Source organism: Agrobacterium tumefaciens (genome assembly GCF_013337285.1).
In the GTDB taxonomy this organism is placed as follows: domain Bacteria; phylum Pseudomonadota; class Alphaproteobacteria; order Rhizobiales; family Rhizobiaceae; genus Agrobacterium; species Agrobacterium burrii.
In genome coordinates, this window is sequence record NZ_SUPW01000007.1 from 57672 (window position 1) to 173014 (window position 115343).

Below are 115343 nucleotides of genomic sequence, written 5' to 3' on the forward strand. Positions count from 1 at the left end.
GCAAGCCGCTGGCCGCCGGCAACGATGCCGAATTCAGCCGCCTGCTTGATGGCGTTGGAGGTGTCGAGGCCGGCATTGGCAAGACCGATGACCTTCGCGCCCGAAGACTGCGCCTGCAGCAGGAAGGAGGAATAATCCGTTGTCGCCAGCGGATGCCGCACCGAACCCAGCACCTTACCGCCATTGGCTTTAACGAAATTGGCGGTGTTTTCTTCCAGCGAGTAACCGAAAGCATAGTCGGCAGTCAGGAAGAACCAGCTGTCGCCGCCCTGTTTCACCAGTGCGCCGCCGGTGCCGACCGCCAGCGAATAGGTGTCATAGGCCCAATGGAAACCATAGGGGCTGCACTGTTTGCCCGTCAGCTCGGTCGTTGCCGCACCCGTGTTGACGGTGATCTTCTTTTTGTCCTTGGAGAGCGCCTGTACGGCCAGGCCCACTGACGACGAGGTCAATTCCATGATCGAATCGACCTGTTCGGTGTCGTACCATTGTCTTGCGATGTTGGAGGCGACATCCGCCTTGTTCTGATGGTCGGCGGTCACCACCTCGACCGGCGCACCCAGCACCTTGCCGCCGAAATCCTCAACCGCCATCTTCGCGGCCTCGTAAGAGTATTTGCCGCCAAAGTTGGCATAGACACCCGACTGGTCGTTCAGGATGCCGATCTTGACCTTGCCGTCGGAAACATCGGCAGCATAGGCGGCGGTGCCAGCGGCCAGTGCCATGGCCGTGGATAAAACGATACTCTTGCGCATGACTTCTCCTCCCAGAGATGATTGCGAGCCTCAGATGGTTCTGTGCAACGGTGAACGAAGCAGTGCGGCGCACTTCTCCGGCGTTGCACTCGAATGGTCACGCCGCCCTCCTCAAAGCGGCGCATCCTGAGCCTAGACTTCTCGAATTCGTCCGTTGACACAAGAGCCGGGCATCATCAAATTGCGAACAGGGACTGTTCATTTTTGAACAGAACTCGTGATGGGAGACGAAAATGGCCACGCCTTTTACCTGGGACGATCTGCAATATTTTCTGGCCGTGGCCCGCACCGGACAACTCTCGTCGGCTGCCCGCAGCCTGCGCACCAGCCACGCGACCGTCTCCCGCCACATCGACCGGCTGGAATTCTCCCTAAAAACCAAGCTCTTCGAGCGAAACCCGCGTGGTTACGAACTGACGACGGTGGGGCGGCGGCTGGTCGATACGGTCGAGCGTATAGAAGCGGAAGCGGAAAGACTGCAATCGGATATTTCCGAAAGCGGCAGCCTGCTGCGCGGCGTGGTGCGCTTAAGCGCCCCTGAAGGTTTTTCCAATTTTTTCTTCGTGGAGAGGCTGAAAGATTTCGCCGCCACCCATCCCCACATCATGGTGGAGATGGTGACGATCCAACAGATCATGGCGCTTTCCAGAAAGGAAGCGGATGTGGCCGTCACGCTCGATCCGCCGAAAGCCGGTCCTTACATCAACGAACAGATCATCGATTACACGCTGCATATCTATGCCTCGCGTTCCTATCTCGCCGGCCATCCGAAAATCACGCGGCGTGAGGATTTGCCCGACCATTTTTTCATCGGTTACGTGCAGGACCTGATTTTTTCGCCGGGTCTCGATTATATGCGCGACGTGATGCCCGGCCTGCGCCCCAACTTTCAGTCATCGAGCATTTTCGCCCAGCTAACCGCCACGCTAAGCGGCCGTGGCCTGTGTATATTACCGAACTTCATCGCCGCCCGTTTTCCGGACTTGCAGATGGTTCTTGCCGATGAAGTGGAATTGCGGCGAGGCTATTGGCTGACCAGCCATCAGGACCTTGCCAACGTGCCGCGCGTGCGCTCGCTGATGGATTTCATTCTGACGACTGCGCGCGCGCATGAAAATCTCTTCATCCTCAACCGCAGGACGATTGCCTGAAACGGCCATCGTTCACATTTCGGCGACACCGTGTTTACGGATGGCGGATTGGAGGATGTGCGCGGTTGCTTATATGACTGACAACAACGAAGCCGGTTTGTGAAAGCCGGCATCCTCCGAAATCTGAAAGGTCATCATGAAAAAGATCGGATTTTTATCCTTCGGCCACTGGACACCCTCACCCCAGTCGCAGACCCGCTCGGGCGCAGACACGCTGCTGCAATCGATAGACCTTGCCGTCGCAGCAGAAGAACTGGGCGCCGACGGCGCCTATTTTCGCGTCCACCATTTCGCCCGCCAGCTTGCCTCGCCTTTTCCGCTTCTGGCCGCCGTCGGCGCCAGAACGAAAAATATAGAAATCGGCACCGGCGTTATCGACATGCGTTATGAAAACCCGTTCTACATGACGGAAGACGCCGGTTCGGCCGACCTCATCGCCGGCGGACGCCTGCAACTCGGCATCAGCCGTGGCTCACCGGAACAGGTGATCGACGGCTGGCGTTATTTCGGCTTCCGCCCCGCCGAGGGCGAAACTGAAGAAGATATGGCGCGGCAACATACCGAGGTCTTCCTTGAACTTCTCAAGGGCGAAGGTTTTGCCCAACCGAACCCGAGACCGATGTTCCCGAACCCGCCCGGCCTTCTGCGGCTGGAGCCGCATTCCGAAGGGCTGCGCGAGCGCATCTGGTGGGGTTCGAGTTCCAACGCGACGGCGGTTTGGGCGGCCAAGCTTGGCATGAACTTGCAAAGCTCCACCCTGAAGACGGATGAAACGGGCGAACCTTTCCACGTCCAGCAGGCGCAGCAGATCCGCACCTTCCGGGAAGCCTGGAAGGAAGCCGGACATGCCCGTGAGCCCCGTGTTTCGGTCAGCCGCAGCATCTTCGCCCTCGTCAGCGACCGTGACCGGGCCTACTTCGGTTACGGCAATGAAGGCGACGACAAGATCGGTTATATCGACGACAAGACGCGTGCGATCTTCGGGCGCAGCTATGCCGCCGAGCCTGAAGCGCTGATCGAACAGCTGAAAGCCGATGAAGCCATCGCCGAGGCCGACACGCTGCTCCTGACCGTGCCGAACCAGCTGGGCGTCGACTACAACGCCCATGTGATCGAGACGATCCTGAAGCATGTAGCCCCGGCTCTTGGCTGGCGCTAACGGCTGTTCCTGAAAATGAGCAAGGCGGCGCATTCCCATGCGCCGCCTTTATTCATTTTACCGCTTTGCCATAACGGGCGAAGCTTTCAGCCAGCGGCGTCGTGCTGGCACCGGGGTGCTCCGGACGTTTATAAACGCCATCCCGCACCTGGATCGGTTCTTCGAAATGATCCTTGATCCACGGAATATATTCGAGAATGGTCGAAGCCGGGTGCCAGTAGCTCAGATGCACATGCACCTGGCTCATTTCCCCGGCATGCGGCACCACCGGCAGGCGATGGGCGAGTGCGAGATCAGCCACCTGAATATATTCGGTGATGCCGCCAAGCCGGGTCACATCCGGCTGGACATAGGTGACTGCGCCGGCATCGATGAATGAGCGGAACGCATCCACCGTATAAAGCTGCTCGCCGAGCGCGATCGGAATGGATGTGCTGCGCGCCAGCCGGGCGTGGCTGGTGACGTCGTCATACCACAGCGGTTCCTCGAACCAGTAGATATCCAGATCTCTGGCCGACGCGCAAAAACGCTGGCATGTCGGCAGATCCCACTTGCCATTGCCGTCAATGGCGATGCGGATGGAGGAGCCGACACGTTTCCGGACAGCGGCGAGCCGCGCAATGTCGATATTCGGATCATCATGACCGACCTTGAGCTTCAGGCGGGTGAACCCATCCTCTTCCACGGCCTTTGCACTGCCGGCCAGCAGGTTCTCCAGCGTAAAGGAAAGCCAGCCAATATCGGTGTTGTAGGCTTCCACGCCTGCCGTGCGCGCACCGCCGAGATATTGCCAGAGCGGCACGCCCGCCTTTTTCGCCTTGATATCCCACAGCGCCACGTCGATGGCGGCAAGCGCCAGATGGGTGATGCCCGCCCGTCCGACCCATTGCAGCGAGGGGTAACGGGCAAGTTTCGTCCAGAGTCTCGAATGTTCCGACGCATCCTCACCCAGCAACAGAGGAGCATAACAATCGCTGATGCAGGACGTAATCAGCCTGTCGGACGGCAGATGCGCGTGGGTGCCGGTGAAACCATAACCCTCAATGCCGTCACTCGTCGTGATTTTTGCGCCGACGACTCCCCAATGGGTGATGCTGTGGGTGGAATCGGAAATCGACTCCGATGTCAGCGGCAGATGCAGGATGAAAGGTTCGACAGCGGTAATTTTCATGATCGGTCATTCCTCGATGCTTGAACGCTTCTGGGGAGGAAAGGCGGAAGTCCCTTTTCTGAGCGACGCTTCACCGATTGGCTGGTGAAGTCACGTCATTGTCCCGCAGCTAGTGGCTGCGGGAATTGAACCGTCAGGGGATTGCCGAACCACCCTCCTCCGGCAGCCAGCTTCCGATGGCAGATAGAGCTAACGGAAAAACGGATTTTGTAAAATAAAAAATTTTTTATTTTTAATATTTGATTGTTGCCTGTCCCTCAAAGCTGGGCAATGATGCGGCCATGAACACACTCGTCAAAGTCACGCTCGCCGAACAGGCGCACCGGGAACTGCGCGCGCGCATCGTCAGTGGCAAATTGCGCGGCGGCGAACGCCTGCTGCCCAACGAGCTTGCCGCCGATCTCGGCATCAGCCCCACGCCGGTCAAAGAAGCCTGCGTGAAACTCGAGGCCGACGGGCTGGTGGTCAACTCTTCAAGGCGCGGCATGGTGGTGCGCGATTTCACCGTGGAAGATGTGGAAGAGCTCTACGCCGCCAGAATGCTGCTTGAAAAAGGCGCCGTCGAAGTGGCTTTCGGTGCCGGGCAACTGGACGGGACGCTGCATGCGCAGCTGCTGGAAAGCCTTGCCAAACATCGTGAATTCGCCAAAGGCCCGACGCTTGATGAATTGTCGAAGGCGCTTTTTTACGACCGCAGCTTTCATACCACCCTCGTTTCAGCCGCCCGCATTCCCGTCATCTCCGGCTCGCATGAGCGCATTCTCGACCAGACCCACACGGTTTTCGTCTCGATCCTCGGGGATTACGCCCGTTCGGTGGAAGAGCACCAGAATATCGCCGACGCCATCGCCGCCGGCAGCAAGGCCCAGATCGTCGATGCCCTGTGGCGGCATCTCGAGCGCAGCCGCCAGAATACGCTGCGCCAGGTCCGGCTGCTCAAAGAGGCTCGGGCCTGATCCATTCAAAATACGACCTATTCAGGGACAAATGGAGGAACTGACATGATGCGCGAATACCCGGATGCCGCCATTACCATCTTGCTCCGCATGAGGATTTCGCATTGATGACGGATAGGCTTTCCGCTGCCACCCTTCCCTGCCTGCCGCAATCCGTGGCAACACCCGCCTATGATCGCCAGACGGTCACACCCGGCATCGTGCATCTTGGAGTGGGTGCGTTTCACCGGGCGCACCAGGCGGTTTTCATTGATGACTGCCTCAATCGTGGTGAGACACAATGGGGTATCGTCGCCGCATCGCTGCGCAGCCCGGACACACGCGACGCCATCGAACCGCAGGACAATCTCTACACATTCTGCTTACGCGACGGCCAGAGCGAGCACCTGCGCATCATCGGCTCCATCATGGAAACCATTGTTGCGCCGGAAGATCCCGAGAGGCTGGTGGAGCGGCTATCCGATCCGCGCGTGCCCATCGTCACTCTGACCGTGACGGAGAAGGGTTATCTCACCAATCTCGCTTCCCGCAGCCTGCTGCGTGACCATCCCGATATTCTCCACGACCTTGAAAACCCGAACCGGCCACGCTCCATCTTCGGGTTTATTCTCGCCGCTACACGACGCAGACGCAAAGAAGGCTCGCTGCCGCTAACGCTGCTTTCCTGCGATAACCTACCCGCCAACGGGCATGTGTTGCAAAAGCTGCTGCTGGAATTTGCGGAACTCGCCGACGCGGGACTGGCATCCTTCATCGAAGCCAATATTGCCTGCCCCTGCTCGATGGTAGACCGCATCGTTCCCGCCACCACCGACGCGGACCGGGATACGATATCGACAGCACTTGGGGTGCGTGACGCCTGGCCGGTGGTGGCGGAGCCCTATTTCCGCTTCGTCATCGAGGACAATTTTCCGCATGGAAGGCCGGCGCTCGAAAGATCGGGCGTGGAGTTCGTCAGCGATGTCGAGCCTTACGAACATATGAAGCTCAGAATGCTGAACGGTTCCCACAGCGCCATCGCCGCCATAGGCCAGATCACCGGCCTTAAAACGGTTGCCGATGCATGGGGCGAAAAAACCGTGCGCGATTTCATCGACGCTTATTGGCGCGAAGTCGGCCGGACGTTGGACCCTGCCGTCGACGGCGCGGAATTCGCAGCCGGCCTCAGAGAGCGTTTCGCCAACCCCTCCCTGCAGCACAAGACGATGCAGATCGCCTCCGATGCCTCACAGAAAGTGCCGCTGCGCATTCTTGGCCCGTTACGCGAATTGCTGGAAGAAAAGGCCGCCTGTCGCGCCGTTATTTTTGCCGTCGCTTTGTGGATCAGATCCTGTGCAGACAAGGATGAAAAGGATCAGCCGATCACCATCCTCGACCCCGCTTTCAAGGAGTGGGATGCGCCGGACCAGCTGGCAATGGCGCCGGATGCTGTCGTTGACCGCTTTCTCACCTTCAGGCGCACATTCGGCGACGACCTGCCGGGCAACGAAAACTTCGTGCCCACCCTGAAAGCCGCCTATCGCGACATCCGCGAACAAGGTGCACTCGCCGCCATCGGCATGTTTTTAAAGTCCTGAAACACAAACAGGCCGGAAAACCGGCCTGTTTTCTAACTTGATGTTTCTACGCTCAGGCCGTTGCGGCCTGCCGTGCAGCCTTGCGGCGTTCCACGCGGGCGCGGATGGCATCGACATCCGTGATCGGTGTCGCGGCGAAGAGCTGGCGCGTATAGGGGTGCTTCGGATCGGCGAAGAGTTCCTCGCGCGTGCCTTGCTCCACCGCCACGCCCTTGGAGATGACCATCACGTCGTCGGCGATATAACGAACCACGGAAAGATCGTGGCTGACGAAGACGTAGGTCAGCTCGAATTCCTCCTGCAAATCCCGGAGCAGGTTCAAGACCTGCGCCTGCACCGAAAGATCGAGCGCGGAAACCGGCTCGTCCAGCACCAGCAGCGCCGGATTGAGCATCAGCGCGCGCGCAATGGCGATGCGCTGGCGCTGGCCGCCGGAGAACATGTGCGGATAGCGGTTGAAATGTTCAGGACCGAGGCCGACCTTCACCAGCATGGCTTCCGCCCGCTCGCGACGCTCGGAAGCCGGAATTTTCGTGTTGATGATAAGCGGTTCCATCAGCACGTCACCCACCTTCTGGCGCGGATTGAGGCTGCCATAGGGGTTCTGGAACACCATCTGCACCTTGGAACGCATCTGCGTGTCCGGACGACGCCTGGCGATATCGACCGGCTGGCCATCGATCTTCAACTCGCCGCCGGATGCGGGATCGATCAGCGCAATGATGCGGGCAAGTGTCGACTTGCCCGAACCGGATTCGCCGACGATGGCGAGCGTCTTGCCACGCTCGACGGCAAAATCGATGCCTTTCAGCGCCTGAACCGTCTTGGCACCACCGAACAGGCCGCCCGGAACATGATAATCGCGGGTAATGCCCTTGCCTTCGACAACAATGCTCATTGAACGCCCTCCTTGCCGAAGAAATCGGAAACCGTGGGCAGGCGGTCGCCGGTAGCATTTTCGGGCAGAGCCGCAAGCAATGCCTTGGTATAGGGATGCTTTGGGGCCTCGAAGAGGCTTAAGACATCCGCCTCCTCCATCTTGCGACCCTTATATTGCACCACGACGCGGTCCGCAGTTTCCGCCACCACGCCCATATCATGGGTGATGAGGATGAGCGCCATGCCGTATTCCGCCTGCAGGTTCATCAAGAGATCAAGGATCTGCTTCTGGATCGTAACGTCGAGCGCGGTGGTCGGCTCGTCAGCAATCAGCAGGCGCGGCTTGGAGGCGATCGCGATGGCAATCATCACGCGCTGGCACTGGCCGCCGGACATCTGGTGCGGATAGGCGTTAAGCTTGGTTTCCGGCTCGGGAATGCCGACCGCGCGGAACAGTTCCAGTGCCCGGGCGCGGGCGGCGGAGCGGCCCATGCCGAGATTGAGGCGCAGCACTTCCTCGATCTGGAACCCGACCGTAAAGGACGGGTTGAGCGAGGCGACCGGCTCCTGGAAGATCATGGTGATCTCGCGGCCGATCACCCTGCGGCGCTCCTGCGGCGTCAGCGCCAGCAGATTCTTGCCATCGAAGGTCATCTCATCGGCGGTAATCGTTGCCGTATCGGGCAGAAGCCCCATGACGGCGAGCATCGATACCGACTTGCCGGACCCGGATTCGCCGACAATGGCCAATACTTCATGCTTGTCGACGGAGACGTCGATACCATCGACAGCGGTAAAAGCGCCGGTGGCGGTGGCGAATTTGACGGTGAGGTTCTTGATTTTCAGCAGGCTCATCGCTCAGCTCCGCTTCAGTTTGGGATCGAGCGCATCGCGCAGACCGTCACCCATCAGATTGATGGCGAGTACCGAAATGAGGATCGTCAGACCGGGAAGGGTGACAACCCACCAGGCGCGCAGAATGAATTCACGCGCTTCGGCCAGCATCGTGCCCCATTCGGAGGCGGGCGGCTGGGCGCCCATGCCGAGGAAGCCGAGGGCCGCCGCATCGAGAACTGCGGACGAGAAGGACAGCGTCGCCTGCACGATCAGCGGTGCAAGGCAATTCGGCAGAATGGTCTTGAACATCAGCCGGAAATTGCCAGCACCCGCCACGCGGGCGGCCGTGACATATTCGCGGCGCAATTCACTCATGACAGCCGCGCGCGTCAGACGCGCGAAATGCGGCTGATAGACGATGGCGATGGCGATCATGGCGTTGGTAAGGCCCGGCCCGAGAATGGCGACCAGCACCAGCGCCAGCAACAGCGAAGGAAACGCAAGGATAACGTCCATCACGCGCATGATGACGCTATCCACCCAGCCGCCGAAGAAGCCGGCGACAAGACCGATGACGATGCCGCCGACAAGGGCGATGGAAACGACGACGACGCCGATGAACAGCGAATATTGCGCGCCGTAGATCAGCCGGGACAGCATGTCACGGCCGACCGCATCGGTGCCGAGCAGGAATGCCGCACGGCCGCCATCCTGCCAGACCGGCGGGACGAGCAGCGCATCACGATATTGCTGCGTCGGATCATGCGGCGCAATCACGGCTGCGAAAACCGCTACCAGCACCAGAAGAAGGAAGACGGCAAGGCCGATGACGGCGCCACGGTTCTGGCGGAAGTAGAACCAGAAATCGGCGATCATCCGGCGGCGGATGGCGGCGTCCGAAAGGCGGACGCCGGGGGTGGTGGTCACATCGCTCATTTGTGACGGATCCTCGGATTGATGAGGCCATAGGTCAGATCGACAAGCAGGTTGACGACCATCACCAGGCCCGCAATCAGCAGCAGGCCGCTCTGCACGACCGGATAGTCGCGGCGCGAGATGGAATCGATCATCCACTTGCCGATGCCCGGCCAGGAAAAGATGGTTTCGGTCAGGATGGCACCCGCCATCAGCACGCCAATCTGCAGGCCGATGGTGGTGATGACCGGGATCATGGCATTGCGCAGCGCATGAACGCCGACGACGCGGGAGGCCGACATGCCTTTTGCACGGGCGGTGCGGACATAATCCTCACCCAGAACTTCCAGCATGGCCGAGCGTGTCTGTCGCGCAATCACCGCCAGCGGAATAGTGGCAAGCACCACCGAGGGCAGGATGAGATGCGACAGGGCCGAGGCGAAAGCGCCCTTTTGCCCCGAAATCAGGCTGTCGATCAGCATGAAACCGGTGACGGAGGGGAAGAAATACATCAGCGAGATGCGGCCCGACACAGGCGTCCATTGCAGGATGCCGGAGAACATGATGATCAGCAGCAGACCCCACCAGAAGATCGGCATGGAGAAGCCGATCAGCGCGGTCGTCATTGAAATCTGGTCGAACCACGAGCCACGGCGAATGGCGGCGATGACGCCGACCGGCACGCCGATGAGCGTTGCGATGATAATGGCAACGAGGCCAAGCTCGACCGTCGCGGGGAAGAGCGACAGGAACTCGGTCAAGACAGGCTTCTTGGTGACCAGCGAATTGCCGAGATCGCCCTGAAGCAGCCGTCCGAGAAAATGCAGATATTGCTGCCAGATGGGCTGGGCAAAGCCGAGCTGTTCGGCAAGCTGCGCATGCCTTTCAGGCGAAATGCCGCGCTCACCCGCCATCAACAGTACAGGGTCGCCCGGCAGAACACGCACGAAGGCGAAGGCGACCATGGTGATCCCGAGGAAGGTCGGAACGAGATAGAGAAGTTTGCCGAAAATGAACCGGATCATGGTTTTTTCCTGAAAAGACGCGCGGAAGAACAGGGTTCTTCCGCGCGTCCTGTTGTTTGGGATTATTCAGCGATATCGACGGATTCGAAGGTGAAATCGCCAAGCGGGCTCATGGTGAAGCCGGAAACCTTGGCGGACATCGGAACGAACTGTGTGGAGTGCGCAAGCGTCGCCCACGGAGCCTGTTCCTTGAAGATTACCTGCGCCTGCTCATAAAGCTTGGTGCGCTCGGCAACGTCAGTGGTCTGCTTTGCCTTGGAAAGCAGCTCGGAGAACTCCTTGTTGCACCACTGAGCACGGTTTGCACCGCCTTCGCCGGTCGCGGCGCAGGAGAGCAGAACGCCCATGAAGTTATCAGGGTCACCGTTATCGCCGGTCCAGCCGAGGATGACAGAACCGTCGCGGTTCACTTCGGTCGACTTCTTGAGATATTCACCCCATTCAAAGGAGACGATCTCGGCCTTGACGCCAACCTTCGCAAAATCCGACTGGATCAGCTCGGCCGTGCGGCGCGCGTTCGGCATATAGGGACGCTGCACCGGCATCGCCCAGATCTTCATCGTCAGATCCTTGACGCCAGCGGCTTCGAGAGCCTTCTTGGCGGCTTCCGGATCGTACGGATCGTCCTTGATGCTGTCGTTGTAGGACCACATTGTCGGCGGGATCGGGTTCTTGGCAACCTGGCCGGCGCCCTGGAACACGGCGTCGATGATCGCCTGCTTGTTCATCGCCATGTTCAGCGCCTTGCGGACTTCCGGCTTGTCGAAAGGCGCAACGGTGGTGTTGTAAGCGAAGTAAGCGACGTTCAGACCCGGCTGCTCATCGAGCTTGAGGTTCTTGTCAGCGCGGATGGTTTCGAGATCGGCCGGAGCCGGGTAAGGCATCAGGTGGCATTCGCCGGCCTTCAGCTTCTGCAGACGCACGGCGGCATCAGGCGTGATCGCGAAGATCAGGTCGTCGATCTTCGGCGCGTCACCCCAGTAGTCGGCATTCTTCTGGTAGCGGATGACCGCGTCCTTCTGATAGGCGACGAACTTGAACGGACCGGTGCCGATCGGCAGGTTGTTGAAGTCTTCCTTGGTGCCGGCCTTATCAAGCGTATCGGCATATTCCTTCGACACGATCGAAGCGAAAGGCATGGCGATGTTGGCGAGGAATGGCGCTTCCGGGCGCGTCAGCACGAACTTGACGGTGTAATCGTCGACCTTGACGATTTCCTTGATCAGCGACGGCATTTCCATGGAATTGTAATATTCGTAGGTGATGCCTGCGATATACTGGTTCCACGGGTTCTTCGCGTCACCCTGGCGGTTGTAGCTGAAGATCACGTCATCGGCGTTGAAATCGCGGCTCGGCGTGAACTTCTCATTGGAGTGCCACTTCACGCCCTTGCGCAGGTGGAACGTGTATTCGAGGCCATCGCTCGAAACATCCCATTTTTCCGCAAGGCCCGGCTCAACTTCGGTCGTGCCCTTCTTGAACTCGGCCAGACGGTTGTAGACCGGATGCGCGGAGGCATCGAAGGTGCCGCCAGCGGTGTAAGGCGACGGATCAAAGCCTTCCGGCGATGCCTCGGAGCAATAAACGAAGGTCTTCGCCATGGCAGGCACGGCGGAAGTCATCGCAATCGCAGAGGCGATAAGCAAACTGCGGGTCAGCGTTTTCATCTGGTGGTCCTTTCCCTCTTTTTCTGAGTTCCTGCGGCCCCGTTTGGGGGCCTACCTCTTCTGGTCAGCAGCGACACGGGAACCCGTGCAGCCGTTCGGTCTTTGCCTCCCGACCAATTACCCGGCGACCGGCTGAAACAGCCGATCGAGGTTCTTTTCCGGCGGGCAGAACCAGCGCGGTCCCGCCTCCGTCATATAAACAATGTCCTCAAGACGGACGCCGCATTCCCCATAAACACACAGCATCGGCTCGATGGAAAAGCACATGCCCGGTTCAAGCGCCGTCGCATTTCCTGCAACGATATAGGGTTCTTCGTGAATATCCAGCCCAAGGCCGTGGCCGGTGCGGTGCGGCAGGCCGGGAAGCTGATAACCAGGGCCGAAACCGGCCGCCTTCAGGCTGTCGCGCGCGGCCTTGTCGACATCCGAACACGCGGCACCGACGTGGGCCGCGGCGAAAGCCGCAGCCTGCGCATCGCGTTCAGCGTTCCAGAGGAAACGCTGCCTATCTGTCGGCTTGCCGAAGACATAGGTGCGGGTGATGTCGGACCGATAACCATGAAGAATGGCGCCGAGATCAACCAGCACCATATCGCCTTCGTTCAGCGTCTGCGCATAGGGAACGCCATGCGGATAGGCCGTCGCCTCGCCGAACTGAACCGCCACGAAAAGCGGTTTCATGCCAAGGGCGACATGCGCGGCGTTAACGAAATCAGCCACTTCGGTGGTGGAAATGCCGGGACGAAGCCCTTCGAATACGGCCTTCTGCACACCGTAACTTGCGTCCATCGCCGTCTGGATAAGGGCAATTTCAGCCGCAGACTTGACCTGTCGCTGGGCAACGATCATCGGCTGGGCGGAAATGATCCGTCCTTCCAGACGCTGCATCAGGGCGGATGCGAAAACAAACGGGGTAGCGGGATCGATGGCGACAAGATGGCCGGGACAGGAAAGCGCCGCAACGCGTCCTGCCATCAGATCGAAGGGATTTTCATCCTCTTCCCAGACGGCAACCGTCCCCGGAATACGGATTAGGGTCTGGAGTTTCGGCTCTTCGAATGTCGGGCTGATATAGACCGGTGCCCCCTCGGCCGGCACCAAAGCGCCATGAATTCGCTCGGAAAGGCCAAGCGACAGGCCGGTATAATAGGTCAGCGACGATGATGCATCGAGCCAGACCGCCTTGACATTGTCCTGGATCATCCGCGCTTGAAGGCCGCGTAGCCGCAACCTGAGCTCGTCTTCAGCGATCGATGAAACCGCGATCGGCTGAAACCGCTTCAGCGCCTCTTGAAAGTCTGCCATTCTCTCCCCGCCGCTTTCGGGCGCACAGACACAAGCGTGTCGGCCACCTCCCAAGCGTTCTTTTGCCCATGAATAACCACAGGCCGGGGGCTAAGCAATGGGCCAGCACCACGCCCCGCCACAAAACTGTGCATATTCATCTAGACATAACGAAATCGTGATCGACACGCGCCCGATTCCCGCACTCATCGCCTTGACGCAGAAATCTAAAATCCCCCGGAAATCCAAGGGGGAAACGCAGGTAAGCCGCCAGCAGCTAGGGCATCAGGTGGAACTCAGCGAGAGATTGCTCCGGGAAAATAGCTCTAAAAAGGAAAAAGCCTGCCGCGGGAGGAGGTGCGGCAGGCTTCAAACTTGATCGGCGACTGGGAGGAGGAGTGCCACCGATCCACATCGAGCGGCACTGGGAGGAGGAGTGCGCCGCTTCGATGATTTGAATATAGCGACATTTGCGATTTTTAACAGAGCAAGTCTCGCAATGCAGCATTGCATTTTTGCATAGCTCAAAAATACCTGCCCGGTTTTTCAGCACTCCCTGGAAGCCGCTGAAATCAACTTTCGCGATGGACCTGAAAACCGGCAAAGGACTGGTTGACCGGCATGAGTTCGAGGCTGTTGATGTTGATGTGTTTCGGCTGCGAGGCGACCCAATAGATCGTATTGGCGATATCGTCGGCCGTGATCGGATTGACGCCCTTATAGAGATTGTCCGAAGCACCCTGGTTGCCGCCGGTGCGAACCAGCGTGAATTCGGTCTCGCACATGCCGGGTTCGATGGAGGTCACCCGCACGCCCTTGCCATGCAGGTCCGAGCGAAGGCCGAGTGAGAATTGCCGCAGGAAAGCTTTCGTTCCGGCATAGACATTACCGCCGGCATAGGGCCAGTGCGCAGCGACCGAAGAGAGGTTGACGACGATGCCCTTACGCTCGATCAGCGTCGGCAAGAGAAGGTAAGTGACGTTCAACAGGCCGGTGATATTGGTATTCACCATGGTCTGCCAGTCTTTCAGCGGTACCTGCGGCGCGGGCGCAGTGCCAAGCGCGAGGCCGGCATTGTTGACGAGAATATCGATGTCCCGGAAACTCTCCGGCAAAGCGGCCAGCGCCTTTGCCGTCGCATCCTCATCGGTAATATCGAAGGCGACGCCATGAAAGGCTGAACCGAGTTCGGCCGCCAGCGCCTCCAGCCTTTCCGCCCGCCGGCCGGTGCCGATGACCTTCCAGCCTTCCCCAATGAAACGCCGTGCCGTGGCCTGGCCGAAGCCGGATGTAGCGCCGGTGATGAGAATGGTACCGCTCATGATGATGTCTCCGCTAATTTCGCTCTGTCAGGGTCAGTCTGTCCCAGTAATTTCTCCGCCGCCGCCGCAAGGCAGCGTTTATAGGCGTCGAGGTCGGTATAGAGCGCCTCTTCAGGCGCATTGCCGACAATGATGACGCCGCCACGCCGCAGGATTCCACCATGCAGCATGAGATTGTCGACCATGTCGAAATTCTCGATCGACAGCCCGTCCGGCCCGCGATAACGGCCCGTTTCATCGATGGTGGCAACGCCGCCATAATGCGCCTTGATGCGGGTGAAATGATTGGCAGCAACATTGGTATAGGCGAAAACCGGCTTGCCCAGCGCGCACATGAAACCCAGCTCAAAGCTTGTTCCCGTATCGGCGGCGACACCGCGAAACGGTGTGAGATTGGCGATCACCGCATCCGCTTCCAGCATCATCCGCTCGTCGACGGCATTGATGTTGCAGCCATGGCCGATCCGGGTATCGGCCGGCGGAATCTGCAGATCACCCGGTGAAAGCGGCGTAAAACCCGCATCCCGCGCAAGTGAGGCCTTGAGATCGAGCATTTCACGCGCGTTCGGGAGGAAGACTTCCGGTCCGGCGAGATAGATTTTCTTTGTCATCGGGAATTCATGCGTTTTGTAAGAAAAGGATTTCCCGAACCTAACCCGGAGACTTTCGCAAAGGCAAGCGCGAAGCCGCGCCGAACCGGCCCATAAAACGGTATCATCAGGCCATTCTTTCCGTTATAGCCGGAGCAACCGACTGCAATTTCTGGAGCAAGACATGGCCGCAACCATTCGCTATCACGAAGGCGATATTTCCGCCGAAGATACCGCGCGTTATACCGGGGCCATCGCAATCGATACGGAAACACTCGGGCTGGTGCCGCGCCGCGACCGTCTTTGCGTCGTCCAGCTTTCGCCGGGCGACGGCACCGCGGATGTCATCCGCATCGCCGCCGGACAGAAACAGGCCCCCAACCTCGTGCGCATGCTCGAAGATCCCGCCCACCAGAAGATTTTTCACTATGGGCGTTTCGATATCGCCGTTCTGTTCCACACCTTTGGCGTGACAACCACGCCGGTTTTCTGCACCAAGATCGCCTCGCGCCTCACCCGCACCTATACAGACCGACACGGCCTGAAGGACAATCTGAAGGAAATGCTGGAAGTCGATATTTCCAAGGCGCAGCAATCGTCCGACTGGGCCGCAGAGACGCTATCGCCCGCGCAGCTCGAATATGCCGCTTCCGATGTGCTCCACCTGCATGCGCTGCGCGACAAGCTGACCCACCGCCTTGTGCGCGATGGCCGCCTTGATCATGCCGACGCCTGTTTCGCGTTTCTGCCGACCCGCGCCAAGCTAGACCTTCTCGGCTGGGAAGAAACGGATATTTTCGCCCATAGCTGAGCGTTTTTTACGCTTGGTTTAAGCTCTGATTTACCAGAATTGCCTATTCTCGGCCGCAACTTTGGGTGGCCGGGATTTTTCAGATGATTACTCCGCTGCAGCAGACAGCCAGCATAGCCGTCAGCGACCTCATGCGGTCGATGGTCGAGACCATCGAGGAACGCCAGCGCGAAGAGCAGGAAAAGGCGAACGGCACCAAAAAGGATGAGGCGGTCAAGACCCAGCCGCAGCCGGACCAAAGCCAGCGTGTCGCCAATGAAAAGATAAGCGCCTATCTGTTCGGCATCATGAAACCGGACGCCGATGCCTTTGCCTCGCTCGTCTCCCGCTTCTCCTCCGCCCTTGGCGTCACCCAGGAAAACGATGAATCGAGCTTCTCGTTTGCGCGAAGGCTTCAGGACGCGCTGACCTTGACAGGCAGCTTCGAAAAGGCCGACGCGCAGGGAAAAGCCACGACAATTTCCCTGAAATCCTTCGGCGTTTCGGAAGCGCAGGTCGTAGACATCCTGAACAATGGCGTCACCGCCAAGACCGACCCCATGGCCGCCCTTGCCGCCCGCATTGCAGAGAGCGCCGGCCTGACGGGCAAGGAAGACGATTTCGGCGTGCAGATGTCGGACGCCATCATGGCGGTGCGTGCGACCTTGCCAAAAAGTGTCAATGATCTGGAGGAATCCACCGGCCTGAAGGAACTCGGCGTTTCAGCGCAGCAGATGATCGCCGCCATCGCCAACCCCTTCGGCGACGCGGCGCGCGCCGTCAAGGATGCCCTGAACGAGCAGGCACAGGGCACCCGCTTCATGACACGCGAGACCCTGAAGGTCATCCAGCGTCTGGAAGATGTCGCCGATCCGAAAACCAAGGAAGAATTGCAGGCCGAGCGCGGCGAAGATCGCATCGGCGAAGTCAATGATGCCGAAGTGAAGGCCGAGCGGGAACAGGATATCCAGACCCGTGATGCGCAGGGCAAACTCGAAGATGTGCAGGAACTTCAGGACGTCGTAAAGGAACACATCGACGCTTCAGCCGGTGAAAAAACCGATGGCACGGAGGGGCAAGGTCCGGTCGATATTTCATCGGAAATCGCCCTGATTTCAGTGCTTGCCGCCGCGCCGGACGAAGAAGCTGCCCCGACTGAAAACGACAACGTGCCTGCCGAGGCGGACAAGGCCAAAACAGACGCGACCACCACACCGGCCGATGCGGAAGCATTGCTGGATGCGATGGCGGTTGTCGATGACGCCCGCAGCGCCATTTTGCCGATTTCGATCGACGATAATGGCCTTTATGAACTGCTGAAGAAAAAGGCGGCATGATTGCCGCTTCCGACCGTATTTGAGCGAAACATGATGTGAGTTCAGACATGTCAGATATTTCCGGCCTATCCGGCAGCGCCGGTCTCGATGCCGAACCGAATGCAGCGCAGGCGCTGCTCTCGATGGCCGCCCCGCCGCTCGCCCCAGATAACACAACCTTCCTCACGCCCGGCGAAGACGATGAAGCCATCGATCCCGTGGAAATTCGGCCGGAGAGAAGTTTTCCCAAGGCGAGCTGGCTCGATGCCATGCCACCGGAGGCCATGGAAGTGCCCCTCAGCGAACCCGACCACATTTCTTCGGTCAACTCCGACGATAACGGACTTTACCGCATGTTCATCGGCGTTTCGCCCTGAGCGGTGCCGTCCGGCATAATTTATGGTTAGCCAAATATTAATATCTGCGCGGCAAGCTTCAACTAGATGATTCTGTGTGTGCCGAAGAGAGCTGGCATTCGCGCCAGCGGCATATACGGGCGCTCCCGCATGAGCGGGCGAGATGACACCTGTACATCACCGACGCGGCAAATCTTTCAGCAGACGGGTCAGATGCGGATCAAGAGAGCCAGGGATTGGCCCTTTCGCAGCCAGGGCGGTAATCGATAGGAACGGAGCGCACCCATGTTACCGCCTGTACCGAAAATTTCGGCAGCCGATGCCGCCTATGGAGCGACAGTTCCACCGACGACGCGCGGGCAGCCGAAAGACGTCGCAATGCCGCAGGTGACCAGTCCTGCTCCCGACAATGGCAGCAGTATTTTTGCAAAAGCAGCGGTCGCCTCGCTGACCAGTGAATTTCAGCTTTCCCGCAGCACCGCCGTGCTGGCGGAAACGCTCGGTAAATTGATGAACCTGCCACGGCGCGACGGTGAAGCCATCGAGACTTATGTGGTGCGCCTGACGGATGCGCTGCGCGCCATGCCCCCCGCACAGCGCCTGGCACTGGAACAGCAGATCAGCAAGGCCTTGCAGGGCTTGAGCCTTTCGATGCTGGCCGAAATTCTGAAACAGCCCACCGGCCCGGAGGCGGCCCGCCTCGCCCTGCTGATCGAGCTTTCCCGCTACAAGGGAATGGATCTGGCGGCGAAAGCGGTGGTTTCTTCCTATCAGCAGAATAATCCTTCCAGCCCAGCACCGGCATCGCCAGCATCGCCAGCAGCACCACCAAGACAGCAAAACACTCAAAGTCAGGGCACAGAAGGCCGCCAGAACGCGACCCCGGCAGCACAGCTGGCAAATGCCGCCACGACCGGTCGGCTCTCACCGCTGTTCATCGGCCCCCTTGCCCTGGGTGGCGCAGCGATAAAAGCTATGGTGATGACGCAGGCGATGCCGTCGGATCTACGGCCTAATCTTCCCACCCCACCAACCGAAACGCGCGTTTCTGCGCCCGACGCTGCAAAATCGGACGGAAAAACCGAAAGCGCGGCACGTCCGCCTCTGCCGCATACGGGCAACACGGCAAAAGAAGGACAGGCGGAGCCCCGACCGACACATCCGCCAAGGGCTGAAAACAGCGAAACGCGCCCTGCCTTCCCGCAGCGGGAGATGATCAAAGCGGAACAGAGGGAAGCCCGCACAGGCTCGACAGCGCCATCCAGCCAGCCCACAGCCAGCGTCAAGGATATGGAAAACCTGCTGCTTGCCGCCATTGCCGGGAAACTTCCCGCCAAAGCCGCGACCGCCGCGCAGCCATCCGCTCCACTGCCGGGTGTCGCGCCACAGCAGCCGGACGAGCAACTCTCCGAAAAAACCGCAATGCCGACGCCGCTTCGCCCGTCCAGTGAGGAAACGGAGACTGTTACCAATCGTCTGGAAGCTCAGCCCCTCCCCCGCGCAGCACTCGATCCGGAAATGAGGATGGCGATGCTCGAACAATCGGCCTCACAATCGCTGATCGCCGCCGCTCTCGCAAAAGACGGCACGCCGCTGCCGCTGGTCACCTATCCGCCGGCGGAAGAGGACTATGAATCGGAAACACCACCGCGTGGTGGCGGCCCGTTTTCGGAGGATGAAGCGGAAGGCGAGGCGGAGGGCGAAAGCGCCGGAAGCCCGGACGAGGCGGACGAGGTGGAAGAGCGGGTGGCCGCCAATGACGAGACCGGCGAACAGGAGAGCCCACCGGAAGCGGCTTACGACGACAGTGCGGAAAATTATTACCTCAGAATGAGCGGCGTGCTCTGAATTTCAAGTGACCGACCCGTCTCCGATGACGCGAAAACTGCGCCAATAAAAAACCCGCCGGAAAATTCCGGCGGGTTCTTCATTTCAAAAGATCAGAGCGATTATTCGCCGCGGTTCTTCAGAGCCGCGCCGAGGATGTCGCCGAGCGAAGCGCCCGAGTCGGACGAACCGAACTGTGCAACTGCTTCCTTCTCTTCAGCGATTTCCAGCGCCTTGATCGAAAGCATGACCTTGCGATCCTTCTTGGAGAAGTTGACGACGCGGGCGTCGAAAACCTGACCAACTGCGAAACGCTCCGGACGCTGATCGTCGCGATCGCGTGCGAGGTCGTTGCGGCGGATGAAGGAGGTGAGGTCTTCGTGGTTGACGAGCTTCACTTCCACGCCACCGTCGTTGACGGCGATGACTTCGCACGAAACGACTGCGTTCTTGCGCAGGTCGCCGGACGATGCGGCTTCGCCGACAGCATCCTTGCCGAGCTGCTTGATGCCGAGCGAGATGCGTTCCTTCTCGACGTCAACATCGAGAACGACGGCCTTGACCACGTCACCCTTGTTGAACTCTTCGATGACCTGTTCGCCCGGACGGTTCCAGTCGAGATCCGACAGGTGAACCATGCCGTCAACATCGCCTTCGAGGCCGATGAACAGACCGAATTCAGTCTTGTTCTTGACTTCGCCTTCGACTTCAGTGCCGGCCGGATGGCTGTAGGCAAATGCCTGCCACGGGTTTTCCAGCGTCTGCTTGAGGCCGAGCGAGATACGGCGCTTGGACGGATCGACTTCGAGAACGACAACGTCGACTTCCTGGCTTGTGGACAGGATCTTGCCGGGATGGACGTTCTTCTTGGTCCAGGACATTTCGGAAATGTGGATCAGGCCTTCGATGCCCGGCTCCAATTCGACGAATGCACCGTAGTCGGTGATGTTCGTGACCGTACCAGAGATCTTCTTGCCAACCGGGTACTTGGCGGAGATGCCATCCCACGGATCGGACTCGAGCTGCTTCATGCCGAGCGAGATGCGGTGGGTTTCCTGGTTGATGCGGATGATCTGAACCTTGACCTGCTGGCCAATGTTGAGGATTTCCGAAGGATGGTTGACGCGGCGCCATGCCATGTCGGTAACGTGCAGCAGGCCGTCGATGCCGCCGAGGTCAACGAACGCACCGTAATCGGTGATGTTCTTGACGACGCCGTCAACAACCTGGCCTTCTTCGAGGTTCTGAACGATTTCAGAACGCTGCTCGGCGCGCGACTCTTCGAGAACCGTACGACGCGAAACAACGATGTTGCCGCGACGCTTGTCCATCTTGAGGATTTCGAAGGGCTGCGGGTTGTGCATCAGCGGGGTAACGTCGCGGATCGGACGGATGTCGACCTGCGAACGCGGAAGGAAGGCGACGGCGCCATCCAGATCGACGGTGAAACCACCCTTGACCTGGTTGAAGATAACGCCTTCGACGCGCTCGCCGGCTTCGAACTTGGCTTCGAGCTTGACCCAGCTTTCTTCGCGGCGAGCCTTCTCGCGCGACAGAACGGCTTCGCCGAGAGCGTTTTCGATGCGCTCGACGTAAACTTCGACTTCGTCGCCGACCTTCAGCGTGCCGTCCTTGGACTTCGCGCCGAATTCCTTCAACGGGACGCGGCCTTCAACCTTGAGGCCGACGTCGACGATGGCAACGTCCTTCTCGATTGCCGTCACGATACCCTTGGCAACATAGCCTTCGGCAAGATCGTTCGAGGCAAAGGATTCTTCGAGAAGCGCTGCGAAATCTTCGCGCGTGGGTGTAGATACTGACATGAAATCTCCTGGTTGCATCCGCGCGAGGGCGAATACAAGAGCGCCGGTGGGCTAGCGTTGTTGATACCCGAACCCATGCCCGCCTTTTTAAAAGGCTTTCCGGCGCAAGGACATGTCTTCGGGCAATTCCTGACTAAACGCGGGCCGAAATGAACCGGTTCCGCGAAAAACCTATTTCTTCAGGGCGGCGTCGATGATCGTCCGCGCGGCCTGAAACGCCGCCTCTATACTCATTTCCGACGTATCTAGCAAGTGCGCGTCTTCAGCCGGTTTCAACGGGCTGTCGGCGCGGCCCATGTCGCGCTCGTCGCGTTTTCTCACTTCTGCGAAAATGGCGTCGTAATCGACACCGCCGCCATTGGCGACAATCTCGTCATAACGCCGTCTTGCCCGCACGTCCGGCGACGCGGTGACGTAAAGCTTTACCGGCGCATCCGGACACACCACCGTTCCGATATCGCGACCATCCAGAACCGTGCCCGGCTCCCTTGCCGCAAAACGCTGCTGCGCCTTGACAAGCGCGCGCCTCACCGGCGTCATGACTGCAATCTTCGAAGCGGCCTCGCCGATATCGTGCCGGGAAAGGACCGAACGGTCGAGGCCGGCAAGGTCAAGTTCGAGCGCCACTTTTTCAGCCACCACCTCGTCATCGAGCGGCAGGCCCGCATCAAGAAGGGCCTTGGCGGTGGCCCTGTAAGTCAAGCCGGTATCGAGATGATGGAAACCATAGATTTCCGCAATCCTGCGCGACAAAGTTCCTTTGCCCGCCGCAGCAGGCCCGTCTATGGCGATCGTGAATGTCATGAAGCTTTCTGCCTGTGTGTGCGTCATTTGTATAATATATAGTGTGCGGGGTCTTCCAATCTTTATCAGCAGCCCGGCATATAAGGTGCGTTGTAAGGGTCAAGATCCGAAGTTTGTCTTTGACACGAAAGACCGCAACGATTAAGGGGACCGGCTAGAAATTTTACCGTCTATGCCGGTTTTACGGCGTACACACCGAAACTCATTCGACAATTTGAGGCTTAGACAGTGGCAAAAGCGGACCTTGGTACCAAGCGCACAGACCCCGATACCGGCAAGAAGTTCTACGACCTGAACCGCAACCCGGTCGTTTCTCCCTATACCGGCAAGTCCTGGCCGCTCTCCTTCTTCGAGGAAAGCACGGCTCAGGCAAAGCTCGAGCAGGCTGAAGAAGAGGAAGTGGCGGAAGTCGACGCCGAGAACACGGAAGTCGAACTCGTATCGCTGGAAGATGCCGATGGCGACAACAGCGGCGACGAAATCCCCGATATGGGTGATGACGAAGACGACGTGGAAATCGGCGACGAAGACGACACCTTCCTCGAAGCCGACGAAGACGACGACGATGACGACATGTCCGGCATCATCGGCGTAACGGGCGACGACGAAGAAGCTTGATCTTATTGGATAAACCAGCCCGGCGACAAAAAAATGAAGCCGGGCTGTCTTTTGTGCTTGCACTCTTCGATTAGCCGAAGTAGTAAGCCGCCACCGAACGGAACAACAGCCGCTTCGGTTCCCGGAACCGGACGAAATGCCGGAACCCTTATGGGGCTATAGCTCAGCTGGGAGAGCGCTTGCATGGCATGCAAGAGGTCAGCGGTTCGATCCCGCTTAGCTCCACCAATCACCTTTATGGCGCAGAATTGTCAAGGGTTTCAAAGGCGTAAGGCCGCGAGCACTTTAGGTGCGTCCCAGATTAGTACCCAAACTGCGTACCCAATTTTGTTGCCCTTCACTGTATCTTTTTGCTCCTTGATGGGCGAGAATCGTTCCGGTAACCAGCACGCACTTGATGACGGAGATTCGAGCGGAATGCCATGAGCGCGGGATACGATCCTAGAGCAGTTGCAAACTTGATGCTGGACGAGGCCGACAGGCTCAGCGTGAAGATAACTAATCTCGCCCTTCAAAAGCTGCTCTACTTTGCACACGGTATCCACCTTGTTCAAACTAAGGAGCCTCTAGTCTCCGGCTACTTCGAAGCGTGGCAATACGGCCCTGTTCATCCTTCAGCATATAAGGCTTTCAAGAGGGCTGGCTCCGAGGCCATCACGTTTAGGGCCGAAGGACAGGACCCATTGACGGGAGCACCCCGCAATATTGAGAAACCATCTGACCCAAGATTGATCTCCCTGATGTCGCAGGTGATCAACTCGTACGGCAAGATGTCGCCGGGGCGGTTGGTTGATCTGTCCCACGCAAAGGACTCGCCTTGGTCGTACGTGGTGGACAAAGCGCGAACAGAAGTTGCATTCGGCCTTAGAATCTCCGATACTGTGATCTTAGAGCGATTCCGGCACCACAAGGTATCGGTTGGACTCAGGCCCGCATCTGGAGAACCGAGTGACGACACCCCTTTTGCATGACACCGATTTGGCTCGGATAGCGCCGCTTCCCGATGACATGAAGCGGTCGCAGTTAATGCAAATGAAAGGTGGGTTCTCGCCGTTTTCCTACAAGCCTGTAACCACATGCTACCCTGATATCTTCAACGTGCAGTCTGGAATGTTTGGCGCATCTCCTGCGACTCCATGGAAACAGATTCAGGCACAGGTCATCCGAGCGTCGCGCCTTGGCGATGAGCAGCGAAACAATCTTCAGGTAGCGAAAGCTCTTTATGAGTTTGCTTCCAATGCCGGGGCCATCGCAAGGAGACACGACTTTTTCCCGATGCACATTGGCGTTGGCAAAAAGGTGAGCTTCTGGCTTCCCATGGTACTCGCCGTTGATGAAAAACCTCACGCAATCTTCATCGATCCACGTAGAAGTAAGGGGCTGACGGAGCTTGGCCGCAAGTTTGTGTTCTCGATGATGCACGAGCGTATCCGCGCTGCTGACGCCGACTTCGCAGACATCCAGCTGGGCATTATCAGATTCCAAGACGGAGACGACGATGAGAGGTCCGTCCGCTTTTATCGTGACGAGGGCATAGAGCTTTTCTCGTTAGATCAACTTGAAACCATGGTAGCCGCCACATATCGCATCTGGCAGGAAGTCTACGAAGAGCGGGAAACAGACACGCGGCGGAAGGGCACGGGGACGGGGACGGGGACGGGGCCTCTTATTTAGTGAGCTTACCGGACACGAGCTTTTTCCGGGGCTCCTCTACGAAGACATCCAAACCGAAATCAAATAACCTCAGGCAACCCCATCAGGTACTGCCCTTTGGATGGCGTATTCTAGCTCATCTGTATGTCACCTTAGACTCCATGAGAGAGTATCCCTTGTAGCCGTGGTTTCCCGCGAGATAGATCACGTTTCCCGGCCCATTACCATTCTTAGGACCAAACCAAATTTCTTCTATGGCAGTTGCTGAATGCGGCCGATGAAAAGGCAGGTCAATATATGCAACAAAAGCGCCCTCCGACACACGGTATTTAACCATCTGCCCTTTTACCTTCTTTCCTTTGACCTCGCCGCCCGCGTCTTTTAACCTGGGCATGCCACCATCCGTGACGACATCTAACAGATGGATTAATCTAACTTCCTGTTCTTCTTGAAACCCCGACGCTTTGAATGCGTAGAGGAACGCTGCGAGCACGGCACATTCCTGCCTGAAATCTGACCCATAGTTTTTTTCCATCACGCCATTTCGGATAAAGAGAGAAATCAGAGCGATCTTCATCTCCGATAGTTGCTTGAGGCGGCCATACTCCACCTCCAAGACTGTAACGGGCATATCTACTAGCTTCTCTGCCGAAAATCCGACACAAAAACCTCTGCCATTATCCCCATAACGAACCCATTGGCTCAGAAGGTCAGCCCTCTTTGAGAAGCACGCGATGACAGGATGCAAGCGCAACTGCATTGGGCTAATAACCTTATCAACCTCATCAAAGAAGTCTATGTTAAGGCTGGGAAATTTCTCTCTCAGTTCAGCGTCGTTGAGAATTTCGGTAGCGGCTTCTTCAAATACCCCATACCCATATTTAGTTTCATGATAGTCATTCATCATGTTGGCATCACTCAGCCTTACAGACTTCGACTCTAGAATGGCTTGAAGAGTCTGCGCCGAGCAGTAATGATATAGCTTATCTCCAGACTGCGGTGTATAAACTCGTTCAGGTAACATGGAAGAACTTCTCTGAGTTGAACTCTGGTCTTGCAGACGACCGTGAAATCGTCGTTTGGCAAATTACAGATAGAACAGGGGTTAATTTTCTCTGGGCCGATGGCCGTTGATTCACTGAGACGAAACATGGATTATTTTAACGTCGCCTAATACTCCGACATCTCTCGGAGAACGGCATTGTCCACAGCTTACTTCCGGCCAGCGCCAAACCTTTGCGTCCGAAGATAAGGCACCTCAGATACTGTGCCGCGCTTGCTATGCCTCGGGTTACAAATGGGGTCAGACATGTGAGCGGTAATACGTGACAGCGGCGGCGAGCGTTTCCCCCCGGTGGCCCTAGGGGGGTCCCTCAAAGCGGCGGAGCATCCCACCCCCTGTCCCGTTTCGGCAACGTGGGCTGCACTGGTGGAGACACATAGGTTTGCTCGGCTGCTGTCAGTAGGTCCTCATACCGCTTGATGATCGCCTCCGTATGCGGACGCAACATGGATGCCGTAGACCTCCACTCATGCAGCTTCCTCAACACAGGCTCCCAGTCTGCCCAGTTGCTGCCGTTCTCTATGGTTGGCTTGTAGTTCTCAGCCATATGGTAGAGTTGCCTAGATTGCTCCAGCATCGTGGTCAGCGTATTGGAGCAGCTGGCGTGCAGCTCGGGTTGATCCGGGTAGAGGGCTTGAAGCCGGTGCATAATGCCGGGCATGGCCATTGCCACCATGTTGCCAGCCTGAGCGGCCTCTACGGCTACCTCAGAGACAAGGCGATAGGCTTCAATCTTTCGGTCACTAGCTTTGCTGGCCCGCTCCCTCTGGATGCCCAGCACTGCCAAGATGATTGATAGGAAGTCCATCGGGCACCTCTTGCTACTTCAGCTCACCGATAAAGTCTTCTGCCTCGCATTTTGCAAAAGCCTTGGCGTCCTCCGCAAAGCTGATTGCCTTACTCCTCACGTCGCCCGCTCATTTTCTAAACGTCAGGGCCTACAAGGAGTGGGCTGGCCCAAGTGACCCCGGCTTTCGGCAAGATGAAAGAATGAAACGCTTAATTACTCCTCTAGCCGAGCGTACGGGCGTCACTTGGAATTCTAATAGCCCAGGCAATCTATTGTTTGCCTCGTCAAGCGATTTACTCAACAGCAAGATTGAAGGCTGATTAAGTGTTTCTCCGGCCTTAAACGGAATAGTCCTGTCTTCAGTTTTATCGAAGATGCGACCATTATGCGAAAGAATGTTGAATCTAGTCACAGTGCCAAGACGATATGCCGAGGCCTCGTCTTCCTCGCGGGTTTTCACCCAGTCCAAAGTGTCAACATCGAACGTCAATAGACCGGAGCGCGGGCGTTCTAACGAAACGGTGCCTCCGCTTTCCTCAATCGTCCGGTGAGCCTCACGCAGCGGCCCTTCTAAGAGGTCTGCTAGCTCATCAAAAAATGGCTCGTCCTTCTCTAGGCGTTGTTTGATTGCTGGAGTTTCAGGTTCAAACAAGAGCCCGGCAGCGCGGCCTAGAGCTATTTTAAGGAAATCATAGAAGGCGTTCGTGACCACCCCGGTGCCCACACCAGCCATGAAACTAGGATCAGTGATAATGACCTGCAAAACTTCAACAAACGACCCCGTTTTCGGCGGGTTCATGAAGATTTTAGCGCCCTTCATTGATGGTGCCGTTTTCGTTATATTTTCCTTCACAAACGCATGGGTTGCGATCTGTAGCGCTTTGGCAAAGCCGAAAAGGGAATCTGCGCCATCGTACAAATCGAGCCGCCCCTCATCTGCGTCTCCTCCACGATAAACAAGCTTCAATGTAATCGGAATTTCCCTTGCCATTTCTGCCCCTCAATACCCCACCTGTAGTCACTTCCCGTGTGATACACGTCGAGATATAAACTTGAAGTAGAAATGGTTTAAAATTCGCCAAAAAATAAAACCCCGCTGGGGCATGTAGAGTGAGGGCGTGTCTAACAGGGCTTGCCCTTGTGATACTGCGCAGTCAGCGGCCTAAATCGTCTCACACGGACCTTTATTGACATTTGAGACCATTGGTATCACTTTATCTTTGATCTCAATGATACTCTATGGAGACCCGACATGTCCGCTCAAGTGCTCATAGGCTACGCCCGCACATCCACCACAGACCAGAAGGCCGGGCTTGAAGCCCAGCTCAGAGACCTCCAAGCAGCCGGATGCAGCAAGGTATTCCGCGAGGAGCTCTCTGCCGCCACGGACAGCAAGAGGCCAGAGCTAGAAAGGGCCATGGAGTTTGTGCGCGAGGGTGACGTTTTGGTGGTCACCAAGCTAGACCGCCTCGCCCGCTCGGTGGCTGACCTCGTGGCCATTATGGGCAACCTCAGGGAGAAGGGCGTGGAGCTTCGTATCCTCAACATGAACCTAGACACCTCCACGCCAACGGGAAAGCTTATGCTAAACCTCTTGGGGTCTATCGCTGAGTTTGAGCGGGAGTTGATGCTGGAGCGTCAGCGTGAGGGCATCGCCAAGGCGAAAGCAGAGGGTAAATACAAGGGCCGGGCTCCTACGGCCAAGCGTAAGGCTGAGGAGGTGCTACGGCTCAGGGGTGAAGGGAAGACGGTGCCCCAGATTGTGGAGCAGCTCGGGGTGAGCCGGGCGAGTGTCTTCAGGATATTAAGGGAAGCGGTTTAGTGTGCTCTTACTCTATGTGGCCCAAGGGGTCAGATTCGAAAGTCATGCAGGTCTCCTCCATTCGCTCATTGGCCATTTCAGTGTAGACCGCAACGGTCTCCAGCACGTAGTTGCATAGATATTTCTGGTATTCGGACGGCTCGCTAAATGAAATTTCGTGGTCAACCGCTCGCATGAAGCTCACGGGATGAGAGTGAACGAACGCGGAAAAATACGATTGATGCGCTTCATAGGCTTTCTTGTTCCACCCCGCCTCATCGACAGCGCCTCTAACCCCCGCGACGAATACGGCGCTTCCGCTGGAGAGATTCACAATGGTATCTTCAGGCAGGCCAAGTGCAGCCCCGAAGCCTCTGATCTTAGCTTGCAGTTCCATTTTTGCTTCCCGATAGCCGTCCATATGGCCGCTGACGATGTCGCCCTCCGCCTTTACGAGAGCGTCAAGAAATCTCTTCCTGTTGGTAGCGTCATGCAGGTAGAGGACGTGCCGCCTCAGGTTCCATTCAGCCACAGATAGCGGTGGATGAGTGAGATACATTACCATCAAAGCGGCATCTATTGACGCCCGGCCTAGTGCAGCTGCCGAAAAGTGGTCCATTAGGCTGGCACCCGGTGGAGCGGAAATCCCTGTCCCGACTAGGCTATTAAGGCTCATGTTGTGTGCGATGAGCTTTGCGAAGACCAGAAGAGCACGGTTTTGCCGCCCTGTATGAACGACGCCGATATTTTTGCTTGAGATGGCAACAGCGCTAGAGGTTGCGCTCTCAAAGGCATCTAAGCCATCTTGCATGCCCTCAAGCCGCTGCTTCGCGATGTCCATTGGCTATCATTCTCCACACTGGGTGAGCTTTCTAGGAGCGAGCTAGAAGGTGCCTTGGCCTCCAGCATCGGACAAAGGGGATGTGCTTGATGCTGGAGGCGGCGCTGGGCAGGCCTTCGCTAGACACGCTTCAGGTCGATGGCGATGCCTTTAGCGTCGATTTCTTTTGCAAGCGGCAGTGCGGCTTCTGCCACGCTGTCTTTGAATGGTATGTAAATGAGGCCTTGGATGTCGCTGGGCCTCTCCATATTCTCTTGCTGCTTCATCAGCACAGCGACCCTATCGCGTCCCAGCTTTGTCAGCATCATGCCCAGCTCAAGGACAACGTTCTGACGAGCTCTATGGGCTTTTTCCTCGACGTGCCCCGCGCGGTGCCCTTCGTCATCTGGTGTCGCCAACACAACAGCGAAGCTTGCCTTACCTGCTGCACTTTCGAGTTTTTCGATAATTGTCTGCCCACCGGATGTGAGTTGATCCAGTATCAGCGGGTTAAGTCCCCACCTGCGGAGCATTGCCTCCAACTCTGTGCGAGCGCCGCTGTCGTGCCCATATACTACGAAAACGTCCCGTGGCGGCAGATTTGAAGTAGACGGCGTTGGGGTGGCGTTGGACTGAGCCAGCACGGGTGCTTCCTGACCGAGAAGGGCTCGGACAGCTGCCTGATTCTGCCCCTGTACTACCACCTTCTCCGAATCATAAAGCGCAACAATCTCTCCCCCTGTACAGCGAATATCCCAGCCCTTGTCATTCCTCATCCGCTCAGCAGTTTTGATCTGCATTCCGTTACTTTGAAGCAAATTTAATAGGTCATCTTTAGTCATTACTACTACCCCAGCGCAAGTGACGTGATTCGTCATCAACCTAAGATATTAAGGCGTTGCTGCTCAATTCTCCAGAGTCTTTCTCACCTAAAGGCATTCCCTTAGTACCGGATAGAAGCCTTTCGTTTTTGAAGCTCAGCGCTCGGCCCTCAAGCCGGGCGTTTTGCTATTCGCGTATTATCGAGAAGGAGCAATCCCTCCGTGATGACCAAGAAGCAATCGCGTAGTGACGACAAAAGGCCCCGAAAAGAATTCCCTTAGTGACGACCAGACGAGCGAAAAAGAATTCCCTTAGTAACGCACAAGAAGCCTCCATTTCGCTGCTCAGCTTTGAAGCTAACTAGCACGCTTGCGTGACGTAACATCGGTCAGTGCGTAGCTGGTCAATGTCTTTTCGCTATCTCTCCATCAATTCCATCCACCATCAAGGAGCACCCCTAATGCCCCACCCCACCCGCTATTCCCACAAGGGCCCCACCTGCCATGGCTAGGGCACCAGTCCAGCAGATACCCCTCAACGCCCAGCTCCGGCCTGTAGCCACCACAGTGGATACCTACGTGCGTCCCGCTCAGTCACCTCTACGGCAGCTCAGTGAGGCACTCGGCACAGCCAATAAGGGCTTACAGACCCTCGTTGAGACACGCGACAAGAAGGCCGAGGAGGAGCAGGAGCTCAAAGGCAAGGCTGCATTCTACACCGACCATGCCGGAGAGCTTGCACAGGCCATCACAGAGGGAACCATCCCGGCGCACTATTCGCCCTTCTACGTCAAAGGCTTCAAGCAGGCCCAAGGCGCAGCAGCAGGCCAGAACCTCCGCACCAAATGGCAAGACGCTTGGGACGGCTGGGAGGGGAAGAACAGTGAGGACCCTGAAGCCTTCAACGTGTTCTTCCAGACGTTCGTAAAAGATAGCGTTGGCACAGAGGACCCTGACGTGTTGGCTGGTATCTTGCCCGCTGTGGAAGCCCTCCAAGCCAACGCCACTACGCTACACACCCAGTATCGGCATGACCATACCGTGCGGGGTAGCCTCACAAGCAATGGTGCCGTCATCTCGGGGACCGTGCAGGAAGGGCTTGAGGATGGCCTAGTGCAGGAGAAGGGGGCTGACTATCCCGCCATCTTCAACAGGGTCAACAAGGTGGTTGCCGACAGCCTGGCCAAGGGCGACCCCTCAGGCAAAGCGGTGGACACCTTCATAGATACTATGTCTGCCAAGATATTGGAGACCCAAGATATTAAACTTCTTGACTGGTTTAACCAGAAGGTGCCGGGGCAGAGCTACACATATGGCCAGACACCTCATGGTCTGGAGGTCAAGAACGCCACCATCAACAGCCTTGAGACCGAAGCCCGACAGCAGGCCAGTGCGCTCTCCACCAAGCAGAAGGCTGAGCAGGAACGCCTCAAGGATGCAGCACAGACCGGCATCATCAACAGCATCATTGACACCCCGGATGCCCCACTCAGTGAGGAACTCCTGAAGCAAGCCGAGAAGAATGGGGACCCCACGATACGCGTAAAGGCGCGGCAGTGGCGTGAGGACCTAACCAAGGGTGTCAGCAACCCCAAGGATGTAGCCCGCTTTTACGATGATGTGGTCTCAGGCCGTATGCCACCCAAAAGGGCACTGCGCGAGGCACTGGCTAACGGCGTGTTCGGCACGGCGGAAGACATGCGGGCAGCAAGCACCTTTGTACAGAGCTTTGAGGATGGCGAAGACCGCATCAGCAAGGCGATGGGTGGGCAGGTCTCCAAGCAAATCCTTGATGCCATCCGGCAGAGAACAATGGCCGATACCATGTTGGAAATGAACCCGCTTCTGGGCATCTCCGATGAAGGCTTTGAGGCTCAATCTGATTTCCGCCAACTGTTGACCCGCTGGATTATCAGCAACCCCAATGCCACCCAATATGAAATTGATGAGCAGGCAACCAAGTTCGGTAAACAGATCACCGACAGGTTTGAACGCGTTGAGGGAGAGGACCCTAAGTACAACCGAGACCCATCACTACCGTTTGAGAACGCCTTCACATCACGGGACGCTGCGAGCTCTGACGGCGAGCAGCAAGGAGGTGACCCGGAGGTGCAGGCATGGGAGAAGGCCCAAAGCATTACCCCAGAGCAGCGCAAAAAGCTTGAGGAGCAGGCCAAACAAAAGGGCATGGGCTATGATGAGTATATCCGCTCTCGTGTATTGCAGCCCAAAGCCGCGCCACAGGCCAGCCCCACAGCCCCCAAGCCCATATCCTTCAGCCCCGATGAGGAAGACCTTGGAGGAGGCGACAGGGCAGCGCAGGGCATCACCCAAGAGCAGGCATCGGCGTATATCGACCAAGCTTTCTCCCAAGCACGGCAGACGGGCATGGGGGAGGATGACCAGACGCTGCTGCTCCTAGACCTCATCGGAAAGGGGGAGAGCGACGGCAACTACAACGCCGTCTACGGCAACCCCGGCAACACACGGGACCTCAGCCAGCTCACCCTTGACGCCATCATTGGGCACCAGCAGGAAGCAAGGCGACGGGGCATTCCCAGCACGGCAGTGGGCAAGTACGGCTTCCTGTACAAGACGCTGAGGGGCCTGAAAGCAGAGATGGGTCTGTCCGGTTCGGAGCCATTCACCCCTGAGCTTCAGGACAAGATGGGCCGCATGCTGCTCAACCGGCGTGGCCTTCAAGCCTTCCGTGCTGGCCGTATCTCCAAGGGAACCTTTGCGCTTGCCCTCAGCCAGGAATTTGCCAGCCTACCAGACCCGACCACGGGCCGTAGCTTCTACCATGGGGACAATCTCAACCGTAGCCGCGTGCCCCGCTCTGCGGTCTACCGGGCATTGGGCTTTGCCGCTCAGCCAGCCACCTATAGCTCCAACCCGGCAGCACATGGTCTGGCCCGCTTGGTTCGCCCTGAGCCCACCTTTCCGCTGGGCACTGGTGGTAACCTCAACTTTGTCCATAAAGGGCAGGAGACCATAAGCCCCACACTGCGCACCACCCTCACGGCAGCATCGCAGCAGCTTGGCAGGGACCTCACTATCAGCTCAGGCTACCGTAGTGGAAACCATCCGGTTGAGCGCCGCAAGCGTAATGGCGGCGGGGAACACACACGTGGCAACGCGGCGGATATCAGCATGGCAGGCATGAGCGATAGCCAGCGGGCTGACTTGGTGCGGGCCCTCATGGCTCAGGGCGTCACCCGCTTCATCACATATACCGGCTCCCCGGATATGCTGCATGTTGACCTCAAGCGGCAGAGGGGCAGCAACGGCCTGCCGTACTTCATGCATGACAAGAGCGCTCGCAATCTGCGGCGGGCACCAGCGTGGCTTAGAGCCATAGCTGAGGAAAGCACCTCCATCTAAGGACACCCCATTTGACCGAAGAAGAATTTAACCGGCTATTCCCCAGCGGAGAGCAGGAACAACCAGCCGTGCCCAATGCCCAGCAACCTGCCCAGACACGGGAGCAGGGCCTTGAGTTTGACCCTCAAGCTACAGCGGAGCTGCTGGGGTCTCTCGTTGAGCAGCCGGAAGGCGGACCCACCCAGCCCGGCGCACAGGAAGCGCCAACCCTCACCCCCGAGCAAATCCAGCAGGCCCGCTCCTCTGGTGTGCTAGGCGCAATCAGTGATGCCATATCGCCCCCGGATGTTGTTGATGCCTTCACATCGGGTGGCATGCGGGCAGTCTTTGAGACAAAAGACTTTCTGTTTGGCGATACGCCACCCGAAGAGCAATCCTCTGTACGCCGTGGCATAGAGCTCCAGAATGACCAGCTGAAAGAGGAAGCGCCAATTATCAATGGTCTCTCCTCAGGCATCGGCCAATTCGCCGTAGCCATGATTGGCATCGGGAAGCTCGGCAAGGTGGCGCAGGCCATCCCCAAAATTGGCGAGGCGCTTACCGCAGGCAAGACCGCAGTGGAAGGCGTAAAGGGTGGCGCTGTTGCCCTTGAGTCTGGCAAGGCGGCACTCGCTGGGGCTATCGCATTCGATCCGCATGAAGCCCGCCTCAGCAACCTGCTTCAGGACACCCCTCTAGCCAACCCCGTCACGGCATGGCTTGCAGCCGACCCTAACGACAGCGCCGCATGGGGCCGTGTGAAAAGCGCCATGGAAAGCATCGGGCTGGATGCGGCTATCATCGGCTCCCTCAAACTGGGTGGAACCGTATGGAAGAAGCTTAAGGCCGGTGACACGGCGGGGGCATCAAGGACCATCACGGACTTTGAGAGGAAGCGTGCCGCCGAGCCTGAGGCTGGCGTAGAGGTGGATGAGGTAGAGCTGCCTGCCCAGCCTACTGCCGACATAGAGCCCATCCTGGCACAATCGGCCACAGAGACTCAGCCTGTGGCAACAGCAGCCGATGAGGTGAATGGTGGGTCTGTTCCCGTCAAGGCTCCTGAGGGCCAGCCTGAAGCCCAGCAGGTGGCAGTAACCGCAGAGCCGAGCTTGGAGCCGCAAGCCGTCAAGCCGCCCATTGCGTTCACAGCAGAGGATATGGTGGGCAACCCCGCACGGCCCGGCTTTCAGGATGTTGCCCGGCCCGGCCTGTTGGATGATGTGGATGTGCACCTTGAGAATGCTGAGAAGGATTGGGATGCTGTCCGCACCTATGGCGACACGGGAAAGGCATTAGCATCCGGCAAGCAGTTCCGTGACATGGGGGCTCTGTGGTCCCGGTTCCGCACGGACACGGATGTGCAGCAGTACATGGAGCTGGCTGTTGCTCACAAGGCCGAGAAGCTTGAGGCGGATGGCTTCAAGGTACGGCTCACAGACCGCGAATTGCAGAAGCAGGTAGAAGGCTTTGCCGAGTTGGCGGGAGAAGACCCAGCCCAGCTCTACGGCTTGCTACAAAGTGCAGGTGAAGCCGCACGGACACTCACGGCGAAAATGCAGGTGGCTGGCTCCCTCAGCGCAAAGGCATTCACTGACGCCTCGCTACTGGCTCTCAGGCGGCGCATAGGTGACTTCTCCGAGTTTGGCAGCTTGGCTGAGATGGAGGCCGAGATTGCCCGGCGCTTCCAATTGGCCACAGATTTCCTGAAGATCACCGACGATATCAGGGCGCAAGGCGGGCGTACCGTTCGGGCTAACCGGGGCAAGCCGTTTGACCCCAGTTTGTTTGAAGGTCTCTCCAAGGAACGGTTCTATGACCTGTTGGCAGAAAGCGGCGGTAGCCCTGCCCAGCTCAAACGGCTGGCTGACCCCGGCCTTTACCGCAAGCTTATGGATACGGTGAATTACATGCGTATCTCCTCCCTCGTAAGTGGCCCCAAGACCCAGCTCATCAACGTCCTCAGCAACGGTTACATGGTTGCCGCAAGGCCCATGGAACGTATCATTGGGTCAATCCCCGGCGCAGTAGCTGGAAACCAAGCAAGCCGCATGCTGCTCAAGGAGAACCTCAGGCAGTACACCTACATGACATCCAGCTTTACGGATGGCTTCAGCCAAGCGGTTAAGGCATTCACCCGCAACGATGGCCTGCTTACACCTCACAGCAGCGCAGAGTTACGTGGGGATGTCTCCACGGCGTGGCGGGTGCCCGGCACTCAGGCATTGGGCAAGAGGTACTTCCGGCCCTTCGATAGCTTCGGCAACATCTTCTATAACGCCATCTCCATACCGCTGAGCGCAGCAGGTGCTGGCCCTAGGGTACTCGGCACGGTGGATGAGCTCGTGAAACAGACGGTCTACCGTAGCAAGGTGGCCGCACGGGCACACATGGAGGGCGTAGAGCAAGCCGTAGAGCAAGGCTTATCGGGCAAGGCATACAAGGAATACATCAAGCGCCACGTTGAGAAACGGCTTGATGCTGCCTTTGATGCTGAGGGCCGTGGTCTTGATGCCGAAGCTCTGCGTGAGGCCAACATCGCCACCTTCCAGCAGGAGCTACTACCGGGGACATTGGGCAAGGCCGTACAGGGATTTGTCAGCAATGAGAGCTCCCAGTTTACACGGCTGGTGCTGCCATTCGTGAAGACACCCACCAACGTAATCCGGTATGCATGGAAGATGACCCCCGGCTTGAACATGCTTCAGCAGGAGTACCGTCAGATGTTCTCCGGTGCGATGGGGCATGAGGCCAAGGCGCAGGCTGTAGGCCAGATGGCGATGGGCACGCTCTTCATGGGTGCGGCAGCAGGGCTGGCCGTGAGTGGAATGATAACAGGTGGTGGTCCTTCCAACCCCCGCCTCAAGCAGCAGCTTCTCGCCACAGGATGGCAACCCTATAGCATCGTCACCGAGAATGAGGATGGGACCAAAACCTACACCCCATTCAATCGCTATGACCCCATAGCCCTGCCGTTCGGTATCATTGCGGATATTCAGGACGCCCTGCATGTGGCCCAGCATTCGGGTGATGAGGAGCTTGAAGACAATATCCAGACGGCACTGACGGGACTGGCAATAGGGCTGGCCAAGCAGTTTACCTCACGGTCCTATCTACTCAGCCTCAACCAAGCGTTGGAGGCCCTCAGCGACCCTGAAAGGCAAGGCAAGGTGTTTGTTGGTGGGGTGGCTCAGAGCATGGTACCCTTCAGTGCGGCGACACGCCAGCTCAGCCAGGACAGCTACCTGAGGGATGCCCGCACGGTTACTGACAAGATGCTGCAAGTGGTCCCCGGAATGAGCGAAACGCTACCCCCAAAGTTCAACTGGCTGGGTCAGCCTATCCTCAATCGACAGGGCCTATGGTCTGACGACAATGGCACCCTTGTTGATATCGAGACCGTAAGGCTCGGGCTTGAGGGGTCCAGCGTTATGGGGCCACCGAGCTACACCATGGGCTTCAAGGGCAGTGAGGTAGACCTGCGGGACATTACCCTCACCACTGGAGAGAACGCCTACATCAAACTACAGGAGCTCTCCGGCAAGCCCGGCCCGAATGCCAAGCCGCTGCGGGATGTCATTGCAAAGATCATCTCTTCTCCGGCTTACCAGCGTGCCCCAGATGGCAGCATGGAGACACCTTATACCCGTGCTGCAATGCTCGCCAAACAGGTGAGCAAATACCGCAGGGCAGCGGCCAACCGCATACGGCGGGATGCAAATGTCCGTGAGGGTCTGTCTAAGGCCCAGCGCAAAGTCAAAGACCATTTCGCCCACCTCAAAGCCGAACCGACCGAAGAACAGAAGGGTGGCCTTCAGGCTGTCCTTGAGGCGTTCGGCGCGGGCGACTAACACACTTAGGAACAATCAACATGACGACACAGCAAGCCGCACAGGACGCCACGGACACCAAGCCGGGCGTCCTGCGGGACATGAAGATTTACGTAACGGCGAACGGCAATAACTCCATGTTCGGCGTCTTTGCCTCCACCTTCAGGCTCACGGACAGCGAGGGCACTACGATCCTCACCAACGTGGATGAGGAGGCCACCCTCCACAGCGGCAGCACCGATGTGGGGCACCATGCCGCCCTCTTGGAGGCGCTGCCAAGGATTAGCCCGGTGGTCATGAATGGCATTGACACATGGCTCACTGAAGAGCGGCCCGGCAGCGCTCGTCTTGTAGATGAGATAGGGGCACCCCGCACCCTTACCATCATCACCAGCAAAGGCGATGGCATCTTCAGGGCATACACGCACACGGCGGAAGAGCTTCTTGCTACCGGCTTCAAGCAGAAGAATGGGCAGCTTTGGAGCAACGCCGCATGGATAGCCCGAGTGCTGGCCGACGCGGAAGACCTCAGGCTCACAGTGCGGTGCAGACCGGCAGAGAGCGTACAAGAGGTAGCCACCCTTGAGCTAACACGGAATGAAGGTAAGCGACGGTGGAGCAGAGCGCAGAAGCAACTGAGGGCCAAGTACCAGTAAGCGTGTATGATGAAGCTGAGCACGGTGATACTCTCGCCGTGTTCGGCCCTGAGGAGTGCGTAGAGGGCGGCGATGATGCCCGCCATTTCCACTATCAGCCGTGGCTTTCTGTTGTGGCTGGTGGCCCGCTCTGGGCGTTGGCCGAAGAGGTCTTTGCATCTATCCCCGCGCCCAACGTTACGCCCGGCAGGAGCCTGCGCAAGGATGCCACCGAAAGGCGGCGGCTTGCCGTGTTCAGCCTCTTGGCCAACCTCACGGTGCTGGCATTGAGCCCGCTTCGGTATGAAGGTCTGCTGCTATCGATCCATAGAGGGAAGGGCGACAGGTATAACCGCGCTGCCTTCTCTCCGCTTCTATTGCAGAATGCTCTCTTGGCACTGGAGTTTCTTGATGTGGTCTCGGTGACGTGGGGCCAGACCAAGCGGACACGCACTGAGGTTTCACTCTCTGCTGGCTTCACGGCAAGGCTTCAGGCCCACGGCATAACGTTGGCAGAGGTCACCAGTGCCGGGCAAGGGGAGACCATCCTGCTTAGGCAGAGGGCAAATCGCGGTGATGCATCCGAGCTGGTGGAATACGCCGATACCGCCATGTCACGCCGGAAGCGGGCACAGATGGAGGAGCTTAACACATACCTCTCTAAGGCAGATGTTCGGCTAGATGGCCAACCCGTTGAGCCATTTCATATGGTCCGAATCTTTCTCCACGGCCTTACTGCTGAAAATTCAGCACTATGGACAAAGCATGGCAGGCTCTACAGGGGTTTCCATTTGGGTCTGAAGCGCGGAGAGCGGCATAGGCTCACCATCGGAGGCGAGGAGCTCTGTGACTTGGATTGGTCCGCCTGTTTCATCCACATTGCTTACGGCATTGCAGGGGCTTCATTTCCTTCAGGAGACCCATATGGCCTGCCAGGACTGGCCCACTGCCGGGACACTGTGAAGACCATCGTGAGTGCCCTTCTTTCACGCCGAGCCTCCGCACCCGGCAAAACCCTGCCACCCTTCAAGCTGCCGAGAGGAACGGCCAGCAGCCTGCCGGATGGATGGAACGGTAAGCGGTTTCTCCAAGAGGCGAAGGCTTACCATGCCCCCATCGCCCATCTTTTCGAGACACCAGATGTCTGGGCGCAAACGTCTTACACTGAAAGCGAGATGATGCTGGAGGTCTTGGGCAGGTTGCGTGCTGAGGGCTGTGCCGCGCTGCCTTGCCATGATGGTTTGCTTTGCGGGAAATCCTTCAAGCCTCTGGCTGTGGCCGTCATGGAGGCCGTCACACGGGAACGACTTGGGCAGGCCATTCCGGTGACCGAAAAGCCGATTGAGAGACCAATCTGGCTTAACTAGCACACTATGCCTCTCTGCTCTCCCTCTAGGGTTTTTGCTTAAGGTTTTCTTTCCTCATCATTGGTGAGCTTGAAGCCGGTAACTTAAAGCCCAGCTTTATGCCCTCCCTTTATGCCAACCCTATGGTCTGTTGTCCAATACGCCTACTTCATGCCCCCACATAGCAAGGCACACAGCAGGCCATACGCCACCCATCACCGATAAGATCAGCATGCCCAGCCAGGAGATAGGCATAGTGGTAGGGCATGCAGTTACACCCCGATGAAGGGGATTAACAATGAGAAAGAGCAGGGCGTAGGGATACCCTCATGCCTTACCCATTGAGGCTACCATAGGGATATCTGGTGGGTCTATGCTCAGACCTTAAGGCGAACGCCAATGCGGCCACCCTCACTGAGGAGCTCAATGCCCGCTTCCTCTAGCGCAACCTGCAAGGCACGCACGGTATCTAGCCTGCCGGTGAGAACATCCGCCCCGCGCTTCTCAAGGGAAACTATCGTGTTTTTCGAAATGCCAGCCCGCGCTGCAAGAGTAGGTTGGTCCATTCCAGCTAGGGCTCTAGCGGCTTTCAACTGATTTCCTGTGAGTAGCATTCTGTCCTCAGGCCAACTAATTTGTGATTAAATACCAATTCGTGCTTGACCGAATGGCCGAACCGCTACATTAGATTGTTGGTCTTAAATCACAGTTAATCGGTCGGGAAGCCCAACATGAATATGAACGTTCGCCGCCCTTCTGGCGGAACCCTTACGCACGCCCTTATGCCCCCTCATGCATTCCCAGAGCAATACGCGATGGTCTGTGACGGCGATTGCATGTTTCCACTCTATGAACATGGCCAGAAGCTCGTCTTCTCCAAGTCGGCACCCTTGAAGCCTGGCCAACCGGTTCTCCTCTTCAGGAAGCTTGAGGCCACTCCTCCCGGCGAAAACCCGATGCTATTCAAGCAGCTCGTCTCCGGCCCATCCAAGGCGTATTGGGAGGCAGGATGCCCAGCCATGCGGGGTAACGTGCGGCCTGTGGTCACGGTGAGGATGCTCAATCCGCCCCGCACACTGTTCTACCCCGCAGACGATCTCCTAGGTGTCCACAGCTGCACGGGGGTCTTGCCCATGCCGACGCTGGAGGGCTGACCAATATGCCTCGAACCATCACGTCCAGCTTCAAGACCGCCGAAACGCTCTTCACCCTGAGCCCGATTGCTGCACGTAAGGGCCTGCCTGCGGGCTGGCTCCTCCGTATGCCTATCGGTCTCCAGCATGTTTCCGTAGAGTTGCATACCTTGCGGCCCGGCTTGCTGGGTGCCTATCGCATAAGGATGTCTGGGAGCCTGCCGGTAGACGAATGGGAGGCCGCTGCGGTTGACGCATTGGGGGACCTTGCGGCCTTTGCTGTTATTGAGCTGAGTGACATAATGGAGGGTCAGGCCGGGCTCCTGGCATCGGCGTTCCATATGGTCTGGACAGGAGGAGAGCTTAACACGCTGCTGCCAGAGCTGAGGCGGCTCTACATCACCACGGAAGACCAAGCGGCTTTGCGTTGGGTTATGCCTAAGGGTATGGTGTAGGGGCTAGACGGCACTCGGTTTTTCTCGGGGAAGCTTTGCCTTTCTCGCTACCTCCTTACGGGCACGCTCCTGTAGCTTGTAAAGAATATCTGCTGCCATTCTGGGTGTCACGTTGTCTAAGTCCAAAGCCGCCAAGTCTTCCTCTACGGTTGGGCCGGGCGGAGCGATTTCACCTCTTGCAACCCTTAAAGCTCTCCACTCTACCAGCGCTTTTTCCGGTGCCACACGGGCGCGAACGGGTAGTGCCTCGTGCCATAAATCCATCCTCATGCCGAGGTCGTCAGACCCGTTGAAGGTGACCGCAAACGAAACCGGAAAGAAAGTTGGCCCGGTGAATGACCAATAAAAATTGTAGGGAACAAGCTCAGATAGATCACCATCCGCCCTCAGCCTCTTACGGACACCTTCAGCTAGGAGCCTCGTCTCATCACACTGCTCAAGTAGTTCCCGTATGCCCTCCAGCCATGGCGGGCGGGGCTCGCCAAGCTGACGTATCGCACGCTCACGTTCTAGAAAGGCAGCATAGTCATCCTCCAACTCCTGCAACCTGATTTCCTCCGGGGTTGGCGGAGGTGGCGGAGGCGGAGGTGGCTTTGGATCATCAGAATCTATCCAGACTTCCCTTCCCAGTTTTGGCTGAACAAAGGGGGTTCCCTCTGCGGCCTTCCTCGCCTTCCACTGCCGAAGAACCAGCACGTGTGACATCGCAGCGCGGCTGAGCTCCCCGGCATAAGGCACTAAGCACTCCTCACCGTCTACTTTCCGCTGCCGCTGCCGTTGCAATTCATCCCGAAAGGTGGCCGTCAGCATGACCCCGTGTTTTCCGGGGATGACATCTGCCACCAACCGCACCCAATCATCTTGCCGCAGCGGTAGACCTGCTTCAAGGACAGCCACGCGCCTACGAGCTATAAGGGTACGGGCCTCGCATGTTCCGGCAATGAGCTGCCTGAGGCCAGCGCTGGCGTATATCTTGGGGTACTTTCGATTTAAGAAGCCCTTGATGGTTCCCGGCAGGGGCTCATTATCAAGCGCCGTCCAAGTTTCCTGCTGGACCGCCTCCAGCTCAACGAGTTGCCGCCTTGCATCCTCAAGACTTGTTGGGTGTTGATGCTGATAATGGCGGGTGGTCTCAATCCCAAAAATGCGCACACTCATTGCTGCGGCATCCGGCTGGCGCAGTAGTAGTTCGAATCGTACACAAGGCAATTGCTCAGCGCATTCTCAAGCGCCCGCTGCCAGTTGGCCTCATGCTGCTCCCAGAGGATAATGCCCAAGATTAGCAGGGGACCGAACAACCAATTCATGAAAAAGCTATTCGGCTGCATCTGCCTTTTCCCCTTCTTTCTTCTCCTCGGGAAGCTTGACTGCCTCCACACATGCACGCGCCTGCTCCAGCAGCGGCCCTGCGGAGTAGACCCCGAATGTCATGCCCGGCCTCTTGTGGCCCACCACTACGGCAATTACGCTTTCGGGCTGACCTGCCTGCTCTGCTTTAGTGATGAACCAGCGCCGGAACGAGTGGAAGTTTACCAACCCCCGTCGCTTGCCTTCGCGGGTGTCATCCACGCCAACACTACGGCGGTAGTTCGTGAAATGATTGGAGGTCTTGAATGACCGCTCACGCAATGAGCCTGCCTTTTGCACACCCGGCCACTCAGGGAAAAGGTCATCGTCACCCTCTCGGCCATCGGTTCGCCGCTCGATGATATCGTAGAGCGCCGGGTGGGTTGGGCAGAGGCGCGGGCCCGGCTCCTTCTTCTGGGGCTTGAAAACAAACGTATTGTTTTCGCAGTCCTTCACCTTAAGGCAAACGATCACATCTAGCCGCGCCCCGGTGAGCGCAGCAATGCTCATAAGGTCATGCATCTCAGGTGTCGCATCACCGGCCAGTAGCCGCAACATCTCTGCATCGGTAAAGGGGCGTTCTCTCTGGTCAGTAGTCTGCTGGGGCTCCTTCAATCGCCTGCCCTGCCAGACATTGTGCTCAACCTCATGGCGGTTTTCGAGCCAAGACCAATAAACAGACAAACGGCTAATGTATTTATTCAACGTAACCGGAGAGAGCTTCCCACCGAGCTGCGGCAGGTCATCGCAGAACCGGACGGCCTCCCGCTTGGTTATGGCTTGGAGGTAAGCAGGGATACCCTTCTTTTTGCACCATCCAAGCAGCAGGCCTAGCGCCCGCGTATCGTCCGCCATCGTGCGAGCCTTCACACCGGACATCGCCATGTACTTCTTGTGGTGGAGGTCAATAGGAGTCTTCTGCCCGCTTGCCAACGCCGCAAATTCTATGGCGATTGCCTCACGCTGCGGCTCAAAGACCGCCTCCCCTTCCTCATCCTCACCAACCTGACGCCCCAGGATTTCGTCCATTCTCACGGACACCATATCATTCACTAGGAGGTGCTCTTCAGGGTTCACTGCGGCACCCCGCTGCTGTGCAAACAGTACGGCCTCACGCATTGCCTTTTCGCGGACCATATTGAGTGCACTGTCTTTGGAGAGGGCGGGATTGTAGGCTTGTTCAATAAGCGCCTTGAACTCGGCAATGACATCCCATTTGAGAACGTTGGCTTCCTTGAGGCTGTCCGTCGCCAGCGGCCTCTTGAGCTTGGTTCCCAGCTTGCTCTGGAGTTTACGCGGAACATTCACCACCACCCGCCACTGCGAGCCGTGCCACTCAAGATATTTTCGATCCGAAGCCGATGATGCAGCCAAAGAAAGCCCCTAAGTCCCAAATTAGTACCCAAGGTTAGTCCCGGAAGCCACTGAAAATCAATAACTTTCTGATATATTTTTGGGACTTTTCTTCGAGGGTTGTCCCCCGCTTAGCTCCACCAAATCTTCCCAGACACGATAAATCACCCGTTGACGGACATTCCCGGACGCCTTATCGGCCGGCTACCGGCAAGATCGTCTCCCGCAATAGCGTTCGCACGTCCTGCCCTTTGATCCTGCATTCAACGATCAGGATAGCCCCACCCTCTTCCACCACCCGGCATTCGAGATATTTGCCGCGCAGCCGGTTCTCCAGCGCCTTGAAGGCGTTCAGGCCGCAGGCATAGCGGCGGCCATCAGCGGCAGCGCAGACGCGGTTGCGGTCGATGTCTTCGACGCCGGCAAGGCGGAATTCCTGGCCCTTGAATGTGAAGCGATTGCTGGCGACCACGCGCAGGCGCTGGTCCGCATGTATTTTTAGCGGATAGGGGTCGGGCGGGGTCGAGATGCGTTCATAATTCTGGTGACGGGTATCGACCTTCACCGGGGAGGTCGTCCACAGCATCTCCGTGTTCGCCGCAAGACCGGCAGTCTCATAGCCATCTTCGCCATTGAGGAACGAAGCGATGCGCATGCCGGCAATGCCGAGCCCTATCACCAACACGATCTGAAACAGCAAAATTGCGATCTGCCGAGCCATATCACCGAAACATCAAAAGCGATAAAATATGAACCTATCCCGCTCCAGAGTAGAAGAGACGCAGCATTACATCAACAGGACCTTGCGAGCGGTAACGTCGCGAATTGTCCCCATTGCCATGATCGGAATGCCGTCGCAGTCGTGAATCACCCTGCCAGTCGTCCTGAGCCAACGAAACCCACCAGCCTTGAGATCAATCCGGCTCTCCTGATCGTAAAACTCACCGCTTATCAGCGAATTATGGACCGCTCGCGCCACCCGGGCTTGTGAACCAACCTCGACCTGCGCGATGAACTTCTCCACCGGAATGCCGCGAGAAGCCTCTTCAAAGGAGAAATCGCGCAGACGCGAAGCCACAGCATCCAGATAAACCAGATTCTGACCGATGCTCCACGTATAATAACCAATCAGCGTCTCTTCCAGAGATATATCTTCTAACATCGGCTTTCTACACTACATGAATGCTTATAACTTTTTTATAACATAACAAAAAATGCATGACTAATCACAAGAATTTATCCTTTTATTTGATGATATTCTACTTTAGACTTCATGCGGATATAGAAAGCACTTTGCCACCCGCCCCTTGTTGGCGAAGCAGCCTTCCTGTGCCAAAGAAGGTTGATATCGCAACCCAAGACAGGAGTCGCCGTGACCATCGGGCTTGCCCATGCCGAACTCATTGCCGTCGTCACCGCCATTACGCGAGACGAACCGCGGGTGATGACCGTCCGGGCGGGCGCGGCACTTCCCTCAGGCCCATTCGAATTCGGGCACAGAACGCTGCAAAGCGGGCTGCGAGAGTGGATCCACGAGCAGACCCATCATCCGGTCGGTTATCTCGAACAGCTTTACACCTTCGCGGATCGCGACCGTAACAACGATATTCCGGGTGGAAGAACCATCTCCATCGGTTATCTGGGGCTGGTTCGCGAGCATGAATCGTCGGGCAACGGGCACGCGCTCTGGCACGGCTGGTATGAATACCTACCCTGGGAGGATCATCGGCAGGGCCGCCCGGCGGTTCTGGATACCATCATCGACAGGTTGCGGGCCTGGGCGGATTCCGATCCCGCCTGCAAGAGCCAGCGTCACCTGCGGGCCGATTTCACCTTCGGCCTCGATGGCGGCGGCTGGAACGAAGAACTGACGCTGCAGCGCTACGAATTGCTGTACGAGGCGGGCCTTGTCGAGGAAGCCCAGAGCGAACACCCGATCAATTTCGGCAGGCCGATGTTCGCCGACCATCGTCGCATTCTCGCCACCGGCATCGCTCGTCTCCGGGCCAAGATCAAATACCGGCCCGTGGTTTTCGAATTGATGGCCGATGCTTTCACCCTGCTGCAATTGCAGCGCGCAATAGAAGCGCTCGCCGGACTGACCTTGCACAAGCAGAATTTCCGCCGGCTGATCGAACAGCAGCAACTGGTGGAAGAGACCGGCGACATGGCGACCGAAACCGGCGGACGCCCGGCAAAGCTTTTCCGCTTCCGCCAGACCGTTCTCGACGAACGCGCCCTCTCCGGAACGAAACTGCCGCTCTCCCGCAATTGACATATACTCACAATGAGAATATCTCTTTGACCTAGATATGCTCAGAAAGAGTATAAATGGGAGAGCGTCGTGAACGAACAGATATCTGCCGCAAGCCTTTATGATCGGGTCAGCCGCGTCATTCCCAAGGCGGAATGGATGGGCTTTCAGGACGATGTGGATGCGATCCTTGAGTTGAAGCGCAAACGCAACGCCGTCATTCTCGCCCACAATTACCAGACGCCGGAAATCTTCCACGGCGTCGCCGATATCGTCGGCGACAGCCTCGCCCTTGCGCGCAAGGCGATGGAAGTGGAGGCGGATGTTATCGTTCTTGCCGGCGTACATTTCATGGCCGAGACGGCAAAGCTGCTCAATCCGGGAAAAACCGTTCTCATTCCGGATATGGCCGCTGGCTGTTCGCTGGCCGATTCCATCACGCCCGAAGACATCGCCCTTCTTCGCAAGGCCTATCCCGGCGTTCCGGTCGTCACCTATGTGAACACCTCGGCAGCGGTAAAAGCGGCTTCCGACATCTGCTGCACCTCGGGCAATGCCCGCCAGGTGGTGGAATCGCTCGGTGTGCCACGTGTGCTGATGTTGCCGGATGAATATCTGGCGAAGAATGTCGCGCGGGAAACCAATGTCGAGCTGATTGCCTGGCGCGGCCATTGCGAGGTGCACGAGCTTTTCACTGCCGATGACATCAAGGAATTGCGCGAAAGCCATCCCGGCGTCATCGTTCTGGCACATCCGGAATGTCCGCCGGATGTTGTGGAAGCCGCCGATTTTTCCGGCTCCACCGCCGTTATGTCGGATTATGTCGGCCGGGAGCAGCCCGCCCGCGTGGTGCTTCTGACGGAGTGCTCGATGAGCGACAATGTCGCCGTGCATCACCCTGATGTCGAATTCATCCGCCCCTGCAATCTTTGCCCCCATATGAAGCGCATCACGCTTGGCAATATCCGCACGGCGCTGGAGGAAAACCGCCATGAGGTGACGGTCGACCCGGCAATCGCGGTCGCTGCCCGCCGCGCCGTGGAGAGGATGCTGGAGGTATGAGCGAACGCCTTCCGCCGCAGCAGGATTGGACAGTCATTGTCGGCAGCGGCATTGCGGGCCTGATGGCGGCGCTGACGCTTGCGCCGCAGCCCGTGCTGCTTCTGACACGCGGCGCGCTCGGCGGCGAAACCTCAAGCGCCTGGGCGCAGGGTGGCATTGCCGCAAGTCTCGGCCCGGACGATAATGCAGCACTGCATCTTGCCGACACGCTCGCCGCAGGCGACGGCCTCTGCGACGCCGATATGGCCGAGGAGATCGTTTTCGCCGCCCTCGCCGTCATCGAGGCGCTGGAGCGGGCCGGCGTGCGCTTCGATCGCGATGCTGAGGGGAAACTCGTCTTCGGGCTGGAGGCTGCCCATGGCCGACGGCGCATCCTGCATGCGGAAGGCGACGGTTCGGGCGCGGCCATTGTCAGGGCGCTCGCAGCCGCAGTCCTTCGCACACCATCCATCACGGTTCTCGAAGGCACGGAAGTCCGCCGCCTATTGACGGGAGAGGGCGCGATCACCGGTCTCGCCTGCGCCGGCCCGAAGGGCAGTTTCATTCTGCCGGCCACACGGGTCATTCTTGCAACCGGCGGCCTTGGCGGGCTTTACGAAGCGACGACCAATCCTTCCGGCAATTTCGGGCAAGGCATCATGCTCGCCGCGCGCGCCGGCGCCATCCTTGCCGATATGGAATTCGTCCAGTTCCACCCGACGGCGCTTTCCTCGCCCAGACGGCCGCTGGCACTGGTCAGCGAAGCGGTGCGGGGCGAAGGCGCACTTCTGCTCAATGAAAACGGCGAACGTTTCATGGCGACAGTGCCGGGCGCCGAGCTTGCGTCACGCGATATTGTCGCCCGCGCCATCGACCGGGAAATCCTGCGCGGCGGCGCGGTCTTTCTCGATGCCCGCAAGGCGCTGGGTTCCGGCTTTTCCGCCCGCTTCCCTTCCATCGACCTGCTCTGCCGCGAGGCCGGCATAGACCCCGCCCGCGAACTTGTGCCCGTGCGTCCCGCCGTGCATTACCATATGGGCGGCGTCGCCACGGATGGCAGAGGCCAAAGCTCGGTGCCGGGTCTGTGGGTTGCCGGTGAAACCGCCTGCACGGGCCTGCACGGCGCCAACCGGCTCGCCAGCAATTCCCTGCTGGAAGCCGCCGCCATGGGCATGCGCGCAGCGCAGGATCTCGCCGGTCGACAGGCACGCACGGCAGGGCCGGCAGCTGTTGCGCCACGCACAGCCCCCAACTGTGGAGCCGCCAATCCCGCTGCCGTCCGACCCATCGTTTCCCGCCATCTCGGCATTGTGAGACATGCAGAAGGCTTGCGCGAAGCGATCCGGGACTTGCTGCCGCTTGCCGAACAGGAAGGCCCGGCATCCGATCCCGCCCTGGTAGGCCTCACCATCGCCGTTTTCGCGGCCCTGCGCACGGAATCGCGCGGCGCGCATTTCCGCGACGATTTTCCCGGAAAGGACGCGGTCGCCACAAGACGCAGGCTGAGCCTGACCGAAGTGATCGCCATCGGCCATGACCTTTCCTCATCCAGCTTTTCTTCTTCCAGCATTGCGCGGAGCGCCTGACATGACCATTGCCCCCCTGCCACGCCTCATCATCGAGCCGCTCGTGCGCAACGCCCTTCTGGAAGATCTGGGGCTTGCGGGCGACATAACCTCCGCCGCCGTCATTCCCGCCGATCATCGCTCGGTCGTCGTCATGGCGGCGCGCGAACCGGGCGTCATCGCCGGTCTCGATGCGGCGGAGCTTGCCTTCCAGCTGGTGGACCCGGCGATCATGATGACGCGGCACGTTGAGGATGGAGCGTCCGTGGTGCCCGGCGATATCATCGCGACAATCGAAGGTCCCTCACGCGGGCTGCTGACGGCGGAGCGCACGGCGCTGAATTTTCTCGGCCATCTCTCGGGCATCGCCTCCGTTACCGCAAAAATCGCGGCCGCCATCTCCGGCACAAAGGCCTCAATCGCCTGTACCCGCAAAACGACGCCCGGCCTCAGGGCGCTGGAAAAATACGCCGTGCGCGCCGGCGGCGGCATGAACCACCGTTTTGCGCTTTATGATGCCGTCCTCATCAAGGACAACCACATTGCCGTGGCGGGCGGCGTGCGTGCCGCCATCCACAGCGCCAAACAGGGTGTGGGCCATCTCGTCAAAATCGAGGTGGAGGTTGATACGCTCACGCAATTGCGCGAGGTGATGGACGAAGGTGTCGACGCGGTTCTTCTCGACAACATGACGCCGGAACAGTTGCGCGAGGCCGTGGCGATCGTCGCCGGGCGCGCCATCACCGAAGCCTCCGGCCGTATCAATCCGCAGACGGCCGCAGCCATCGCTGCAAGCGGCATCGATCTCATCTCCATCGGCTGGCTGACCCACAGCGCACCGGTTCTGGATATCGGGCTGGACTTTCAAAGCCAGAAAAAAAAATAAGGCAGTAAGGGCGGACCACACGGAACCAAATGTCCCCATCTTCGTTGTTACCCCGCCGGGGGTCTATTTAAGGCGGGGGGATCAGTGCGCGCAAAAGCCTGTCCATATGCCTGGGGACCTCTCTCACAAAGGAAAGGCCTGTTATGGAAGACGCACAAGTTGGCTGGATTGCAGCAATCATTATCGGCGGCGTAGCCGGGTGGCTCGCCGAACAGTTCATGAAAAGCAATATGGGTGTTTTCATGAACATTATTCTCGGCATCGTCGGCGCCATCGTCGCGAATTTCCTTCTGGGGCTCATCGGCGTCTCGCTGGGAGGCTGGATTGGCTATCTCATCGCCGGTTTCATCGGCGCCTGCATCCTCATCGCCATCGGGCGTGCATTTCGCCGATAAGGGAGCATAAAAATGAGCTTTTTCGACAAGATCAAAAACGCGGTTTTCGGCAAGGCCGAAGCCGCCCCGCAGACTTCGGCCCCGGCCGGCACACCGACAACCGCCGCAAGCCCGGCTGCACCGGCGCAGCCTGCCTCACCGGCACCGACAACCAGCGCTCCGGCATCCGCCGGCAGCGTCGATGTCGCTTCCATTCTGGATGCCGCAGTCAAAAAGAACGGACAGAAACTCGACTGGAAACACTCGATCGTCGACCTTCTGAAAGCGCTCGATCTGGACAGCAGCCTCAGCGCCCGGAAGGAACTGGCCGGGGAACTCGGCTATACCGGTGACACCTCGGATTCGGCGACGATGAATATCTGGCTGCACAAGGCCGTCATCAAGAAACTCTCCGAAAACGGCGGCAAGGTTCCGGCCGACCTTTTGGATTGAACCGGTAAACGGGAGAGCCGCAATGGACGACTATTCCAGCCTGCGCGAGCAGATCGGCCAGGACCTCGACACCCTGCACGGGACCGACAACCCGAAGTCGATTTTCGAGATCGCCGACGACTATCTCCTGGGAAATCCAAACCTCAAGAGAGCAATCGTCGAAGACATCATCAAGGAAGAAGCGGACAAGCGCGGCATCGCCATCCACTAAGGCCGCGCGACAGGCACGGCTGTTTTACGAGAGGGCGGCATCCGGACCGGATGCCGCCCTTTTATGCCTCATGCCGAAGTGTTATTTTTCCAGATTTGCCTCAGCCTTTTTGGCGTTTTCTTCCATCAGTTCGTACCACATGGCGTTCATGACGGCGAAGATGGCGGCGAGAGGCAGGCCGAGCAGCCAGGCGAAATACCACATGTTCGATCTCCTTCTGTCGATATCAATATGCGTGGCCGCTGTCGTCGCGGATCGCCTTTTCATCCACCTTGCCCCACAACACGCGATAGACCCAAGAGGTGTAGGCGACGATGATCGGAACGAAGATGAGGGTGACGACCAGCATGTTGAACAGCGTCATATGGCTGGACGAAGCATCCCACACCGTCAGGCTCGACTTCGGATCGACCGAAGACGGCAGGATGAAGGGGAACATCGAAAGCCCGACGGTGGCGATGATGCCGAAAATGGCAAGCGAGCTGGCAAGCAGCGCCATCACTTCCCTGCGGAGCCTCAGCAATATGAAGGCGACCAGCGGGAAGGCCAGACCGAGTGCCGGTGCCAGCATCATCCACGGATGCGCCGCATAATTGGAGAACCAGACGCCGGTTGCGACCTCAACCGTCTTTGCCAAAGGATTGGACGGCCCGTCGGTCACGACTTCCGAGGTGAAACGATAACCATCGACACCGAACCACAGCAGAATGCCGCCAAGCGCGAAAAGAACGGTGGTGGCAAGTGCCGCGATGCTGCCAAAACTGCGGGCGCGGGTGGCAACCGGACCTTCGGTTTTCAGCACCAGCCAGGCCGCCCCATGCATTACCAGCATGGCGACGGAAACGAGGCCGCAGAGAATAGCGTAGGGGTTCAGAAGCTCGAACAGCGTCGTGCCGTCGTAGAAAATCCTCAAGTCATCATTGAAGTAGAACGGGACGCCCTGCAGCACATTGCCGATGGCCACGCCGAAGATCAGCGTCGGCACGAAGCCGCCGACGAACAAGGCCCAGTCCCAGCCGCTGCGCCATGCCGTGCTCTCGCGCTTGGAGCGATATTTGAAACCGACCGGCCGCAGGATCAACGCGAACATGATGGCCGCCATTGCCAGGTAAAACCCTGAAAACGACACCGCATAGAGTGGCGGCCAGGCGGCGAAGATCGCACCTGCTCCGAGAATGAGCCAGACCTGATTGCCTTCCCATACCGGGCCGATAGAGTTGATAACGACACGCCGCTCAATATCCGTCTTCGCGACGAAGGGCAACAGCGCGCCGGTGCCGAGATCAAAACCGCCGGTTACGGCGAAGCCGATAAGCAATACGCCAAGCAGCAGCCACCAGATGATACGAAGAATTTCATAGTCGATGAGTTGGTGCAGGATCATGATAATTTACTCCGCAGCGACAAGTTTTTCAGGAACGAGCGGCGCTTCCGGCTCATGGTCCGGATCCGGCCCCTTGCGGATCGCCTTCAGCATCAGCCCCATCTCAACGATGAACAGCACCGTGTAGATGGCGATGAAACACAGAAGCGTAATCAGAACCGTCGAGGCGCTGAGGCTCGAAACAGCCGCTGCCGTTGGCAGCACACCTTCGATGATCCACGGCTGACGCCCGAACTCCGCCACCACCCAGCCCATTTCGGCGGCAATCCACGGCAGCGGAATGGCGAAAACGGCCACCTTCAGCAACAGCGGATAACGGTCCAGCCGCCGGCGGGCCGAAAGATAAAAGAAGGTCGCCGTCAGAACGATGAAGAACATGCCGAGACCGACCATGATACGGAAGGCCCAGAACAGGGTCGGCACATGGGGGATCGTATCGGCCGCCGCCTTGGCGATCTGCTCTTCTGTCGCCTGACGCGGATCGTCGACATAACGTTTCAGCAGCAGGGCGTAACCAAGCTCGTGGCCGAGTTCGGCAAAGGTGCCGTTCACCTCTTCGGGCAGCTGCGCGCCCTTGCCGCTGGCGCGTATCTGCATCAGCGCATCATAGGCCTTGATGCCGTCGCGGATACGGGTCTTTGCCTGTTCCACCAGATCGTTGATGCCGGGGATTTCCGTATCGAGCGAGCGCGTGCCGATAAGTCCCATTACCCACGGAATCTTGACCGCGAAATGTGTCTCGCGCGCTTCCTGATTGGGAAAACCGATCATGGTGAAAGGTGCCGGCGCCGGCTCCGTTTCCCACATGGCCTCGATGGAGGCGAGCTTCATCTTCTGGTGTTCGGTGGAGAGGTAACCGCTTTCGTCCCCCAGCACGACGACCGACAGGGCGGACGCCAGACCAAAGGAGGCGGCGACTGTCATCGATCGCTTGGCGAGATCGACATGGCGACCCTTCAGCACATACCAGGCGGAAACGCCGAGCACGAAGATGGAGGCCGTGACATAACCTGCGGAAACCGTGTGAACGAATTTCGCCTGCGCGACCGGGTTGAACAGGACCGCGGCGAAATCCGTCACTTCCATGCGCATGGTCTGGGGATTAAAGGCAGACCCTGTCGGATTCTGCATCCAGCCATTGGCGATCAGAATCCACAGCGCCGAGAAGTTCGAGCCGATTGCCACGCACCATGTCGCGACGAGATGACCGAGTTTCGACAGCTTGTCCCAGCCGAAAAAGAACAGGCCGACGAAGGTGGCTTCCAGAAAGAAGGCCATCATGCCTTCGATCGCCAGCGGCGCGCCGAAAATATCGCCGACATAGTGGCTGTAATAACTCCAGTTCATGCCGAACTGGAATTCCATGACAATGCCTGTCGAAACCCCCAGCACGAAGTTGATGCCGAACAGCGTGCCCCAGAATTTCGTCATCTGCCGCCAGATCACCCGGCCGGTCATGACATAGACCGTTTCCATGATGGCTATCACCACCGACAGCCCGATCGTCAAGGGAACGAACAGAAAGTGATATAAAGCCGTCACTGCAAATTGCAGGCGCGACAGCGCCACTATGTCGAGTTCCATAGTCTTACCCACCTTTTCCAGAAGGCCAGCCGCCCGTTTTTTAAGGCAAGCCCGGCTCTCAAAAAATACTCAGTCCCGACGTAATGTTTGCAGCACTACGTCGTATTCCGCCGTCCCGCTTTGACATTCGTCAAATTGACGCCCGTCTTTCAGCACGATGATGCGATCGGCAAATTCTGCCTCGCGGCGATTATGGGTGATCATCACGACAGTCTTGCCTTCGGCCCTCGCAAACAGCCGGCTGAGCACGTCGCGGGCCGTCTCGCCGTCCAACCCCTCCGTCACCTCGTCGAGAAGCCAGAGCGGTTTGTCGATGAGCAGGAAACGGGCGAGCGCCAGCCGGCGTGACTGGCCGCCGGAGAGACCCTGCCCCGCCTCGCCAAGCCTCGTCTCCATCCCGGCGGGCAGGGTTTTGACGTGTTCGGCAAGGCCTGCGGCGTCAAGGGCGTCCCACAATTCACGCTCGGTCGCAGCGGGTTTTGCCAGCCTCAGATTATCGGCAATGCTATCGCGGAAAAGCTGGCTCCGCTGTGTCATGAGCGAAGAGGGCACGGCGCGGACAGTACCTGCCGATGGCTGCAATTCACCCGCCACAAGCTGGATGAGGCTGGTCTTGCCCGCACCGCTCGGGCCGATGATCGCGACCCTTTCTCCAGCGGCAATGGCAAGATTGATAGTCGTCAGGACCGGCTTGTCGTTACCGTGCCGCTCCAGACGCACGCCTTCAAGCGCCGCCGCCACGCCGCTGGTGGGCAAAGCCGGACAGCTGGCCTCAGCCCGCGCCGAAAGGCGCGGCGCGATGCGCCTTGCGGAAAACAATGTGCGGCCGAGTTCCATCGCACCACGGCGCAGCGCGGTGAAAGGCTCCAGCGCGGCGAAACAGACGAGCAGCCCGAGTGCTGCGGCCGGCGCGCTTACCGTTCCCTGCTCCGCCAGCCAGGCCATGCCGAGCAGAGCCGTGCTCAGAAGGGCCGCCGTTGCAAGCCCGAAGGAAAAACCGGCATTCGTTTCGATGCGGTTCAAGGCCTCGTCACAGGAAAGCAGGTAGTCATCGGCCCGCTTCACTGCCGCGACCTGCGCGGAAAGCCGACCTGCCGTGAGCAATTCCGTCTGACCGTTGACGAGGTCTGCCGTGCGGGCACGCAACGCTTCAAGCCCGATTGCCCGCCGGCGGGAGAATTTCTCTGCCCGCAAGGCGGAGCGCACCGAAATGCCGAGCCCTGCCGCTATGAGAAAGAGCGCCGCCAGAATGCCCGCAAGCGGATTGAGGAAAGCAAGCCCGATGCCGGTTGCAACAGCCGCAAGGACCGCGACGGCGGCAGGCACCAGCACGCGCAGATAAAGCGAATCCAGCGCATCGATATCCGCGGTCAACCGGTTCAGCAGGCGGGCGGGCCTCGCTTCCAGATTTTGCGCCGCCTGCGGCGCGGCAAACCCGCGAAACAGCTTTTCGCGCAGCGCCGCAAGCACGGAAAGCGTCGCTTCATGGGTGGTCATGCGCTCGCCATACCGGGCGGCGGTGCGCGACAGCGCCAGAAGACGAATGGCCGCAGAGGGCGCAAAAACATCAAACGCATAGGCCGTTGCCGGAAGCAGACCGGCAATGGCGGTGGCGGTGATGAACCAGCCGGAAACACCGAGAAGGCCGATACCCGCCAGCACCGTAGTTGCGGCCAGAACCGCACCCGCAAGCAGCATGCCGCGACGCGCCGTCCAAAATAGGGCAATGACAGGTTTCAATATGGCAAAACGCGCAATCATGACCGATCCCCCGAATGGATCGCCGCCATATCCACGACCCTGTCCATGCGCGCGGCCAGCACCGGATCATGGGTTGCGACGATCAACGTCCTGCCTTTTGCCAGCTGCAGCAGGTTTTCCGTAATGAGAGCAGCGGTTTCCCGATCAAGATGCGCCGTTGGCTCGTCGGCCAGAATGAGCCGCGTTGCGGGATCGGCAAAGGCGCGGGCAATGGCCAGCCGCACGGCTTCGCCACCGGAAATGCCGTGGCCACCATCGCCGACAAGCAGATGTTGCCGGGCGGACGACAGTCTTTCCAGCCCTGTCTGCTCAAGCGCTGTCTCGACCATATCCCGCGTGATGCCGGGGCGGCCGAAACGGATATTCGCCGCAAGCGAACCGGTAAAAAAGAACGGCTTCTGGCCGATCCAGCCGATGGATGTTCGCAGGGTGTCGGCCGTCTCGTCATCAAGGGCGACGCCGCCGATTTTTATCGTCCCGCTTGCGGCCGAAGCCAGCCCGGCGATCAGCGAAAGGACCGTGGATTTGCCGCAACCCGATGGCCCCAGAAGCGCTACCGTTTCGCCCGCCTGAATGCTGAGATTGAAATTGCGGAGCACAGGCGGCGAGGCTGGATAGGCAAAGGACAGATCGTCCATCTCCACCGTACCGGGGGTGGGCAATGTTGCCAACGCCACATCCCTGCCCTCACCCGCAATGGCCGCACCGCCCTGCGTCAACTTGTCGAGCGTACCAAGCGCGGCTTCCCCCGCCGCCCGGTCGTGCCAGACCGCGGATAACTCCCGCAGCGGCTCGAAAAAGGCCGGGGCCAGAAGCAGGATGAACAGACCCTCGGCAAGCGTCAGCTTCTGTCCCCACGCGCCGAAATCAAGAAATCCGAGCAGATGGAAACCGATGTAAACGGCGGACATGGCAACGCCGAGGGCGGCGAAAAGCTCCAGTACCGCCGAAGACAGGAAAGCGATCCTCAGAACCGCCATCGTCCGCGTCTTGAGGTTATGCGCATCGGCGCTGAGGCGCCCGGCAGTCAGATCGACAGCTTCCAACGCGCGGATCGTTTCCAGCCCGCGCAGGCGATCCAGCAGGAAAGCATTCATATTGCCGGTTTCGGCCAGCTGCTTTTCACTCGCCGCCTTGGCCTGCCAGCCGATCAACGCCATGAAAAGCGGGATGGTCGGCATGGAGATGAGAAGCACCAGCGCCGCGATCCAGGTAAAGGGCAGGATTACCAGCACAAAAACCAGGGGAATGATGGTGGCCTTCATCCGCGCCGGCTGGAAACGGGAAAGATAGGGCACCAGCGCTTCCGCTGCCTCGGCCACGACACTTGCCGCCTCGCCGGAAGCCGTGCGCGACAGATCGAGCGGCGAAACCGTCGCCACCGCCTGAAGCGCTTCCAGCCGGCGCTGTGACAATGCCGCACGCGCAGCACGAAACGATAGTCTCGCGGCGATTTTCTCCAGCCACGCCTTCAGGAGACCCAGAATGAGAACCGCAACAGCCGCCGGCACGATTACCATCATCGGTTCGCCGTCAGCGATTTTTCCGACTGAAAAGGCAAGCAGGCCCGCCTGCGGCAACCAGAGCAGGGCCGCCAGAACATGCAACAGGGCAACGGATCTACCGACCGCCGGTGCGCGTGTCGTTTTCACGGCACTCTTGTCGCGGGAGGTCTTCCGGCTGGCGGTGCTGAAGAAGCGCCGCCTCGGCGTTTCAGGTGAGACCGAAACCGGCACAGGACAGTCTGCGCCATTGCTATCGGCCGACTGGCGAATTTGTGCGGACATGTTCACGACCGATCTCCTCACCTGTACTTTTTCGCGCCGCGGGGTCTCGCGAGAGAGACGATCTTGTCCTTCGCCTCCAGCAGCTTCGTGACCTTTGAGCCGAGCGCCAGAAGGGAGGCCAACCTCTCCGTTTCCAGCCGCTTCACATCGTCATACCAGCCGGTGAGCTGCTCGATCAGCGTCTTCATCTCGTCAATGCGCTTTTGCGCATGCCGCTCATCTTCGTTCTCCGGCGTCTCCATCAAAATTTCGCGTAATACGCTCAGGGTGGGATCAATTTCGCGCTTCTTGCGCTCTTCGGCAAGGGTGCGGAGAATTTGCCAGACATCCTCCGGCGTCGTGAAAAAATCGCGCCTGTCGCCGGGAAAATGCTTGAGAATTGCAAGGTTCCACGCCTGAAGCTCCTTCAGGCTCATCGAGACGTTGGAACGGGAAATGCCAAGCGCCTCAACAATGTCGTCCGCGCAGAGCGGCTGCGGCGATATGTAAAGCAAAGCATAGACTTGGCCGACCGTGCGGTTAATGCCCCAGCGGCTGCCCATCTCGCCAAAATGCAGCACAAAGGACTGAACGAGCGGTGACAGGCTGGTCGGCATTTCTTTGTTTCCTGAATTTTCAGTAATTTCTGAAATTTCGATAACGCAAAAAAGGACGGGCGGCAAATCACCTTTTTGACCTGCGTCAAAATGTGCAGCTCGACTGGGATACGTCAGCACATGCACGGCCGGCTAGCCGGGGAGGACCAGGAAACCTTTCGCAGATAATTTATGATACCGATAACATCAATGATAGTCTGCTGAGGCTGAAATCTCCCGATAAAAAACCGGCGGTGGAACTAGCCACCGCCGGTTAGGGCCGTACAAAAATACACGGAATCGCTTACGAAAAAGCGATCTGGACTTTCATCGCCCGACTGCGGTCGGAGGCGAATTCGAAGGCCGAGATGGCGTCGTCGAGATCGACGGTCTGGGTGATGAATGGCTTGACGTCGATCAGGCCCTTGCGCATCAGCTCAACGCCGGTGGCGAATTCCTCATGGAAGCGGAAGGAGCCGCGCAGATCGAGTTCCTTGGCGGTAATCGCCATCATCGGCAGGCTCATATCGCCACCCAGCCCGAGCTGGACGATGATGCCGCGCGGCCGGAGCGCGGCGATGCCGCCGGCAAGCGCTACGGCCGCGCCAGAGCATTCATAGAGAACGTCGAAAGTGCCCTTGCTCGCACCATAAGCGGCAAGCGCGTCGGGCTCATCCTTGCTGTTGATGACACGATCCGCACCCGCTTCGCGCGCCTTGGCGAGCGTGAAATCCGAAAGGTCGGTCGCGACGATTTCGGCAGCACCCGCCCGGCGCGCAGCGAGGATGGACAGAATGCCGATGGGGCCGCAACCCGTCACCAGCACGCGTTTTCCCAGCAAATCGCCAGCGCGGCGAGTGGCATGCAGCGTCACCGCCAGCGGTTCCGCCATGGCCGCCTCGTCGGCGCTCAGGCCGTCGGCCGGCACGCATTGCAGGGCATCCGCCACCAGAACCTCGCGGAAAGCACCCTGAATATGCGGGAAAGGCATGGCGCTGCCATAAAAGCGCATATTGAGGCACTGGTTGTGCAGGCCTTCCTGGCAAAAACGGCAGGTGCGGCACGGGCGGGACGGCGAAACCGCCACCAGACCGCCGATCTTCAGGCCTTCAACGCCTTCACCCAGTTCCTCGATAACAGCGGAGACTTCATGGCCGAGCACCATGGGTTCGCGAAGTCGTATTGCTCCAAAACCACCGTGATTGTAGTAGTGCAGGTCGCTACCGCAAATACCGCCCCGGGCCAGACGAAGCCGCACTTCTCCCGGCCCCGGCGCTTCCTCCGGCCGCTCCTCAATGCGCACATCCTTTGCCCCGTGGGCGACAATCGCTCTCATCAACAACTCCCGTTCAAACGCGCGCCACTGCGGCGCGTAAAAATTTCCGCATCCAGATCGCTGCCACAAGAGCACATTTAGCCACCCTGTGGCCTCCTCCCGCACCGGATCCGTACCGAAACCGGGCGTTTAAGCCTTGACATCCGCGCCTGAAAGGGATGAATGTTATCGATAACATAAACCTGTACAAAAGCAATGTCGAGAGACTGGAGGAAACAGTGGGCCTTAATTTGTTCGATCTTTCCGGCCGCCGCGCCCTGATCACGGGTTCATCCCAGGGCATCGGCTTCGCGCTGGCACAAGGCCTGACGGAGGCCGGCGCGGAAGTGGTGCTGAACGGGCGCGACGAAGCCAAGCTGAAAGCGGCCGCAGCCGGCATCAAGGGTGCGAAAACGCTTGCCTTCGACGCCACCGACCACGGCGCAGTGCGCGAGGCCATCGATCGCTTCGAAGCCGAAGTCGGCCCCATCGACATTCTCGTTAACAATGCCGGCATGCAGCACCGCACGCCGCTTGAGGATTTTCCGGCCGATGCCTTCGAGCGCCTGCTGCAGACCAACATTGCCTCGGTGTTTCACGCCGGACAGGCGGCAGCACGCCACATGATTTCCCGTGGACGCGGCAAGATCATCAATATCGCCAGCGTTCAGACCGCCCTTGCCCGCCCCGGCATCGCGCCCTACACCGCGACCAAGGGCGCCGTCGGCAATCTGACGAAAGGCATGGCGACGGACTGGGCCAAATATGGCCTGCAGTGCAACGCCATTGCGCCGGGCTATTTCGACACACCGCTCAATGCGGCGCTGGTCGCAGACGAAACCTTTTCCGCATGGCTTGAAAAGCGCACGCCCGCCGGTCGCTGGGGCAAGGTCGAAGAGCTTGTCGGCGCCTGCATTTTCCTGTCATCCGACGCCTCGTCCTTCGTGAACGGCCATATTCTCTACGTCGACGGCGGCATCACCGCCTCGCTTTAAAATCCTCCGTTCCGGATGCCCGGCTGCGGCCGCCATCCGGAATGGAACTGACGACACCACGACACTTTGGGAGGAGGCCGTGAATACCATGACCGAGCAGAACAAAGTCGCCCTCATCGGCGCGGGCGCCATGGGTGGCGCGATCGGCGCGCGGCTGATCGAGACCGGTAACCAGCTGACGGTTTTCGATCTGGATGCGGAGAAGGTGGCGGCGCTGACCAGCCTCGGCGCGCAAAGCGCCGACACCGCGGCGAAAGCAGCGTCCGTCTCCGATGTCGTGATCCTCAGCCTCAACTCACCGAAGATCGTCCGCATCGCCGTCTTCGGCAAGGATGGCGTGGCGGCGGGCGCAAAGCCCGGCACGCTGATCATCGACATGTCCTCCATCGACCCGGAAGCGACGAAAGAACTGGCGGCCGATGCGGCCGAAAAGGGTCTGCGCTGGGTGGACAGCCCGCTTTCCGGCGGTGCGCCGAAAGCGCTCATTGGGCAATTGACGCTAATGGCCGGCGGCAGCGAAACTGATGTGGCCGACGCGCATCGCGTGCTGCGGCACATCGCCAGTAACTATACCCATATGGGACCCTGCGGTGCCGGGCAGACGACCAAGCTCATCAATCAAGTTCTTTGCGGCCTGAACTTTCTGGCCGTGGCGGAAGCAACACAGCTTGCGCTGGATGCGGGCGTCGATGCCGCCAAGATACCGCAGGCGCTGAAGGGCGGACGGGCGGACAGTGCCATCCTGCAGGAATATATGCCGCGTTATGTGACCAGGGACTACCGCCGCACCGGTCGTATAGACAATATGGTGAAGGACCTGAACGGCGCGCAGGATCTGGCCAGGCGCACCAACACGGCCATGCCCCTGACGGCGGTCTGCGCCGAGGTGCACCGCATGCTGACGGCAGCGGGACTGGGTGGTGAGGATCAGGCCGCCCTGATGGAATTTTTCAGCGGCGCGAAACGAACCTTCCCAGACTGAGTTCTGTCATAGACAGGCACCTTGACATCAAAATGGCGGAGGCCGCGCTTGCTGCGGCCCGTCATGACCATTGCGAAATTATCCCACAGCGAAGATGATCGGTCGAATCAGCGGGTCAAACGACCCGATGATTGCAGACATATGCATATAAAGGACAATTTCCCGATGACCACTTCCGCCACAGGCACGGGGATTGCCGGCATTACCGTTTCCGGCGACGGTTTCACCGCCGAGATCGCTTATGAGGGCGCCACGCTTCTCAGCTGGCGGCCGCAACTTGCCGATGGCAGCGCAGGCGAAAATCTTGTCGATGGCTATGCGACGCCCGCGGAATTGCAATCACAAAACGGCGTGAGAAACGGCATTCTCGCCCCCTTCACCAATCGCATCCCGGATGGCCAGTTCCGTTTCGGCGGGGAAATGCATCGAATAGAGCCGGTGCTAACGCACGAAACCCTCGTCTTCCACGGATTTGCGAGAGCCCTGCCCTTTGTCCTCAACCAGTCTTTCGAGGAAAGCGGCGTGCATGTTTTGGTTTTCCGCGCGGAGATATCGCCCTCTGATTTCAGGGGTTACCCCTATCATCTCGCCATCGAGGTCGAATACCGATTCTCCGGCCATGAGGTCACCATCATCATACGCGGCATCAATGGCGATGATCAGCCGCTGCCCTTCGCCGCAGGCTGGCATCCCTATTTCCGTCTTCCCGGCATCGCGTCCATCGACGATCTCCTTCTCACGCTACCCTCTCGAACGGCGATTGAAACAGACAGGGATTTGATTCCGCTACGGTCCTCACAGGGGGGAATAGTCAGACGGGACGACACCCGCTTTCTTTTTGCGCCGTTCGCCGGCCAGGTACTGGATGTCTGCTTTACCGACCTCATCCCATCCGAAAACGGACTTTACGAGACCCGGATCGAAAACCGGCAGGACGGTTCGAACCTGACGGTATGGCAGGAGCGTGGCCACATGCATGTCTTCACCGGCGACACGCTGGCCCGCGGCAGGCGAAAATCCATTGCGCTCGAACCGGTGGAAACGCCCACCAATGCCTTCAACCAGCCGGACCTTGAAGCCGCGATCACCCTGCAGCCGGGCGAGACCCGCAGTTTTCGCTTCGGCTTCCGTTTCGAAACCGCAGGCTGAGAACAAACGGATGATCCCTCAAATATGCGTTGTCGGCAGGGAAGACGACAGCTTCACCGTCTCCATGGAGATATAGGCGGACATGTCGTAAAGCTGAACGCGGCGCAGGATCTGTTTGTAGACCGTGTCGTAATATTCGACATTCGGCAGCACCAGCTTCAGAATATAATCGAAATTGCCGGTAAGCCGATGAACCTCGACGATTTCGGGTATGGAGCTGACGGCGGCATGGAACTGGTCCAGCCAGTCTTCTGCATGCAGGCCGGTTCTCACCAGCAGGAAAACCGTGGTCGGCAGGTTGATTTTCCGCCGGTCGAGCAGCGCCATCGTACCCGTCACATAACCTTCCGCACGCAGCCGCGTGATGCGCCGCGAGCAGGCGGATAGCGACAGGGAAACCTCCTCCGCTATATCGGCGAGCGGCGTCTCGGCATTTTCCTGGAGAATCGCAAGGATTCGGCGGTCGCGATCATCAATCATCGGTAAAGAATGCACTGGTTAACGCAAAGGCGCAATAAAATTGCAAGACAAGCCTCTTGAACGCCTGATATTTGCATAAGAACATCTAAACCCTCGAAAAAACGCATGCCGTTTTCGTCCCTGCGATGGCATTCTTGCCTTCAATCAAACTTAATAAGGCAACTCTTATGAAACGCATCGGCCTGATCGGCGGCATGAGCTGGGAATCTACCGCAACCTATTACCGCATGATCAATGAGGCCGTGCGCGATAGCCGCGGCGGGCTGGTCTCGGCCGATATCGTCATGCATTCGCTTGATTTTTCCGAAGTCGTCGCCCTGCAGAAGGCCGATCGTTGGGATGAAGCCGGTGCGCTTTTGGGTGCCGCCGGGGCACGCCTTGCCAATGCCGGTGCCGATTGCGTGCTGATCTGCACCAACACCATGCATCTGGTTGCAGAAACGGTCGAGAAAATGTCGGGCGTCGCACTCATCGACATCATCGATGAAACCGCTGCAGCCTTGAAGGCGGATGGACGCCGCAAGCCGCTGCTGCTCGCCACCCGCTACACGATGGAACATGGTTTCTACACCGACCGTATGCGCCGCCACGGTGTCGATGTGGTCGTGCCCGATGCGGAAGACCGGGCCGCGATCCACGACATCATCTTTGGCGAACTGTGCCAGGGCGAGATCAAGTCCTGCTCGCGCGAGCGCTATCTCGCGGTTATCGAGAAGGCCCGTGCGCTCGGTGTCGATTCCGTCATTCTCGGCTGCACTGAAATTTCGCTGCTGATCGATCCCGACGCGCTGCCGCTGCCGGGTTATGATTCGACCGCCATTCACGCGAAAGCCGCCGTCGGCTTCGCGCTCGGAAACAAGGCCTTCAATAGAGCCGCATGAATGTGTCGCCTCTTTGCCTATTCCGGTAAACCGGTCTGGCTCGACAGTCTGCTGATCGAGCCGGAAGCATCGCTGGTCAGCCAGTCCATGGCCGCAAGGGAAGCCAAAACCGTCGTTAATGGCGATGGTTGCGGGCTTGGATGGTATGGTGACCGCGGCACGCCCGGCGTCTTTCGCGACACCAGACCCGCCTGGTCCGACGCCAATCTGGCCGCCCTTTGCCATCAGCTTCGCTCGGGCATGTTCATGGCCCATGTCCGCTCCGCGACGTCAGGCGAAGTATCCCGCGCCAATTGCCACCCTTTCGCGCATGGACAATATCTGTTCATGCATAACGGCCAGATCGGCGGTTACGAGCAGATAAGGCGCGACATCGACTCCCTCATTCCCGACGATATCTATGCATCCCGGCGCGGCACCGGCGACAGCGAAGCGATCTTCCTGATCGCCGCCGGCCATGGCCTTGACACCGACCCCATCCGCGCCATTTCAACCGCCCTGCGCCTCTGTCAGGAAAAGATGACCGCTGCGGGCGTTTCCTCCGCACTTAGATTCAGCGCCGTGTTGATGGATGGCGATTGTCTGCATGCTTTCCGCTGGTCCAGCGACGACAAGCCGCCAACGCTTTACTGGCGCGGGCTCGATGAGGGAATTGCATTGAGTTCGGAACCTTTTTCCTTCGATTGCACCCCCTGGTGTGCCGTTCCGCCGAATACGCGAGTGACGATCCGCGCCGGCGAGATGACGACAGAACCTTTTTTTCTGTCGTAAACATCTTCCTTGTTGACAAGCCGAAACCGATTTTTCTGCCCGGCGCCACCATGAGGCGGCTGGCGGCGGCGCCGTCTCATTTATTTTCATTGAATTTCCCAGGCCGCGAAGGCTAGTGTGTAATCCGATAGACCGAAACAGATTTCAGGACCGGTGAACCACTTCAGAAAGTATTGCAGCCTCTCTCCCTTTTTTGAACGATGCCCGGCATCGCAACGACCACGCAAACCCGTTCAAGAACGGCGCACAGAGAGCGCGCAATGCCTTTGGCGATCCTGGGGACGCTGAAGGAAAAGTCTTATTTTTCATTATATTAAGCCCTCCAACTTTCCGCAAAAATTGCTGTTGCCACGCCTCCATATCGATGCATAAACTGGCGTCAGCAAAGGCAAGCCGGATCGACCTCTCAGACCCTCTCCTCCCACCAAGGTGCTGACCGACCAATGATCAATAATCTCAACGCCGCCGATCTTCCCCGCCCCGCCCCGCGCAGTTCCAACCCGGAAATCATGGCGGCGGAAATCATCGAGCGACTGACTTACCGTATCGGCAAGGACGTCAAGGTAGCCAAGCCGCATGACTGGCTGACCGCAACCATTCTTGTTGTCCGTGACCGCATCATCGACAAATGGATGGCATCCACCCGCAAGGCCTATGCCGATAATTCCAAGCGCGTTTATTATCTGTCGCTGGAATTCCTGATCGGTCGCCTGATGCGCGACGCCATCTCCAATATCGGCCTGATGCACGAAATCCGCGATGCGCTGTCTTCGCTCGGCGTCGATCTCGACGTCATCGCCGGGCTGGAGCCGGATGCCGCACTCGGCAATGGTGGTCTCGGCCGTCTCGCCGCCTGCTTCATGGAATCCATGGCCACCGTCGATATTCCCGCCTATGGCTATGGCATTCGTTACGTGCACGGCCTTTTCCGTCAGCAGATGGCGGATGGCTGGCAGGTGGAACTGCCGGAAACATGGCTGGCCCACGGTAATCCGTGGGAATTCGAACGTCGTGAAAGCTCCTATGAAATTGGCTTCGGCGGATCGGTGGAAACCATCGGCGGCTATGAAGAGCCGCAGCGTTTCGTCTGGAAACCGGCCGAGCGTGTGATTGCCATGGCCTATGACACGCCGGTCGTCGGCTGGCGCGGCACCCGCGTCAACACGCTGCGCCTGTGGTCGGCACAGCCGATCGACCCCATTCTTCTCGCCGCCTTCAATGCCGGCGATCACATCGGCGCCCTGCGGGAAAGCAACAAGGCAGAAAGCCTGACGCGCGTTCTCTACCCTGCGGACGCAACGCCGGCCGGCCAGGAACTGCGTCTGCGGCAGGAGTTCTTCTTCTCCTCCGCCTCGCTGCAGGACATTCTACGCCGCCACCTTCAGCAATATCCTGATTTCACCTCGCTGCCGGACAAGGTTTCGATCCAGCTCAACGACACCCATCCGGCCATTTCCATCTGCGAAATGATGCGCCTGCTATGCGATGTGCATGGACTTGAGTTCGACGAAGCGTGGACCATTACCCGGGGAACTTTCTCCTACACCAACCACACGCTTCTGCCGGAAGCGCTGGAAAGCTGGCCGGTGCCACTGCTCGAGCGGTTGCTGCCGAGGCACATGCAGATCGTCTACGCGATCAATGCCAATACGCTGGTCTATGCCCGCAAGGAAAAGAAGATGGCGGATCAGCAGATCCGCTCCATCTCGCTGATCGATGAAGGCGGCGAGCGCCGTGTACGCATGGGCAACCTCGCCTTCATCGGCTCGCATTCTATCAACGGCGTCTCAGCACTTCATACCGAGCTTATGAAGGAAACGGTCTTCGCCGACCTGCATTACCTTTATCCCGATCGCATCAACAACAAGACCAACGGCATCACGCCCCGCCGCTGGCTGATGCAGTGCAACCCCGGCCTGACGGGGCTGGTGCGCGAGGCGATCGGCGACGACTTCCTCGACGATGCGGAAAAGCTCACGGCGCTTGACCGCTTCGCCGACGATGCCGGTTTCCGCGAGAAATTCGCCGAAGTGAAGCGTCTGAACAAGGTGCGCCTTGCCAACACGGTGGCGCAGCGCATGGGCATCCGCGTCGATCCCTCGGCCATGTTCGACATTCAGATCAAGCGTATCCACGAATATAAGCGCCAGCTTCTGAACCTTATCGAGACGGTAGCGCTTTACGACCAGATCCGTTCCCACCCGGAACTGGAATGGGTACCGCGCGTTAAGTTCTTCGCAGGCAAGGCAGCGCCGAGTTATCACAACGCGAAGCTGATCATAAAGCTTGCCAATGATATTGCCCGGGTCATCAACAACGATCCGGCCGTGCGTGGGCTTCTGAAAGTGGTGTTTATTCCGAACTATAATGTCTCGCTTGCGGAAATCATGGTTCCCGCCGCCGATCTCTCGGAACAGATTTCGACCGCCGGTATGGAGGCCTCCGGCACCGGCAACATGAAGTTTGCTCTCAACGGCGCGCTCACCATTGGCACGCTCGATGGCGCAAATGTCGAAATGCTCGAACATGTCGGCGCTGACAACATCGTCATCTTCGGCATGACGGCGGAAGAAGTCGCAAAGGCCCGTGCTGAAGGTCACAATCCCCGCGCGATCATCGAACAGTCCACGGAATTGTCTCAGGCGCTGTCGTCCATTGCGTCCGGCGTGTTCTCACCCGATGACCGTTCGCGTTTTTCCGCCCTCATCGACGGTATATACAATAGCGACTGGTTCATGGTCGCCGCCGATTTCGACGCCTATGCCGACGCGCAGCGCAAGGTGGATGCGATCTGGAGCGATCAGGATAGCTGGAACACCAAAACAGTTCACAACACGGCGCGTATGGGCTGGTTCTCGTCCGACAGGACGATCCGGCAATATGCCGCCGAGATCTGGAGAGCCTGATGAAAAAACCGCTCAATTCGGCCGAAGAGAAAAAGACTGGCGACATCACGAAGGCTGAAATCGAGGCGATAAAGAGCGGTTTGCATTCCAATCCCTTCGCCCTTCTCGGCGTCCATGAAACGCCGGAAGGGTTTTCCGCCCGCTGTTTCATTCCGGGCGCCGAGGAAGTTTCCGTCCTGACATTGGACGGGAATTTCGTCGGCGAGCTAAAGCAGCTCGATCCGGAAGGTTTTTTCGAAGGTCCGGTTGAGCTAACATCGCGCCAGCCGGTGCGTTATCGGGCTGGCCGCGATGATGCCGAGTGGGCGGTGACGGACCCCTACAGCTTCGGCCCGGTTCTCGGGCCGATGGACGATTATTTCGTCCGCGAAGGATCGCATCTGCGGCTCTTCGACAAGATGGGCGCACATCCTCTAAAGCTCGAAGGCGTCGAAGGTTTTCATTTTGCCGTCTGGGCTCCCAATGCCAGGCGCGTTTCCGTCGTCGGTGATTTCAACAATTGGGATGGTCGCCGGCATGTGATGCGCTTCCGCAAGGATACCGGCATCTGGGAAATCTTCGCACCTGACGTCTATGTCGGTTGCGCCTATAAATTCGAAATCCTCGGCGCCAATGGCGAGCTTCTGCCGCTAAAGGCCGACCCCTATGCGCGGCGCGGCGAGTTGCGGCCGAAAAACGCTTCCGTCACTGCGCCGGAACTGACGCAAAAATGGGAAGATCAGGCTCACCGCGAACATTGGGCGCAGGTGGACCAGCGCCGCCAGCCGATCAGCATTTACGAGGTTCACGCCGGTTCCTGGCAGCGTCGCGAGGACGGCACTTTCCTCAGCTGGGACGAAATGGCCGCGCAGCTCATTCCCTATTGCACGGATATGGGCTTCACCCATATCGAGTTCCTGCCGATCACCGAACATCCTTACGATCCCTCCTGGGGTTACCAGACGACCGGCCTTTACGCCCCGACTGCCCGTTTCGGCGATCCGGAAGGCTTTGCGCGTTTCGTCAACGGCGCGCACAAGGTCGGTATCGGCGTGCTCCTCGACTGGGTCCCGGCCCATTTCCCGACTGACGAGCACGGCCTGCGCTGGTTTGACGGTACGGCGCTTTACGAACATGCCGATCCGCGTCAGGGTTTCCATCCCGACTGGAACACGGCCATCTATAATTTCGGTCGCGTCGAGGTGATGTCCTACCTCATCAACAACGCGCTTTATTGGGCCGAGAAATTCCATCTCGACGGCCTGCGTGTCGATGCGGTCGCCTCGATGCTCTACCTCGATTATTCCCGCAAGGAAGGCGAGTGGATCCCCAACGAATATGGCGGGCGCGAAAATCTGGAAACCGTGCGCTTCCTGCAAAAGATGAATTCGCTCGTCTACGGCACCCATCCGGGCGTCATGACGATCGCGGAAGAATCAACCTCATGGCCGAAGGTGTCCCAGCCCGTCCACGAAGGTGGTCTCGGTTTCGGCTTCAAATGGAACATGGGCTTCATGCACGACACGCTGAGTTATTTCTCGCGGGAGCCGGTGCATCGCAAGTTCCACCATCAGGAACTGACCTTCGGTCTGCTTTACGCCTTCACCGAGAATTTCGTGTTGCCGCTTTCCCATGACGAGGTGGTGCACGGCAAGGGATCGCTGATCGCCAAAATGTCCGGCGACGACTGGCAGAAATTCGCCAACCTGCGGTCCTATTACGGTTTCATGTGGGGTTATCCAGGCAAGAAGCTGCTGTTCATGGGCCAGGAATTCGCCCAATGGAGCGAATGGAGCGAGAAGGGCGCGCTCGACTGGAACCTTCGCCAATATCCGATGCATGAGGGCATGCGCCGCCTCGTGCGCGATCTCAACCTCACCTATCGTTCGAAAGCCGCGCTGCACGCCCGCGACTGCGAGCCGGAAGGTTTCCGCTGGCTGGTGGTCGACGATCACGAAAATTCCGTCTTCGCATGGCTGCGGTCGGCACCGGGCGAAAAACCGGTGGCGGTTATCTGTAATCTCACCCCGGTCTATCGGGAAAACTATTATGTGCCGCTGCCTCTGGCAGGGCGATGGCGGGAGATTCTCAACACCGATGCCGAAATCTACGGCGGCAGCGGCAAGGGAAATGGCGGACGTGTTCAGGCGGTCGATGCCGGTGGAGAAATCGGGGCGATGCTCGTCCTGCCGCCTTTGGCGACGATCATGCTCGAGCCGGAAAACTGACAGACAGAGAGGGAGGACACCATGTCGGAAAAAAGAGTTCAGCCACTGGCGCGTGATGCAATGGCCTATGTCCTCGCAGGCGGAAGAGGAAGTCGCCTGAAGGAACTGACGGACCGCCGCGCAAAACCCGCCGTTTATTTCGGCGGCAAGGCGCGCATCATCGATTTTGCGCTCTCCAACGCGCTCAATTCCGGCATTCGCCGCATCGGCGTCGCCACGCAATACAAGGCGCACTCGCTTATCCGCCACCTGCAGCGCGGCTGGGACTTCTTCCGCCCCGAACGTAACGAGAGCTTCGACATTCTGCCGGCCTCGCAGCGCGTCTCCGAAACGCAGTGGTATGAAGGCACCGCCGACGCCGTTTACCAGAACATCGACATCATCGAACCCTATGCCCCGGAATATATGGTCATTCTGGCCGGCGATCACATCTACAAGATGGATTACGAATACATGCTGCAACAGCATGTGGATTCCGGTGCCGACGTAACGATCGGATGCCTGGAAGTGCCGCGCATGGAAGCAACCGGTTTCGGCGTGATGCATGTGAACGAAAAAGACGAGATCATCGACTTCATCGAAAAGCCGGCCGATCCGCCCGGTATTCCCGGAAATGAGGGTTTCGCGCTCGCTTCGATGGGCATCTACGTCTTCCACACGAAATTCCTGATGGAAGCGCTGCGTCGCGACGCCGCCGACCCGACCTCTAGCCGCGACTTCGGCAAGGACATCATTCCCTATATCGTCGAACACGGCAAAGCCGTCGCTCACCGCTTTGCCGATTCCTGCGTTCGCTCCGATTTCGAGCACGAGCCCTACTGGCGCGATGTCGGCACGATCGATGCCTACTGGCAGGCCAATATCGACCTCACGGATGTGGTGCCTGACCTCGACATCTACGACAAATCCTGGCCGATCTGGACCTATGCCGAAATCACCCCGCCGGCGAAATTCGTGCATGACGATGAGGATCGCCGTGGTTCGGCCGTGTCGTCGGTAGTTTCCGGTGACTGCATCATTTCCGGCGCCGCCCTCAACCGCAGCCTGCTGTTCACCGGCGTGCGGGCCAATTCATACTCCCGCCTTGAGAATGCCGTAGTACTGCCGAGTGTGAAGATCGGGCGTCATGCCCAGCTCAGCAACGTCGTCATCGACCACGGCGTGGTCATTCCCGAAGGGCTGATTGTAGGAGAAGACCCAGAACTGGATGCCAAACGTTTCCGCCGCACGGAAAGCGGCATCTGCCTTATCACCCAATCGATGATCGACAAGCTGGACCTGTAGAGCCCATGAATGTCCTTTCGGTTTCATCCGAAATCTATCCCCTGATCAAGACCGGAGGGCTCGCCGACGTTGCCGGCGCGCTCCCCATCGCGCTCGAAGCCCATGGCGTCAGAACGCGCACATTGATACCCGGATATCCGGCGGTGAAAGCCGCCGTGACGGACCCTGTCAAATGTTTCGAATTTTCCGATTTGCTCGGTGAAAAAGCCGACGTGCTCGAGGTGCGGCATGAGGGGTTGGATCTCCTCATTCTCGATGCACCCGCTTATTACGAGCGGTCCGGCGGACCTTATCTGAACCAGACCGGCAAGGATTATCCTGATAATTGGAAACGTTTTGCGGCATTGTCGCTGGCGGCCGCCCGGATTGCCGCCGGCGCACTTCCCGGCTGGCGGCCGGATATGGTGCATGCCCATGACTGGCAGGCCGCCATGACCCCGGTCTATATGCGTTATGCCGAAACGCCGGAAATTCCGAGTCTCCTCACCGTCCATAACATTGCCTTCCAGGGTCAGTTCGGCGCCAATATCTTCAGCAAACTTGAATTGCCCGCGCATGCTTTCGGCATGGAAGGCATCGAATATTATAACGATGTGAGCTTCCTCAAGGGCGGTTTGCAGACGGCGACGGCACTCAGCACCGTCAGCCCCTCCTATGCGGAAGAAATCCTCACCCCGCAATTCGGTATGGGACTGGAAGGGGTGATCGGCAGCCGCGCCCATGTGCTGCACGGCATCGTCAATGGCATCGACGCCGATGTCTGGAACCCGGCCACCGACCATTTGATCCACGACAATTATTCCGCCGCCAATCTGAAGAACCGCGCCCTGAACAAGAAGACGGTCGCCGAACATTTCCGTATCGATGAAGATGACAGCCCGCTTTTCTGCATCATCTCCCGCCTCACCTGGCAGAAGGGCATCGATCTCATGGCGGAAGCCGTGGACGAAATCGTTTCCCTCGGCGGCAGGCTTGTGGTGCTGGGGGCGGGCGAAGTGGCACTGGAAGGCGCGCTTCTTGCGGCGGCATCCCGTCACCATGGCCGCGTCGGTGTTGCCATCGGTTACAACGAGCCGCTATCGCATCTCATGCAGGCGGGCTGCGATGCAATCATCATTCCCTCACGCTTCGAGCCCTGCGGGCTGACACAGCTTTACGCGCTGCGTTATGGCTGCATTCCGGTTGTCGCCCGCACCGGCGGCCTTGCCGACACCGTAATCGACGCCAATCACGCCGCGCTTGCCAGCAAGGCGGCGACCGGCGTGCAATTTTCACCCGTCACACTTGATGGTCTGAAACAGGCGATCCGCCGGACCGTCCGTTATTACCACGACCCCAAACTGTGGACACAAATGCAGAAACTCGGCATGAAATCCGATGTTTCCTGGGAAAAAAGCGCCGGTCTTTACGCCGCGCTTTATAGCCAGCTTATTTCGAGAGGCCATTGAAACAATGATCAAGACCATCAAGACGACGCCCTATCAGGACCAGAAGCCGGGCACTTCAGGCCTGCGCAAGAAGGTGCCAGTCTTCGCCCAGGAAAATTACGCCGAGAACTTCATCCAGTCGATCTTCGACGCGCTTGAAGGTTTTCAGGGCCAGACGCTGGTGATCGGCGGCGATGGCCGTTATTACAACCGCGAAGTTATCCAGAAAGCTATCAAGATGGCCGCCGCCGCCGGTTTCGGCAAGGTTCTGGTCGGTCAGGGCGGCATTCTTTCCACGCCCGCCGCCTCCAACATCATCCGCAAATACAAGGCTTTCGGCGGCATCGTGCTCTCCGCCAGCCACAATCCGGGCGGCCCGAACGAAGATTTCGGCATCAAATACAATATCGGTAATGGCGGTCCCGCCCCTGAAAAGATCACCGACGCGATCTATGCCCGCTCCAAGGTCATCGACAGCTACAAGATTTCCGATGCCGCCGATATCGATCTCGACAAGGTGGGAAGCTTCAAGGTGGATGAGCTGACGGTCGATGTGATCGACCCGGTTGCTGACTACGCCACACTGATGGAAGAACTGTTCGATTTCGCGGCCATTCGCACTCTCATCGCCAGCGGCTTCAAGGTCGTCGTCGATTCCATGAGCGCCGTCACCGGCCCCTATGCCGTGGAAATAATCGAAAAGCGCTTGGGCGCACCGAAAGGCTCGGTCAGGAACGCCACGCCGCTGCCGGATTTCGGCGGCCACCATCCCGACCCCAACCTCGTGCACGCCAAGGAGCTTTATGACGATGTCATGAGCCCGGAAGGCCCAGATTTCGGCGCGGCCTCCGATGGCGACGGCGACCGCAATATGGTCGTCGGCAAAGGCATGTTCGTCACCCCGTCCGACAGTCTGGCGATCATCGCCGCCAATGCCAGACTGGCGCCCGGTTATGCCGCCGGCATTTCCGGCATTGCCCGCTCCATGCCGACAAGTGCCGCAGCCGACCGTGTCGCCGAAAAGCTCGGGCTTGGCATGTATGAGACGCCGACCGGCTGGAAATTCTTCGGCAACCTCATGGACGCCGGCAAAGTCACGATCTGTGGCGAAGAAAGTTTTGGCACCGGCTCCAACCATGTGCGTGAAAAGGATGGCCTCTGGGCCGTGCTTTTCTGGCTGAACATCGTCGCTGCCCGCAAGGAAAGCGTAAAAGACATCGTCACCAGGCACTGGGCCGAATATGGCCGCAACTATTATTCCCGCCACGACTACGAAGAAGTGGATTCGGACGCCGCCAACACGCTGGTCGCCATCCTGCGCGAAAAACTCGCCACACTTCCCGGCACCAGCTACGGCAATCTGAAAGTCGCGGCTGCGGATGATTTCGCCTATCTCGACCCGGTCGATCAATCCGTCAGCAAAAATCAGGGCATCCGCATCCTGTTCGAAGGCGGTTCGCGCATCGTGCTACGCCTTTCCGGCACCGGCACGGCAGGCGCGACGCTCAGGCTTTACGTGGAGCGCTACGAGGCGGATACGGCCCGTCACGGCATCGAAACACAGGAGGCGCTCGCCGACCTGATTTCCGTTGCCGATACGATCGCCGGTATCAAGGCCCATACCGGCCGCAACGAACCGAGCGTCATTACCTGAGGACTTGCCGCCCGCTCGCCACCTCGGGCACGAGACGCGACTGGAATGAGGGACGCTGCAATCGCCCCTCATTCGGCCTTGCCTCTACCTTCTCCGTTCCGGAGGAGAAACACCATCCCCTCCGGAGAGACAGACCATGCAGAACCCACTCGTTTTCCCCAAAGGCGCAACCCAGACGGAAAACGGAGCGGAATTCGCTGTTTATTCCCGGCACGCTTCCCAGATTGATCTTTGCCTTTTTGATGCAGCCGGTGAAAAAGAGACTGCCCGTCTGCCAATGAAACGCGGAGAAGATGATATTCACCGTTTGACGGTGGCAGATGCCGGTCCCGGCACGCAATATGGCTACCGCGCCCACGGAATTTACGCCCCGGAACATGGCCTGTGGTTCGACCCATCAAAACTGCTGCTTGACCCCTATGCCACCGAGATCGACCGCCCCTTCCGGCATGATCCGGCCCTGTACGCTTTTGGCGAAGAAACGGGCGGTATCATGCCCAAGGCGATCCTTTCGCAATACGAACCGCTCAAACGCCAACCGCCGCTTTTTGCCGAAGGCGGACTGATTTACGAACTCGCGGTCAAATCCTTCAGCAAATTGCATCCCGAGGTACCGGAAAACATCAGGGGCACCGTCGCGGCGCTGGCTCATCCCGCCATCATCGCGCATCTGAAAAAAATCGGCGTGGATGCCGTGGAGCTGATGCCGATCACTGCCTGGATCGACGAGCGCCACCTGCCGCCGCTTGGCCTTTCCAATGCATGGGGCTACAACCCGGTCGGCTTCATGGCGCTCGATCCGCGCCTTTGCCCCGGCGGTGTGCGGGAATTACGCGACACGGTGGCCGCGCTGCACGCGGAAGGCATTGGTGTCATTCTCGATCTGGTTTTCAACCATACGGGTGAAAGCGACATTGAAGGGTCGATTTTGTCGTTGCGTGGTCTCGACAATCTTACCGCCTTCCGTCACCCGCCGGGAGAACCCGGTGTGCTGGTCAATGATACCGGAACCGGCAATACGGTCGCCTGCGACCACCCCTATGTGCGCCAGCTCATCATCGATGCGCTCAGGCATTTCGTCCTGAATGCCGGTATTGACGGCTTCCGTTTCGATCTCGCACCCGTGCTCGGCCGAACGGCCAATGGCTTCGATATGGCCAGCGAAACGCTTGCGGCCATGCATTCGGACGCAGTGCTTCACGACCGTGTGCTGATCGCTGAACCCTGGGATATCGGCCCCGGCGGTTACCAGCTCGGCAATTTCCCCGAAAGCTTTCTGGAATGGAACGACCGCGCCCGTGACGACATGCGCCGGTTCTGGCGCGGGGATGCGGGAACCACCGGGGCGCTCGCCAATGCGCTGTCGGGGTCGTCTCCGATCTTTTCCCGCCATGGTCGCTCGAACAGCCGCAGCGTCAATTTCCTTGCCGCCCATGATGGTTTCACGCTGTTCGATCTCGTCAGCCACAACCACAAGCACAATGAAAAAAACGGCGAGAACAATCGCGACGGCCATAACGACAATCATTCCTGGAACAACGGCGTCGAAGGCCGAAGCGATGATCCCGCCATTGTCGCCGCGCGCCTTGCGGATGTGAAAGCACTACTTTCCACGCTTTTCGTCAGCCGCGGCGCATTGATGCTGACTGCCGGCGATGAGGGCGGCCGCAGCCAGCAGGGCAACAACAATGCCTATTGTCAGGACAATGAGATCAACTGGGTCGACTGGTCATCGCTTTCCCCGGAACTGATCGACCACACCGCGTTTCTTTCCGCACTGCGCAAACGCTTCGGCGTCTTTTCGCAAACCGCATTTTTCTCTGGCAAGGACGATGTGGCGTGGCTTGCTCCCGGCGGCGAACCCATGACGGTTTCAGACTGGGAAAGGCCGGACGGGACAGCCTTCGCCATGGTGCTTTCCACCTCCGATCGTGAGAGTGAAAACGAGGTCGAACTCGCCGTGCTCATCAACCGCAGCCGGGAGATTGTGCCCTTTACCTTGCCCGGCAATGGCTGGAAAGCTATCGGCACGGATTTCGGCAATCCCGCTTTCCTGCCTGCCCGTTCGGTGGTGTTTTATCTGCGCGGTTGATCGCCTGGCCCTCGCACCCTTATATGGCGTGCGACGCAACCGGAAAGAGACAAGATGGCAAAGGACATAGGGCTGGCAGAGATCAAAAGTCTCGTCGGCACGGAAATGGGCGTTTCCGAGTGGATCGTCGTCGATCAGACGATGATCGACGCTTTTGCAAAGGCAACTTTGGACGAGCAGTTCATCCACACGGACCCGGAGCGCGCCAAAGCGGAAAGCCCTTTTGGTGGCACCATCGCGCATGGGTTCCTGACGCTATCTCTGCTTTCGGCGCTCTATTACGACGCCGTGCCCCCTATTCGCGAACAGATCATGGGCCTCAATTACGGCTTCGACGCCGTCCGTTTCGTCGCGCCGGTTAAATCTGGTGCGCGGGTGCGCGGCCGGTTCATCCTGGCGGAAGCCCGCTTTCGCGGCGCCGCCATGCTGATGACGACCTATGATGTGACGGTGGAGATCGAAAACGAAAGAAAGCCGGCGCTCACCGCCCGCTGGACGACGATCACCCAGTTCAATCCGGAGGACAGGCCGGAAGATATCTGACCGACGGACCCAGGGAGAGACCGCATGCATGATGAAGCCGTAAGAAATGCTTTTCTCGTTCAGGCAAGGGCTTGCGACAGCCTCGGCTCGCCCTTTACTGCACGGCTCTGCCGCGCGGTCTCGGCGCGGCTGGACCGCCAGACGGAAGTGGGTCAGAAAATCCTCTCCTGGCCGGGTGATGTTGGCCCCTCCGGCGATTCCGTGCCCCTGCGGCTGGCGGGCGCCCTGCATGCGCTTGCCATTGAGGACAAGATCGCGCCGCTTGTCGATATCGCACCCGAAAACGAGAATACGCTGTGGCGAGCCTGCGAGGATGCGATGCGCTTTCACGCGGCCTTTATCCTCGAGAGGTTGAAATCACCACCGCAGACCAATGAAGTGCGCCGTTCGGCAGCGTTGTTGCCGGGGTTTCTGACGATTTCGGCGCTCGCCGGCAAGCCGCTGGCGCTTTCGGAAGTTGGCGCCAGCGCCGGGCTGAACCTGCAATTTGACCGTTACCAGTATCGACTGGGCGACCTTGCATGGGGTGAGAAGTCGAATGTCTTTCTTTCGCCGGAATGGCGCGGAAACGCTCCGCCGCCCGATCGTCGAATTGAGGTCATCGAGCGCGCCGGCTGCGATCTCAACCCGCTCGATCCGTCATCCGCCGAAGATCGTCTGCGGTTGATGTCCTATGTCTGGGCCGATCAGACCGACAGGCTGGAGCGAACGGCAGCGGCTCTACAGATTGCGGTGGAGAACGGCTTGCACGTCGAAAAGGCCGATGCGATCGACTGGCTGAAACGTCGCCTCGCCACGCAACATTCGGGCGTCACCCATGTCATCTATCATTCCGTCGCCTGGCAATATTTGCCGGACGCCTTGAAGCAGACCGGAGAAGCCTTGATTGCCGAGGCAGGCGCCCGCGCTACACCGGAGGCTCCGCTTGCCCGCCTGCAGATGGAAGCGGACCAGACGTCCGGCAGCGCCGCAATTACCCTGCAAATCTGGCCGACCGGCGATAAGCAGGAAATCGGCCGCGCCGATTTTCATGGGCGTTGGGTGGAATGGCGCGGCTGGAAAAACCAGCGAATTTAAACCGCCACGTCCTCAGCCGCCTCCTGCAGCAGCCCGCCGACATACTCGGCGAAGGAGCGCCAGCATTCCACCCGGAACGTGTCGTCCGCGACGCGTAACAGCACCACTTCCGCCTTGCCGAAAACGGTACGTGAGCAGGCCCCGACCGGGAATTTTGCGGGCGAAAGATCTTGCGGGCAGCCGGCATTCAGCGCCGCTTCCGCGCCGGGGCCGGAGACGATGACAGCCGTGTTGCGGTGGGAAACATCGGTTGCCGAAAACAGGCCGGGGACGGAGGCCAGTACTGCCATCAGGTCGCTCTCACCCTGATCGATCACCAGCCATTCATCCGGGCCGAGCCAGAGAGCAGAGCGCAGACCTGACGTAACGGCGCTTTTGGGGCTGGTGGGCAAGGCAAGACCAAGCGCTTCCGAAAGGGCCGGCACGGCGCTTTCCCGTGCGCGCAGCGACAGCCGCGACGCGGAAGCGGCAGGTTTAAGCGAGACGAAGGGCGAGCCGCCATGGAAATCCTCAAGCACGGATTTGCGTTTTGCGTGAAGCATATCAGCCATTGAGACGGGCTCCTTCCTTGTCGAGGAAGACCATGTCGGTCACCTCGACGGCAATGGTTTTATCGGCGAGCGGGATATAGAGCGTTTCGCCCATGCGCGCCCTGCCATCCGCTACCAGCGCAAAAGCGATGGAGTGGCCGAGGTTTTCTGACCAATAGGCAGATGTAACATGGCCGAGCATGGTCATGGGCTTCGGCTGGTTCGGATCAACAACGATCTGGCCACCCTCGTCCGGAACGATCAGCCTGTCCTTCGTCTTCAGACCCACCAGCTGTTTGCGGCCGGAGCGCGTGAGATCAGAGCGTTTAAGACCGCGAATGCCGACAAAATCCGTCTTCTTTTTCGAAACCGCCCAGCTTAGCCCGGCATCATCAGGCGTCACCGTGCCATCGGTATCCTGCCCGACGATGATATAGCCCTTCTCCGCACGCAGGATATGCATGGTCTCGGTGCCATAAAGGCAACCGCCAACGGCTTCGGCCCTTTCCCGGATGGCAGACCAGACGGCTGCGCCGTAATCGGCCGGAACGTTGATTTCGAAACCAAGCTCGCCGGTGAAGGAAACCCGGAAAAGCCGCGTCGGCACGCCGCCGAACTTGCCCTCGGCCACCGCCATATGCGGGAAGGCTTCCGGGGAAAGGTTGATACCCTCGACAAAGGGAGCGATTACTTCCCGCGCCTTCGGCCCCTGCACGGCAATGACAGCCCATTGTTCGGTGGCCGATGTCAGCCAGACGTTGAGATCGGGGAACTCGGTCTGGAGATAATCCTCCATGTGCTGGAGAACACGCGGCGCGCCGCCGGTCGTCGTCGTCACATGGAAACGGTCCTCGGCAAGACGCCCGACGACGCCGTCGTCGTAAACGAAGCCGTCTTCGCGGGTCATGATGCCGTAGCGGCAGCGGCCGGGTTTCAGCGTATCCCAGGCATTGGTGTAGATGAGGTTGAGGAACTTCGCCGCATCCGGGCCGACAACCTCGATCTTGCCGAGGGTGGAAGCATCGAAGACGCCGACGCTTTCCCGCACCGTCTTGCACTCGCGGTTGATTGCTTCATGCATGTCCTCACCCGCACGCGGGAAGAACCAGGCGCGTTTCCAGTTGCCGACATCTTCGAACACCGCACCGGCCGCCGCCTCTTCCTCGTGCATTGGCGTCTTGCGGGTGGGATCAAACAGCGCGCCGCGCGAATGGTTGATGAGCGTGCCGAAGGTGACCGGTGTATAGGGCTGGCGGAAGGTGGTGAGACCGACCTTGGGCAAATCCCGACCCAGCGCTTCGGATGCGATGGCGAGCCCGTGCATATTGGACATCTTGCCCTGATCCGACGCCATGCCATTGGTGGTGAAGCGTTTGATGTGCTCGACGGAATGCATGCCCTCGCGCACTGCAAGGCGGATATCCTTGGCGCAGACATCATGCTGGAAATCGATGAAGGCCTTGACCCCGGTTCCTTCACCCGCGCCCTCGGCAGCGCCGATCATGCCGCCGGTCCAACCACGGGCATTTTCGCCGGAAAACTCCACAGCGGAACCGCTGGCAGCGGCCGCCTCGGCAATCAGTGCGGAGAGATCGTCCGTGCCGTTGCAGGCGCCGACGGAAACACAGTCCTGCACATGGATATCAGGCAGGAAGCGCTGGTTAGCCGCGTCAAACTTCAGCTTGCCGCGCGATTGCGAGAAGAGATGCACAGACGGGGTCCAGCCGGCGGAAACGACGAGCGCATCAATGGCGATCTTGCGTTTGTTGGAGCCGCCATTGCGGCCAACGGTCATGGACGACACACGCAGACGGCCGGCCGTATTATAAACGCTGTGGCCCGCCAGCACTTCGATGCCGAGTGCCCGTGCCTCGTCCAGCAGCAGCCGATCCGGGTTTTCGCGGCAGTCGACGATGGCGGCGATCTTCACGCCGGCCTTCTTCAGGTCGAAGGCCGTTTCATAAGCCGAATCATGGGCGGTGTAGACACCGACATTGTGGCCGACAGCCACCCCGTAGTGATTGAGATATGCGCGCGCGGCCGACGCCAGCATGATGCCGGGACGGTCGTTATTGGCGAAGACCATGTGGCGCTCGATCGCACCCGCCGCCAGAACGACCTTTTTGGCACGCACCTGCCACAGCCGCTCGCGCGGCTGCTGTCTGGCGGGCGTGGCGAGATGATCGGTCACGCGTTCGGCCAGCGCCACAAAATTGTGGTTGTAATAACCGAAAGCTGTCGTGCGGGTCAGAACACGGACGTTAGGCAGGGATTTCAGTTCAGCGAGAACCTTCTGCGCCCACTCATAGCCGGGCAGACCATCAATAACCGCACCCGTGTCGAAGCGCAGCGCGCCGCCGATTTCGGCGTTCTCATCCACCAGAATGACACTGACGCCGGTTTTCGCCGCAGCCAGCGCAGCCGTCAGACCGGCAACGCCACCACCAGCCACCAGCAGGTCGCAATGGGCATAACGGCCGGAATAATGATCCGCATCCGGTTCGCCCGGCGCTTTGCCAAGACCGGCAGCACGGCGGATGATCGGTTCATAAATCCTGTGCCACGCAGCCTTCGGCCACATGAAAGTCTTGTAGTAGAAGCCAGCCGCAAACATCGGCGAAAGAAAGTCGTTGATCGCGCTGATATCGAAGGACAGCGACGGAAAGCGGTTCTGCGAGGCGATGATCGCGCCGTCGAACACATCCTGCACCGTTGCGCGCACATTCGGCTGTTTGCGCATGCTGTCGCGCGAGACGTCGATCAGCGCATTCGGCTCTTCCGGTCCGGCAGACAGAAAACCGCGCGGCCGGTGATATTTGAACGAACGGCCGATCAGATGCACGCCGTTTGCCAGAAGCGCGGAGGCAACCGTGTCGCCCTCCAGCGCGGAATAAATCTTGCCATCAAAGGTGAAGCGCGCGGTTCTGGCGGGGGTTAGGCGACCTGCACCCTTGATACGATAATCGCCGCTCATCGCGCCGCTCCCTTTTCTGCGGAAAGAACCGTCTCGGCATCCGGTTTCGGCTCACCAGCCTTGTAGGTCATCAGAAATTTGTCGGTGACGGAGTGGCGTGCGGCGTTGAAGAACCGGCCGCAACCGTGAATATGGCGCCAGCGCTCGAAAACAAGGCCCTTGTCATTGTCGCGGATGAAGAAATATTCGGCGAAAGCCTCGTCGGAAATATCGGCGATATTTTCCGGCCGGGCGATATGGGCTTCACCTGCCCAGCGGAATTCCAGTTCGGAACGGTCTTCCCCGCAATAGGGGCAATGGATCAGAAGCATCGTCGTTCCACCTACAGAGAATTTTCCGGAAGGACGCTTCCGGCTGGTTGGTCACATAGCCGCTTTCCCATCGCCACGAAGGGGGAAAGCCGCGTCAGAAGCTGCGCGAAATTGTCGAAGGGGCGTAGCGCCGAGGCCCGGCCCATATTGACGATGGCTACCGCCATCATGTCGGTGTCGATCGCGAAGGGATAGTCCTGCCCGCCATCCTCCTTCTCGCCGACGAAATAGACCATCTTGTCCGCGAGACTTGGAGCACACAGCAGCAGGCCTTTTTCCGCCACGAAAGGCCAGTCTTTCTCACCCTGCATCTTCGCAATTTTCTGACTGCGAAAATCTTCGGCCTCGGGAATGATGCTGCCGACGGGCACGACCGCGGCCGCGCCGGATATATTGATCGCGAGCACAGCCGCCGCCAGCATCAATGCGCCACCGCGGCCGCGGCGGCCTCATCGATGAGCCGGCCGGTGCGGAACCGGTCGAGTGTCAGCCCGGCGGCAAGGCGATGCGGTTCGCCGCGGGCGATGAGATGGGCAAAAAGATTGGCGGAACCCGGTGTCGCCTTGAAACCACCCGTGCCCCAGCCGCAATTGACGAAGAGGTTCGGTACCGGCGTCACGCTCTGGATGGCGGAACGGTCCGGTGTGTTGTCGGTAATGCCGCCCCATTGGCGCATCATCTTGACGCGACGGAAGATCGGGAACAGCTCGCAGATGGCATCAAGCGTATGGGTGATGATCTGCAGGCCGCCGGTCTGGGAATAGGAATTATACTGGTCGGTGCCCGCACCGATAACCAGTTCCCCCTTGTCGGACTGCGAAATATAGGCATGCACCGTGTTGGACATCACGACGCAAGGGAAGATCGGCTTTAGCGGTTCCGACACCAGCGCCTGCAGCGGGTTGGAATGCAGGGGCACCCGCACATCCGCCATCTTCATGAGAACCGAGGAGTGGCCGGCGGCGGAAACGCCGATCTTCTTGGCGCCAATGAAACCGCGATTGGTTTCGACGCCCGTCACTGCCCCGTCCGGTCCGCGCCTGATGGCCGTGACCTCGCAATTCTGGATGATGTGCACACCGCGATCAGAGGCGGCGCGGGCATAACCCCAGGCCACCGCATCATGACGCGCCGTGCCGCCACGGCGCTGGAGTGCTGCGCCGTTGATCGGATAACGCGCATTGCCGGAAATATCGAGCGGCGGACAATAGGCTTTGGCCTGTTCGGGCGTCAGCCATTCATTGTCGATGCCATAGAGACGGTTGGCATTGATGTGCCGGCTGAAAGACTGCCGGTCGTGAATATTGTGCGACAGCATCATCACGCCGCGCGCCGAATACATCACGTTGTAATTGAGATCCTGGCTCAGGCCTTCCCACAGTTTCAGGGAATGCTCGTAAATATCCATGCTCTCTTCATAGAGATAGTTGGAGCGGATGATGGTGGTGTTGCGCCCGGTATTGCCGCCGCCAAGCCAGCCCTTTTCCAGCACCGCGATATTGGTGATGCCGTGTTCCTTGGCAAGATAATAGGCCGCACCAAGACCGTGACCGCCGCCGCCGATGATGATGACATCATAATCCTTGCGCGGCTCGGGTGATGCCCATTGCGCATCCCACCCTTTATGACCCCTGAGCGCCTCGCGCGCCACGGCAAAAACGGAATATTTGCGCATTCGCAATCTGCTCCTCAAGAACCGGCCAGAAACCGGAAGCATAGTTCCGGCCCGTATCATACACATGGCAAATCGAGATGGGAGGCAATATCCATTTTGCGACGCCGCAATGGTTTTGTTTCGACATGACCGCGGGATTGGCGGAGGGGTCGCATTTTAGCTGTTGTTTGCGGGTTATCGGCTGGACTTGGCGTAAATGATCTGATAATGCACGACACCAATCGCACGGCTAAAAAGCCAAGCGAACGATTTTTTGTTTGCCTGCGAATGCCTTTATTCGCACAGCAAGATAACCAAGCTAAAGGAACGGGTTTAACGTGCAGGTACTAGTCCGCGACAATAACGTTGATCAGGCGCTTCGCGCCCTCAAGAAAAAGATGCAGCGCGAAGGCATTTTCCGTGAAATGAAAATGCGCGATTATTACGAAAAACCCTCTCAGAAGCGCGCCCGCGAAAAGGCTGAAGCCGTTCGCCGCGTTCGCAAGCTGGCACGCAAGCGCGCACAGCGCGAAGGTCTGATCGCGGCCCCGCGCGCGAGCCGTTAATAGGCCGTCTTTTGGACGTTTTTGAATGCTTGTTGGGCGGGGGCGATCAATTCGCCGCCGCTCTTTGTGTTTGTGGTCGGAGACAAATCGTGGGACAACGATTATGAGACCGGCCTGCGAGGGAACCCACACCGAATGATCGCTGTCGATGCCTGTGTTGTGAAAAACTCCGATGCCTCCACGCGCCGGGTGCCATTGAAAAACAACAGAGGGTTTCGTGCTTCTCTGGTCGTCTGCACCGTGCTGGCCGGTCTTTCCGGTTGCGCGACATCCAACCAGACGGAAGATGTCTTCAGGATCGACCGCGCCCAGGGCTCGCAGGAAAACATCGCCTCGCTCACCTCGGTCATCAACGCCAATCCGCAGGATCCGGAAGGCTACAATGTCCGTGGCTCGGCTTACGGCCGCGCCGGCGATTCCCGCCGCGCCATCGAAGACTTCAACAAGGCATTGCAGCTGAACCCGCGCTTCTATCAGGCCTATGCCAACCGCGCGCTCGTCTATCGCAACTCCGGTCAGCAGCAGCAGGCCCTGCAGGATTATAACGCCGCCCTGCAGATCAATGCGAGCTACGATGTGGCGTTGATCGGCCGTGGCAATCTTTACCGGCAGTCGGGACGGGTCAACGAAGCCTTCGACGATTTCTCCCGCGCCATCCAGCTTGAAACCACCGATGGACGCGCATGGCACAATCGTGGCCTGATCTACCAGCTGCGTAACCAGCACGCCCAGGCCATCGAGGACTTCTCCAAGGCGATTTCCCTGTCCTCCACCTCGCCGGAACCCTATAACGGCCGTGGCCTTTCCTATGTCGCGCTGAATGACGACGAAAACGCCTTCGCGGATTTCAATCACGCTATTTCGCTTGATGGCAATATCGCAGAATCCTGGGCCAACCAGGCGCTGGTCTATGAGCGGCGCGGTGAGATGGCCAAGGCCGCCAAGTCCTATTCCCATGCGGCGCGGCTCGATCCGAAATACAAGCCGGCGCTCGATGGCGTTGCCCGCACACGCGGCGCCAGCGCCTCCTGATCGCGACAGGCACTAACAAAAAAGCCGGCGGTGCGACACCTGCCGGCTTTTTTATGAAAAACGCTAAGGCCTTAATGGCTGTCGCGACGTGCCTCAGGGGCAGCATCGCCCGCCCACAATTCCGCCTGTACCGCGTTTTGAAATTCCATGACCTCGCGCCGCATGGCGGCGTCCTCATAGCCTAATCCTGTCAGATAGGCGGCCAGTTCACGGCACTCCCTGCGCCAGAAATCATTCGCCTCCACACCATGCAGACGGTCAAGCATGGTTGCACACCGTTTTACGTCGGCAATGCGGTTCTTTGCCGGAAAGGCGATTACTTCTGAACTCGTCGTCACGCGGGCACCCTGCTCTTCGAGGAATCAATACCGACTTTTTAAAGGCGAGATGGTTAACGAAGTCTGCAGGGTGGCGGAGACAGCCCACAATAGCCGATCAAAGAGCGATTCTATGCCTGCCCGAAGCCGGAAACCGGGTTTCAAAACAGACCCGACGGAGGGAAATCATCGATTACCAAGGAATTTACCAATCAAGATTACCGAAATTTCATGCTGCGCCAGATAGAAGAAGTATATGTGTGTTGAAACAACACCGGTCTCATCGTATATTTCTTGCAAAGAAAAAAAATGCCGCAGCGCAGCCAAAAACGGAGAAATCGTTCTCGGGAGGAGAGCACCATGTATGCACCTCGTGTTTTTTTCAGCATGATCGGTGCATTGCTTACCTTTGCGGTTGCTACATATTTCATTCACGGGTCGTTCTATACGGCGTTCATCCAGACCCTCATCTGCGCCGTCCTTCTGCAAGTCGGTTATTTTATTGCGATATTGGTTCTGGTCGCCCGCGAAAAACGCCGGTTGCGCGAGACATTCGCGCATGAGCGCAGCGCTGAAACCATGACGCCGGAGACGGCAAAAAGCGCCCCGCCGCATGGCGCGAAACTGACCGATATGTGAGCTTTCAAGCATCGGCTTTTATTGCGTCGCAAAAAAATCGCTTGCATCCACACCCCTGACACTTTCTGCTGGCCAAATCCTGACGGTCGTCAAAGCAGAAGGACATCCCATGGTGAGTGGTTCACAGCCCATTTGCGTTATCATCGCTGCAAAAAATGCCTCCGAAACGATCGATATCGCCATCCGTTCCGCCCTTGTGGAACCGGAGGTCGGTGAAGTCGTCGTAATCGACGATGGTTCCACCGACACGACGAGCGATGTGGCGTATGCGGCGGATGACGGTACAGGTCGCTTGCGGGTGGTGCGATTCGAGGTCAATCGCGGACCTTCCGCTGCCCGCAACCATGCTATCTCGATTTCATCTGCGCCGCTTATCAGCATTCTCGATGCGGACGACTTCTTTTTCAGCGGCCGCTTCACCGCCATGCTCGCCGATGACGACTGGGACCTTGTCGCCGACAATATTGCCTTCATCCAGCAATCGGTTCCGGGCGCATCGTCCATGCAACCGGCCCGCTTCGAACCTGAGGCCCGGTTTCTGTCACTTACAGAATTCGTGGAAGGCAATATTTCCCGGCCCGGCGTGGAGCGTGGGGAAACCGGTTTCCTTAAACCGGTGATACGCCGCGATTTTCTGGACAAACATGCGTTGCGTTATGACGAGGCCCTGCGGCTTGGCGAAGATTATGAACTGTACACCCGCGCTCTTGCCGCCGGTGCGCGTTACAAGGTCATCCGCCACTGCGGTTACGGCGCGATCGTGCGCGGCAATTCGCTGAGCGGTCGCCACAGTACCGACGACCTTCGCCGCTTATACGAAGCGGACAGGGCCATCCTCGCCGGCTGCAGGCTGTCCGCCGACGAGGCGGCGATCCTTCGAGAACATGAAAAACATATCCGCGCCAAATTCGAACTTCGCCATTTTCTCGATGCGAAAAAGCAGAAAGGCATGGGCGGCGCGCTGACCCACGCTCTTGCGCGTCTGCCGGCCCTGCCCGCCATAACGCGCGGTATCTTGACCGACAAGACCGCCCGTTTCCGCAAACCGTCGCAGCCGATACGGGATGTCCGGTATCTTCTGGATGGCACGCCGGTCTCGTGAGGGAAAACGTCCTGCCGCGAGAATGATGGCAAGATATCCTCTCATCCGTGATGCCGGACCCGGATACCGACATCAGCCACGGCGCGTCCACGCCGTGGAAAGAGCCTTTTGCGATCAAGGACTTGATCGCGCTGGACCCCGGATCTAATGCGGCGTGACCAGGCAATCCGCCTTTAGAGATAATCCCGCTTGATCGTTTCCAGCACGGCGGAAAAACGCTCCTTGCGCTCCTCCAGCCTGCCCTCCGGGCTGAGACGCGGTTCCGCCCGGCTTGCCTGCCAGAGCGCCAACGTGGAAGGGGCTGCCAGCACCTGCTTCGCCAGTTTGCGTAGTGACCGCGATTGCGTTTCCTGCGGCCGCACCAGCACATCCCCCTCATGCGCCGGGCCTTCATGCGCCGGGACTGAGCCGGTCTCGGCAATGGCGGGGGCTGGTGGCGGCGGGAAATTCATGCCCCAGAAGCGCGAGCCCTTTTTTGCCGCCTCGGCACGGGTGGAAACAGGCACGTAACGCGGCTGATATTCCACGCCGACCGTGCCTGCCCAATCGCTCCATTTGAAGCTGTTGATCGACGGCGATGTGCTGACAGCAACCCATGGCACGCGGAACGCATCGGCAAGGATGGCGCCATGCATGGATTCGGCAACGATGAATTCCGACTGGGCGATGGCGCGGATGACCGCTTTTGCCTCGCCGCGCGGGTCGAGATAGGTCAGCCCGGCCGGTTCACACACCGTTTCCCACATGCCAAACTCCGCCGATTCCCAATGGGGAACGAAGGTCTTCTTGTGGAGTTTCGGCAGGCCTTTGAAGTCCGGCATCTCGGTGACCATGACGGCGGGATCAACGATGCCCATTTCCGGTGCCAGCCCGAGCTTGGCGGCGGTTTTTTCGCCGCGCACGCAGCGAATATCCCAGAACCCGGTGCTGGTATCCGGCACCGCGCCATAACCATAACCGCTGCCGATGACCAGCTTGCGCTGTTTCGCCGGCAGCAGGGTGTCGTTGAGAACGGTGCCGACGCCGACAAGCATCACATCGTCATGCACGTCGCGCAGGCCGGGGAGCAGAAAGTCCCACAGCCATAGATTGAGATCATCGCCGAAATTGCCGTGATGCGATTCCCAGTGGTAAGGTTTCATGAGGTCACTCCTGGGTGAAAAACATATAAATTCTTGCAGGCGAGAATTCGCTCATCTTGTCCGGACGATTTTGCCCGCGCCGAGCTCAAAAGCGGCGCGAAGAAGTGCGGGATCACGCATTGCCCACTTCAAGAGCAGCCCGAATTCGGGCACCCTGCGGCGTTTCAGATTACCCGCCTGGCTCCACAGCGCCTGTTTGCGAGCCGTGTTTTTATAGGAAGCAATCGACGCCACATCGGCCGGCCGGCGCGCAAAACGTTCCTCCAGAGTGTCAAGCGCCACCCATGTATTGAACTGCTGGCGCAGGAATTCCGGCGAGGAATTGTCGATGCTGTGGAAGATATTGACGCCCATGCCGCGCATTGCGCCGGCATCGTCACACAGCAGCGTCCGTTTCGATGCAAGGATGCAATCGCAGAAAAACAGCACGTCTTCCGCAGCTAACCGGAGCGCCGGATCGAAGCGGATCTTTTCAAACAGCGGACGGCCGATGACCATGCAGGAGAGATGCAGGAAGCTCCAGTTGCGCAGCATGACGCTTGCCAGATCCGGCAGTTCGATCACCAGCGGCCGCTCGGAAAGCCTTGCGGCACCCTCATTTTTTTCCAGTTCGGAAATGGCGAAATGGTAATAAAATTCGTCACTTGCCTGCATAGATGCCCAGTAGCATTCACCGCCGAACGCCTTGAGCGAAGAGGCCGCGTTTTGCAGATGATCAGGCGTCCAGATATCATCAGAATCGAGAAAGGCGACGTAATCGGTGCCGTCAGGCACGTTGTCGAGACCGGTATTGCGCGCACCGCCCGGCCCGCCATTGGCCTGCTTAATGACAAGAATCCGGTCTTTCTCACCCTGCGAAAGTTCCGCAAGTTCGTTTTCGATCGGATATGGCGATTCGTCATCGACGATGACAAGATCGAAATCCTGGTAAGTCTGCGCAAAAACCGATGCGAGTGCACGTCCCAAGATACCGTGCTGCTTTTGGTAGTAGGGAATGACGACAGTAAATCTTGCCATTGTTTCGCCCCTTGCGTTGATCAAGAAGTGTCGGGCCGATCCTGAAAACGGCCCGATGGTATCGGCAACTCCCAACCGGCGATCCTCCCCGCCGGCCTCCAGAAACAGGATGCTTGTATGCCCCCAGCTCCAAATGTAAAGACCATCACCACCAATGTGGGGTGGAGCGTTCTGTCAAAAACAGGGACATTCGGGCTTAAGTTTGTCACGGTCCCCATTCTCGCAAGACTGCTTTCGCCGGAAGAATTCGGCGTGGTGGCGGTAGGACTTACGGTTGTACAGTTTCTGACCATGATCGCCGGCGCCGGGCTGACCTCGGCGCTGATCGTCGAAAAGGAAGAGGATATGGATACGATCCATACCGTCTTCTGGGCCAATCTGGCGATTTCCTGCACCATGGCCGCTGTCCTTTACATCTTCGCGGAATTTTTCGGCGGGCTTCTGGGGGCTGTGGAAAGCGCCTATCTGCTGCGCATCATGGCCTTCCTCATTCCGTTGCAGCTCGCCGGCGATGTCGCCTATTCGCTGCTTGCCCGGCGCATGAATTTCAGCAAGGACGCACTGTGGAGCATGGCGTCGGAAAGCATCGCGGCGGTGGTCGCTGTGGCGATGGCGCTTCTCGGCTTCGGCGTCTGGGCGCTCATCATCCAGCTTTTTGCGGCTGCCCTCATCCGGCTTGTCGGGCTCTACGCCGTTTCCCGTTATTGCCCGCGTTTCGTCATGAAACCGCGCCGTCTGGTGCCGCTTCTCGGCTTCAGCTCCGGGCTCATGGGGTCGGAAATCGCCAATTTCGTCACTTTCCAGTCGCCGATGGTGGTGATTGCCCGGCATCTCGGCCTTGCTGATGCCGGCGCTTATTCCGCCTCCAACCGCTTTGCCAGCATTCCCAACCAAGTGGTTCTGTCCGCCGTCATGGGTGTTCTGTTTCCTGCCTTCAGCCGCATGATGGACGATCCGCAGCGCCGCCGCGATGCCCTGATGTTCAGCACGCAGGTGTTGACCGTGCTGCTTGCGCCGATGATGTTCGGCCTCTGGGCCGTCGCCCAACCGGCCATGCTGGTCATCTTCGGGCAAAACTGGGCTTATGCCTGGCCTGTTCTCGGTCTTCTGGCTCTATCGAAGGCCATTCTGACGCCATGCAGCACCTTTATCCCCTATTTGAAGGGTGCGGGTTATGGCCGCGTGCTGTTCTGGTCAGCGACGATCCGCGCCATCGTCACCACACTTGCGGTCTGGCTCGCAGCACTTTACGGCACGCTGGTCGATGCCATGGTATGGCTCTGCATCGTCAATGCAGTGACGCTGGTCGCCTATTCCTGGGCCGTATTCAAGGCGAGCGATACACCGTTTTTTCGCGGTCTCTATGTCAGCAGCCGGCCGATGATCGCGGCGTTGATCATGGCGGTTTCTGTGCGTTATCTGCTTCATATCCTTGCAGACCGTATCCCCAGCGCCACCCTTCAGGTTCTTGTGGGTGCCGCCGTCGGCGGCGTCATCTATGCAGTGCTGATCCTGCTGACCGAACGCGCACTGCTCGGAAAAATCCTTGGAATGGTAAAATCGCGGCGGACGCGGGAGGCTGCAACCCAAAGTTAGTCAACTCACCCGAAAATGCGCCTCATTTCCGCCGTGAACCACGCCTTCCCGCAGCGGATTCGCCTGTCGCAACGGGAGAGGAAAACCATTATTTTGCGCTGCAACATCACGACAAATGACAAATTCACACGCTTCAGCGATTTTTAACGGCGTTTGAAATCTAATAAATTCAATTAGTTTCAGCTACTTAAATTTTTATGACAGAAAGAATGACCGAAACGCCAGACAATCACCCGCAAAATCTAAGCTTGTGTTTTTCCCGCGTCGCCACATTTTATCCCAATGTCGAAACCAGACTTTCCAAAGCGGACTTACGTTCGCTCTGGTTGTAACGCGGCGTGGGTGGACGCTGCCAAATAGGGGTGACTGATGTGACTGTCGATCAGAACCTATCCTCCCGTATCAATTTGATGCGCATATTGCTGATCTCCGGAATCGTGTTCGTCCATGTGCCGCACGATGCCGAGACCAGCCCGTTTCTTGGCCTTTACGGCTTCTTCGACTGGCTGCGCGTTTTTTTGGGCGATGCCCTGTTCCGCATCGGCGTGCCCTGTCTCAGCGCGATATCCGGTTACCTGCTGTTTCGTCGCGGCATGAGCGGCTTCGATTACCCGGCTACAATACGCTCCAAGTCCAAAACCGTGCTGCTGCCCTTCCTTCTGTGGAACGGTGCGCTGTTTGCCGCCGTGTTGCTGTTCCAGCTGTTCGACGTCGGTGTGGGTTATTTCCCCGACCTGTGGAACGCCAGCCCGCGTGAAATCATCAGCCATGGCACCGCGCTTGAGGAATTGCCGGTCAATGTGCCGCTTTATTTCCTGCGCGACCTGTTCGTCTGCATCCTCCTGTCGCCGGTGCTCGCCTTTCTGATGCGCCGCTTCGCGCTGCCGACGCTCGCCATCCTGCTCTTCATCACCGCCATGCCGGATCTGACGATCTTCATCGTCCAGAAAAAATCCATCCTTTTCAGCTTTTCGCTCGGCATCGCGCTTGCCCTGCACCGCGTCGATGTCAAGGCGCTCGATCCTTACGCCTTGCCGATCATGGCGCTGACCTTTGCAGCGACAGTGACGCTGGCGACGGGCCTCTATTTCACCGGCCCGGAATTCACCTTCTGGCTGAACATGTCGCGCAATCTGCTCGCTGTCTTCGGAGCGCTCGGTTTCTGGGTATCTTCCTCGCTTTTGATCCGCAGCCGGCTTGGCCAGCGCCTTGCCGAAACCGGAAGCCTGAGCTTCTGGATATTCTGCGCCCATTACCCGTTGCTCGTCATCATGTGGATGGTGTGGAACAAGGGCGGGCCGGACTTCTACCCTGCCTTCTACATCAGCGCGACGCTATCCGCCTTCGTCATTCTAATAATCAGCAACGCCCAGACCCGCAAATATCTGCCGTCCCTTTATGGCGTGCTCACCGGAAGCCGAAACGGCAAACGCAGGACGAATGCCGATTTCGCGGCCAAACGCAGCGCCATGATCGGCCCGCCCACATCCGAAACGCTTTATTCGCAACGACAGAGGTGAACCAATGACAACATTTGTCACCCGCGTTCAGACACGCATTCTTCTTGCCGCCGCCCTCTCCGCCACAGCTTTTGCGGCACCGCTTCACGCGCAGGAAGGCAACGGCGCATCCTTCATCGAGAACTTCGACCAGATGGACAGATCCTTCTGGTATGTCTCCGACGGCTGGAACAACGGGGCGCATCAGAACTGCACCTGGTCGAAGAAGCTGGCGACGGTGGAAAATGGCCAGCTGACGCTTGGTTTCGAAGAAGCCAAGGCCGGCGAGCGCAATTTCGCCTGCGGTGAAATCCAGACCAAGGGGCGTTATCGCTACGGCACCTATGAAGCACGGATGAAAGCCGCCACCGGCTCTGGGCTAAACTCCGCCTTCTTCACCTATATCGGCCCGACCGACAAAAAGCCGCATGATGAGATCGACTTCGAGGTTCTGGGCCGGAACACGGGTCAGGTCCAGTTGAACCAGTATATTTCCGCCAAGGGCGGCAATGAAAAACTGGTGCCGGTAGAAGGCGGCGCCGATGCCGGCTTCAACGACTACGCCTTCGTGTGGGAACCGCAGCGCCTGCGTTACTACGTCAATGGCAAGCTCGTCCACGAAGTGACGGACGAGACGAAAATCCCGCAGAACGCCCAGAAGATTTTCTTCAGCCTGTGGGGAACCGACACGCTGAAGGACTGGATGGGCAGGTTTTCTTATGCGGGCGCGACCCAGATGACCGTCGACCGTTTCGCCTTCACGGCGCTCGGCGACAAATGCCAGTTCTCGGAATCCATCGCCTGTGCCCTCAACTGATCCGTCTTTTGCACCGGAACCCCGCATGACCCATGTTCTTTATCTCGCGCATGATCTGTCGGACCCCGCCATTCGGCGGCGGGTGCTGACCTTGCTTGCAGGTGGGGCGCAGGTCACGCTGGCTGGCTTCCAGCGCGGACAGAACCAGCTTGCGGAGATTGAAGGCGTCGTACCCGTCGTGCTTGGGGAAACCGCCGACGGTCAGTTTCTGCAGCGTATGGTGGCGGTGGTGAAAGCCAGCCTCTCGCTCGGCAAGACATTGAGCGGCATCCTCACCCCCGACGTCATTCTAGCCAGAAACCTGGAAATGCTGGCGCTGGCAAAGCGCGCCATGTCGATCTATGCCCGGCAGCCGGCGCTGGTTTACGAATGTCTCGACATTCACCGCCTGCTTCTCAACAAGGGCAAGCCGGGGCAATTGCTGAATGCCGCGCAGCGTTATTTCGCCCGCGACGCCAAGCTGCTGGTGACGAGTTCTCCGGCTTTCGTGGAGCATTATTTCAAGCCGGTCTCCGGCCTTAACCTTCCCGTGCTGCTACAGGAAAACAAGGTCTTGGCGCTCGATACCTCCATCGCAGCTACGCCGCAACCGCGTGCGCCTGCCTCCGGCGAACCGTGGAAAATAGGCTGGTTCGGTGCGCTTCGCTGCCGCAAGTCGCTTGAAATCCTTGCCGACTTCGCAAGGCGCATGGATGGCAAGGTAGAAATCATCCTGCGCGGCCGGCCGGCCCATTCGGAATTTGCGGATTTCGATGGTTTTGTGGCCGCCGCGCCGTATGTGCACTTCCATGGGCCTTATAAAAACCCAGAGGATCTGGCCGAAATCTATAACGAGGTGCAATTCACCTGGGCGATCGACTTTTTCGAGGAAGGTCAGAATTCAAGCTGGCTGCTGCCAAACCGGCTCTATGAAGGCTGCCTTTATGGCATCCTGCCGATCGCGCTTGCCGGCACGGAAACCGCCCGTTTCATCGAAAAGCGCAATATCGGCTTTGTCCTGCAAAACGCGCGGCCGGACGATCTGGCCGCCCTGTTCGACCGAATGAACCCGCAAACCTATGGGAACGCCTTCAGCGTCCTTTCGGTACTGGATCAAAAACAATGGCTGACCGACCGCGATGATTGCCGTCAACTGGTCCAGCACTTGTCCTCGCTTACCACATCCGCTTCCGGCCATGCCCGGCAAGCGCAGTTTTCACCCGTGTAGTGCGTAGGGGGCAAATCATGGAAGGTCTTGGTCATTCCGGCATCAGAACTCTGATCGTCATTCCGTGCCTCAACGAGGCGAAGACGATTGAGGGGCTGCTCAACAAATTCACCGTCGCGATGCAGGGGCGTCGTTTCCGCATCGTCGTTGCCGATGGCGGCAGCACGGATGGAACCCGCGATATCGTTTCCGCCTTTGCGGCGACGGATGACCGCGTCACGCTTCTCGCCAATCCCAAGCGCATCCAGAGCGCAGGTATCAACCTTGCCGTTGCCACCTTCGGCGACGAATTCGACTATATGATCCGCATCGACGCCCATGGCGATTATCCGGACGATTATTGCCAGAGGCTGATCGACGATGCCGAACGCACCGGCGCGGATTCGGTCGTGGTCGCCATGGATACGGTCGGCCACGGCCTGTTCCAGAAGGCGACGGCGATCGCCCAGAATTCCAAGCTCGGCAATGGCGGCTCCAAGCATCGCGAAGGCGCCAAAGGCCACTGGATCGACCACGGCCACCACGCATTGATGCGGATTGCCGCTTTCGATGCGGTCGGCGGTTATGATGAGAGCTTCAGCCATAATGAGGATGCCGAACTGGATTTCCGGCTGCGAAAATCCGGTTTCCGCATCTGGATGACCGACAAGACCCGCATGACCTATTATCCGCGCGCCAGCGTCATGCCCCTCTTCAGGCAATACCTCGCCTATGGCCGCGGCCGGGCGAAGAACCTCTTGAAACATCGCTCGATCCCGAAAATCCGCCAGATGATTCCGCTCGCCGTCCTGCCGGTCTTCATCTTCGCATTGCTGTCGCTCGTGCATTGGGCGGCACTTATTCCGCTCGGCCTCTGGATCGCCGCATGTCTGGGTTATGGCTTGTGGATGGCAATAGGTCAAAAAAATCCATACGGCCCGCTCGCCGCCGTTTCGGCGATGGTGATGCACTTGGCCTGGTCCACCGGCTTCTGGCTGGAACTCCTGAAATTCCGGGGAAGAAAGGCTGTCTCATGATCGACAACACCGTCACCGGCTCACATGATTCGAAAACCGTCGATATCGGCATCTGCACCTACAGACGACCGGCGCTCGTCGCCACACTTCTGTCACTCTTCGAGCTGGAGGTCCCAGAAGGCGTCACGGTTCGCCTGATCGTCGCCGACAATGACGAGGAGCCGAGCGCCAAGGCCAGTGTGGATCGCCTGCGTGAAACCGCGCCCTTCGAAATCACCTATGTCCATTGCCCGAAGTCGAATATTTCGATTGCCCGCAATGCCTGCCTGTCGGAATGCAAGGCGGATTATCTGGCCTTCATCGATGATGACGAGACCGCCCCGCCGCACTGGCTGGCGGCCCTTCTGGAAAAGGCCGACGAGACCGGCGCGGAAACCGTTCTCGGTCCGGTTACGGCGGTTTACCGTGAAAATGCGCCAGCCTGGATGAAACGCGGTGATTTCCACTCGACAGTCCCGGTCTGGGTCAATGGCGAGATCATCACCGGTTACACCTGCAACACGCTTCTCAAGATGGATGCGCCATCGGTAAAGGGTCGTCGCTTCGCGCTGGCGCTCGGCCAGAGCGGCGGTGAGGACACGCATTTCTTCTCGCATCTCCATGCTGCCGGTGGCCGCATCGTCTTTGCGGAAGACGCCGTGCTGTCCGAACCGGTGCCGGAAAATCGCGCAAGCTTCATATGGCTTGCCAAACGCCGCTTCCGTTCCGGCCAGACCCATGGCCGTGTGCTGGCTGAAAAGAAACCCGGCGCACGTCGCGTCATGCAGGTGCTGAAGGCTGGCTCGAAAGTGCTCTATTGCGCAGTCTTTGCCGCGCTCAACGGTTTCAATGCCGTGCGCCGCAACCGCTGTGCGCTGCGGGGCGCGCTGCATATGGGGTCGATGAGCGGCGCCTTCGGCGTGCGCGAAATCCGCCAATATGGCGCGGTGGAGGCGACCTGATGGAAAACCTCGCATCTCAGCCCGATATCAGCTTCGTCATCGCCGCCTATAATGCCGCCGAGACGATTGAAGCCGCCATTCAAAGCGCGCTCGGCCAGCAGGGCGTGACGCTGGAGGTGATTGTCGTGGACGACCGCTCCACCGATGACACCATTTCGCTCGTCGAAACCATTGCCGCCACCGATCCGCGTGTCCGGCTGCTTGCGCTCGAACAGAACCTCGGTCCGGGCGGCGCACGCAATGCCGGCATCGAGGCCGCGACCGGACGCTGGATCGCCGTGCTCGATTCCGACGATGTCATCCGTCCCGAACGCGCCGCCTGCATGATGTGCCGGGCGGATGCCGCCAATGCAGCGATCGCGGTCGACAATCTCGATGTCGTCTACACCGACGGCAGGCCGATGGAGACGATGTTTTCGGAAGAGTTCCTGGAAGAGCGCCCGGTCCTCACCCTTGAGGACTTCATCTCCTCCAACATCCTTTTCCGCTCCACCTTCAATTTCGGCTACATGAAGCCGATGTTCCGGCGCGATTTCCTGAATATGGAGGGACTGCGTTTTCGCGAGGATATCCGCATCGGCGAGGATTATATCCTGCTCGCCTCAGCCCTCGCCGCCGGCGGCCTCTGCGTCATCGAGCCGAAGCCGGGATATGTCTACAATATTCGCGAAGGCTCGATTTCGCGCGTGCTCGAAATTCATCACGTCGAAGCCATGATGCGGGCGGATCAGGAGTTTCTGAGCCACTACGCGCTGCTGCCCGCCGCCATGGACGCGCAGCAGGCCAGAAGCCGCAGCCTGCGGCTGGCGCATAATTTTTTGACATTGGTGGAAGACATCAAGCGTCGCTCGATTATCGGCGCGCTGAAGACCACGATCAGAGATCCTGCCGTGCTGGGGCATTTAAGAATGCCAATCGCCATACGGCTGAGGAGGTTGCGGGACGCGATGTTTGCACCCGCGGCGAATACAGGGGTGAAAAGACAGATTTCGTGAAATTTGTGCGTGGACGAAATCTGCGCGGGGACTGGGGACAGATCAAACCTTGATGAAGGAGAACGCGATGGACCTGAACAAAACTGTCAGAAAAGCCGTCATTCCGGTAGCCGGCAACGGCACGCGGTTTTTGCCCGCCACCAAGGCGATGCCGAAGGAAATGCTGACGATCGTCGACCGGCCGGTCGTGCAATATGCCGTCGATGAGGCCATGCAGGCCGGCATCGAGCATATTATTTTCGTGACGAGCCGCAACAAGACCGCCATCGAAGACTATTTCGACAGCGCACCTGAACTCATCAACACGCTCACCCGCTCGGGCAAGACCGTGCAGGTATTGCAGCTGGAAAAGATGCTGCCCGTCGCCGGCACCGTCAGCTACACCCGCCAGCAGGTGCCGCTCGGTCTTGGCCATGCCGTCTGGTGCGCCCGTGAACTGGTGGGCAAGGAGCCTTTCGCGCTGCTTTTGCCAGACATGGTTTCCTATGGCGCACGCGGCTGCATTGCCGGGCTGATGGAGCTTTACGACGAGGTCGGCGGCAATATTCTCGGTGTCGAGGAATGCCTGCCGGAAGAAGTCTCGTCTTATGGCGTCGTCGGCGTCGGCCAGAAGGTCAGTCACGGTTTTGCGGTCACCGAAATGGTGGAGAAGCCGGAACCATCCAAGGCGCCTTCGAATTATTACCTGAACGGCCGTTACATTCTGCAGCCGGAAATCTTCGATATCCTCGCCAGGCAGGAGCGCGGCGCGGGCAATGAAATCCAGCTGACCGACGGCATGAAGCGGCTTGCCGAAAAGCAGGCCTTCCATGCGCAGAAATATAGCGGTCGCACCTTCGACTGCGGCAGCAAGCAGGGCTTCATCGCCGCCAATGTCGCTTTCTCGCTGATGCGCGCCGACATGGAAGCACAGGTTCTCGCTTCCGTGAAGGAACTGGTCGCGAACCACGAAAGCCGCGTTCGGGCGGCCTGACTTTAATCGCGCCGCCGGGGAGGCGGATGGCGCACCAATAACGGGGGGCGGGAAGGCGAGTTTGGCTCGGCTTCCCGCGTACCATTTTTAATTCACAAGGTAGGTCCATGCACCACAAGACCTTTAAATCCAGCATCGGTTTTCCGGATCCCGGCAAGGATGCCGACACGTTCATCGACCTCGACCGCCTGTGGGCGGCCGTGGTTCGCCGCGCCAATGTCATTGCTGCCTCGGTCATCGCCGCCGTGGTTCTGGCCGGCCTTTATCTGGTGCTTGCGACCCCCGTTTACACCGCGATGACGCAGGTGCTGCTGGATGAAAGCCTTTCGCGTTATGCGGAAGAGGAATCGCCGGTGCCTGCCGCCCAGATCGTAGACAACCGTATTGCCAGCGCCGTGGAAATCCTGAAATCCAAGGAAATGGCGTTGACCGTGGTTGACAAGGCCAAGCTCGATGAGAACGACATCATCGTCAATCCGCCGATGTCGCCGGTCGCACTCGTCAAATCCTCCGTGCGCGGCATCGTCGATCTCGTCCTGCCGGGCGATCCGCCGGTCTCCGAAGCAGCCCTGCGTGCCGGACGCCGCGAAAAGGCCGCCGCCGTGCTGCAGCAATCGCTGACGGTGGAACGTGTCGGCCGCAGTTCGGTCATCGCCATCTCCACCCGCTCAACCGACCGTCAGCTGGCCGCACAAATTGCCAAGACCTATGCGCAGGCTTACCTCACCGAACAGCTGAACGCCAATTTCGATGCGAGCGAGCGTGCTTCCGTGTGGTTGCAGGAACGCATGACCGACCTCAATCAGCGTGCCCAGGCGGCCGAACTGGCGGTGCAGAAATTCAGGTCGGACAATAATATCGTGTCTTCGCGCGGCGAGTTGATGTCGGAAAGCCAGCTTGCCGATCTCAACGGCCAGCTTATCGCCGCGCAGGCGGATGCCGCCACAGCCTCGGCCCGTTATGGTCAGTATAAGTCGATCATCGACCGGGGGCCGGATGCGGCGGTCGACAATGCCGTCGTTTCGGCCCGCGACACCGACAATTCAGTCATTCAGGATCTTCGCAAACGCTATATCACCATTTCCGACCGGCAGCAGGGCGTCGTGCAGCAATTCGGCGCAGACCATCCGCAGGCGGTCGCGCTGGATGGCGAAAAGAAAGAGGTTGCGCGGCAGATTTACCAGGAACTACAACAGCTGACCGGCAGCCTGAAGAACGAATACGAAGTCGCCAATTCCCGCGTGCAGTCGCTGCGCGACAATATTGAAGGCGTTGCAGGCCGCAATTCGCAGGCTAATATCACCATGGTGCAATTGCGCGAACTTGAGCAGCGGGCAACCGCGCTGCGCACCCTCTACCAGTCCTATCTCGGCCGTTTCGAGGAGGCTTCGCAGAAGCAGTCGCTGCCGATCGCCAAGGCCCGCATCATCTCCGAAGCGGGTTTGCCGACCGCACCTTCCAGCCCGAAAAAGACCATGACCATGGCGCTTTCGGTCATTCTCGGTCTGATGCTGGGTGGCGGCATCGCAGCGCTTCTGGAATTCCGCGACCGGTTTTTCCATACCGGCAACGATGTGCGCGACAATCTACGCATGCGTTTTCTGGGCTATCTTCCCTTCATCGGCGAAAGGGGCGTGGAAACGGCCAAACCGGGCAGCAGTGCCGCTACTCCCGGCGGCGAGAATGCCACGCTGGATGAAAGCGGTCAGGTCTCGTTCCAGAAAATGCTGCGCCTTGCGGTCGACAGCCCGCGCTCCAGCTTTGCGGAGACGCTTCGCAACGTGAAGCTGACGGCGGATGTCGTCATTCAGGAACGCCAGTGCCGGGTCATCGGCGTCATCTCCTGCCTGCCCAACGAGGGCAAGTCGGTCGTCGCGCTCAATCTGGCCGGGCTCATCGCCTCCACCGGCAAGCGCACGCTGGTGGTGGATGCCGATATTCGCAACCCCGGCCTCAGCCGCATGTTGACGACACGGCAATCCGCCGGTCTGGTGGAGGTCGTCCTTGACGAAGTTCCGTGGACGCAGGCGGTGAAGGTCGATACCCGCACGAAGATGGGCATCCTGCCGGTTTCCACCAGCAACCAGTTCGCGCATTCGAGCGAGCTTCTCGCCTCCTCCGGCATGCGCAAATTCATCGATCAGGCCCGTGAGGCCTGCGACTATATCATCGTTGACCTTGCACCCGTCGTTCCCGTCATCGACGCGAAGGCGTTTGCGCCGCAGGTGGATGGTTTCGTTTTCGTCACCGAATGGGGCAAGACGCCGATCCAGATGGTGCAGAACCTGATGGCAAACGAACCGCAGATCGCCAACAAGACGCTGGGCATCGTGCTCAACAAGACCGACATGACGGAATTGCAGCGTTATGCCGGCCCCGGCGGTTCGGAGCATTATCACGAAAGCTTCTCGGCCTATTACGGCGACGCCAAGCCGCCTGTGAAGGAAAATGCCTGACAAAAACGGCCCGGGAAACCGGGTCGTTTTTGTTCGATGGAAGTTTAGAACGACTGCCTATGGCATTACCCCGCAAAACTGCGCATTGATGGCGACAACGTCATAGTCAAGCAGGATCAGTTTCATGCCATCACCCATCGCCTTTGTGTCGCGGATGAATGCGGAAGCGGAAGACGTCTGGAAGCACGCGCTTCGCGCCGCCATGCCGGGAGAGGAAATCCTCTCATTTTCCGAATTGAACAATGAGCAAAAACGGGCCGTGGATTTCGCAATCGTCGCCAATCCCGATCCGGCCGACATTGCAGCACTGCCGGGTCTCACATGGATTCACAGTCTTTGGGCCGGCGTCGAACGGCTGGTGCTGGAACTGGGCGACAAGGCGCCGCCCATCGTTCGGTTGAAGGATCCGGAGCTTTCGCGCGTCATGGCCGAAGCCGTGTTGGCATGGACCTATTATCTGCAACGCGACATGCCGGCCTATCGCGACAACCAGCAAAAGGCGCTCTGGCAGGAATTCGACTACCGCCATCCGCGCGAGATGACCATCGGCCTCCTTGGCCTTGGCGCACTCGGGACAGCCGCAGCGGAACGCCTGCTGCACGCGGGCTTCAACGTTGCCGGCTGGAGCCGCTCGGCGAAGGCGATAGAGGGCGTGGAAACGCTGACCGGCGATGACGGGCTGCAGGCACTGCTGGAAAAAAGTGACATCCTCGTCTGTCTCGTGCCGCTCACCGATGCGACACGCGGCCTTCTCGATGCCCGCCGTCTCGCCTCCATGAAAAACAGCGCAGCAATCATCAATTTCGCCCGCGGCGCGGTCATCATTGCCGACGACCTGGTCGCGGCACTCGATTCTGGCCAGCTTTCGCATGCCGTTCTCGATGTCTTCGAGCAGGAGCCGTTGGCTGCGACGTCCCCATTCTGGCGGCATCCGAAGGTCACCGTCCTGCCGCATATTTCCGCACCGACAAGCCGGGAAAGTTCGGCCCGGATCGTCGCCGGCAATGTCGACACATGGCGCAAAACAGGTGCGCTGCCGGAAACGGTCGATATGGCGCGTGGTTACTGACCGCGCGGCAAAATGGCGGCCGCCCTATTCGGCCGCCACCGCTCCGCCCGCATGGGCCAATTCGACAGCCGAGATGATCTGCTGCTCGTCATAGGGCTTGGTCAGCAGCACCGCATTTTCCGGCGCACCTTCAGGCATTTGGCTATCACCCGTCGCAAAAACGACGGCCAGGCCCGGCTTGCGGCGCAAGGCCTCCACCGCCAGTTCGTCGCCCTTCATGTCGGGCAGGCCGATATCGGTGACGAGAACGTCGATATGTTGCGCCTCTACCGCTTTTAGCGCCTGTGCCGCATTTCCGGCCTCGATGACGATGAAGCCGAATTCGGACAGCATCTCCATCGAATTCATCCGGATCAGCTCGTCGTCCTCGACGAGAAGGACGCGTATCATGCTGTTTTCGTTTTCAGAGGACCGCACTGCTTCCGCTGGGTTTGAATGACCCAATGCAGATGCAGGCCGTGCCTTCGACGATGAAACCTGCTTGCGATTGGCGATGACATGGCGGATGCGCCGCGCCAGCGCTTCCCGCGTGTAAGGCTTGGAAAGAAGTTCCACCCCGGCATCCAGCTTGCCGCCATGCACGATGGAATTTTCGGTATAACCCGAGGTGAAGAGGACGGCGAGATTGGGCAGCCGTTCCTGCGCGCGGCGCGCCATTTCCCGGCTTTTCAGGGGACCCGGCATCACCACATCGGTGAAGATGACATCGATCGGGATGCCGCTTTCCACCACCGTCAAACCGGCCTGCGCATCACGGGCGGTGAGCACGCGGTAACCAAGATCGCTCAGCGTCTCGACAACCGTGCCGCGCACCTCCTCGTCGTCCTCCACCACCAGAATGGTTTCCGTTCCGCCCTCGACGGGACCGGTATGGACGATGACCTCCCGATCCTCGTCGGCGGCCGAGCGCGGCAGATACATCTTCACCGTCGTGCCCTGCCCCACCTCGCTATAGATGTTGACGTGGCCGCTGGACTGTTTTGCAAAACCATAGACCATCGAAAGGCCAAGGCCGGTGCCCTTGCCCTCCGGCTTGGTTGAAAAGAACGGCTCGAAGACCTTTTCCAGAATCTCAGCCGACATGCCAGAACCCGTATCCGTCACGGCCAGCATGACATATTGCCCCGCCGAAACCTCGGAATGTTTGCGGGCATAATCACGGTCGAGAACCGCATTGCCGACCTCGATCGTCAGCTTGCCGTGCCCTTCCATGGCATCGCGCGCATTGATCGCCAGATTGAGCAGGGCATTTTCCACCTGGTTGGGGTCGGCATAAGTGTTCCACAAGCCGCCGGAGGTGATGACCTCCACCTCGATCGCTTCACCGAGAGAACGGCGCAGCAGATCATCCATGCCGGTGACAAAACGGGCGATGTTGATGACGCGCGGTTCCAGCGCCTGACGCCTCCCGAAGGCCAGAAGCTGGCTGGCGAGCTTTGCGCCACGATGGACGCCGGCAAGCGCATTGTCCAGCCGCCGCTCGGCCCGCTCATTGCCGATCACATCCTTCGACAGCAATTGCAGATTGCCCGCAATCACCTGAAGCAGATTGTTGAAATCATGCGCCACGCCGCCAGTCAGCTGGCCGATGGATTCCATTTTCTGCGCCTGCTGCAAGGCTCTTTCAGTCTGGCGGCGCTCGGCCATTTCCGTCTCGACGCGGGCTTCAAGACCCTCGTTCAGCTGCCGAAGCTGCTCTTCCGCCCGGATGCGGTGACGAATCTCGCGCTCGAGATTGCTGGCATGCTCCTTGAGAGTGTTTTCCGCCCGTCGCTGTTCGGTAATATCCGTGTGGACACCAACCCATTCGGCAATGGCGCCGGCCTTATCGAAAATCGGCACGCCGCGGATCGCAAAGGTGCGGTAGAGCCCGTCATGGCGGCGCACGCGATGTTCCCACACATAGGTCGCCTTGGCGGAAACCGCCTTTTTCCAGCTTTCGAGCGAATGTTCGCGGTCGTCGGGATGCACCGCTTCAACCCAGCCGGCACCCTGATATTCATCGAAACTCTGCCCGGTCAGCGCGCCCCAGGCGGGCTGCTCCCCCAGCATCCTTCCATCGGCGCTGTTGGTCCACAGCACCCCGTGCACGGCATCCACCGCAGCACGGAAACGATTGTTACTGAGCACGATTTCCTGCTCGGACCGCTTGCGGTCCTCGATATCGATGATCAGCACATAGATGCCGTCGATGGAACCATCGGCGATATAGCGTGGAACATAACGGATTTCGGCAGCGCGGGTGGTGCCGTCCGGCCTGCGGATCATGGTATCGGAAACGATCTTTTCACCGGCAAGCGCCCGGTCAAGATAGGCCCGTCGCGCCTCGAAAAACGCCTCACCGACGATTTCGGGAACGCTGCGGCCGATTACCTCTTCAGCGCTGCGGCCGAACCATTCCAGATACCCGTCATTGGCGAATTTATAGACATAGTCGCGATCAACATATCCCACCAGGATCGGCAGGGCGTTGGTAAGCCGGCTCAGTTCCTTACGGCTCTGCTCCAGCGCCTCCACGGCCTTCACCTTTTCGGTGTTTTCAAGGACGGTGCACAAAACGCCATCCACCGTGCCGCCTTCATTATAGATCGGCGTATAGAACAGATCGAAGATGACCTCTTCCGGCAGGCCATTGCGCATCAGCGTCATCGGCTGGTCACGATAGGCCATGACCTCGCCGCGAAAACCGGCTTCCAGAATGCGGCTGTTCCAGTCCCAGATTTCCGGCCAGATGCCGGGCACGGTCTCACCCAGCGCCCGAGGGTGATAATTGCCGGCGATCTCCGCATAACCGTCATTATAGATCATCACGTGATCCGTGCCCCACATCAGCACCTGCGGAATGGGGGAATTGACGACGGAATTGGCTTTTTGCCTCAGATTTTGTGGCCATTCGCAAATATGACCGAGTGATGTCTTCGACCAGTCAAAGCGGCGCACAAGCTCGCCCGTTTCACCGCCACCGATCGGCCATACCGGGGCAGCACGAAGATTGGTCATTCAACATCACCACAAAAACCGAGAGAAAATCTCCCGTAATACAGAACCGGATAAAAGTCCAAGAAAACAAAAACTTCCGTTTATTATTCCCGGCTTTTCGCAACTTCGGAAAAGTTCCATTTTCTTTCAGGGCGTCAGCAGGGCATCCGGCAAGGCTGCGGAACATCGCCGCCCAATGTCGCAAATTTTGCACCTGCACCCGCCGCAGCGGGCAATTGCCGGGCAATTGATTGACAATTGCCATCCTCAATACGCCAGAAATTGCCGCAAACGGAATGGCAACAAAGCAATTATTAACGCTCAATACAGGCGCTGACGGTCGCGGTGCCGTTCGCACGCGGGTCTTCGCCACACCGCGACCAGAGGGAACAACAATGAAAATACTTTTGGGTGCCACAATACTTTCCGCCGGCTTCGCCTTTTCAGGCGGCGTAGCCTTTGCCGCCGACTGTGGAAACGTGACCATCGCCAGCATGAACTGGCAATCCGCCGAAGTCGCCGCCAATCTCGACAAATTCATTCTTGAAAATGGCTATGGATGTTCCGCCGAAATCGTCACCGGCGACACCGTGCCGACATTGACCTCCATGGCCGAAAAGGGTCAGCCGGATATCGCCCCTGAAGCCTGGGTCAGTCTGCAGCCGGAAATCGTCAAACAGGGGCTGGAAGGCGGCAAGGTTGTCGCGGCCGCCAAGATCCTGTCGGATGGCGCCGTTCAGGGCTGGTGGATTCCGAAATATCTGGCCGACGCCAATCCCGACCTCAAGACCATTCCGGACCTTTTCAAACATCCCGAACTTTTCCCCGCGCCCGAGGACAAGGCGAAGGGCGCGGTCTATAATGGCCCGCAGGGCTGGGGTGGCACCGTCGTCACCGCCCAATTGTTCAAGGCGTTCGGTGGTGAAAAAGCCGGCTTCACCCTGGTCGATACCGGTTCTGCAGCGGGTCTCGACGGCTCCGTCGCCAAGGCTTACGAGGCAAAGCAGCCGTGGGTCGGTTATTACTGGGCGCCCACCTCGCTGCTCGGCAAATATGAGATGGTGAAGCTCGGCTTCGGCACCGAATATGATGCGGCTGAATGGAAGCGCTGTACATCGGTTGCCGATTGCGCCGATCCGAAGCCGAACGCGTGGCCGATCGACGACGTGCAGACGCTGGTGAGCAAGACCTTTGCCGATCGTGCCGGTCCGGCCATGGACTATCTGAACAAGCGCGCATGGACCAATGCCACCGTCAACAAGCTGATTGCGTGGATGACGGACAACCAGGCGACCGGCGAAGACGGCGCCAAACAGTTCCTGAAGGAAAACGAAGCCCTCTGGACGGGCTGGGTGTCTCCTGACGTCGCGCAGAAGGTCAAGGCCGCTCTTTAAAGACGGCGACATATCTTTCCGACAGAAGGCGTCCGCCAATGGCGGCGCCAAGTCGCATCACTGCCGAAATTCCATCCGGTTTTCGTAAGGGCACGATGCGCTTAACAAGATGGAGCGTCCCGTCTGGCATAAGCACAGACTTGCGGCGCTCTGGCGATTTTACTCCCGGAGTGCGGAGGATTTGGATCCCCGCCTCCGGTTCGTCATGGAGAACAGGATATGGATTGGCTTTTCAAATTTCCGGCCATGAATGACGATGCTCTGCGCGCGCTGAAAAAAGTGATCGACGAGGGGTTCCGGGCATTTACCCGAACCTATGGTGGCGCAATCGAGGGGCTTTTCACCCCCCTCCAGAGCTTCCTCATCTGGGCGGAAAGGCTTTTGATCGGCGCGCCCTGGCCGGTCGTTATTCTTATTGTCGGCGTGCTCGCCTGGTTCGCCAGCCGCAGCGCCACCATTGTTGCCCTCTGTTGCGGCATCCTCTTCGCCATCGGCTGGTTCGGCATGTGGGAAGACACGATGAAGACGATTTCGATGATCTTCGTCTGCGCCGTGCTGTCCATCCTCGTCGGCCTGCCGATCGGCATCGCCATGGCGCGCTCCAACCGGCTGCAGAACGTGGTCAATCCCGTTCTCGACGTGATGCAGACGATGCCGAGTTTCGTCTATCTCATTCCCGTCGTCATGCTGCTCGGCATCGGTCGCGTTCCCGGCGTCATCGCCGTCGTGATCTACGCCATTCCGCCGATGATCCGGCTCACCAATCTCGGCATCCGCATGGTCGACCACGATGTGCTGGAGGCGGCAGATGCCTTCGGTTCATCGAAGCGCCAGAAGCTCTTCAAGGTGCAGCTGCCGCTGGCGCTCCCCACCATCATGGCCGGCATCAACCAGACCATCATGATGGCGCTTGCCATGGTCGTCATCGCCTCCATGATCGGCGTGCAGGGCCTTGGTCAACCGGTGCTGAAGGCCATCGCCAACCAGTATTTTACGCTCGGCGTGTTCAACGGGCTTGCCATTGTCGGCATCGCCATCATCTTCGACCGCATCAGCCAGGCCTATGGCCTTCGCCTGCAAAAACACCGGGAAGCGGCGCATGGCTAGTCAATCGATCGAAATTCGCAGCCTCTACAAGATTTTCGGCTCCAAGGCGGCAGATTTTGTCGAACCCGTCAAAGCCGGCATGTCCAAGACGGAACTCAACGCCAAACATGGCCATGTGCTCGGCCTGCGTGATATCAACATCACCATGCCGGGCGGACAGATCACCGTCATCATGGGCCTTTCCGGCTCCGGCAAATCGACGCTGATCCGCCACGTCAACCGGCTGATCGACCCGACGGCCGGCGAAATCCTCTACGGCGGAACTGATGTCTGCCGCCTGAATGAAGCAGAGCTTCTGGAATTTCGCCGCCACAAGACGGCGATGGTGTTCCAGAAATTCGGCCTCCTGCCGCATCGCAACGTGCTGCAGAATGTCGTCTATGGCCTGGAGGTGCAGGGCATCGACAAGCGCGAGCGGGAAGAACGGGCCGAAGTCTGGATCAGGCGAGTGGGGCTGGAAGGGTTTTCCAGCCATTATCCGAACCAGCTTTCCGGCGGCATGCAGCAGCGCGTTGGCCTTGCCCGGGCGCTGACCAACAATGCCGAAATCCTTCTGATGGACGAAGCCTATTCGGCGCTCGATCCGCTGATCCGTGTCGACATGCAGACGGTGCTCCTGGAATTGCAGAAGGAGTTGAAGAAGACCGTCGTCTTCATCACCCACGATCTCGATGAGGCGCTGCGGCTGGGGGACAAGATCGCCATTCTGCGTGACGGCGAAATCATCCAGCAGGGCACGGCGGCCGAAATCGTCATGTCGCCGGCCGACAGCTATATCGAGGCCTTCGTCGAGGAGGTCAATCGCGGCAAAGTCATCCGTCTCGGCGCCATCCTCCAGCCGGAGTTTTCCGGCCAGTCGCGGCTTCAGCTCGATGCGGATATGACGGTTGAAGAGGGCCTGCGCGCGCTCGTGCGGGAAAATGTCAGCAGCGCTGTGATCGTCGGGGAAAACGGCAAGGTGCTTGGCTCCGTTACCACGGATGCCATCATGCGCTGCCTCGTCAGAACTGCCTCCGGCGAGGAAGCGGGGATGGCGGAACGACTTTCAGGCTGAACCTTCAAGCCATCTGGCCATGCCCTTCGCCGCCGCCTTGCCGGTGGCGAAACAGGCCGTTAGCAAATATCCGCCGGTCGGCGCTTCCCAGTCCAGCATTTCCCCGGCAGCGAATATGCCGGGGAGCTTTTGCAGCATGTAGTTTTCATCGAGACCGCTCCAGACAATACCGCCTGCCGATGAAATCGCCTCGTCAATCGGTCTTGGCCGCGAGAGCGGTATTTCCGCATGTTTCATTCTCGCGGCAACGAAATCATCCGGTATAGCCGCTATATCGGGAAAGATTTCCCGCAGCAGTCCGACCTTGACGGCGGAGAGACCGGCGGCCTTGCGCATGCGGTTTGCGAAACTCTCCTTCCGCCCGAGCTTCGCCAGGTCCCTGCTGAGCCGTTCCACCGTGCGTCCCGGTGCCAGATCGACGGCGAGCGAGACCTTGGCCGCCTGTTCCAGCCGGTCGCGCAACGCAGCTGAATGGGCATAAACCACGCTGCCCTCGATGCCGTGTTTCGTGATCACGAACTCGCCCTGAAAGGCTCCGGCCGGCGAAATGGTGATGGTGGATTTCACCGCCTCACCCGCAAACCGCTCTCGGAAGACATCGCTCCATTCGACATCGAAACCACAATTGGCGGGACGGAACGGAGAAAACTCCACGCCTTGAGCCGCCAGCATCGGAACCCACGCGGCATCGGACCCCAGACGCGGCCAGCTTGCACCGCCGAGCGCCAGAAGCACGGCATCGGCCTCGACTTCAACCGCGCCTGCCGGCGTCTCAAAAACCAGTCGATCGCCGGAAAAACCTGTCCAGCGATGCCGTGTCCTGATGGTAACGCCTTGCACTTCCAGCCGGGCGAGCCAGGCGCGCAGCAGCGGCGAGGCTTTCATGGCCTTGGGAAATACCCGGCCCGATGTGCCGACAAAAGTCTCCTGCCCCAGCCCATGCACCCAGTCGCGCAGCATGTCAGGCGTAAAATCGTCGAGAGCGGCGCGCAGCCTCGGTTCGGCATCGCCAAAACGACGGCGGAAACTGTCGTAGTCTTCGGCATGGGTGATGTTGAGACCGGATTTGCCAGCCATCAGCAATTTGCGCGCCACGGTTGGCATCGCCTCGAACACGGTTACAATATGGCCTGCAGCCGAGAGCATTTCGGCTGCCATCAACCCAGCCGGCCCACCGCCGATAATCGCGACCTGCCTCGCCTTCGCCAAAACCCTCTCCATCACCATCTTCGCCATTGAGAGCCTTATACCGATTTCCGGATGCGAATATATGCGATATTGAACGGCCATGTTCACGCTCGACCGCCCCGTTACCTTTTCACAGGATATCAAGAAAAGCCGCTTCATCGCCTTTGCCGCGCCGATAACCGGCGAAGAGGACGCAAAAAGCTTCCTCGTGGCGCATTCGGACCTCGATGCCAACCACAATTGCTGGGCGTGGCGCTGCGGCCAGACCTATCGTTTCAGCGATGACGGCGAACCCTCGGGCACGGCAGGTAAACCGATTCTTCAGGCCATTGACGGTCAGACGCTGGATAATGTCGCCGTTCTCGTCATCCGCTGGTTCGGCGGCATCCTGCTCGGCAGCGGCGGGCTGATGCGCGCCTATGGCGGCACGGCGGCGGCCTGCCTTCGCCTCGGTGAAACCTCGCCCGTCATCGCCTATGTCAGCGCCACGCTGAGTTGCCCCTTCTCCGATCTGGCGCTGGTAAAATCGCGCCTTTCCGCCACGCAGAACCTGCGGCTGGAGAGGGAGGATTTCACCGGCACCGGTGCGGATATGCAGCTCTCGGTTCCGGCCGAGGAAGCCGAACGGCTCACCCGGCTTTTAAGCGACCTGACCAGCGGACGCGTCAATCTCCATATTCCCGACTAGCACGCCTGTCCGAATGCGAGATTCGTGCTAAAGAAGCGCCATGTCATCTGAGCTTTCCAACCCCATCTACAATCCGCCGCTCGAACCCTGGCTCACCATTGTCCACCGGGATGATGATCTGCTGGTGTTGGACAAGCCGAGCGGGCTTCTGTCCGTGCCGGGGCGCGATCCGGCGCTCTTCGATAGCCTGATGACGCGGGTGCAGAAACAGTTTCCGAAAGCGCTGATGATCAACCGGCTGGACAAGGACACATCAGGCATCGTGCTGATGTCGTTGAACCGGCGGGCACACGCGGCAGTCGCCGCCCAGTTCGAAAACCGTGAGACACGCAAATCCTATGTGGCCGTCGTCTGGGGAGAAATCGCGGGCGAAGCGGGCGAGGTGGACCTGCCGCTGGCGATCGACCCTGACAACAAGCCCCGCCATCGCGTGGACCATGAAAACGGCAAGCCGGCGCAAAGCCTTTGGCGGGTGCTGGAACGATTGCCGCTTCCGGCAACGCGGCTGGTACTCACGCCCCTCACCGGCCGCACGCACCAATTGCGGGTGCATATGAAGGCGCTCGGCCATCCGATCCTCGGCGATGAATTTTATGCCGAGGGCGAGGCGCTCGCCGCCGCCCCGCGCCTGATGCTGCATGCGCAGGAAGTCGGCTTTCGCCATCCCGATGGCCGTGACGTCACTTATACCGTGCCCTGCCCGTTCTGAGGCCTGTGATGAAAGAACAAGACGAAAGCTTCGTGGTGGATTTTGTCGGCGGTGCGGTCGGGCACCGTTTCCGCTCCGGGGAAGGGCGTGGACAGGCCCTGCCCAAAGCCGCCGGTTTTACGAAGGGCCGCACGCCAAAAATCGTCGATGCCACGGCGGGGCTGGGGCGGGATGCGTTCCTGCTTGCGTCGCTCGGAGCGGAGGTTACGCTCATTGAACGCTCACCGGGCATGCACGCCTATCTCGCGGACGGTATTCGCCGCGCATTGGAAGCAGGCGGCGCCTATGCCGAGGCGGCAGCGCGCATGAGGCTGCTGCAGGGCGATTCACGCCAGCTGTTGCAAGAACTTTCACCCGAGGTGGTGATCGTCGACCCCATGCATCCGCCGCGCCACAACACGGCGCTGGTGAAAAAGGAAATGCGGGTGCTGAGAGAACTGGTGGGTTCCGATCCCGATCAGGTAGAACTGATGGAGGCGGCGCTTGAACATGCAACGAAGCGGGTGGTTCTGAAATGGCCGCTGCGCGCCGAGCCGATGCCGGGCATTCGCAAGCCCTCGCATCAGATAATCGGCAAGAATACCCGTTATGATGTCTTCATGATTTTCGGGAAATCAACCGAGCCGGAGGAATGATCAGCGGAAGCTGGGCTTGCGCTGTGCATTCATCAGAAGCTCGTGCCGCGAGGCGAATTCGCCGAACAGTTTTCTGAGCCGCGTCTCTTCGGTCTTGTCCAGCCGGTAACGACGGCAGAATTCCGCAACGTTCAGGATCGGCTTCGGCCGGTTCCCGTCTACGCTCCTGTTATCGATGATCTGCATGGCATCCTCCTTCAACCAGAGGGAAAACGTGACGGCGCGCTTGCGGTTCCTTATGAATTCGCATGGATGAGAAAAGGTCTTGCGGCAGCACACGGCCTCATCAAGTTTTCTTGAAACTATCGCAGGAAACGAAATCCTCCCCAAATGGTTCTCTGCATGACGTAAACGAAGGAAGGGAGACCCATGTTCCACAACAACCGATTTCTGAGTTCGACGATCTTATGCGCGCTGCTTGCCGTGCCGCTTGCCGGCACTGCCCACGCCCAGACCGCCCCGGCTGCCGAAACGAAACGGCCAAATGCGCCGGATCAGAAACCGGCTTTTGAGGGCCAGACGCGCGCGCCGCAGGCCGCGGCCCAGCCGAACATTGAAAAAACCGTCGTCGCCGAGGGTCTGCCGCATCTCTGGTCGATGGAATTCCTTCCCGATGGCCGCATGATCGTCGCCGCCAAGGAAGGCGCCATGCATCTCGTCGCTGACGGCAAGGCAGGCCCCGCAATAGAGGGTGTGCCCAAGGTCGCATCCGCCGGACAGGGTGGTCTTCTCGACATAGCGCTTGCTCCCGATTTCGAGACATCGCGTAAAATCTTCTTTTCCTTCTCCGAACCACGTGATGGCGGCAACGGCACCTCCGTGGCCTCGGCCAAGCTGACCGAAGAGGGCGATGCGGCGAAACTGGAAGATGTCTCGGTGATTTTCCGCCAGATGCCGACCTATGACGGCGACAAGCATTTTGGCTCCCGCCTCGTATTCGGACCCAATAACGAGCTTTACGTCACCGTTGGTGAACGTTCGGATGCCACACCGCGCGTGCAGGCCCAGGATCTGTCGAGTGGTCTTGGCAAGGTCTTCCGCATTGACGCGGAAGGCAAGGCTTTCGAGGGCAACCCCTTCGCCGGCCAGCAGAATGCGCTGCCGGAAATCTGGAGCTATGGCCACCGCAACCTGCAGGCCGCGGCATTGGATGGAGAGGGCAGGCTCTGGACCGTGGAACATGGCCCGAAGGGCGGCGATGAACTGAACCTGCCGAAAGCGGGCCTCAATTACGGCTGGCCGGTCATCACCTACGGCGTCGAATATAGCGGCCGGTCGGTTGGTGAAGGCGCCACCGCCAAAGAAGGCATGGAGCAGCCGGTCTATTATTGGGACCCGGTCATCGGTCCTTCCGGCATGGCCTATTATGGCGGCGACCAGATTCCCGAATGGAAGGGTGCCTTCATTGTCGGCGGTCTGGTGAGCCAGGGTCTGGTCATCCTGCATATCGATAGCGACAAGGTCGCGACCGAAAGCCGGCTACCGCTCGAAGCGCGCATCCGCGACGTCAAGATCGGGCCGGATGGCGCGGTCTATGCCGTGACGGAACAGCGCGGCGGCGAATCGCAGATTCTCCGGATCGCCAAAGCCGGCTGATAAAAAACGGATCATCGAAACAACAGGCCGCCGGAACGAAGGCGGCCTGTTTTCGTTTGCTGCAGCGTGAAACCTGCCGGAAAAAACCATGCCACAACCGCCCACCCGCCTTCTTGCCAAAATCGGACTTGCCTATGTCAACGATCAGGAACCGGGGATAGCCCGCGAAAGACGCGGGCGGGGTTTCTGCTACCGAATGCCGGGCGGCGAACTCCTGTCCGATAGTATCGAACTGAAACGCATCAAATCGCTCGGCGTGCCGCCCGCCTACAGGGACGTATGGATATGCATCGATCCATCAGGGCATTTACAGGCAACCGGCTTCGATGCGCGTGGGCGAAAACAATATCGGTATCATCCCGACTGGCACGCGCTCAGGGGTGAGACGAAATTCTTCCAGCTCAAAAGCTTCGGCAAGGCCTTGCCCGCCATTCGTCGCCGGGCCATTGCCGATATCGAGAAACAGGATCACGGGCCGGAAATGACGCTGGCCGCACTCACGCTGCTGCTTGACGCCGCCTATCTGCGCGTCGGCAACCGTTCCTATCTCGAAACTAACGGCACCTATGGCGCGACGACCTTGCTCAAACGCCACGTCTCCTTCGGGGAGACTATCGAACTGCGCTTTGCAGCAAAGGGTGGGCAGAAGGTGAAGCGCCAGCTGCGCCACCCCCGCCTTCAGAAAATCCTCGAGGAAATCGCCGATCTGCCCGGCAAGGAACTTTTCGTCTGGCAGGATAGCGAAAACCGGGTGCATTCGGTCGATTCCAGCGATCTCAACGCATACCTCTCCCGCACCGGCGGAGCCGGTATTTCCGCCAAGACGTTCCGCACCTGGGGCGGCACGCTGGCAGCCTTCTGCAATGCGATGGAGCATGTGGCGGCAGGCGAAAAACCAAGCATAAAGGGCATGTGTCAGGCGGCAGCGACCGAGCTTTCCAATACCCCCGCCATCTGCCGCAAGAGTTATGTGCACCCTGCCGTTCTCGAGATAGCGACAGATGAGAAGGCTCAGAAGAAACTCAGCCGCATTTTGAAGGTTGGGGCAAAACCCGTCTCCGGCCTCAGGGCGGATGAAAGACGGCTGCTTGCCTTCCTGCCGTAAGGCTCAGCGGCTCCCCGCCCATTCCGCCAGTTCCCGCTCGGCCCTTTCCAGCGCGCTGTAATTCAAAAGCTTGCGCAGGAAGGCCACCGTGACGGCGCGGGTTCGAAGATTATACCGGCCTTCCGCATCATCATCCCCCGGCGCCTGATGCACGTTCAGCTTTTCATAGAGGCTTTGCAGCCGGTTCTGAACGCTGCGCAGCGACAGGTTGCGGCGGCGGGCAATCGCCTTGTCGGTGAGGCCGAGTGCGACGTCGACAAGGATTTCATATTCGGAATCGGTAAAACCATGCGCCTTGCCGAGGCTCTTTTCCTGCAGGCCGCGCACTTCCCGGTCGATCACACATTGCGCCTCGATGAAGATGCTGCGCAGCGCCAGCCGCAGACGATCATCAGAGGCGGATTTCAGCACGTAGCCATAGGCAGCCCCTTCGGGCACGATACGGGAAACACCGCGCACATAGGCCTCATCGGAATAGTTGGACCAGAACAGGATGCGGGTATCCGGCCTCTCCTTCCAGATGGTACGCGCCGCCTCGATGCCGTTGCGCTCATTCATCTGCAAATCCATGACGATATGGGCGGCCCGGTTTTCCCGCGCCAGCTTTTCGCCGGTTCTGCCGTTTGCCGCCTCCAGCACATTGTCGCATTCCGGCAGGGCGGCACGCACGGCTTCATTCAGATAGGCGCGGTGCAGCGCATCGTCTTCAACGATCAGCACGTCCATGTCACAACTCCTCCCGCCGGTCGAAAGCGTTTTCCGGCAGCGTTACGGTCATGCGGGTTCCGGCTCCCGCGCCGTTGCCGCCAATATCGAACCGCGCCGAAATCAGCCGCGCCCGCGTCTTCATGTTGCCGATGCCGAGACCGCCGGAGGCCGCGCCTCCACCGCCGCCGCTGCCGTCATCACTGACAGTCACCCGCAAACCGCCATCGACGGACGAAAGCGTCACGGCAATGGTTTCCGGCTGGGCATGGCGAATGGCATTGTTGACCGCTTCCTGCACGATGCGGAACAGTGAGATGGCTACCGTCTTGTCGAGTGCTTCCACCAGCCCGTCGGTCTCGTCCATCACCGACCATTCGATCGCATATCCGCTGTCGCGCACGGAACGGTCCACATAGGTCTCGATCGCCTGCACCACGCCGAACAGTTGCAGGATGGAGGGTTTCGCCTCCTCGATAATCTCGCGCAAATCCTGCATGCAATGCTGCAGGCTGCGCACCACCGGCTCCAGCATCTCGCCCGAAACGTCGGGGGCATGGCTCATGCGTTCGATACGACGCGCCAGCCGTGTCAGATCCGCCAGCGTCTGGTCGTGCAGATCCATGCCGATGCGTTGCCGCTCCGCCTCCAGCGCCTCGGTCAATTGCAGGGCGCCCAGCCGCAGGCCTTCCTCGCGGGCATTGGCGCGCGCCTCCTCGATGGCGGAACGCTTGGCCTGCTCGGCAGCGCGGATGGCATAAAAATAGGGCGCCAGCAAATCCGCAACCGCGCGGGCGTTGGCGACATCCTCCATGGTATAGGCGTCCGACTGGTGCGACGAGCAGCTGAGGGCGCCGATGATATCGCCATGCACCTTCATCGGCACATGCAGGCGGCTATGCAGGCCGAGTTCGATGATCGGGCTCGAAAACGACCCTTCGAAATGAAAGCGCGGATCGGCGCAGGCATCGCCGCTCAACAGATATTCGACCGCACCGGAGAGAAGGGACCGGATCGGGCTGCCGGTCAGCAGGGCGGGCGGCTGCCGGCTCCAGGCGCTGACGAGACCGCTCTCATAGGCAATATGGTACTTGTCATCCAGCTGCTTGATGCAGACATCGAGATGGACGTGCGGAATGATGTGGGTGATCTCGGTGGCGACCGCCTGAATGATGGCGTTGAATTCCAGCTGCCCGGCGAGCAGCCGCGAAATGCCCATATAGTGATGAAAGAGAGCGCTTTTCGGTGTATCCAGCATGTGCGGACACCCTCCCAAGCGTCTGCCTTCGACCTGTTGCGACGAAGATGGCTTTTCAGAACGCCGCATCATCTATTCTGCGCCCGGCAATGCCGTTTCGTCCTGCGGGTTCCCGCATGCTTTCTGCGGAAACCCGCAGCAAGATTGCCGTGATCCGCCTATACAAGCCAAATCTTCTTGGTCATTCTCGCTTGTACTGGGGAAC

103 protein-coding genes and 1 tRNA gene (1 of these 104 only partly in view) are annotated in these 115343 nt (G+C 59.0%); 60 read left to right on the plus strand and 44 right to left on the minus strand.

The annotated features are described in order from the left end of the window. On the minus strand, positions 1–755 hold the 5' portion of the coding sequence (locus FCH38_RS18060; RefSeq protein ID WP_153515760.1) for an ABC transporter substrate-binding protein. 454 nt of this gene lie to the left of the window's left edge; the window shows 755 of its 1209 coding nt (coding positions 1–755); the start codon lies at positions 753–755; its stop codon lies off the left edge, out of view. Positions 756–988: 233 nt separating this feature from the next. On the opposite strand from FCH38_RS18060, the gene FCH38_RS18065 reads away from it, so the two are divergent. Both FCH38_RS18065 and FCH38_RS18070 read left to right on the plus strand, forming a co-directional pair. Next, on the plus strand, positions 989–1906 hold the full coding sequence (locus tag FCH38_RS18065; RefSeq protein ID WP_149901180.1) for a LysR family transcriptional regulator: 918 nt from the start codon (positions 989–991) through the stop codon (positions 1904–1906). Positions 1907–2042: 136 nt separating this feature from the next. Next, a complete protein-coding gene (locus FCH38_RS18070) occupies positions 2043–3065 on the plus strand; it encodes an LLM class flavin-dependent oxidoreductase (protein WP_174374623.1) in 1023 nt (340 codons plus the stop codon). Positions 3066–3117: 52 nt separating this feature from the next. Here FCH38_RS18070 and FCH38_RS18075 read toward each other — a convergent pair whose 3' ends face one another. Beyond that, on the minus strand, positions 3118–4236 hold the full coding sequence (locus tag FCH38_RS18075) for a mandelate racemase/muconate lactonizing enzyme family protein (protein ID WP_174374624.1): 1119 nt from the start codon (positions 4234–4236) through the stop codon (positions 3118–3120). Between the two features lie 281 nt (positions 4237–4517). Between FCH38_RS18075 and FCH38_RS18080 the strand changes: the two genes are divergently transcribed. Both FCH38_RS18080 and FCH38_RS18085 read left to right on the plus strand, forming a co-directional pair. Continuing rightward, positions 4518–5192 carry a GntR family transcriptional regulator gene (locus tag FCH38_RS18080; RefSeq protein WP_174374625.1) on the plus strand — a complete coding sequence of 225 codons (675 nt, stop codon included), beginning with the start codon at positions 4518–4520 and terminating at the stop codon, positions 5190–5192. A gap of 107 nt (positions 5193–5299) precedes the next feature. Next, positions 5300–6769, plus strand: a complete 1470-nt coding sequence (locus tag FCH38_RS18085) for a mannitol dehydrogenase family protein (protein ID WP_174374626.1) — start codon at positions 5300–5302, stop codon at positions 6767–6769. 52 nt (positions 6770–6821) lie between these two features. Here FCH38_RS18085 and FCH38_RS18090 read toward each other — a convergent pair whose 3' ends face one another. From FCH38_RS18090 to FCH38_RS18125, 8 genes are all read right to left on the minus strand, one after another. Beyond that, positions 6822–7667, minus strand: coding sequence for an ATP-binding cassette domain-containing protein (locus FCH38_RS18090; RefSeq protein WP_149901185.1), 846 nt, complete (start codon positions 7665–7667; stop codon positions 6822–6824). Beyond that, positions 7664–8503: an ABC transporter ATP-binding protein gene (locus FCH38_RS18095; RefSeq protein ID WP_149901186.1), complete on the minus strand. Its 840-nt coding sequence runs from the start codon at positions 8501–8503 to the stop codon at positions 7664–7666. Before FCH38_RS18095 ends, FCH38_RS18090 begins: the two co-directional genes overlap by 4 nt. Before the next feature lie 3 nt (positions 8504–8506). Continuing rightward, positions 8507–9421 carry an ABC transporter permease subunit gene (locus tag FCH38_RS18100; protein WP_149901187.1) on the minus strand — a complete coding sequence of 305 codons (915 nt, stop codon included), beginning with the start codon at positions 9419–9421 and terminating at the stop codon, positions 8507–8509. Continuing rightward, a complete protein-coding gene (locus FCH38_RS18105) occupies positions 9418–10425 on the minus strand; it encodes an ABC transporter permease subunit (RefSeq protein WP_149901188.1) in 1008 nt (335 codons plus the stop codon). The genes FCH38_RS18100 and FCH38_RS18105 overlap by 4 nt, the downstream gene beginning before the upstream one ends. A gap of 62 nt (positions 10426–10487) precedes the next feature. Beyond that, positions 10488–12092: an ABC transporter substrate-binding protein gene (locus FCH38_RS18110; protein WP_149901189.1), complete on the minus strand. Its 1605-nt coding sequence runs from the start codon at positions 12090–12092 to the stop codon at positions 10488–10490. 117 nt (positions 12093–12209) lie between these two features. After that, positions 12210–13397 (minus strand): M24 family metallopeptidase, encoded by a 1188-nt coding sequence (locus FCH38_RS18115; protein ID WP_174374627.1) that lies wholly within the window; start codon positions 13395–13397, stop codon positions 12210–12212. Between the two features lie 551 nt (positions 13398–13948). Further along, entirely contained in the window at positions 13949–14698 is a 750-nt protein-coding gene (locus tag FCH38_RS18120) for an SDR family oxidoreductase (RefSeq protein ID WP_174374628.1), read from the minus strand. Next, on the minus strand, positions 14695–15309 hold the full coding sequence (locus FCH38_RS18125) for a nucleoside 2-deoxyribosyltransferase (RefSeq protein ID WP_174374629.1): 615 nt from the start codon (positions 15307–15309) through the stop codon (positions 14695–14697). Before FCH38_RS18125 ends, FCH38_RS18120 begins: the two co-directional genes overlap by 4 nt. Before the next feature lie 163 nt (positions 15310–15472). Here FCH38_RS18125 and FCH38_RS18130 point away from each other — a divergent pair, with 163 nt between their 5' ends. From FCH38_RS18130 to FCH38_RS18145, 4 genes are all read left to right on the plus strand, one after another. Continuing rightward, a complete protein-coding gene (locus tag FCH38_RS18130) occupies positions 15473–16099 on the plus strand; it encodes a ribonuclease D (RefSeq protein ID WP_046801718.1) in 627 nt (208 codons plus the stop codon). Between the two features lie 83 nt (positions 16100–16182). Then, complete coding sequence (locus FCH38_RS18135; protein WP_174374630.1) at positions 16183–17415, plus strand: hypothetical protein; 1233 nt, start codon at positions 16183–16185, stop codon at positions 17413–17415. A 47-nt stretch (positions 17416–17462) separates the two neighbouring features. Next, a complete protein-coding gene (locus FCH38_RS18140; RefSeq protein ID WP_149901194.1) occupies positions 17463–17771 on the plus strand; it encodes a hypothetical protein in 309 nt (102 codons plus the stop codon). A 264-nt stretch (positions 17772–18035) separates the two neighbouring features. After that, a complete protein-coding gene (locus FCH38_RS18145) occupies positions 18036–19598 on the plus strand; it encodes a hypothetical protein (RefSeq protein ID WP_174374631.1) in 1563 nt (520 codons plus the stop codon). A gap of 101 nt (positions 19599–19699) precedes the next feature. Here the strand turns inward: FCH38_RS18145 and rpsA are convergent, their stop codons facing one another. Beyond that, positions 19700–21400 (minus strand): 30S ribosomal protein S1, encoded by a 1701-nt coding sequence (rpsA, locus tag FCH38_RS18150; protein WP_149901196.1) that lies wholly within the window; start codon positions 21398–21400, stop codon positions 19700–19702. Positions 21401–21571: 171 nt separating this feature from the next. Then, entirely contained in the window at positions 21572–22231 is a 660-nt protein-coding gene (gene cmk / locus FCH38_RS18155; RefSeq protein WP_174374632.1) for a (d)CMP kinase, read from the minus strand. 201 nt (positions 22232–22432) lie between these two features. On the opposite strand from cmk, the gene FCH38_RS18160 reads away from it, so the two are divergent. The 4 genes from FCH38_RS18160 to socB all read left to right on the plus strand — a co-directional run bounded on the left by FCH38_RS18160 (position 22433) and on the right by socB (position 24496). Continuing rightward, positions 22433–22822: a TIGR02300 family protein gene (locus FCH38_RS18160; protein ID WP_149901198.1), complete on the plus strand. Its 390-nt coding sequence runs from the start codon at positions 22433–22435 to the stop codon at positions 22820–22822. A gap of 152 nt (positions 22823–22974) precedes the next feature. Continuing rightward, positions 22975–23050 (plus strand) — tRNA-Ala (locus FCH38_RS18165). A gap of 194 nt (positions 23051–23244) precedes the next feature. Next, positions 23245–23793 (plus strand): type VI toxin-antitoxin system SocA family antitoxin, encoded by a 549-nt coding sequence (gene socA / locus FCH38_RS18170; protein WP_174374633.1) that lies wholly within the window; start codon positions 23245–23247, stop codon positions 23791–23793. After that, positions 23771–24496, plus strand: coding sequence for a type VI toxin-antitoxin system SocB family DNA replication inhibitor toxin (gene socB, locus FCH38_RS18175; protein ID WP_423753173.1), 726 nt, complete (start codon positions 23771–23773; stop codon positions 24494–24496). Before socA ends, socB begins: the two co-directional genes overlap by 23 nt. 115 nt (positions 24497–24611) lie before the next feature. Here socB and FCH38_RS18180 read toward each other — a convergent pair whose 3' ends face one another. The 3 genes from FCH38_RS18180 to FCH38_RS18190 all read right to left on the minus strand — a co-directional run bounded on the left by FCH38_RS18180 (position 24612) and on the right by FCH38_RS18190 (position 27319). After that, the gene (locus tag FCH38_RS18180; protein WP_174374634.1) at positions 24612–25382 is read right to left on the minus strand and encodes a DUF2971 domain-containing protein; all 771 of its coding nucleotides are present in this window, start codon (positions 25380–25382) and stop codon (positions 24612–24614) included. Positions 25383–25848: 466 nt separating this feature from the next. Next, positions 25849–26346, minus strand: a complete 498-nt coding sequence (locus FCH38_RS18185; protein ID WP_174374635.1) for a hypothetical protein — start codon at positions 26344–26346, stop codon at positions 25849–25851. A gap of 130 nt (positions 26347–26476) precedes the next feature. After that, positions 26477–27319, minus strand: a complete 843-nt coding sequence (locus FCH38_RS18190; RefSeq protein ID WP_174374636.1) for a hypothetical protein — start codon at positions 27317–27319, stop codon at positions 26477–26479. A 261-nt stretch (positions 27320–27580) separates the two neighbouring features. Here FCH38_RS18190 and FCH38_RS18195 point away from each other — a divergent pair, with 261 nt between their 5' ends. Next, on the plus strand, positions 27581–28150 hold the full coding sequence (locus tag FCH38_RS18195; RefSeq protein WP_174374637.1) for a recombinase family protein: 570 nt from the start codon (positions 27581–27583) through the stop codon (positions 28148–28150). A 7-nt stretch (positions 28151–28157) separates the two neighbouring features. On the opposite strand, the gene FCH38_RS18200 is transcribed toward FCH38_RS18195, so the two are convergent. Together FCH38_RS18200 and FCH38_RS18205 are read right to left on the minus strand one after the other, a co-directional pair. Further along, the gene (locus FCH38_RS18200) at positions 28158–28970 is read right to left on the minus strand and encodes a hypothetical protein (RefSeq protein WP_174374638.1); all 813 of its coding nucleotides are present in this window, start codon (positions 28968–28970) and stop codon (positions 28158–28160) included. A gap of 119 nt (positions 28971–29089) precedes the next feature. Then, on the minus strand, positions 29090–29791 hold the full coding sequence (locus FCH38_RS18205; RefSeq protein ID WP_174374639.1) for a TIR domain-containing protein: 702 nt from the start codon (positions 29789–29791) through the stop codon (positions 29090–29092). Between the two features lie 558 nt (positions 29792–30349). Here FCH38_RS18205 and FCH38_RS23600 point away from each other — a divergent pair. From FCH38_RS23600 to FCH38_RS18225, 4 genes are read left to right on the plus strand one after another with little or no spacing between them, the layout of a single operon-like run. Next, a complete protein-coding gene (locus FCH38_RS23600) occupies positions 30350–33154 on the plus strand; it encodes a D-Ala-D-Ala carboxypeptidase family metallohydrolase (RefSeq protein WP_174374640.1) in 2805 nt (934 codons plus the stop codon). Between the two features lie 11 nt (positions 33155–33165). After that, positions 33166–36981: a hypothetical protein gene (locus FCH38_RS18215; protein WP_174374641.1), complete on the plus strand. Its 3816-nt coding sequence runs from the start codon at positions 33166–33168 to the stop codon at positions 36979–36981. Positions 36982–37001: 20 nt separating this feature from the next. Further along, complete coding sequence (locus FCH38_RS18220; protein ID WP_174374642.1) at positions 37002–37616, plus strand: hypothetical protein; 615 nt, start codon at positions 37002–37004, stop codon at positions 37614–37616. Further along, positions 37574–38962, plus strand: coding sequence for a hypothetical protein (locus FCH38_RS18225; RefSeq protein ID WP_174374643.1), 1389 nt, complete (start codon positions 37574–37576; stop codon positions 38960–38962). The genes FCH38_RS18220 and FCH38_RS18225 overlap by 43 nt, the downstream gene beginning before the upstream one ends. A 356-nt stretch (positions 38963–39318) precedes the next feature. Here the strand turns inward: FCH38_RS18225 and FCH38_RS23510 are convergent, their stop codons facing one another. Then, positions 39319–39555, minus strand: a complete 237-nt coding sequence (locus FCH38_RS23510; protein ID WP_236776649.1) for a hypothetical protein — start codon at positions 39553–39555, stop codon at positions 39319–39321. Positions 39556–40100: 545 nt separating this feature from the next. On the opposite strand from FCH38_RS23510, the gene FCH38_RS18230 reads away from it, so the two are divergent. Continuing rightward, positions 40101–40529, plus strand: a complete 429-nt coding sequence (locus FCH38_RS18230; protein ID WP_174374644.1) for a hypothetical protein — start codon at positions 40101–40103, stop codon at positions 40527–40529. A gap of 3 nt (positions 40530–40532) precedes the next feature. Here FCH38_RS18230 and FCH38_RS18235 read toward each other — a convergent pair whose 3' ends face one another. The 4 genes from FCH38_RS18235 to FCH38_RS18250 all read right to left on the minus strand — a co-directional run bounded on the left by FCH38_RS18235 (position 40533) and on the right by FCH38_RS18250 (position 44391). Beyond that, entirely contained in the window at positions 40533–41687 is a 1155-nt protein-coding gene (locus FCH38_RS18235) for a hypothetical protein (RefSeq protein ID WP_174374645.1), read from the minus strand. 156 nt (positions 41688–41843) lie between these two features. Beyond that, the gene (locus FCH38_RS18240; RefSeq protein ID WP_174374646.1) at positions 41844–43250 is read right to left on the minus strand and encodes a tyrosine-type recombinase/integrase; all 1407 of its coding nucleotides are present in this window, start codon (positions 43248–43250) and stop codon (positions 41844–41846) included. A gap of 172 nt (positions 43251–43422) precedes the next feature. Continuing rightward, positions 43423–43950: a thermonuclease family protein gene (locus FCH38_RS18245; RefSeq protein ID WP_174374647.1), complete on the minus strand. Its 528-nt coding sequence runs from the start codon at positions 43948–43950 to the stop codon at positions 43423–43425. A 66-nt stretch (positions 43951–44016) separates the two neighbouring features. After that, a complete protein-coding gene (locus tag FCH38_RS18250) occupies positions 44017–44391 on the minus strand; it encodes a PAS domain-containing protein (RefSeq protein WP_149901200.1) in 375 nt (124 codons plus the stop codon). Between the two features lie 210 nt (positions 44392–44601). Here FCH38_RS18250 and FCH38_RS18255 point away from each other — a divergent pair, with 210 nt between their 5' ends. The 7 genes from FCH38_RS18255 to FCH38_RS18285 all read left to right on the plus strand — a co-directional run bounded on the left by FCH38_RS18255 (position 44602) and on the right by FCH38_RS18285 (position 50013). Continuing rightward, the gene (locus tag FCH38_RS18255) at positions 44602–45504 is read left to right on the plus strand and encodes an NrtR DNA-binding winged helix domain-containing protein (protein ID WP_174374648.1); all 903 of its coding nucleotides are present in this window, start codon (positions 44602–44604) and stop codon (positions 45502–45504) included. A gap of 69 nt (positions 45505–45573) precedes the next feature. Beyond that, positions 45574–46545, plus strand: coding sequence for a quinolinate synthase NadA (nadA, locus tag FCH38_RS18260; RefSeq protein WP_174374649.1), 972 nt, complete (start codon positions 45574–45576; stop codon positions 46543–46545). Then, positions 46542–48110: an L-aspartate oxidase gene (locus tag FCH38_RS18265; protein ID WP_174374650.1), complete on the plus strand. Its 1569-nt coding sequence runs from the start codon at positions 46542–46544 to the stop codon at positions 48108–48110. Before nadA ends, FCH38_RS18265 begins: the two co-directional genes overlap by 4 nt. Before the next feature lies 1 nt (position 48111). After that, positions 48112–48975 (plus strand): carboxylating nicotinate-nucleotide diphosphorylase, encoded by an 864-nt coding sequence (gene nadC, locus FCH38_RS18270; RefSeq protein WP_174374651.1) that lies wholly within the window; start codon positions 48112–48114, stop codon positions 48973–48975. 143 nt (positions 48976–49118) lie between these two features. Further along, the gene (locus FCH38_RS18275; RefSeq protein WP_080828456.1) at positions 49119–49370 is read left to right on the plus strand and encodes a GlsB/YeaQ/YmgE family stress response membrane protein; all 252 of its coding nucleotides are present in this window, start codon (positions 49119–49121) and stop codon (positions 49368–49370) included. 12 nt (positions 49371–49382) lie between these two features. Then, positions 49383–49802 carry a DUF3597 domain-containing protein gene (locus FCH38_RS18280; protein WP_174374652.1) on the plus strand — a complete coding sequence of 140 codons (420 nt, stop codon included), beginning with the start codon at positions 49383–49385 and terminating at the stop codon, positions 49800–49802. 22 nt (positions 49803–49824) lie between these two features. After that, positions 49825–50013, plus strand: a complete 189-nt coding sequence (locus FCH38_RS18285) for a hypothetical protein (RefSeq protein ID WP_142842456.1) — start codon at positions 49825–49827, stop codon at positions 50011–50013. An 81-nt stretch (positions 50014–50094) separates the two neighbouring features. Here FCH38_RS18285 and cydX read toward each other — a convergent pair whose 3' ends face one another. The 7 genes from cydX to FCH38_RS18320 all read right to left on the minus strand — a co-directional run bounded on the left by cydX (position 50095) and on the right by FCH38_RS18320 (position 58440). Continuing rightward, entirely contained in the window at positions 50095–50217 is a 123-nt protein-coding gene (cydX, locus tag FCH38_RS18290; RefSeq protein ID WP_046801704.1) for a cytochrome bd-I oxidase subunit CydX, read from the minus strand. A 22-nt stretch (positions 50218–50239) separates the two neighbouring features. After that, positions 50240–51397 carry a cytochrome d ubiquinol oxidase subunit II gene (gene cydB / locus FCH38_RS18295; protein ID WP_174374653.1) on the minus strand — a complete coding sequence of 386 codons (1158 nt, stop codon included), beginning with the start codon at positions 51395–51397 and terminating at the stop codon, positions 50240–50242. Between the two features lie 6 nt (positions 51398–51403). Continuing rightward, positions 51404–52981 carry a cytochrome ubiquinol oxidase subunit I gene (locus tag FCH38_RS18300; RefSeq protein WP_174374654.1) on the minus strand — a complete coding sequence of 526 codons (1578 nt, stop codon included), beginning with the start codon at positions 52979–52981 and terminating at the stop codon, positions 51404–51406. Positions 52982–53050: 69 nt separating this feature from the next. Continuing rightward, positions 53051–54742 carry a thiol reductant ABC exporter subunit CydC gene (cydC, locus tag FCH38_RS18305; protein WP_174374655.1) on the minus strand — a complete coding sequence of 564 codons (1692 nt, stop codon included), beginning with the start codon at positions 54740–54742 and terminating at the stop codon, positions 53051–53053. Then, positions 54739–56529: a thiol reductant ABC exporter subunit CydD gene (gene cydD, locus FCH38_RS18310; protein WP_174374763.1), complete on the minus strand. Its 1791-nt coding sequence runs from the start codon at positions 56527–56529 to the stop codon at positions 54739–54741. Before cydD ends, cydC begins: the two co-directional genes overlap by 4 nt. A 17-nt stretch (positions 56530–56546) precedes the next feature. Then, positions 56547–57125: a GbsR/MarR family transcriptional regulator gene (locus FCH38_RS18315; RefSeq protein ID WP_174374764.1), complete on the minus strand. Its 579-nt coding sequence runs from the start codon at positions 57123–57125 to the stop codon at positions 56547–56549. 283 nt (positions 57126–57408) lie between these two features. Beyond that, positions 57409–58440, minus strand: a complete 1032-nt coding sequence (locus tag FCH38_RS18320; RefSeq protein WP_174374656.1) for an L-idonate 5-dehydrogenase — start codon at positions 58438–58440, stop codon at positions 57409–57411. Positions 58441–58658: 218 nt separating this feature from the next. Here FCH38_RS18320 and FCH38_RS18325 point away from each other — a divergent pair, with 218 nt between their 5' ends. From FCH38_RS18325 to FCH38_RS18335, 3 genes are all read left to right on the plus strand, one after another. Next, the gene (locus tag FCH38_RS18325) at positions 58659–59414 is read left to right on the plus strand and encodes an SDR family oxidoreductase (RefSeq protein WP_174374657.1); all 756 of its coding nucleotides are present in this window, start codon (positions 58659–58661) and stop codon (positions 59412–59414) included. Between the two features lie 88 nt (positions 59415–59502). Continuing rightward, a complete protein-coding gene (locus tag FCH38_RS18330; RefSeq protein WP_174374765.1) occupies positions 59503–60396 on the plus strand; it encodes an NAD(P)-dependent oxidoreductase in 894 nt (297 codons plus the stop codon). Positions 60397–60561: 165 nt separating this feature from the next. Then, positions 60562–61545: an aldose 1-epimerase gene (locus FCH38_RS18335; RefSeq protein ID WP_174374658.1), complete on the plus strand. Its 984-nt coding sequence runs from the start codon at positions 60562–60564 to the stop codon at positions 61543–61545. An 18-nt stretch (positions 61546–61563) separates the two neighbouring features. On the opposite strand, the gene FCH38_RS18340 is transcribed toward FCH38_RS18335, so the two are convergent. After that, a complete protein-coding gene (locus FCH38_RS18340; protein WP_149901214.1) occupies positions 61564–62025 on the minus strand; it encodes an Lrp/AsnC family transcriptional regulator in 462 nt (153 codons plus the stop codon). 167 nt (positions 62026–62192) lie between these two features. Between FCH38_RS18340 and FCH38_RS18345 the strand changes: the two genes are divergently transcribed. The 10 genes from FCH38_RS18345 (at position 62193) to FCH38_RS18390 (ending at position 76867) form a co-directional block, all read left to right on the plus strand. After that, entirely contained in the window at positions 62193–62906 is a 714-nt protein-coding gene (locus tag FCH38_RS18345; protein WP_046801694.1) for an aspartate/glutamate racemase family protein, read from the plus strand. Then, positions 62907–63677: a class II glutamine amidotransferase gene (locus tag FCH38_RS18350; protein WP_174374659.1), complete on the plus strand. Its 771-nt coding sequence runs from the start codon at positions 62907–62909 to the stop codon at positions 63675–63677. It abuts the gene before it with no gap. Between the two features lie 443 nt (positions 63678–64120). Continuing rightward, positions 64121–66583, plus strand: a complete 2463-nt coding sequence (locus tag FCH38_RS18355; protein ID WP_153515732.1) for a glycogen/starch/alpha-glucan phosphorylase — start codon at positions 64121–64123, stop codon at positions 66581–66583. Further along, complete coding sequence (glgB, locus tag FCH38_RS18360; RefSeq protein ID WP_174374660.1) at positions 66583–68790, plus strand: 1,4-alpha-glucan branching protein GlgB; 2208 nt, start codon at positions 66583–66585, stop codon at positions 68788–68790. The genes FCH38_RS18355 and glgB overlap by 1 nt, the downstream gene beginning before the upstream one ends. A 21-nt stretch (positions 68791–68811) precedes the next feature. Continuing rightward, positions 68812–70074 carry a glucose-1-phosphate adenylyltransferase gene (gene glgC, locus FCH38_RS18365; RefSeq protein WP_006313778.1) on the plus strand — a complete coding sequence of 421 codons (1263 nt, stop codon included), beginning with the start codon at positions 68812–68814 and terminating at the stop codon, positions 70072–70074. A 5-nt stretch (positions 70075–70079) separates the two neighbouring features. Further along, positions 70080–71522, plus strand: coding sequence for a glycogen synthase GlgA (glgA, locus tag FCH38_RS18370; protein WP_174374661.1), 1443 nt, complete (start codon positions 70080–70082; stop codon positions 71520–71522). A 4-nt stretch (positions 71523–71526) separates the two neighbouring features. Continuing rightward, positions 71527–73155: an alpha-D-glucose phosphate-specific phosphoglucomutase gene (locus FCH38_RS18375; RefSeq protein WP_174374662.1), complete on the plus strand. Its 1629-nt coding sequence runs from the start codon at positions 71527–71529 to the stop codon at positions 73153–73155. A gap of 136 nt (positions 73156–73291) precedes the next feature. After that, on the plus strand, positions 73292–75247 hold the full coding sequence (glgX, locus tag FCH38_RS18380; RefSeq protein ID WP_174374663.1) for a glycogen debranching protein GlgX: 1956 nt from the start codon (positions 73292–73294) through the stop codon (positions 75245–75247). A 54-nt stretch (positions 75248–75301) separates the two neighbouring features. Further along, positions 75302–75790: a MaoC family dehydratase gene (locus FCH38_RS18385; RefSeq protein WP_174374664.1), complete on the plus strand. Its 489-nt coding sequence runs from the start codon at positions 75302–75304 to the stop codon at positions 75788–75790. A gap of 24 nt (positions 75791–75814) precedes the next feature. Then, the gene (locus FCH38_RS18390; RefSeq protein WP_174374665.1) at positions 75815–76867 is read left to right on the plus strand and encodes a DUF2332 domain-containing protein; all 1053 of its coding nucleotides are present in this window, start codon (positions 75815–75817) and stop codon (positions 76865–76867) included. Here the strand turns inward: FCH38_RS18390 and FCH38_RS18395 are convergent. The 5 genes from FCH38_RS18395 to FCH38_RS18415 are packed head-to-tail and all read right to left on the minus strand — an operon-like array spanning position 76864 to position 82357. Further along, a complete protein-coding gene (locus FCH38_RS18395) occupies positions 76864–77418 on the minus strand; it encodes a sarcosine oxidase subunit gamma (RefSeq protein WP_174374666.1) in 555 nt (184 codons plus the stop codon). The two genes, FCH38_RS18390 and FCH38_RS18395, sit on opposite strands and share 4 nt — an antisense overlap. Beyond that, positions 77411–80371 carry a sarcosine oxidase subunit alpha gene (locus tag FCH38_RS18400; RefSeq protein WP_174374667.1) on the minus strand — a complete coding sequence of 987 codons (2961 nt, stop codon included), beginning with the start codon at positions 80369–80371 and terminating at the stop codon, positions 77411–77413. The genes FCH38_RS18395 and FCH38_RS18400 overlap by 8 nt, the downstream gene beginning before the upstream one ends. Beyond that, entirely contained in the window at positions 80368–80682 is a 315-nt protein-coding gene (locus tag FCH38_RS18405) for a sarcosine oxidase subunit delta (protein WP_149901226.1), read from the minus strand. The genes FCH38_RS18400 and FCH38_RS18405 overlap by 4 nt, the downstream gene beginning before the upstream one ends. An 11-nt stretch (positions 80683–80693) precedes the next feature. Next, positions 80694–81104 carry a hypothetical protein gene (locus FCH38_RS18410; protein ID WP_174374668.1) on the minus strand — a complete coding sequence of 137 codons (411 nt, stop codon included), beginning with the start codon at positions 81102–81104 and terminating at the stop codon, positions 80694–80696. Then, on the minus strand, positions 81104–82357 hold the full coding sequence (locus tag FCH38_RS18415) for a sarcosine oxidase subunit beta family protein (RefSeq protein ID WP_149901227.1): 1254 nt from the start codon (positions 82355–82357) through the stop codon (positions 81104–81106). The genes FCH38_RS18410 and FCH38_RS18415 overlap by 1 nt, the downstream gene beginning before the upstream one ends. A 317-nt stretch (positions 82358–82674) precedes the next feature. On the opposite strand from FCH38_RS18415, the gene rpsU reads away from it, so the two are divergent. Together rpsU and FCH38_RS18425 are read left to right on the plus strand one after the other, a co-directional pair. Then, on the plus strand, positions 82675–82902 hold the full coding sequence (gene rpsU, locus FCH38_RS18420; RefSeq protein WP_006313768.1) for a 30S ribosomal protein S21: 228 nt from the start codon (positions 82675–82677) through the stop codon (positions 82900–82902). 135 nt (positions 82903–83037) lie between these two features. Beyond that, entirely contained in the window at positions 83038–83934 is an 897-nt protein-coding gene (locus tag FCH38_RS18425; protein WP_149901228.1) for a tetratricopeptide repeat protein, read from the plus strand. A 71-nt stretch (positions 83935–84005) separates the two neighbouring features. Here the strand turns inward: FCH38_RS18425 and FCH38_RS18430 are convergent, their stop codons facing one another. Next, positions 84006–84272: a DUF6074 family protein gene (locus FCH38_RS18430; RefSeq protein WP_174374669.1), complete on the minus strand. Its 267-nt coding sequence runs from the start codon at positions 84270–84272 to the stop codon at positions 84006–84008. A 339-nt stretch (positions 84273–84611) separates the two neighbouring features. Between FCH38_RS18430 and FCH38_RS18435 the strand changes: the two genes are divergently transcribed. Both FCH38_RS18435 and FCH38_RS18440 read left to right on the plus strand, forming a co-directional pair. Further along, on the plus strand, positions 84612–84890 hold the full coding sequence (locus FCH38_RS18435; RefSeq protein ID WP_149901318.1) for an exopolysaccharide production repressor protein: 279 nt from the start codon (positions 84612–84614) through the stop codon (positions 84888–84890). A gap of 109 nt (positions 84891–84999) precedes the next feature. Continuing rightward, positions 85000–85992 (plus strand): glycosyltransferase family 2 protein, encoded by a 993-nt coding sequence (locus FCH38_RS18440; protein WP_174374670.1) that lies wholly within the window; start codon positions 85000–85002, stop codon positions 85990–85992. A 173-nt stretch (positions 85993–86165) separates the two neighbouring features. Here FCH38_RS18440 and FCH38_RS18445 read toward each other — a convergent pair whose 3' ends face one another. Together FCH38_RS18445 and FCH38_RS18450 are read right to left on the minus strand one after the other, a co-directional pair. Next, positions 86166–87134 carry a polysaccharide pyruvyl transferase family protein gene (locus FCH38_RS18445; RefSeq protein WP_174374671.1) on the minus strand — a complete coding sequence of 323 codons (969 nt, stop codon included), beginning with the start codon at positions 87132–87134 and terminating at the stop codon, positions 86166–86168. A 51-nt stretch (positions 87135–87185) separates the two neighbouring features. Beyond that, complete coding sequence (locus FCH38_RS18450) at positions 87186–88151, minus strand: glycosyltransferase family A protein (RefSeq protein ID WP_174374672.1); 966 nt, start codon at positions 88149–88151, stop codon at positions 87186–87188. A 117-nt stretch (positions 88152–88268) separates the two neighbouring features. Between FCH38_RS18450 and FCH38_RS18455 the strand changes: the two genes are divergently transcribed. The 10 genes from FCH38_RS18455 (at position 88269) to FCH38_RS18500 (ending at position 100720) form a co-directional block, all read left to right on the plus strand. Continuing rightward, positions 88269–89747, plus strand: coding sequence for a lipopolysaccharide biosynthesis protein (locus FCH38_RS18455; protein WP_174374673.1), 1479 nt, complete (start codon positions 88269–88271; stop codon positions 89745–89747). Positions 89748–90118: 371 nt separating this feature from the next. After that, entirely contained in the window at positions 90119–91267 is a 1149-nt protein-coding gene (locus FCH38_RS18460) for an acyltransferase (RefSeq protein WP_336510809.1), read from the plus strand. 4 nt (positions 91268–91271) lie between these two features. Beyond that, entirely contained in the window at positions 91272–92063 is a 792-nt protein-coding gene (locus FCH38_RS18465) for a family 16 glycosylhydrolase (RefSeq protein WP_174374674.1), read from the plus strand. 25 nt (positions 92064–92088) lie between these two features. Further along, complete coding sequence (locus tag FCH38_RS18470) at positions 92089–93270, plus strand: glycosyl transferase family 1 (RefSeq protein ID WP_174374675.1); 1182 nt, start codon at positions 92089–92091, stop codon at positions 93268–93270. A 17-nt stretch (positions 93271–93287) separates the two neighbouring features. Beyond that, the gene (locus FCH38_RS18475) at positions 93288–94286 is read left to right on the plus strand and encodes a glycosyltransferase family 2 protein (RefSeq protein WP_174374676.1); all 999 of its coding nucleotides are present in this window, start codon (positions 93288–93290) and stop codon (positions 94284–94286) included. After that, positions 94283–95227: a glycosyltransferase gene (locus FCH38_RS18480; protein ID WP_174374677.1), complete on the plus strand. Its 945-nt coding sequence runs from the start codon at positions 94283–94285 to the stop codon at positions 95225–95227. Before FCH38_RS18475 ends, FCH38_RS18480 begins: the two co-directional genes overlap by 4 nt. Beyond that, a complete protein-coding gene (locus FCH38_RS18485) occupies positions 95227–96222 on the plus strand; it encodes a glycosyltransferase family 2 protein (RefSeq protein WP_174374678.1) in 996 nt (331 codons plus the stop codon). Before FCH38_RS18480 ends, FCH38_RS18485 begins: the two co-directional genes overlap by 1 nt. 67 nt (positions 96223–96289) lie before the next feature. Further along, positions 96290–97195 carry a UTP--glucose-1-phosphate uridylyltransferase gene (locus FCH38_RS18490; protein WP_174374679.1) on the plus strand — a complete coding sequence of 302 codons (906 nt, stop codon included), beginning with the start codon at positions 96290–96292 and terminating at the stop codon, positions 97193–97195. A 107-nt stretch (positions 97196–97302) separates the two neighbouring features. Continuing rightward, positions 97303–99651 carry a polysaccharide biosynthesis tyrosine autokinase gene (locus FCH38_RS18495; RefSeq protein WP_174374680.1) on the plus strand — a complete coding sequence of 783 codons (2349 nt, stop codon included), beginning with the start codon at positions 97303–97305 and terminating at the stop codon, positions 99649–99651. Positions 99652–99775: 124 nt separating this feature from the next. After that, positions 99776–100720, plus strand: a complete 945-nt coding sequence (locus tag FCH38_RS18500) for a 2-hydroxyacid dehydrogenase (RefSeq protein ID WP_174374681.1) — start codon at positions 99776–99778, stop codon at positions 100718–100720. Between the two features lie 24 nt (positions 100721–100744). Here the strand turns inward: FCH38_RS18500 and FCH38_RS18505 are convergent, their stop codons facing one another. Both FCH38_RS18505 and FCH38_RS18510 read right to left on the minus strand, forming a co-directional pair. Then, the gene (locus FCH38_RS18505) at positions 100745–103720 is read right to left on the minus strand and encodes a PAS domain-containing protein (protein WP_174374682.1); all 2976 of its coding nucleotides are present in this window, start codon (positions 103718–103720) and stop codon (positions 100745–100747) included. After that, positions 103674–104195, minus strand: a complete 522-nt coding sequence (locus tag FCH38_RS18510; RefSeq protein WP_174374604.1) for a hypothetical protein — start codon at positions 104193–104195, stop codon at positions 103674–103676. Before FCH38_RS18510 ends, FCH38_RS18505 begins: the two co-directional genes overlap by 47 nt. On the opposite strand from FCH38_RS18510, the gene FCH38_RS18515 reads away from it, so the two are divergent. The 3 genes from FCH38_RS18515 to FCH38_RS18525 all read left to right on the plus strand — a co-directional run bounded on the left by FCH38_RS18515 (position 104095) and on the right by FCH38_RS18525 (position 107254). Next, positions 104095–105093, plus strand: a complete 999-nt coding sequence (locus tag FCH38_RS18515) for an ABC transporter substrate-binding protein (RefSeq protein WP_149901244.1) — start codon at positions 104095–104097, stop codon at positions 105091–105093. The two genes, FCH38_RS18510 and FCH38_RS18515, sit on opposite strands and share 101 nt — an antisense overlap. 219 nt (positions 105094–105312) lie before the next feature. Then, on the plus strand, positions 105313–106200 hold the full coding sequence (locus tag FCH38_RS18520) for an ABC transporter permease (RefSeq protein ID WP_174374683.1): 888 nt from the start codon (positions 105313–105315) through the stop codon (positions 106198–106200). Further along, positions 106193–107254, plus strand: coding sequence for a quaternary amine ABC transporter ATP-binding protein (locus tag FCH38_RS18525; RefSeq protein ID WP_174374684.1), 1062 nt, complete (start codon positions 106193–106195; stop codon positions 107252–107254). The genes FCH38_RS18520 and FCH38_RS18525 overlap by 8 nt, the downstream gene beginning before the upstream one ends. On the opposite strand, the gene FCH38_RS18530 is transcribed toward FCH38_RS18525, so the two are convergent. Next, on the minus strand, positions 107246–108490 hold the full coding sequence (locus tag FCH38_RS18530) for a TIGR03862 family flavoprotein (protein ID WP_174374685.1): 1245 nt from the start codon (positions 108488–108490) through the stop codon (positions 107246–107248). The genes FCH38_RS18525 and FCH38_RS18530 overlap by 9 nt on opposite strands. Before the next feature lie 52 nt (positions 108491–108542). Between FCH38_RS18530 and FCH38_RS18535 the strand changes: the two genes are divergently transcribed. From FCH38_RS18535 to FCH38_RS18545, 3 genes are read left to right on the plus strand one after another with little or no spacing between them, the layout of a single operon-like run. After that, the gene (locus FCH38_RS18535) at positions 108543–109130 is read left to right on the plus strand and encodes an IMPACT family protein (RefSeq protein WP_153515710.1); all 588 of its coding nucleotides are present in this window, start codon (positions 108543–108545) and stop codon (positions 109128–109130) included. Positions 109131–109170: 40 nt separating this feature from the next. Continuing rightward, positions 109171–109839 (plus strand): pseudouridine synthase, encoded by a 669-nt coding sequence (locus FCH38_RS18540; RefSeq protein ID WP_153515709.1) that lies wholly within the window; start codon positions 109171–109173, stop codon positions 109837–109839. An 8-nt stretch (positions 109840–109847) separates the two neighbouring features. Continuing rightward, on the plus strand, positions 109848–110474 hold the full coding sequence (locus tag FCH38_RS18545) for a class I SAM-dependent methyltransferase (protein ID WP_153515708.1): 627 nt from the start codon (positions 109848–109850) through the stop codon (positions 110472–110474). Here the strand turns inward: FCH38_RS18545 and FCH38_RS18550 are convergent, their stop codons facing one another. Next, positions 110475–110660: a hypothetical protein gene (locus FCH38_RS18550; protein ID WP_153515707.1), complete on the minus strand. Its 186-nt coding sequence runs from the start codon at positions 110658–110660 to the stop codon at positions 110475–110477. It abuts the gene before it with no gap. A gap of 183 nt (positions 110661–110843) precedes the next feature. Here FCH38_RS18550 and FCH38_RS18555 point away from each other — a divergent pair, with 183 nt between their 5' ends. Further along, positions 110844–112070 (plus strand): PQQ-dependent sugar dehydrogenase, encoded by a 1227-nt coding sequence (locus tag FCH38_RS18555; RefSeq protein ID WP_174374686.1) that lies wholly within the window; start codon positions 110844–110846, stop codon positions 112068–112070. An 88-nt stretch (positions 112071–112158) separates the two neighbouring features. Beyond that, the gene (locus FCH38_RS18560; RefSeq protein WP_174374687.1) at positions 112159–113175 is read left to right on the plus strand and encodes a DNA topoisomerase IB; all 1017 of its coding nucleotides are present in this window, start codon (positions 112159–112161) and stop codon (positions 113173–113175) included. A 3-nt stretch (positions 113176–113178) separates the two neighbouring features. Here the strand turns inward: FCH38_RS18560 and FCH38_RS18565 are convergent, their stop codons facing one another. Both FCH38_RS18565 and FCH38_RS18570 read right to left on the minus strand, forming a co-directional pair. After that, positions 113179–113901 carry a response regulator transcription factor gene (locus FCH38_RS18565; RefSeq protein ID WP_149901254.1) on the minus strand — a complete coding sequence of 241 codons (723 nt, stop codon included), beginning with the start codon at positions 113899–113901 and terminating at the stop codon, positions 113179–113181. 1 nt (position 113902) lies between these two features. Further along, entirely contained in the window at positions 113903–115138 is a 1236-nt protein-coding gene (locus FCH38_RS18570) for a GAF domain-containing sensor histidine kinase (RefSeq protein ID WP_174374688.1), read from the minus strand. Positions 115139–115343 lie beyond the last annotated feature (205 nt).

Coding starts and splice junctions, on each gene's coding strand:
- FCH38_RS18065 (WP_149901180.1), top strand. CDS start 989: ATGGCCACGCCTTTTACCTGGGACGATCTGCAATATTTTCTGGCCGTG.
- FCH38_RS18070 (WP_174374623.1), top strand. CDS start 2,043: ATGAAAAAGATCGGATTTTTATCCTTCGGCCACTGGACACCCTCACCC.
- FCH38_RS18075 (WP_174374624.1), bottom strand. CDS start 4,236: ATGAAAATTACCGCTGTCGAACCTTTCATCCTGCATCTGCCGCTGACA.
- FCH38_RS18080 (WP_174374625.1), top strand. CDS start 4,518: ATGAACACACTCGTCAAAGTCACGCTCGCCGAACAGGCGCACCGGGAA.
- FCH38_RS18085 (WP_174374626.1), top strand. CDS start 5,300: ATGACGGATAGGCTTTCCGCTGCCACCCTTCCCTGCCTGCCGCAATCC.
- FCH38_RS18090 (WP_149901185.1), bottom strand. CDS start 7,667: ATGAGCATTGTTGTCGAAGGCAAGGGCATTACCCGCGATTATCATGTT.
- FCH38_RS18095 (WP_149901186.1), bottom strand. CDS start 8,503: ATGAGCCTGCTGAAAATCAAGAACCTCACCGTCAAATTCGCCACCGCC.
- FCH38_RS18100 (WP_149901187.1), bottom strand. CDS start 9,421: ATGAGCGATGTGACCACCACCCCCGGCGTCCGCCTTTCGGACGCCGCC.
- FCH38_RS18105 (WP_149901188.1), bottom strand. CDS start 10,425: ATGATCCGGTTCATTTTCGGCAAACTTCTCTATCTCGTTCCGACCTTC.
- FCH38_RS18110 (WP_149901189.1), bottom strand. CDS start 12,092: ATGAAAACGCTGACCCGCAGTTTGCTTATCGCCTCTGCGATTGCGATG.
- FCH38_RS18115 (WP_174374627.1), bottom strand. CDS start 13,397: ATGGCAGACTTTCAAGAGGCGCTGAAGCGGTTTCAGCCGATCGCGGTT.
- FCH38_RS18120 (WP_174374628.1), bottom strand. CDS start 14,698: ATGAGCGGTACCATTCTCATCACCGGCGCTACATCCGGCTTCGGCCAG.
- FCH38_RS18125 (WP_174374629.1), bottom strand. CDS start 15,309: ATGACAAAGAAAATCTATCTCGCCGGACCGGAAGTCTTCCTCCCGAAC.
- FCH38_RS18130 (WP_046801718.1), top strand. CDS start 15,473: ATGGCCGCAACCATTCGCTATCACGAAGGCGATATTTCCGCCGAAGAT.
- FCH38_RS18135 (WP_174374630.1), top strand. CDS start 16,183: ATGATTACTCCGCTGCAGCAGACAGCCAGCATAGCCGTCAGCGACCTC.
- FCH38_RS18140 (WP_149901194.1), top strand. CDS start 17,463: ATGTCAGATATTTCCGGCCTATCCGGCAGCGCCGGTCTCGATGCCGAA.
- FCH38_RS18145 (WP_174374631.1), top strand. CDS start 18,036: ATGTTACCGCCTGTACCGAAAATTTCGGCAGCCGATGCCGCCTATGGA.
- rpsA (WP_149901196.1), bottom strand. CDS start 21,400: ATGTCAGTATCTACACCCACGCGCGAAGATTTCGCAGCGCTTCTCGAA.
- cmk (WP_174374632.1), bottom strand. CDS start 22,231: ATGACGCACACACAGGCAGAAAGCTTCATGACATTCACGATCGCCATA.
- socA (WP_174374633.1), top strand. CDS start 23,245: ATGAGCGCGGGATACGATCCTAGAGCAGTTGCAAACTTGATGCTGGAC.
- FCH38_RS18180 (WP_174374634.1), bottom strand. CDS start 25,382: ATGATGAATGACTATCATGAAACTAAATATGGGTATGGGGTATTTGAA.
- FCH38_RS18185 (WP_174374635.1), bottom strand. CDS start 26,346: ATGGACTTCCTATCAATCATCTTGGCAGTGCTGGGCATCCAGAGGGAG.
- FCH38_RS18190 (WP_174374636.1), bottom strand. CDS start 27,319: ATGGCAAGGGAAATTCCGATTACATTGAAGCTTGTTTATCGTGGAGGA.
- FCH38_RS18195 (WP_174374637.1), top strand. CDS start 27,581: ATGTCCGCTCAAGTGCTCATAGGCTACGCCCGCACATCCACCACAGAC.
- FCH38_RS18200 (WP_174374638.1), bottom strand. CDS start 28,970: ATGGACATCGCGAAGCAGCGGCTTGAGGGCATGCAAGATGGCTTAGAT.
- FCH38_RS18205 (WP_174374639.1), bottom strand. CDS start 29,791: ATGACTAAAGATGACCTATTAAATTTGCTTCAAAGTAACGGAATGCAG.
- FCH38_RS18220 (WP_174374642.1), top strand. CDS start 37,002: ATGACGACACAGCAAGCCGCACAGGACGCCACGGACACCAAGCCGGGC.
- FCH38_RS23510 (WP_236776649.1), bottom strand. CDS start 39,555: ATGCTACTCACAGGAAATCAGTTGAAAGCCGCTAGAGCCCTAGCTGGA.
- FCH38_RS18230 (WP_174374644.1), top strand. CDS start 40,101: ATGCCTCGAACCATCACGTCCAGCTTCAAGACCGCCGAAACGCTCTTC.
- FCH38_RS18235 (WP_174374645.1), bottom strand. CDS start 41,687: ATGAGTGTGCGCATTTTTGGGATTGAGACCACCCGCCATTATCAGCAT.
- FCH38_RS18245 (WP_174374647.1), bottom strand. CDS start 43,950: ATGGCTCGGCAGATCGCAATTTTGCTGTTTCAGATCGTGTTGGTGATA.
- FCH38_RS18250 (WP_149901200.1), bottom strand. CDS start 44,391: ATGTTAGAAGATATATCTCTGGAAGAGACGCTGATTGGTTATTATACG.
- FCH38_RS18265 (WP_174374650.1), top strand. CDS start 46,542: ATGAGCGAACGCCTTCCGCCGCAGCAGGATTGGACAGTCATTGTCGGC.
- nadC (WP_174374651.1), top strand. CDS start 48,112: ATGACCATTGCCCCCCTGCCACGCCTCATCATCGAGCCGCTCGTGCGC.
- FCH38_RS18275 (WP_080828456.1), top strand. CDS start 49,119: ATGGAAGACGCACAAGTTGGCTGGATTGCAGCAATCATTATCGGCGGC.
- FCH38_RS18280 (WP_174374652.1), top strand. CDS start 49,383: ATGAGCTTTTTCGACAAGATCAAAAACGCGGTTTTCGGCAAGGCCGAA.
- FCH38_RS18285 (WP_142842456.1), top strand. CDS start 49,825: ATGGACGACTATTCCAGCCTGCGCGAGCAGATCGGCCAGGACCTCGAC.
- cydX (WP_046801704.1), bottom strand. CDS start 50,217: ATGTGGTATTTCGCCTGGCTGCTCGGCCTGCCTCTCGCCGCCATCTTC.
- cydB (WP_174374653.1), bottom strand. CDS start 51,397: ATGATCCTGCACCAACTCATCGACTATGAAATTCTTCGTATCATCTGG.
- FCH38_RS18300 (WP_174374654.1), bottom strand. CDS start 52,981: ATGGAACTCGACATAGTGGCGCTGTCGCGCCTGCAATTTGCAGTGACG.
- cydC (WP_174374655.1), bottom strand. CDS start 54,742: ATGATTGCGCGTTTTGCCATATTGAAACCTGTCATTGCCCTATTTTGG.
- cydD (WP_174374763.1), bottom strand. CDS start 56,529: ATGTCCGCACAAATTCGCCAGTCGGCCGATAGCAATGGCGCAGACTGT.
- FCH38_RS18315 (WP_174374764.1), bottom strand. CDS start 57,125: ATGCCGACCAGCCTGTCACCGCTCGTTCAGTCCTTTGTGCTGCATTTT.
- FCH38_RS18320 (WP_174374656.1), bottom strand. CDS start 58,440: ATGAGAGCGATTGTCGCCCACGGGGCAAAGGATGTGCGCATTGAGGAG.
- FCH38_RS18330 (WP_174374765.1), top strand. CDS start 59,503: ATGACCGAGCAGAACAAAGTCGCCCTCATCGGCGCGGGCGCCATGGGT.
- FCH38_RS18335 (WP_174374658.1), top strand. CDS start 60,562: ATGACCACTTCCGCCACAGGCACGGGGATTGCCGGCATTACCGTTTCC.
- FCH38_RS18340 (WP_149901214.1), bottom strand. CDS start 62,025: ATGATTGATGATCGCGACCGCCGAATCCTTGCGATTCTCCAGGAAAAT.
- FCH38_RS18345 (WP_046801694.1), top strand. CDS start 62,193: ATGAAACGCATCGGCCTGATCGGCGGCATGAGCTGGGAATCTACCGCA.
- FCH38_RS18350 (WP_174374659.1), top strand. CDS start 62,907: ATGTGTCGCCTCTTTGCCTATTCCGGTAAACCGGTCTGGCTCGACAGT.
- FCH38_RS18355 (WP_153515732.1), top strand. CDS start 64,121: ATGATCAATAATCTCAACGCCGCCGATCTTCCCCGCCCCGCCCCGCGC.
- glgB (WP_174374660.1), top strand. CDS start 66,583: ATGAAAAAACCGCTCAATTCGGCCGAAGAGAAAAAGACTGGCGACATC.
- glgC (WP_006313778.1), top strand. CDS start 68,812: ATGTCGGAAAAAAGAGTTCAGCCACTGGCGCGTGATGCAATGGCCTAT.
- glgA (WP_174374661.1), top strand. CDS start 70,080: ATGAATGTCCTTTCGGTTTCATCCGAAATCTATCCCCTGATCAAGACC.
- FCH38_RS18375 (WP_174374662.1), top strand. CDS start 71,527: ATGATCAAGACCATCAAGACGACGCCCTATCAGGACCAGAAGCCGGGC.
- glgX (WP_174374663.1), top strand. CDS start 73,292: ATGCAGAACCCACTCGTTTTCCCCAAAGGCGCAACCCAGACGGAAAAC.
- FCH38_RS18385 (WP_174374664.1), top strand. CDS start 75,302: ATGGCAAAGGACATAGGGCTGGCAGAGATCAAAAGTCTCGTCGGCACG.
- FCH38_RS18390 (WP_174374665.1), top strand. CDS start 75,815: ATGCATGATGAAGCCGTAAGAAATGCTTTTCTCGTTCAGGCAAGGGCT.
- FCH38_RS18395 (WP_174374666.1), bottom strand. CDS start 77,418: ATGGCTGATATGCTTCACGCAAAACGCAAATCCGTGCTTGAGGATTTC.
- FCH38_RS18400 (WP_174374667.1), bottom strand. CDS start 80,371: ATGAGCGGCGATTATCGTATCAAGGGTGCAGGTCGCCTAACCCCCGCC.
- FCH38_RS18405 (WP_149901226.1), bottom strand. CDS start 80,682: ATGCTTCTGATCCATTGCCCCTATTGCGGGGAAGACCGTTCCGAACTG.
- FCH38_RS18410 (WP_174374668.1), bottom strand. CDS start 81,104: ATGCTGGCGGCGGCTGTGCTCGCGATCAATATATCCGGCGCGGCCGCG.
- FCH38_RS18415 (WP_149901227.1), bottom strand. CDS start 82,357: ATGCGCAAATATTCCGTTTTTGCCGTGGCGCGCGAGGCGCTCAGGGGT.
- FCH38_RS18425 (WP_149901228.1), top strand. CDS start 83,038: ATGATCGCTGTCGATGCCTGTGTTGTGAAAAACTCCGATGCCTCCACG.
- FCH38_RS18435 (WP_149901318.1), top strand. CDS start 84,612: ATGTATGCACCTCGTGTTTTTTTCAGCATGATCGGTGCATTGCTTACC.
- FCH38_RS18440 (WP_174374670.1), top strand. CDS start 85,000: ATGGTGAGTGGTTCACAGCCCATTTGCGTTATCATCGCTGCAAAAAAT.
- FCH38_RS18445 (WP_174374671.1), bottom strand. CDS start 87,134: ATGAAACCTTACCACTGGGAATCGCATCACGGCAATTTCGGCGATGAT.
- FCH38_RS18450 (WP_174374672.1), bottom strand. CDS start 88,151: ATGGCAAGATTTACTGTCGTCATTCCCTACTACCAAAAGCAGCACGGT.
- FCH38_RS18455 (WP_174374673.1), top strand. CDS start 88,269: ATGCCCCCAGCTCCAAATGTAAAGACCATCACCACCAATGTGGGGTGG.
- FCH38_RS18465 (WP_174374674.1), top strand. CDS start 91,272: ATGACAACATTTGTCACCCGCGTTCAGACACGCATTCTTCTTGCCGCC.
- FCH38_RS18470 (WP_174374675.1), top strand. CDS start 92,089: ATGACCCATGTTCTTTATCTCGCGCATGATCTGTCGGACCCCGCCATT.
- FCH38_RS18475 (WP_174374676.1), top strand. CDS start 93,288: ATGGAAGGTCTTGGTCATTCCGGCATCAGAACTCTGATCGTCATTCCG.
- FCH38_RS18480 (WP_174374677.1), top strand. CDS start 94,283: ATGATCGACAACACCGTCACCGGCTCACATGATTCGAAAACCGTCGAT.
- FCH38_RS18485 (WP_174374678.1), top strand. CDS start 95,227: ATGGAAAACCTCGCATCTCAGCCCGATATCAGCTTCGTCATCGCCGCC.
- FCH38_RS18490 (WP_174374679.1), top strand. CDS start 96,290: ATGGACCTGAACAAAACTGTCAGAAAAGCCGTCATTCCGGTAGCCGGC.
- FCH38_RS18495 (WP_174374680.1), top strand. CDS start 97,303: ATGCACCACAAGACCTTTAAATCCAGCATCGGTTTTCCGGATCCCGGC.
- FCH38_RS18500 (WP_174374681.1), top strand. CDS start 99,776: ATGCCATCACCCATCGCCTTTGTGTCGCGGATGAATGCGGAAGCGGAA.
- FCH38_RS18505 (WP_174374682.1), bottom strand. CDS start 103,720: ATGACCAATCTTCGTGCTGCCCCGGTATGGCCGATCGGTGGCGGTGAA.
- FCH38_RS18515 (WP_149901244.1), top strand. CDS start 104,095: ATGAAAATACTTTTGGGTGCCACAATACTTTCCGCCGGCTTCGCCTTT.
- FCH38_RS18510 (WP_174374604.1), bottom strand. CDS start 104,195: ATGCTGGCGATGGTCACGTTTCCACAGTCGGCGGCAAAGGCTACGCCG.
- FCH38_RS18520 (WP_174374683.1), top strand. CDS start 105,313: ATGGATTGGCTTTTCAAATTTCCGGCCATGAATGACGATGCTCTGCGC.
- FCH38_RS18525 (WP_174374684.1), top strand. CDS start 106,193: ATGGCTAGTCAATCGATCGAAATTCGCAGCCTCTACAAGATTTTCGGC.
- FCH38_RS18530 (WP_174374685.1), bottom strand. CDS start 108,490: ATGGCGAAGATGGTGATGGAGAGGGTTTTGGCGAAGGCGAGGCAGGTC.
- FCH38_RS18535 (WP_153515710.1), top strand. CDS start 108,543: ATGTTCACGCTCGACCGCCCCGTTACCTTTTCACAGGATATCAAGAAA.
- FCH38_RS18540 (WP_153515709.1), top strand. CDS start 109,171: ATGTCATCTGAGCTTTCCAACCCCATCTACAATCCGCCGCTCGAACCC.
- FCH38_RS18545 (WP_153515708.1), top strand. CDS start 109,848: ATGAAAGAACAAGACGAAAGCTTCGTGGTGGATTTTGTCGGCGGTGCG.
- FCH38_RS18550 (WP_153515707.1), bottom strand. CDS start 110,660: ATGCAGATCATCGATAACAGGAGCGTAGACGGGAACCGGCCGAAGCCG.
- FCH38_RS18555 (WP_174374686.1), top strand. CDS start 110,844: ATGTTCCACAACAACCGATTTCTGAGTTCGACGATCTTATGCGCGCTG.
- FCH38_RS18560 (WP_174374687.1), top strand. CDS start 112,159: ATGCCACAACCGCCCACCCGCCTTCTTGCCAAAATCGGACTTGCCTAT.
- FCH38_RS18565 (WP_149901254.1), bottom strand. CDS start 113,901: ATGGACGTGCTGATCGTTGAAGACGATGCGCTGCACCGCGCCTATCTG.
- FCH38_RS18570 (WP_174374688.1), bottom strand. CDS start 115,138: ATGCTGGATACACCGAAAAGCGCTCTCTTTCATCACTATATGGGCATT.